At 33.3% G+C, this 115343-nt stretch carries 103 protein-coding genes and 1 pseudogene (2 of these 104 only partly in view); 45 read left to right on the top strand and 59 right to left on the bottom strand.

Annotation, left to right across the window (positions count from 1 at the left end; translation table 11 throughout):
* From NTHER_RS07870 to NTHER_RS07860, 3 genes are all read left to right on the top strand, one after another.
* Positions 1-267 carry the final stretch of a nitroreductase family protein gene (locus tag NTHER_RS07870; RefSeq protein ID WP_012448005.1) on the top strand. 597 nt of this gene lie to the left of the window's left edge, so 267 of the gene's 864 nt are visible here — the last part of the coding sequence; its start codon lies beyond the left edge, outside the window; its stop codon occupies positions 265-267.
* A 171-nt stretch (positions 268-438) separates the two neighbouring features.
* Complete coding sequence (locus NTHER_RS07865; RefSeq protein ID WP_012448004.1) at positions 439-1935, top strand: leucine-rich repeat domain-containing protein; 1497 nt, start codon at positions 439-441, stop codon at positions 1933-1935.
* Positions 1936-2038: 103 nt separating this feature from the next.
* The gene (locus tag NTHER_RS07860) at positions 2039-2752 is read left to right on the top strand and encodes a hypothetical protein (RefSeq protein WP_012448003.1); all 714 of its coding nucleotides are present in this window, start codon (positions 2039-2041) and stop codon (positions 2750-2752) included.
* Positions 2753-3194: 442 nt separating this feature from the next.
* Here NTHER_RS07860 and NTHER_RS07855 read toward each other — a convergent pair whose 3' ends face one another.
* A complete protein-coding gene (locus NTHER_RS07855) occupies positions 3195-3713 on the bottom strand; it encodes a GNAT family N-acetyltransferase (protein ID WP_012448002.1) in 519 nt (172 codons plus the stop codon).
* Between the two features lie 104 nt (positions 3714-3817).
* Between NTHER_RS07855 and NTHER_RS15920 the strand changes: the two genes are divergently transcribed.
* The 7 genes from NTHER_RS15920 to NTHER_RS07825 all read left to right on the top strand — a co-directional run bounded on the left by NTHER_RS15920 (position 3818) and on the right by NTHER_RS07825 (position 9223).
* On the top strand, positions 3818-3961 hold the full coding sequence (locus tag NTHER_RS15920; protein ID WP_158438231.1) for a hypothetical protein: 144 nt from the start codon (positions 3818-3820) through the stop codon (positions 3959-3961).
* A 32-nt stretch (positions 3962-3993) separates the two neighbouring features.
* Positions 3994-4683: a hypothetical protein gene (locus NTHER_RS07850; RefSeq protein ID WP_012448001.1), complete on the top strand. Its 690-nt coding sequence runs from the start codon at positions 3994-3996 to the stop codon at positions 4681-4683.
* Between the two features lie 179 nt (positions 4684-4862).
* A complete protein-coding gene (locus tag NTHER_RS07845) occupies positions 4863-5483 on the top strand; it encodes a DUF3267 domain-containing protein (RefSeq protein WP_012448000.1) in 621 nt (206 codons plus the stop codon).
* Between the two features lie 116 nt (positions 5484-5599).
* Entirely contained in the window at positions 5600-6202 is a 603-nt protein-coding gene (locus NTHER_RS07840; RefSeq protein WP_012447999.1) for a rhomboid family intramembrane serine protease, read from the top strand.
* A 128-nt stretch (positions 6203-6330) separates the two neighbouring features.
* The gene (locus NTHER_RS07835) at positions 6331-6879 is read left to right on the top strand and encodes a hypothetical protein (RefSeq protein WP_012447998.1); all 549 of its coding nucleotides are present in this window, start codon (positions 6331-6333) and stop codon (positions 6877-6879) included.
* Positions 6880-7126: 247 nt separating this feature from the next.
* Positions 7127-7627 (top strand): GNAT family N-acetyltransferase, encoded by a 501-nt coding sequence (locus tag NTHER_RS07830; protein ID WP_012447997.1) that lies wholly within the window; start codon positions 7127-7129, stop codon positions 7625-7627.
* Positions 7628-7963: 336 nt separating this feature from the next.
* The gene (locus NTHER_RS07825; RefSeq protein WP_012447996.1) at positions 7964-9223 is read left to right on the top strand and encodes a WG repeat-containing protein; all 1260 of its coding nucleotides are present in this window, start codon (positions 7964-7966) and stop codon (positions 9221-9223) included.
* A gap of 101 nt (positions 9224-9324) precedes the next feature.
* Here the strand turns inward: NTHER_RS07825 and NTHER_RS15915 are convergent, their stop codons facing one another.
* Both NTHER_RS15915 and NTHER_RS07820 read right to left on the bottom strand, forming a co-directional pair.
* The gene (locus NTHER_RS15915; RefSeq protein ID WP_158438229.1) at positions 9325-9477 is read right to left on the bottom strand and encodes a hypothetical protein; all 153 of its coding nucleotides are present in this window, start codon (positions 9475-9477) and stop codon (positions 9325-9327) included.
* A 55-nt stretch (positions 9478-9532) separates the two neighbouring features.
* Complete coding sequence (locus NTHER_RS07820; protein ID WP_041367003.1) at positions 9533-9838, bottom strand: S41 family peptidase; 306 nt, start codon at positions 9836-9838, stop codon at positions 9533-9535.
* A gap of 349 nt (positions 9839-10187) precedes the next feature.
* Between NTHER_RS07820 and NTHER_RS07815 the strand changes: the two genes are divergently transcribed.
* A complete protein-coding gene (locus NTHER_RS07815; protein ID WP_041367597.1) occupies positions 10188-11327 on the top strand; it encodes a pyridoxal-phosphate-dependent aminotransferase family protein in 1140 nt (379 codons plus the stop codon).
* 123 nt (positions 11328-11450) lie between these two features.
* Here the strand turns inward: NTHER_RS07815 and NTHER_RS07810 are convergent, their stop codons facing one another.
* Together NTHER_RS07810 and NTHER_RS07805 are read right to left on the bottom strand one after the other, a co-directional pair.
* Positions 11451-13064, bottom strand: a complete 1614-nt coding sequence (locus NTHER_RS07810) for a carbon starvation CstA family protein (protein ID WP_012447994.1) — start codon at positions 13062-13064, stop codon at positions 11451-11453.
* Positions 13065-13111: 47 nt separating this feature from the next.
* On the bottom strand, positions 13112-13642 hold the full coding sequence (locus NTHER_RS07805; protein WP_012447993.1) for a DUF8052 family protein: 531 nt from the start codon (positions 13640-13642) through the stop codon (positions 13112-13114).
* A gap of 216 nt (positions 13643-13858) precedes the next feature.
* On the opposite strand from NTHER_RS07805, the gene menC reads away from it, so the two are divergent.
* From menC to NTHER_RS07785, 4 genes are all read left to right on the top strand, one after another.
* Entirely contained in the window at positions 13859-15034 is a 1176-nt protein-coding gene (gene menC, locus NTHER_RS07800; protein WP_012447992.1) for an o-succinylbenzoate synthase, read from the top strand.
* 384 nt (positions 15035-15418) lie between these two features.
* The gene (locus tag NTHER_RS07795) at positions 15419-16339 is read left to right on the top strand and encodes a hypothetical protein (RefSeq protein ID WP_041367001.1); all 921 of its coding nucleotides are present in this window, start codon (positions 15419-15421) and stop codon (positions 16337-16339) included.
* A gap of 535 nt (positions 16340-16874) precedes the next feature.
* A complete protein-coding gene (locus NTHER_RS07790) occupies positions 16875-17909 on the top strand; it encodes a leucine-rich repeat domain-containing protein (RefSeq protein ID WP_012447990.1) in 1035 nt (344 codons plus the stop codon).
* Positions 17910-18012: 103 nt separating this feature from the next.
* Positions 18013-20265 carry a PQQ-binding-like beta-propeller repeat protein gene (locus tag NTHER_RS07785; RefSeq protein WP_012447989.1) on the top strand — a complete coding sequence of 751 codons (2253 nt, stop codon included), beginning with the start codon at positions 18013-18015 and terminating at the stop codon, positions 20263-20265.
* A gap of 63 nt (positions 20266-20328) precedes the next feature.
* Here NTHER_RS07785 and NTHER_RS07780 read toward each other — a convergent pair whose 3' ends face one another.
* Positions 20329-20772: a hypothetical protein gene (locus tag NTHER_RS07780; RefSeq protein WP_012447988.1), complete on the bottom strand. Its 444-nt coding sequence runs from the start codon at positions 20770-20772 to the stop codon at positions 20329-20331.
* Positions 20773-20907: 135 nt separating this feature from the next.
* Here NTHER_RS07780 and NTHER_RS07775 point away from each other — a divergent pair, with 135 nt between their 5' ends.
* The 5 genes from NTHER_RS07775 to NTHER_RS15910 all read left to right on the top strand — a co-directional run bounded on the left by NTHER_RS07775 (position 20908) and on the right by NTHER_RS15910 (position 26636).
* Positions 20908-21366 (top strand): hypothetical protein, encoded by a 459-nt coding sequence (locus NTHER_RS07775; protein WP_012447987.1) that lies wholly within the window; start codon positions 20908-20910, stop codon positions 21364-21366.
* A 312-nt stretch (positions 21367-21678) separates the two neighbouring features.
* Positions 21679-22767, top strand: a complete 1089-nt coding sequence (locus NTHER_RS15225; RefSeq protein ID WP_012447986.1) for a M23 family metallopeptidase — start codon at positions 21679-21681, stop codon at positions 22765-22767.
* 123 nt (positions 22768-22890) lie between these two features.
* Positions 22891-24606: a M28 family peptidase gene (locus NTHER_RS07765; protein ID WP_012447985.1), complete on the top strand. Its 1716-nt coding sequence runs from the start codon at positions 22891-22893 to the stop codon at positions 24604-24606.
* 184 nt (positions 24607-24790) lie between these two features.
* Positions 24791-25786, top strand: coding sequence for a Gmad2 immunoglobulin-like domain-containing protein (locus NTHER_RS07760; RefSeq protein ID WP_012447984.1), 996 nt, complete (start codon positions 24791-24793; stop codon positions 25784-25786).
* 712 nt (positions 25787-26498) lie between these two features.
* A complete protein-coding gene (locus tag NTHER_RS15910) occupies positions 26499-26636 on the top strand; it encodes a hypothetical protein (RefSeq protein WP_012447983.1) in 138 nt (45 codons plus the stop codon).
* A 191-nt stretch (positions 26637-26827) separates the two neighbouring features.
* On the opposite strand, the gene NTHER_RS07755 is transcribed toward NTHER_RS15910, so the two are convergent.
* Entirely contained in the window at positions 26828-27346 is a 519-nt protein-coding gene (locus NTHER_RS07755; RefSeq protein ID WP_012447982.1) for a GNAT family N-acetyltransferase, read from the bottom strand.
* A gap of 383 nt (positions 27347-27729) precedes the next feature.
* On the opposite strand from NTHER_RS07755, the gene NTHER_RS07750 reads away from it, so the two are divergent.
* The 12 genes from NTHER_RS07750 to NTHER_RS07685 all read left to right on the top strand — a co-directional run bounded on the left by NTHER_RS07750 (position 27730) and on the right by NTHER_RS07685 (position 43967).
* Positions 27730-27918, top strand: coding sequence for a hypothetical protein (locus NTHER_RS07750; RefSeq protein ID WP_012447981.1), 189 nt, complete (start codon positions 27730-27732; stop codon positions 27916-27918).
* 301 nt (positions 27919-28219) lie between these two features.
* Complete coding sequence (locus NTHER_RS15905; RefSeq protein ID WP_012447980.1) at positions 28220-28954, top strand: PGN_0703 family putative restriction endonuclease; 735 nt, start codon at positions 28220-28222, stop codon at positions 28952-28954.
* Between the two features lie 176 nt (positions 28955-29130).
* A complete protein-coding gene (locus tag NTHER_RS07740) occupies positions 29131-30153 on the top strand; it encodes a hypothetical protein (protein WP_012447979.1) in 1023 nt (340 codons plus the stop codon).
* A 346-nt stretch (positions 30154-30499) separates the two neighbouring features.
* Positions 30500-31641 (top strand): IS3 family transposase gene (locus tag NTHER_RS15615; RefSeq protein ID WP_414628104.1). Its coding sequence is split into 2 segments (ribosomal slippage): positions 30500-30740 and positions 30740-31641, totalling 1143 coding nucleotides; the frame shifts between segments, so codons are not numbered across the junction.
* A gap of 250 nt (positions 31642-31891) precedes the next feature.
* Positions 31892-33033, top strand: a protein-coding gene (locus NTHER_RS15610) for an IS3 family transposase (protein ID WP_414628103.1) whose coding sequence is annotated in 2 segments (ribosomal slippage) — positions 31892-32132 and positions 32132-33033 — 1143 coding nt in all. Because the reading frame shifts where the segments join, the coding sequence is not laid out codon by codon here.
* Positions 33034-33180: 147 nt separating this feature from the next.
* Positions 33181-34218: a hypothetical protein gene (locus NTHER_RS07715; protein ID WP_012447978.1), complete on the top strand. Its 1038-nt coding sequence runs from the start codon at positions 33181-33183 to the stop codon at positions 34216-34218.
* Positions 34219-34352: 134 nt separating this feature from the next.
* The gene (locus NTHER_RS07710) at positions 34353-36275 is read left to right on the top strand and encodes a TerB N-terminal domain-containing protein (RefSeq protein WP_012447977.1); all 1923 of its coding nucleotides are present in this window, start codon (positions 34353-34355) and stop codon (positions 36273-36275) included.
* On the top strand, positions 36275-37606 hold the full coding sequence (locus NTHER_RS07705) for an ATP-binding protein (RefSeq protein WP_012447976.1): 1332 nt from the start codon (positions 36275-36277) through the stop codon (positions 37604-37606). The genes NTHER_RS07710 and NTHER_RS07705 overlap by 1 nt, the downstream gene beginning before the upstream one ends.
* 11 nt (positions 37607-37617) lie before the next feature.
* The gene (locus tag NTHER_RS07700; protein ID WP_012447975.1) at positions 37618-39753 is read left to right on the top strand and encodes a DEAD/DEAH box helicase; all 2136 of its coding nucleotides are present in this window, start codon (positions 37618-37620) and stop codon (positions 39751-39753) included.
* Between the two features lie 151 nt (positions 39754-39904).
* The gene (locus NTHER_RS07695; RefSeq protein ID WP_012447974.1) at positions 39905-42034 is read left to right on the top strand and encodes a hypothetical protein; all 2130 of its coding nucleotides are present in this window, start codon (positions 39905-39907) and stop codon (positions 42032-42034) included.
* On the top strand, positions 42021-42317 hold the full coding sequence (locus NTHER_RS07690; RefSeq protein WP_012447973.1) for a hypothetical protein: 297 nt from the start codon (positions 42021-42023) through the stop codon (positions 42315-42317). Before NTHER_RS07695 ends, NTHER_RS07690 begins: the two co-directional genes overlap by 14 nt.
* A gap of 165 nt (positions 42318-42482) precedes the next feature.
* Positions 42483-43967: a protein kinase domain-containing protein gene (locus NTHER_RS07685; protein ID WP_012447972.1), complete on the top strand. Its 1485-nt coding sequence runs from the start codon at positions 42483-42485 to the stop codon at positions 43965-43967.
* 1018 nt (positions 43968-44985) lie between these two features.
* Here the strand turns inward: NTHER_RS07685 and NTHER_RS07680 are convergent.
* The 4 genes from NTHER_RS07680 to NTHER_RS15900 are packed head-to-tail and all read right to left on the bottom strand — an operon-like array spanning position 44986 to position 46894.
* Positions 44986-45825, bottom strand: coding sequence for a tyrosine-type recombinase/integrase (locus NTHER_RS07680; RefSeq protein ID WP_012447971.1), 840 nt, complete (start codon positions 45823-45825; stop codon positions 44986-44988).
* Between the two features lie 12 nt (positions 45826-45837).
* Positions 45838-46422 (bottom strand): tyrosine-type recombinase/integrase, encoded by a 585-nt coding sequence (locus NTHER_RS07675; protein WP_274377071.1) that lies wholly within the window; start codon positions 46420-46422, stop codon positions 45838-45840.
* Positions 46423-46433: 11 nt separating this feature from the next.
* Complete coding sequence (locus tag NTHER_RS07670; RefSeq protein WP_041366995.1) at positions 46434-46709, bottom strand: phage integrase central domain-containing protein; 276 nt, start codon at positions 46707-46709, stop codon at positions 46434-46436.
* 44 nt (positions 46710-46753) lie between these two features.
* Positions 46754-46894: a hypothetical protein gene (locus NTHER_RS15900; protein WP_012447970.1), complete on the bottom strand. Its 141-nt coding sequence runs from the start codon at positions 46892-46894 to the stop codon at positions 46754-46756.
* Positions 46895-47893: 999 nt separating this feature from the next.
* Between NTHER_RS15900 and NTHER_RS07665 the strand changes: the two genes are divergently transcribed.
* The 11 genes from NTHER_RS07665 to NTHER_RS16450 all read left to right on the top strand — a co-directional run bounded on the left by NTHER_RS07665 (position 47894) and on the right by NTHER_RS16450 (position 60928).
* Complete coding sequence (locus tag NTHER_RS07665; protein ID WP_012447969.1) at positions 47894-49654, top strand: ATP-dependent nuclease; 1761 nt, start codon at positions 47894-47896, stop codon at positions 49652-49654.
* 34 nt (positions 49655-49688) lie between these two features.
* Entirely contained in the window at positions 49689-51416 is a 1728-nt protein-coding gene (locus tag NTHER_RS07660) for a UvrD-helicase domain-containing protein (RefSeq protein WP_012447968.1), read from the top strand.
* A gap of 85 nt (positions 51417-51501) precedes the next feature.
* Positions 51502-52515, top strand: a complete 1014-nt coding sequence (locus NTHER_RS07655; RefSeq protein ID WP_012447967.1) for a hypothetical protein — start codon at positions 51502-51504, stop codon at positions 52513-52515.
* Positions 52516-52840: 325 nt separating this feature from the next.
* Positions 52841-53707 (top strand): GIY-YIG nuclease family protein, encoded by an 867-nt coding sequence (locus tag NTHER_RS07650; RefSeq protein ID WP_012447966.1) that lies wholly within the window; start codon positions 52841-52843, stop codon positions 53705-53707.
* Positions 53708-53886: 179 nt separating this feature from the next.
* Positions 53887-54741, top strand: a complete 855-nt coding sequence (locus tag NTHER_RS07645; RefSeq protein ID WP_012447965.1) for a hypothetical protein — start codon at positions 53887-53889, stop codon at positions 54739-54741.
* Between the two features lie 145 nt (positions 54742-54886).
* The gene (locus NTHER_RS07640) at positions 54887-55948 is read left to right on the top strand and encodes a hypothetical protein (protein WP_012447964.1); all 1062 of its coding nucleotides are present in this window, start codon (positions 54887-54889) and stop codon (positions 55946-55948) included.
* A 63-nt stretch (positions 55949-56011) separates the two neighbouring features.
* Positions 56012-57943, top strand: coding sequence for a P-loop NTPase fold protein (locus NTHER_RS07635; RefSeq protein WP_012447963.1), 1932 nt, complete (start codon positions 56012-56014; stop codon positions 57941-57943).
* A gap of 36 nt (positions 57944-57979) precedes the next feature.
* Positions 57980-59035: a protein kinase domain-containing protein gene (locus tag NTHER_RS07630; RefSeq protein ID WP_012447962.1), complete on the top strand. Its 1056-nt coding sequence runs from the start codon at positions 57980-57982 to the stop codon at positions 59033-59035.
* A 47-nt stretch (positions 59036-59082) separates the two neighbouring features.
* On the top strand, positions 59083-59889 hold the full coding sequence (locus NTHER_RS07625; protein WP_012447961.1) for a DUF6602 domain-containing protein: 807 nt from the start codon (positions 59083-59085) through the stop codon (positions 59887-59889).
* A 392-nt stretch (positions 59890-60281) separates the two neighbouring features.
* Positions 60282-60548, top strand: coding sequence for an IS3 family transposase (locus tag NTHER_RS07620; protein WP_012447960.1), 267 nt, complete (start codon positions 60282-60284; stop codon positions 60546-60548).
* Positions 60533-60928 (top strand): IS3 family transposase, encoded by a 396-nt coding sequence (locus tag NTHER_RS16450; protein WP_148206830.1) that lies wholly within the window; start codon positions 60533-60535, stop codon positions 60926-60928. The genes NTHER_RS07620 and NTHER_RS16450 overlap by 16 nt, the downstream gene beginning before the upstream one ends.
* A gap of 806 nt (positions 60929-61734) precedes the next feature.
* Here the strand turns inward: NTHER_RS16450 and NTHER_RS07615 are convergent.
* Positions 61735-62124, bottom strand: a complete 390-nt coding sequence (locus NTHER_RS07615; protein ID WP_012447959.1) for a LysM peptidoglycan-binding domain-containing protein — start codon at positions 62122-62124, stop codon at positions 61735-61737.
* Positions 62125-62417: 293 nt separating this feature from the next.
* On the opposite strand from NTHER_RS07615, the gene lexA reads away from it, so the two are divergent.
* Positions 62418-63086, top strand: coding sequence for a transcriptional repressor LexA (gene lexA / locus NTHER_RS07610; protein ID WP_012447958.1), 669 nt, complete (start codon positions 62418-62420; stop codon positions 63084-63086).
* Positions 63087-63174: 88 nt separating this feature from the next.
* Here lexA and NTHER_RS07605 read toward each other — a convergent pair whose 3' ends face one another.
* From NTHER_RS07605 to miaB, 9 genes and pseudogenes are all read right to left on the bottom strand, one after another.
* Positions 63175-64458, bottom strand: a complete 1284-nt coding sequence (locus NTHER_RS07605) for a methionine gamma-lyase family protein (RefSeq protein WP_012447957.1) — start codon at positions 64456-64458, stop codon at positions 63175-63177.
* Positions 64459-64593: 135 nt separating this feature from the next.
* Positions 64594-65559, bottom strand: coding sequence for an AAA family ATPase (locus NTHER_RS07600; protein WP_012447956.1), 966 nt, complete (start codon positions 65557-65559; stop codon positions 64594-64596).
* A gap of 119 nt (positions 65560-65678) precedes the next feature.
* Entirely contained in the window at positions 65679-66470 is a 792-nt protein-coding gene (locus tag NTHER_RS07595) for a CPBP family intramembrane glutamic endopeptidase (RefSeq protein ID WP_012447955.1), read from the bottom strand.
* 238 nt (positions 66471-66708) lie between these two features.
* Positions 66709-67332 (bottom strand): annotated as a pseudogene (locus NTHER_RS16515) (aminopeptidase); the annotation flags it as partial.
* A 339-nt stretch (positions 67333-67671) separates the two neighbouring features.
* Entirely contained in the window at positions 67672-67926 is a 255-nt protein-coding gene (gene hfq / locus NTHER_RS07585; RefSeq protein ID WP_012447954.1) for an RNA chaperone Hfq, read from the bottom strand.
* A gap of 65 nt (positions 67927-67991) precedes the next feature.
* Entirely contained in the window at positions 67992-68990 is a 999-nt protein-coding gene (gene miaA, locus NTHER_RS07580; protein ID WP_012447953.1) for a tRNA (adenosine(37)-N6)-dimethylallyltransferase MiaA, read from the bottom strand.
* 55 nt (positions 68991-69045) lie between these two features.
* On the bottom strand, positions 69046-71088 hold the full coding sequence (gene mutL, locus NTHER_RS07575) for a DNA mismatch repair endonuclease MutL (protein ID WP_012447952.1): 2043 nt from the start codon (positions 71086-71088) through the stop codon (positions 69046-69048).
* A 73-nt stretch (positions 71089-71161) separates the two neighbouring features.
* Entirely contained in the window at positions 71162-73771 is a 2610-nt protein-coding gene (gene mutS / locus NTHER_RS07570; protein WP_012447951.1) for a DNA mismatch repair protein MutS, read from the bottom strand.
* A gap of 39 nt (positions 73772-73810) precedes the next feature.
* Complete coding sequence (gene miaB / locus NTHER_RS07565) at positions 73811-75166, bottom strand: tRNA (N6-isopentenyl adenosine(37)-C2)-methylthiotransferase MiaB (RefSeq protein ID WP_012447950.1); 1356 nt, start codon at positions 75164-75166, stop codon at positions 73811-73813.
* A 215-nt stretch (positions 75167-75381) separates the two neighbouring features.
* Here miaB and NTHER_RS07560 point away from each other — a divergent pair, with 215 nt between their 5' ends.
* Complete coding sequence (locus tag NTHER_RS07560) at positions 75382-75567, top strand: hypothetical protein (protein WP_012447949.1); 186 nt, start codon at positions 75382-75384, stop codon at positions 75565-75567.
* Between the two features lie 5 nt (positions 75568-75572).
* Here NTHER_RS07560 and NTHER_RS07555 read toward each other — a convergent pair whose 3' ends face one another.
* From NTHER_RS07555 to dpsA, 38 genes are all read right to left on the bottom strand, one after another.
* The gene (locus NTHER_RS07555) at positions 75573-77135 is read right to left on the bottom strand and encodes a VanW family protein (protein WP_012447948.1); all 1563 of its coding nucleotides are present in this window, start codon (positions 77133-77135) and stop codon (positions 75573-75575) included.
* Positions 77136-77220: 85 nt separating this feature from the next.
* Positions 77221-78333 carry a sodium ion-translocating decarboxylase subunit beta gene (locus NTHER_RS07550; RefSeq protein WP_012447947.1) on the bottom strand — a complete coding sequence of 371 codons (1113 nt, stop codon included), beginning with the start codon at positions 78331-78333 and terminating at the stop codon, positions 77221-77223.
* A 15-nt stretch (positions 78334-78348) separates the two neighbouring features.
* Positions 78349-78783, bottom strand: coding sequence for a biotin/lipoyl-containing protein (locus tag NTHER_RS07545; protein ID WP_012447946.1), 435 nt, complete (start codon positions 78781-78783; stop codon positions 78349-78351).
* A gap of 51 nt (positions 78784-78834) precedes the next feature.
* On the bottom strand, positions 78835-79266 hold the full coding sequence (locus NTHER_RS07540) for an OadG family protein (protein WP_012447945.1): 432 nt from the start codon (positions 79264-79266) through the stop codon (positions 78835-78837).
* A 44-nt stretch (positions 79267-79310) separates the two neighbouring features.
* Positions 79311-80867: an acyl-CoA carboxylase subunit beta gene (locus NTHER_RS07535; RefSeq protein ID WP_012447944.1), complete on the bottom strand. Its 1557-nt coding sequence runs from the start codon at positions 80865-80867 to the stop codon at positions 79311-79313.
* 23 nt (positions 80868-80890) lie between these two features.
* The gene (mce, locus tag NTHER_RS07530; RefSeq protein ID WP_012447943.1) at positions 80891-81295 is read right to left on the bottom strand and encodes a methylmalonyl-CoA epimerase; all 405 of its coding nucleotides are present in this window, start codon (positions 81293-81295) and stop codon (positions 80891-80893) included.
* Positions 81292-81699 (bottom strand): cobalamin B12-binding domain-containing protein, encoded by a 408-nt coding sequence (locus NTHER_RS07525; protein WP_012447942.1) that lies wholly within the window; start codon positions 81697-81699, stop codon positions 81292-81294. Before NTHER_RS07525 ends, mce begins: the two co-directional genes overlap by 4 nt.
* Positions 81700-81746: 47 nt before the next feature.
* Entirely contained in the window at positions 81747-83426 is a 1680-nt protein-coding gene (locus NTHER_RS07520) for an acyl-CoA mutase large subunit family protein (protein ID WP_012447941.1), read from the bottom strand.
* A 93-nt stretch (positions 83427-83519) separates the two neighbouring features.
* The gene (locus tag NTHER_RS07515) at positions 83520-84770 is read right to left on the bottom strand and encodes a Glu/Leu/Phe/Val family dehydrogenase (protein WP_012447940.1); all 1251 of its coding nucleotides are present in this window, start codon (positions 84768-84770) and stop codon (positions 83520-83522) included.
* A gap of 32 nt (positions 84771-84802) precedes the next feature.
* On the bottom strand, positions 84803-85348 hold the full coding sequence (locus NTHER_RS07510; protein WP_012447939.1) for a 2-oxoacid:acceptor oxidoreductase family protein: 546 nt from the start codon (positions 85346-85348) through the stop codon (positions 84803-84805).
* Between the two features lie 4 nt (positions 85349-85352).
* Positions 85353-86174 (bottom strand): 2-oxoacid:ferredoxin oxidoreductase subunit beta, encoded by an 822-nt coding sequence (locus NTHER_RS07505; protein ID WP_012447938.1) that lies wholly within the window; start codon positions 86172-86174, stop codon positions 85353-85355.
* Positions 86174-87310: a 2-oxoacid:acceptor oxidoreductase subunit alpha gene (locus NTHER_RS07500; RefSeq protein WP_012447937.1), complete on the bottom strand. Its 1137-nt coding sequence runs from the start codon at positions 87308-87310 to the stop codon at positions 86174-86176. Before NTHER_RS07500 ends, NTHER_RS07505 begins: the two co-directional genes overlap by 1 nt.
* Positions 87300-87521 (bottom strand): 4Fe-4S dicluster domain-containing protein, encoded by a 222-nt coding sequence (locus NTHER_RS07495; protein WP_012447936.1) that lies wholly within the window; start codon positions 87519-87521, stop codon positions 87300-87302. Before NTHER_RS07495 ends, NTHER_RS07500 begins: the two co-directional genes overlap by 11 nt.
* An 11-nt stretch (positions 87522-87532) precedes the next feature.
* Entirely contained in the window at positions 87533-88510 is a 978-nt protein-coding gene (locus NTHER_RS07490; protein ID WP_041366992.1) for a GntR family transcriptional regulator, read from the bottom strand.
* 236 nt (positions 88511-88746) lie between these two features.
* Positions 88747-89577 (bottom strand): PHP domain-containing protein, encoded by an 831-nt coding sequence (locus NTHER_RS07485; RefSeq protein ID WP_012447934.1) that lies wholly within the window; start codon positions 89575-89577, stop codon positions 88747-88749.
* Between the two features lie 16 nt (positions 89578-89593).
* Positions 89594-90580, bottom strand: a complete 987-nt coding sequence (locus tag NTHER_RS07480; protein WP_012447933.1) for a dipeptidase — start codon at positions 90578-90580, stop codon at positions 89594-89596.
* A 178-nt stretch (positions 90581-90758) separates the two neighbouring features.
* Positions 90759-91019: a stage V sporulation protein S gene (locus tag NTHER_RS07475; RefSeq protein WP_012447932.1), complete on the bottom strand. Its 261-nt coding sequence runs from the start codon at positions 91017-91019 to the stop codon at positions 90759-90761.
* A gap of 96 nt (positions 91020-91115) precedes the next feature.
* A complete protein-coding gene (locus NTHER_RS07470) occupies positions 91116-91907 on the bottom strand; it encodes a TIGR00282 family metallophosphoesterase (protein WP_012447931.1) in 792 nt (263 codons plus the stop codon).
* A 78-nt stretch (positions 91908-91985) separates the two neighbouring features.
* The gene (rny, locus tag NTHER_RS07465) at positions 91986-93449 is read right to left on the bottom strand and encodes a ribonuclease Y (protein ID WP_012447930.1); all 1464 of its coding nucleotides are present in this window, start codon (positions 93447-93449) and stop codon (positions 91986-91988) included.
* A gap of 223 nt (positions 93450-93672) precedes the next feature.
* Positions 93673-94131 (bottom strand): regulatory protein RecX, encoded by a 459-nt coding sequence (locus NTHER_RS07460; protein ID WP_012447929.1) that lies wholly within the window; start codon positions 94129-94131, stop codon positions 93673-93675.
* 5 nt (positions 94132-94136) lie between these two features.
* Positions 94137-95231 (bottom strand): recombinase RecA, encoded by a 1095-nt coding sequence (recA, locus tag NTHER_RS07455; RefSeq protein WP_012447928.1) that lies wholly within the window; start codon positions 95229-95231, stop codon positions 94137-94139.
* A gap of 181 nt (positions 95232-95412) precedes the next feature.
* Positions 95413-96813 carry a metallophosphoesterase family protein gene (locus NTHER_RS07450; RefSeq protein WP_012447927.1) on the bottom strand — a complete coding sequence of 467 codons (1401 nt, stop codon included), beginning with the start codon at positions 96811-96813 and terminating at the stop codon, positions 95413-95415.
* A 45-nt stretch (positions 96814-96858) separates the two neighbouring features.
* On the bottom strand, positions 96859-98079 hold the full coding sequence (locus NTHER_RS07445) for a competence/damage-inducible protein A (RefSeq protein ID WP_012447926.1): 1221 nt from the start codon (positions 98077-98079) through the stop codon (positions 96859-96861).
* A gap of 98 nt (positions 98080-98177) precedes the next feature.
* The gene (locus tag NTHER_RS07440) at positions 98178-99662 is read right to left on the bottom strand and encodes an AAA family ATPase (protein WP_012447925.1); all 1485 of its coding nucleotides are present in this window, start codon (positions 99660-99662) and stop codon (positions 98178-98180) included.
* Positions 99646-100203: a hypothetical protein gene (locus NTHER_RS07435; RefSeq protein ID WP_012447924.1), complete on the bottom strand. Its 558-nt coding sequence runs from the start codon at positions 100201-100203 to the stop codon at positions 99646-99648. The genes NTHER_RS07440 and NTHER_RS07435 overlap by 17 nt, the downstream gene beginning before the upstream one ends.
* A gap of 167 nt (positions 100204-100370) precedes the next feature.
* Positions 100371-100925 (bottom strand): CDP-diacylglycerol--glycerol-3-phosphate 3-phosphatidyltransferase, encoded by a 555-nt coding sequence (gene pgsA / locus NTHER_RS07430; protein WP_012447923.1) that lies wholly within the window; start codon positions 100923-100925, stop codon positions 100371-100373.
* Positions 100912-102246 carry a 30S ribosomal protein S12 methylthiotransferase RimO gene (gene rimO / locus NTHER_RS07425; protein ID WP_012447922.1) on the bottom strand — a complete coding sequence of 445 codons (1335 nt, stop codon included), beginning with the start codon at positions 102244-102246 and terminating at the stop codon, positions 100912-100914. The genes pgsA and rimO overlap by 14 nt, the downstream gene beginning before the upstream one ends.
* Before the next feature lie 104 nt (positions 102247-102350).
* Positions 102351-103274, bottom strand: coding sequence for a helix-turn-helix domain-containing protein (locus tag NTHER_RS07420; protein WP_012447921.1), 924 nt, complete (start codon positions 103272-103274; stop codon positions 102351-102353).
* Positions 103275-103480: 206 nt separating this feature from the next.
* The gene (locus NTHER_RS07415; RefSeq protein WP_041366987.1) at positions 103481-105958 is read right to left on the bottom strand and encodes an FtsK/SpoIIIE family DNA translocase; all 2478 of its coding nucleotides are present in this window, start codon (positions 105956-105958) and stop codon (positions 103481-103483) included.
* Positions 105959-106017: 59 nt separating this feature from the next.
* Positions 106018-106926 carry a Na/Pi symporter gene (locus NTHER_RS07410; RefSeq protein ID WP_012447919.1) on the bottom strand — a complete coding sequence of 303 codons (909 nt, stop codon included), beginning with the start codon at positions 106924-106926 and terminating at the stop codon, positions 106018-106020.
* 191 nt (positions 106927-107117) lie between these two features.
* Positions 107118-108386, bottom strand: a complete 1269-nt coding sequence (gene ltrA, locus NTHER_RS07405) for a group II intron reverse transcriptase/maturase (RefSeq protein ID WP_012447437.1) — start codon at positions 108384-108386, stop codon at positions 107118-107120.
* Between the two features lie 772 nt (positions 108387-109158).
* Positions 109159-109389, bottom strand: a complete 231-nt coding sequence (locus NTHER_RS07400) for a YlzJ-like family protein (RefSeq protein WP_012447918.1) — start codon at positions 109387-109389, stop codon at positions 109159-109161.
* Positions 109389-110231 carry a ClpP family protease gene (locus NTHER_RS07395; protein ID WP_012447917.1) on the bottom strand — a complete coding sequence of 281 codons (843 nt, stop codon included), beginning with the start codon at positions 110229-110231 and terminating at the stop codon, positions 109389-109391. The genes NTHER_RS07400 and NTHER_RS07395 overlap by 1 nt, the downstream gene beginning before the upstream one ends.
* 163 nt (positions 110232-110394) lie before the next feature.
* Positions 110395-112095, bottom strand: a complete 1701-nt coding sequence (locus tag NTHER_RS07390) for a ribonuclease J (RefSeq protein ID WP_012447916.1) — start codon at positions 112093-112095, stop codon at positions 110395-110397.
* A 173-nt stretch (positions 112096-112268) separates the two neighbouring features.
* Positions 112269-113156 (bottom strand): 4-hydroxy-tetrahydrodipicolinate synthase, encoded by an 888-nt coding sequence (gene dapA / locus NTHER_RS07385; protein WP_012447915.1) that lies wholly within the window; start codon positions 113154-113156, stop codon positions 112269-112271.
* Positions 113157-113175: 19 nt separating this feature from the next.
* On the bottom strand, positions 113176-114414 hold the full coding sequence (gene dapG / locus NTHER_RS07380) for an aspartate kinase (RefSeq protein WP_012447914.1): 1239 nt from the start codon (positions 114412-114414) through the stop codon (positions 113176-113178).
* Between the two features lie 5 nt (positions 114415-114419).
* Positions 114420-115010, bottom strand: coding sequence for a dipicolinate synthase subunit B (locus tag NTHER_RS07375; RefSeq protein WP_012447913.1), 591 nt, complete (start codon positions 115008-115010; stop codon positions 114420-114422).
* A 12-nt stretch (positions 115011-115022) separates the two neighbouring features.
* Positions 115023-115343 carry the 3' end of a dipicolinate synthase subunit DpsA gene (gene dpsA, locus NTHER_RS07370; protein ID WP_012447912.1) on the bottom strand. 558 nt of this gene lie beyond the right edge of the window, so only the last 321 of its 879 coding nucleotides appear in the window; its start codon lies beyond the right edge, outside the window; the stop codon is at positions 115023-115025.

Here is a 115343-nt window from a genome sequence, read left to right as displayed (position 1 = left end):
AGACTAGCACCCTCGGCTCAAAATAAACAACCTTGGAGGATAATCAAAGAAGATAAGTACTGGCACTTTTTCTTGGAATACTCCAAATTAATAAATAAAGTCAGTGGATACGACATACAAAAGATAGATTTAGGAATAGCTATGTGTCACTTTGAGTTAGCTGCAGTACAAGAAGGTTTGTCAGGGAAATGGATGATTGATGGTACAAGACCTAAAATTGAAGGAACAGAAAATTTTCATTATATAACTAGTTGGTATTCTGATTAGTTGTACTTGTTCCAGTTATTTAATATATGTATGTGCTGGGATTGCCCTGACTGATGAGCATCTAGAAATAATAATGATGCAAGATATTACCATGTATTGTAATATTAGAAGATAATGAACTTAAGATATTTTATGTGCATTAATTATTTTGAAGAAATGTGAGGTGGTAGTTTGTCACTAACAAAATTAGCATACTTATTAATAGTAGCAAGTTTAACAGTTTTAATCGCTTTTACGACAGGTTGCACTCCAGAATACGAAGTTGAGGTACAAGCTGATCCTGAAGATGTTGGAAAAATTGAAGGAGAAGGCATTTATGAAGAGGGGGAAGACGTTACAATAGAAGCTGAACCAGAGAAAGGTTATGAGATTGTAAAATGGGAAAAGAATGGGGAAGAAATAGATAAAAAATATATTGAGTTTGAAATAGAGGAAAATACAGAGGTTGTTGCAAATTTCCGTGAAATCATAATACCAGATGATAATTTGAAAGAGGCGATCCGTAATGAACTAGAAATAGAAGGAAAGCTTACAAAAGAAGATTTAAAGGATTTGAAAAACCTTAGAGCTAGAGGCGAAAATATTTCCAGTTTAGAGGGGCTCCAACATGCAAAAAATTTAGAAGATCTTGATATAAGAGGTAACGAAGTTACTGATGTAGCAACTTTGGAATCTATTAATGATTTGGAATTGAGAATATCACTTGAACAATTACCAGATGATCTGTCAGTTTTTGAAGATATTGATAAATTGAGAGTTCATACTAGTAAACCAGAAGAACTTTATCCACTTGTTGAATTAAAAGACGATACAAAATTAAGTGTGAATATATCAGGTGAAGTGGAGGATATTTCTTCTCTAGCTGAATTAGATAATATAGTAAAACTCAGTATAACTTCAGAATCGGGACCAGGAGGTCAACTTTATGACAGTATTGAAAACTTCGCTCCTATTTCAGAATTAAAAAGTTTAAAAGAGTTGGAGATCCACAGCTATAAAATTGAGGATTTAGGATTTTTAAACTTAGAAGATTTACAAAAACTCTCTTTAGTTAAAAATGACATAAAAAACATCAAACCGTTAAGAAATTTAAGAGATTTAGAAGAACTTACTCTAGGTATTAACCCTATAGAAAATATCAATGCATTAGCAGAACTTGATAATTTAGAAGAACTTAACCTTGGAGGAACCGAAGTAACAGATGTGAGTGCACTATCAGAACTTGATGATTTAGAGGTTCTTCAAATATCTAACAGTAACATTAGTGATTTATTCCCTTTGAAAAACCTCGAAAATCTAAGAGTACTTTCTGCAAACTCTAATCCAATAAGTGATATATCACCCCTTTCTTCTTTAGAAGAGCTAGAAGAGCTAGACTTAGGAGGTACTCATGTGCAAGATATTACACCATTAAAAGGTCTTTCAAAATTAAAAGTTCTTAACCTTGATTTGTGGCTTAAACTTTCTTATCCTCCTGAGCTGGATTATACAATTAAAGATATATCTCCTCTATTAGAATTGGAAAACCTTGAAAAGCTATCTTTAAAAAGTAAACTCGCTGAAGAACTTGAAGATGATGATAAAACAGAAGAAATTATAAACGAAATGAAAGAAAGAAATGTTAACATAGATTATTCATTTTATTCACCGTTACAGGAAAACGATTAATAACTATTTGGAATAGTGAATTTTTTCTAATTTATGTGTCTTAAAGCAAGTGTAGTTTATTGCTATCGCTCTAATTATATAATTTAGGGGAGGATTGATAAGATTGAACAAAAAAAATTTTGTTTCTTTATTGATTTTTATTGTAGTTATTTCACTTATAGCAATAGCTTGTACGGAAATTGAAAACACAGTATCCGAAGAAAAAAAGAAGGAGCTAGAAAGTGAAATTGCTGATTTAGAAAGTGAAATAGATGAATTAGAAGAAGAGTTAGAGTATAGATCAAATTATTCTGAATTGAAAAGAGATTTATCTACTGCTGAATTAAGAGTTGACCACTATACAATCTTTTTAGAAAAGGCTTTAGGAAAGTTAAACGAGGAAGAAGTTAAAGAGGTTGCTAAACAAGGGTATCAACATGATCTGACAATTAGACCAACTGGAACTACTAAGAATAGAGAAGAAATACCATTAGATGGAAGAGTAAAAACTGATTTAGAAAAATTTTCTGTAGAAATTAGTGAAAAGCAGCGGGCTATTCCAGATCTTGGTGATTCTTTTTTAGAGAAAGCTGAAGAAAACAAATTAAAGTATGGTGAAAATTATCCCGAAGAACAAGAATGGTTAATAGTTAAAACAGAAGGAGTTGACTATAGACATGGAATAGGGGAACGTCTAGAAGGAGCTGGAGGGCACTCTTTTTGGTTAACATTTGAGGAGATAGAAAGAGGCACAACATTAGAAATAGAGGTAGATTCGCAAATCAAGGAGCTAACAGGTTTAGAAACTGACGTGTTAGAAATTGTAGTAGAAGAATAAAATAACTTGACACAATATCATAATTTATGTGTCTTAAAAAATCATGATATTGTTTTAATAATCGGGGTTTATGTGAAACCTTAGATAATTCACCTTACCATTACCACTATTATTACCTGGTACAACCCCTGAATGACGGTATCTATATCAGTTCTCGATTCGGGTATATGAAAATAAATTAATACATACCTTTTCGAAAGGAAAGGTATGTATTATTATTAAAATACTACTTTAGTTAAACTTTTGGTGTTAGTATAAATTGTTTTTGTGTAAGTATAAATTCTTAGACACATCATGGTCTATAGCCGGGACGCTGACGCTTACAAGACAAGTTTGGTGATTAATTATTCAAGTTACATATGAGGGCGGTAGCAATGGTGGTGATTATAGAATAGGCCCCAACGAGTATCTAATGACCGAGCGTATCGAGGTATTAACGAATTTATTTTTCTTGAAGTTTCTTATTATTTAGAGTGACCACTTGTAAAGAGACTACTTTTTTACCATTAGCTACCGATTGTTTACCCACTTCTTCAAAACCGAAGCGTTTATGAAACTGCAGTGAAACAGGGTTTTCAGGCTCAATGTCAATTTCTGCGGCAACTACAGGAACCTCCATGACACGCGTAGAATTCAAAATAGATTTATAAAGTGCTTTTCCAATGCCATTACCATGCATCGCCACCGACACCACCACGCGATCAATATAGAGGAACGCATCATATTTTCCAGCAAACCATTGATAATTCACACTGTCGTAACGTCTGTTCTCACGAAACGCCAAAACAAACGCTTCAACACTTCCACTCACTTCAGCTACTTTTGCGATATCCGCCTCATAAATCAATGCCTGAAGCTGATCCATATCCAGTGGAGATAAAAAGTGCACCGACTCTTCATTCAATTCAAGAACACGGTGCAAGTCTTTTGATTCCAAGTCTCTAATTGTTATTTCACTCATTTCTACTCTCCTTGTTGTTAATTTATACATATTATACAGAAAAAAACTATCCAAATCAATGTCATGGGAGTTGAACGATGATTATATAAAGTCTTCTCGCAACGATGACCACATACAGACTTAGAAAATTAGAAGAAGGTGAAATTAGAGAAATGTTTCATGGAGTAGGACAGTGGGAATACGATGCGGAAGATATAGTTAAGATCGCGAAAAGAAAGACGCCGAGTTTTCGAATTGACTTCGCTTAAATACTTATATAGTCTTTTGGAGGAGTGATAAGATGAACAAAAAATATCATTTTTGTTTGTTTATTGTAGCATTACTTATTTCACTTATAGCAATAGCTTGTACGGAAACTGAAAACACAGTATCCGAAGAAAAAAAGAAGGAGCTAGAAAGTGAAATTGCTGATTTAGAAAGTGAAATAGATGAATTAGAAGAAGAGTTAGAGTATAGATCAAATTATTCTGAATTGAAAAGAGATTTATCTACTGCTGAATTAAGAGTTGACCACTATACAATCTTTTTAGAAAAGGCTTTAGGAAAGTTAAACGAGGAAGAAGTTAAAGAGGTTGCTAAAACAAGGTACCAATACGATCTGACGATCGGAACTCTACATACTTCAAATTGGGAAGAAATACCTTCAGATGGAAGAGTGGAAACCGATTTGAAAGACTTTTCTTTGAAAATTACTGAACGAATGCGAGATTTTCCCTCAGAACTTGATGATTTTATTATTGAAAAATTTATGGAAGGAAGAATAGACAATCCTCCAGAAGGATGGTTAGTAGTTAAAACAAATGACATTGATTATAGACATGGAAAGGGGAGTAGTGTAAGTGGGCACTCCTTTTGGTTAACATTCGAGGAAATTGAAAAAGGAACTACAGTAGAAATGGAAGTAGATTCTGAAATCAAAGAGCGGACAGGTTTAGAAACTGACGTGTTAGAAATTATAGTAGAAGAATAAAATAACTTAACATAAATATACGTTATGTAATGTAAAGAGAATGGCAGTTTAAATTTTAATAAAATTATATTGTAATATTTTTTAATAATTTTGTAGGATGTGTATAATTAGATGGTTTTTAGTACTTATTAGGTTCTTATCTTATAGATATAAAAACAGTTTAGAATAGGAGGTTCTATGTGTTTAATATAAAACTTAAAGGTAAATATACGGATGAAGCACAGTTAATCAAGGGCAAGGAATTACCAGCTGGGTCAAATCAATTTAAAGAAAGTAATACAGTAATGGGTATTTTTATAAAAGGTATGATTATGATGTTACCTTTGATACTTCCAATGGTTATAATTGGCATAATAAAGATAAGAGAAATATCAAACGAATTTGAAGTAAATTTATCTTTAGTGATTACATATGCAGTAATGTTATTATTATCATATTTACTAATTTATGTGCACGAATTTATTCACGCACTTCTTTATCCGAAAAGTGCTGTTAAAGAAATATGGAAATATCCAAGTGAGGGAGCATACTTCGTTTATTGTGATGAAGTAATTAGCAAAACAAGATTCATTATCATTAACTTAGCACCTGCATTTTTTCTTGGTATTATTCCATATGTTATATGGTTGCTAATTTATGATGTACTTCCTTTAAACATATCCATATGCTTCGCAATATTAACTTGGATAACGACACTTATGGGCGGTGGAGATTTCTACAATGTTTGTAATACAATATTGCAAGTACCAAATAGAGCTAAAATATTCAATTATGGGTTTCATTCATATTGGATAAAGTAATATATTGAAGTACTAGGGTTAGCCGTGGTATTACTAGCGAAGGAGAATATGAAATCACGGTTGATACCCTGTTTTAAACAACTCTAAAACAATTTTTGTTAAAGAAGGGATTCTAAATGAATGATATAACAAATAAGTACAAAGCGGTTGTTCGTGATAGACATGGTACGTTAGTAATAATATTTGTAAACCTATTGTTTTATATAGTTTTAAATACAATTCCTAATCTCGGTGATAAATTATTACTGTATCCTGAAATAAATATGGTCATAGAAAGACCTTGGACCTTAATCACTGTATTTTTCTCCCACGAAATTCATATTCACATTCTTGGAAACATGGGGCTATTTTTCTTTTTTGGTTCTAAATTAGAAAAAGTTACTAACTCAAAAGTTGTTATTTTAGTATACTTAATTACTGGATTCATAGGTAGTTTAGCAATTTTACCTGTTGCTTATCTTATAGAGTGGACTGAGACGGTAGTTGGTGCATCAGCAGCCGTTTTTGGGATAGTTTCAGCATTTGCAGTGTTGCGGCCTAGCACTATAATTTTACGCTCAAAGGCTAAATGGTGGGCATTAGCATTGTTTGTTTTTAATGCAATTATAGCAATTATAAACCCTCAAATTTCTGTTGGTGCTGGTGCTCATGCTGTTGGAATTATCGTGGGGCTAATTATTGGCTATTGGCTTAAAAACAAAAAAACTAATCTGAACTAGTAAATATAAAGTTATTTAAATTGCACAAATATGATATATTAAAAGGATATTGGTTAGTAACCTAGAAATTTTTATGGTAAAATCTTTAAACGCGATTAATAATAGTGTTCTATATAGGAGGTATTTTTGTGCAAGGAGATATACTAAACTTATCAGTAGGAGAAAAACTGAATTTAGGTGGATTAGAACAAAATTTAGTGTCTGGTGATGGAGCTGTTTTTGAGTTGATGGGCTTATCTGGAGGTTTTATGCTTATCATATCATTAGATAACCCAACAGATGAAGAAATTGAAAAAGTAAGAGAAAATAACATTAAAATAGGCTTTCTTAATGATGACAACTATCTGTTACCTATGTTTCAAGTTTCTGAGGATTTAACATTTGAAACATTCTTTGATCCCAACGTATACCTAAGCAGAGTGAAAGATCCGTTACAAATCCTTAAAAGATCAAGTATGATTGTAACCATGCTTGTAGATAGTTCTAATACAGAAATTAAAACTATCAGATATTCTAGTTTGCCAACTGAAGCTTATGATGAACTTATAAAAGCCAGTGAAAACGCATTAAATACTCCTAAGTACTCAGAAACCTATAACAAATGGACTAATAAATTACAGAAATTAAGCCTCTCCCAACTTTGGGAACTTACCGAGTATAAAGGGAAAATAAGTTAAAATAATTCCCGAAATTTTTGCCCTTCAAATTTGTCTTGGAGGGCTTTTTATCTTTTTAGATGGTATAGAAATTGTTTTCAGCATAATTCCTTGAATACTGAAGGAAATTATTTACTTTTATAGAAGTAGAAAAATATTTGTAAAAGGGGGAACTCATGAATGAAGTATATTTTATTAAAGCGGAAGAAAAACATATAGTTCGAAATTTATTTAGTGTTGCTTCTATTATAAAAAAGGGTTGATTTATATGATTAAAATTATTTCAGCTACAGAAGAAACCCTTCCAAAAGCAAAAAAATTAATAAAGAGAGTATTTCCAAGCAGAACTTTATTTGAACAATTATCTTTAATTGCAATGACTAATCAGGATAACTGGTTGATCAATAAACTAACAAATTTATTTGGATATAATATAATTGATATTTGGGTGGCTGTTAATGAAAAAGAAGAGGTAGTAGGTACTACAGGTCTTTATAGTTGCAGACAAGATGAAGATGTAGCTTTATGGCTCTTTTGGTATTGTGTTGATCCTGAAGAGAGAGGAAAAAGGATAGGTAAAAAGTTACTTACTTATGCAATTGAACAAGCAAAAAGTAGGGGCGCTAAATATTTACGACTATATACTTCTGATGATCCCAATGAGAGAGCAGCTCAAATAGTATATGAAAAGCATGGTTTAAATGAGATAAAAAGAAAAAATAAATTGTTTTATACAGAAATTATCAGAGAATTGAAATTTTACGGATAACGACAGTTATGAACGTTAGAAGTTTATACAATATCCAAATAAAGTAGAACTGAATTGCTACAATGTAAATTTATTATAGAGTCCGCCACAAAAATCCTATAGTTGTTTTGCTTAAATTATCTGATATATTGATTCAGAAGACAAACTTGTATGGGATGGCAGAGAATAATTATATAACTCTCTTAAAAATTGATTAACTATTATTAATGAATATAGTCAGATTTATTGACACAGTTGATATTTTACGTACATTTGGAGGTAATTATATATAATTGTAGAAGAAAATATGAAATTAATGTAGTACTACCTGTTCGAATTTAAAGGAGGCGAGGATTTTTGACATCACGGAGATTGCTAATTGTTTTTTTATTTACTCTCTTAATTCTAGTTGGCTGTAATAATGAAACGGAAGTAAAAGAGTCGAAGGAAATGGAAGAGCCAACTACAACAGTAAAAGGAATCGAAGATTTTAATTTTATTGTAGAACCTAAATATGAAGATGCCTGGCCTTTTTCTGAAGGGCTAGCTAGGGTTAAATTAGACGGTTTATGGGGATTTGTAGATGAGGATGGGAAAGAAGAGATTGAACCTAAGTATGAACACGCTTCTCGATTTTCAGAGGGATATTCTTCCATCCGATTGGATGGAGAAAGTGGCTATATAGACAAAACAGGTGAATACCTGAAAGAACCCAAATTTGATCGAGCTTTATCTTTTAATGACGGAATAGCACTAGTTGAATTAGATGGCAAGCAAGGGATTATAGACGAAAAAGGGAACTACGTCATAGAGCCTGTTTTTGATAGTCTTAAGCCAACGATAGCGAATAACCTGATTGTAGCTAGTCCTCATGAAAAGGATGGAAATTATTATGGTTATATAAATAAAGAAGGTGAATATATAATAGATCCCAACTATTCCAGAGCTAAGAATTTTTCAAAAGGCCTGGCTGCCGTTGAATGTAAAGATACTGATTTATGGGGTTTCATTGATGAAAAAGGAGAATATGTGATTGAACCAAAATTTAATAACGCTCGTTCTTTTACTGGCCAGGAAGAGCTAGCTGCCGTAAGCATTGAAGACTACATTGAAGTGGAAAGAGAACTTAATGATGACAAAACTGAAGTTAAAGAACATGTTGAACTTTGGGGATTTATTGATAAGTCGGGGGAATACGCCATTGAGCCTCAGTTTAAAACTGCCAATGAATTCAGAGATGGAATGGCTTCTGTAACAAACTTTGAGGGAAAGATTGGATATATCAACCAAAAAGGTGATTATATAATAGAACCTCAATATACAGGAGCAGACATTTTTAAAGATGGTATAAATCGGGTTCAAAAAGACGGCAAGGATGGTTTTATAAATGAGGAAGGAGAGTACATTATCGAACCAAATTATCTCTCAGCCTGGCCTTACGAAGGTGAGGGCTTTGTTAGTGTAGATACTGGTGAACAACAGACAATTTATAATTTAGACGGTGAAATTGAATTTAAAGTAGATCCCGACATTGACTGGTTAGGACATATTTCCAAAGAAACAGCTGTTATTATCATAGATGGAGAGTATGGGTATGTAGAAATAGAAAATAATTAAAACTTTTTCTTAATTAATAAATAGTGTATGGGAAACTGAAGGTATAAATTTATAATAGGAGCATACAACAAAATTGGTACAATTTCTTTCTTCTTTAGTTTTTATGCTCCTCTAAAATACCTTCTATCTAACTCTAAAACCCTTTGTATACAATAATCTGAAAGTAAGTCATCTTGACGTTCAGGAGAAGTTACTTCATAGTGTGGTGAGGTTTTATGTTCTTCATTACTAGCCCCTTTAGCATTAGTTCCCATTTCAAATGGAAATCTAAATACATACCCACTATTAGGTAATTTTTCAATCCAGGGATCATGGCCAATACCGTCCCCACCAGTTGTTTCTCCAATTAAGGACTAAATTATAACAGTTTTTTACTAATTCACTATTTAATGTTTCAAAGAGCAGTACTCTCCAATTTGCCGGTAAATCTTTTGTGGAATAGTAATAAGCTTTTCTTAATCTTTTTACATAATCTCTATCTAATATATGGGTATGACCATTATTAATATCTCTTAATATTTCATCAATTGTATTCAAAAATTCTTGGTCAGTCTCAGTGCCTTTAACCTTATTTAAATAATCTTCTTTATTAGCTAACCAGTCAATTCCATGCATTCTTTTATTTACCTCTAAGTAAGGATAATTGTTTGAGATAATTTCATATAATCCTGAAATATCAATACCAAAAATTATTCTGTGGTAAGGTTAGCTTCAACTTCTGCTAGGGAGGGGAAACTAACTGAATTGAGTTTGCTGGGAAAGAGACTACGTAGGGGAGAACAATTAGGTTCTCCCTTAATTTATTATAATCGATATAAGTCAGCTAAATCGTATCAATAAATATTAATCGTTTGACTACAACTTGTAATATTTTATGGAGCGATTTAATATTTATTAGACTAACGAAAATTCTAATATACACTTGTCCATGATAAAAACTTTGGGGGGGTGGTTCTAATTGAAGATGAACCGTGAACTTGTGATGATACCAGGACCAACTCCGGTCACTGAACCAATTCGAAACGAGATGGAAAGAGAAACAGCGGCTTTTAAAGATCCCAATTTTATTGAAGACTTTCAACAAGTAATATCTGACCTTAAGAATTTATGGGGAAGTAGTGAAGTGTTTGTTGTTGCTGGTTCCGGAACTCTTTCAATGGAAATGGCTATATCTAACACTCTTAAAAAATCTGATCCAGTATTGGTGATATCTCATGGTTTTTTTGGAGATAGAATGGCAGAACTCTGTGAAAGAAAAGGATTGGAAGTAGACGTCCTATCATGTGAATGGGGAAAGGCAGTACCTGTAGAAGAAGTTGAAAAAAAGTTGTCAAATAAAAATTATCGGGCAGTGACAGTTACCCATGTAGACACATCAACTGGTACCAAGGCACCACTTGAAGAGCTTGGAAAATTATTGGATAAGCATCAAGACACACTGTTTATAGTTGATGGTGTATGCTCTACTGCAGGAGAACCTGAATTTATTAATGAAATGGGGATTGACATCCTGCTCACTGCTTCACAAAAAGCCTTTGGAGTACCGCCAGGTCTTGCTATAGTTTGGGCAAGTGATAAAGCTTTAAAAAGAAGAGAAAAAATCGGGGAAATCTCTGAATACTATGCTGACTTTAATAAATGGCTGCCAATAATGAATGATCCCAGTAAATATTTTGGCACTCCACCCGTTAATCTAATTTGGGCTTTAAAAAAATCTTTAGAATTTATTAAAACAGAAGGACTGAAAGAACGGTTTAAGCGCCATCAAGTTAGAGGTAAAGCAATTCAGAAAGCTTTGGAAGGTATAGGTTTAAATATATTGGCAGAAGAAGGTGCCCGTGCATCTACAATCTCTAACGCACTCTATCCAGAAGGAATTGATGATACATTCCGGAAAGTTCTTAAAGAAGAGGGAGTTGTAGTAGCAGGTGGACTTGGGCCTTATGCTGACAAACTATTTAGGTTAGGGCATATGGGCAATATAGATATTAACGAATTGGTTACAGTGATATCATCTATAGAGAGAACTTTATTCAGATTAGATTATCCAGTTGAATTTGGTAAAGGAGTTAATATTTTTCTAGATAATATTATGAGAAATTAATATTATTCAATATTAATAATCAAATATTCAAAGCACAAGAAAACCAGCTGGAAATGCATCAGCTGGTTTTCTATGTTCAAACCGATTTAGCTCCTTCACATACTAAAACAATCAGGTTCGTAATTAGCTATCAATAGTTTTATTGCCAATTAGAATTTGATATGCCTGCTTAAATAGTACTATAGCTAAGATAAATAACACAGCAGAAATAAATACAAGGAGTAGATTTCCAGGGAAGTTTGTATAGATCATAACTAGGAGCGCACAGAGAGTTACTAATGCCATAAAGATCATAGGATAGATGAACATATTGTTATTTTTACCTAGTCTAACCATCCAAGTTGCCATAGCTAGAAATGCCAATGAAGCTAACAATTGGTTAGCAGATCCAAAGATTGGCCAAATCGCTTCCCAGCCATAAAAAGCTAAGGTTCCAGCTACAATAACACTGATAATAGTGGTTACATATCTGTTAGTAAGTGGATTACCGGATTTTTCCGCTTCGGGTACTGGAGTATCACCAGCGAAATATTCTTGAAAAATAAATCTTGATAATCTAGTTGCAGTATCTAGACTTGTGAGTGCAAAAGCAGATATAGCCAAAGCACCGAATGTTTGTGCTAACGTAAAATCTACACCAAGTTGTGAAATAAAAGTACCAATACCATGGGAGAATACATAGATAGGTCCTTCAGCCATAAACTCATCTAATACATCCGAGGCTAAATAGGCAGCGGTAATCAGCGCAATTAATGCTAAAACACCTTCAAGTAACATACTTCCATAACCGACTAGTTTTGTATCTTTTTCATTATCAAGCTGTTTCGAAGTTGTACCTGAACCAACTAGAGAGTGGAAACCAGAAATAGCTCCACAAGCTACTGTAACGAATAATATGGGGAATAACAATTCGCCATCAACATTAAAACTAGTTACAGCGGGCAATTGAATGTCAGGGCGATAGAAAATTAACCCTATAAAAGCTCCGATTATCATTATATATAATAAAAAGGAATTTAAGTAGTCACGTGGTTGAAGTAATATCCACACCGGAGTTATGGAGGCTATAAAAATATATACGAGTAAAATAATCATCCAGGTTGAATGAGGAATTACTAGGGGAGCTTGAGTACCAATCCATATACAGACGAAAAGTAAAATGACACCTATGACTGAAGCTGCAGGTAGTGGAATTCCTCCTTTATTAACGGTAAATCCAAAGACTATTGCCAGTATTATGAATAGTACAGAAGCGGTCGCAGCTTCTGGAGTTGCTACAAAGGTATCGGCAACTATGTTGGCAAAAGCAGCAACTATTAAAATTAAAGTAAGCCAAGCAAAAACTGAAAATAGCTTTTTCCCGCTTTCACCGATATTACTTTTAATAACATCTCCAATTGACCGTCCATCATGTCGTGCTGACGCTAATAAAGAGCCAAAATCTTGCACTCCACCTATGAATATGCTTCCTAGTATGATCCATAAAGCAACAGGGGCCCATCCCCACATGCTAGCTGTAATAGGACCAACTATAGGAGCAGCTCCAGCGATAGAAGAGAAATGGTGTCCAAGAAGTACTGGCGACTTGGCAGGGACATAGTCAAGATCGTCTTTTAAGGCATGTGCAGGAGTAGTTCTGCTAGGATCAACTCCCCACTGTTTTGCCAACCAAGCACCATAAGTAGCAAAAGCAATTACAAAACAAATGATACCAATTAGAAGAACACCTAAACTCAATTAACTCCCTCCCTTTACTAATTGAAACATCCTCTTAATCTACAAACTTACCTGGAATCCACCTTATTCATAAGATCATCGGGAATGTTATAGAGTTTAACCACCTCCTTATCTTTTGGATTATGTACCAATTTTTGTTGGTAGAGGTCAACTAATACTAATCTAACTTCACACCAACCTTTTAAATAGAACATAAACGGTTTTTGATAACGAAAAGTCATCACAAAGTTTTCTCCTTCTTCACTTGCACCGTATTCAGCAATAATCACACCGGTAATAATAGTTTTCATGTGATCTGGATGTGGTTCAACTAAATAATCGATGCTATCTATAACTTTATCAGCTACATCTTTTAACCGCTCCAAGTTAACAGGATTATTAAATAAATTAACAAGACAATGTTCATTTCGCTCAACCGTGTATACTTTAGCTTTTTTTGTGAGCATATATTTTACACCTTTAATATTACATGATGTTAATAAGTCAAAATAATTGTCGCCCACTTTATAATTTTCGTATATATCAAATAAACGGGAGTATCTATCTTTTAATATTTTTAAATATTTACTGGATTTCACTTCAGCCGCTCCTTTCATTAAGAATTTGAGAGGGACAAGTTATTAAGGGAGAACCTTCAATAACATTTCTACTACTATAATATTTTTAAGTTTGTACAATATTACATTTAGAACAATCGTAGATATAATGAACAGGAGCTAATTAACTATCAATTACTTGGGTAAAATAAACATAATTTAAATAACTTTATAAATAGTAGTTGAAGGAGGAACAATATGAAAGAACAAGCTATCATCGAAAAAGTAAGAATCATTGAAGTCAATATGCCTTTTACAAATCATATTCAGGTGGGAGAAAGCTCTAATAAACTTCGAAAATCATTAATCATTGAGTTACACTCAGAAGGTATTATTGGCTATGGAGAGTCTGCGCCTTACGGCGAACCATTCTATTCAGGAGAGACCATTTCTACAGTAAAGCCTATCCTCAAAGAAAACATTTTACCTAAAATAGTAGGAAAAGAAATCAGTTCAATTGAACAATTAAATCAATTAATCAACACCCAGATAAAAGGTAATAACTTTGCCAAGGCCGGGGTAGAAACGGCCTATTGGGATTTAATAGCTAAGAAAAGAAATATACCATTAAAACAACTCATTCACGAAAAATTAATGGAAATCGGGGTGAATGACCCTTCTTTAAATAATACCAATTATATTTTAAGTGGTGCTGCAATGGGTATTCCCCCGGGAGAAAAAGAAGACAATTTAGTAGAACAAGTAAAAAGTGCTTTGGAAGAAGGTTATCAAAAAATTAAAATAAAAGTGTCTCCAGGATTTGATATCAATGCCATAGAAAAAGTTTTGAAAGTTATACCTGATGATATAAATTTTTGGATGGATGCTAGCGCTTCATATAACATAAAAAATCATTTACCGATATTAAAACAAATTGACTCTTACAATATTGATTTTTTAGAACAGCCTTTAGCACATGACGATATTTTAGAGCATAGCCAGTTAAGCCAAGAAGTGACTACTCCCATCTGTTTAGATGAATCTTTATATTCTGCAAAGATAGCGGAAAATTCTCTTGGTCTCGGTTTTAACCAAATTTGGAACATTAAAATCCAACGCATCGGTGGGCTATTAGAGGCGCTTAAGATTTATAAGTTAGCATCTGAAAATAACGTCAGTGTGTGGGGCGGTACTATGCCTGAAACTGGTATTGGAGCTATTTTTATGTTAGCTCTTGGAACTTATTCAAACTTTACTTATCCTTCAGATGTTGCAGATAGCACGAAATGGTATGGTAATAATAACGATCTAAAGGATTTAAAAATGACCGGGGAGGGGAAAATCTTCTACTCCGATGAGATAGGAATTGGTGAAATCAATCATTATAATTATAGAAAATATGGACATTTAGTTCATGAAGTAAATGGGTATTAAGCCTTAATTTTTAATAACTCCCAAAAAACTGCCCTTCACACTTAGCCGTGAAGGGCTTCTTATTTTCTTTAGAGGGATATAGCTCTTTTTAGAAAGAAAATGTTGATGAAGATAAGGCGTGAATTTTACAAAATTATACAGAGTAAAATTATAATAATAGGAAAATGGTGGTAAACATCGAAATGAATAGATAATATTTTTTTTTAAACTTTTAGGAGGAATAAAGTGAAGCTTTTTTCAGATGGTCTTGTACCTAATGGCTTAGCTCAAGAGATATTTAAAGATTAAATTGTAGTAGAGGAGAAAGTATGAATAGTGCTTAAAAGATATAAAATGTGTAGTACTCAATTAGTGGCTTTTATCAGTGATAAGGAGGGATGTATAGTGTTGAAAAAAATTTCATACTTAACTTTATTAATAATTTTACTTTTTTCTTTGGCGGCCTGCAACGAAACTCGCGATACCTCTTATGAAGATAGTCAGATCTCTACAAAAGAAAGCAAAGAAAAAGCATCCAACAGTGATAGTGATATACCGGCTAATGATTTAACTGAGATGCGAGGTTCTGATCTACGTGTAAGGCGGGTAAATTTAGATAGTCTCAGCCTAGATGGAGAACATTATGAGTTTCCAGAAGAAGCGTTAGAGATGTTAGATTCTACTCATATAAATATATCATATCCGTTAGTATTTGACGGTTACAAGGTTTATAATCTAGAGAAAGAGAAGTTATTGTTTACGGTTGAAGATATTATTTCTAATTTAGAAAAAGACTGGGGGGAAACCATAGCTGTAAATGATGTACCCTCCTTCGGAGAGAAGGAATTTGAACCTGATTTTTTTCAATATATCGATAATGCTAGTTTGTCTCCTTCAAGTAAAAAAGTAGCTTTTTCAATTCATAATTATTTAGCTGCAACTTATACGTCTATAATTGGAATTTTTAATATAGAGAATAATGAAATAAATTTTGTCGAAGGTCCTTCCAAAGGACAAGTGAATGAAATTAGTTGGTCGCCCGATGAAAAGCATTTTGCTTATACAATTTCCTCAATTATGGAAGGTGATGAATCAGATAAAATAAATTTATATGTAATTAATTCTAAAGACTTTAATAAAACAGCATCGGCAAAACCTTTAGAGTTATTTGAAGAAGAAATAGCTAAAGAAAGGGCTCAAGAAGAATTATACAGAAGAATCAAGTTATCTGAATGGCTTGACGATAGAAAAGTGGCTGTTCAACTAAAATATGTAGATAAAAATGACAATGTAAAAGAGAAATTCATTGAGAGTATAAAATATTGAAGGAGATTTTTAAATTAGAAAGATGGAGTTTTAAACATGGTTGATGCATTATCATCTGATTTATGTACTTTAACGCGATAGCTAAGACTCTACCGCCTATTAAATAATATTTTTATAAGAAAGGAGTTTTTAGAAATACTACAGATGTTAATAAAATTGATCAATATATAGATTTTCGTAATTATATTGAATCCTCAAATGAAAATATAAAAACAGATAATAAAAAATCCCAAAAACTAGAAGAAAACATTGATGTACACTTCAAGGTATCCTACCCCCAAGATGGTTATATTAAATATCCTTTAAATGTTTGGTTTAAAGAAGAAACTTTTGTTTCTACAAGTTCGAGTAACGATATTGAGGATTTAACAAAATTACCTAAGGATAAAGAGAAAAAATTGATAAACTTAATAAATAGTGCATGGGAAGAAAAAAGAAATAATTTATGATTGTTTTAATGAATAGTATCTGAGTTTATTTGACGCAGTTGATATTTTATATGTAGTAATTTTATTAAAGAATGTGAGGTGGTAGTTTGTCACTAAGGAAATTAGCTTATTTAGCAATAGCAGCAAGTTTAACAATTTTAATCTCTTTTACGATAGGTTGTACTCCAGAGGAGTATGAAGTGGATGTACAAGATGAAAACTTAAAAGCAGCAATTAAGGAAGAACTAGGTGTAGAGCAAATAACTGAAGAAAATATTGAAGATTTAACAACTTTGACTGTAAGTGGTGAAGATATAAATATCAAAGGAATTGAATATGCAATCAATTTACAAGAACTTAGCCTTCAAGGAACCAAAATAGAAGATGTGAATACACTCGCAGAAGTGGATAATTTAGAAGAGCTCAATCTCAACTATACGGAAATAACAGATGAAGGAATAGAACAGTTAGCAGAAGCTGATAATTTAAAACAGATTAGTCTTACCCATACGGATGTAACAGATGAAGGAACAAAACTCCTAGCGGAATCTGAAAGTTTAGAAAGGCTTATTCTTAGCGGAACCGAAGTAACAGATGACGGGTTAGAACACTTAATAGAAGCAGATAACTTAAAAAAGCTTGATCTTCACGGAACCGATGTAACAGATGATGGAGCAGAACACCTTGCGGAAACTGATAATTTAGAAAAACTTAGTCTTGTAGACACTGAAGTAACAGATGAGGGAATAGAACAGCTAGTAAAAGTAGATAATTTAGAAGTGCTTATTCTTGGATGGACTGAAGTAACAGATAATGGAGTAGAATACCTGGCAGAAGCAGACAATTTAGAAATGCTTCATCTTGATGGAACGGAAATAACAAATGAAGGAGTAAAATATCTAGCAGAAGCAGATAATCTAGAAGAGCTTGACCTTAAACAAACCAAAGTCACAGATGTAAACGCATTAGCTGAAACTGATAGTTTGGAAGAGCTTGATCTTTGGGATACCGATGTAACAGATGAAGGAGTAAAAGAACTGGCAGAAGCTGATAGTTTAAAAGTGGTTAATCTTGATGAAACAGAAGTAACAAATGAAGGAGTAGAACACCTAGAAGATGAAGATATTTATATAAGATATTAGTAGAACAGTATAACTAAAGAATGATGAACATCATCTGATTTATGTGCCTTTAAAAAATTTGTTACCGCTAATGTTAAGTCTTAATAAATCGGAGGTGACACCTTTGCTAATCAGAAGAACCACAATCACGCTCAGTGGGTGTTTGCTAGTTGTTCTACTTGTTTTTACAGCTTATGGGCCGCTAGACAATGAAACCTTTATGACAACATCAGCTGATCACTCTACCGAGAAACGCGAGATCTCCAAACTTATCGAGGAAAAGGAAATTACAAATCTTAAACTCGAAAAACAAGAAATCACTTCAGAGGAAAATACTTTCCAGATTCAGTCTTATTATCCTATCGAAGAACAGTCAGATGAACAGGAACGAAAATGGACAGTTCACAAACTGCACAGTGAATTTTATTATGAGATTAACCAAGATAAAAACGATAATGTGACAGTATCAGGGCATCATATCAGGGGACCTGAATATGAAAATAAAGTCAGGGGACGTGAATACGAAAAAGAAGCAGATCTCACGGAAGAATTTAGGGAATTAAACATAGACTTGGATGATGATGAACTAACTTTTTCTAATACCAATATTGCTAGAAGGTCTGAAACTAGCATATTTGAATTCAAGGTATCTGACGGAGAAAATCACGGATATTTGTCAGTTACCTGGGAGGATGGTGAACATACGGAAACCCTGTCTTTACATGATCACGATATTGTCGATACAGGAACTCAAATTTACAGGGTAGAATTGAAAAAATTCTCAGAACAACAAGAAGAACAAATAAAAGATGTCCCGGTGGACATTTATCTTTACGAACATGACAACAGTTACTATCTAGTTGAAAGCTTCAGAAACATTAAACAAGACCAGATAGAGCACGATCCCGTTCAAATCTATTCACTTCCTGATGACATTATAGAGATTACCGGGATTTATCCATATGATTCTTGGTATAGTGATAGGAAAATTGCATTGATTGGTAAAAATGACAACCAGCAATATCATCATTATAGTTTTCACTTGGATAAGCAGCAGTTAAAACAAGGTATGGAAGTTGATCTGTGGCGAAATGAAGACAAGTATCAGTGGAAATCCCATAGTAGATTAGGATATAATCACCTTGTTGATAAAACTGCAGACAACTTATTAATAGTCGCTAATGATGGCCTGGAAAGTGGTTACCATGATAATTTATTCCTCTATTCCTTAGACAGAGAAACAGGAGGTATCAACTGGAAATACGACGCTGATTTATTCCCCGTAGAATACTATCTATCCGGAGACGAACAGGATGTATTCATTAATCAAACAAATGCCTTACTTACTAATAAAGACCCGGTAATCACCAGCAAAGATATGTCTACTGGGGATATAAATTGGCAAAAGGAGTTGAGTCGGGAACACGAAAATGAACCTAGAATTTCAGCACATATTGTCAAAGCTGAAGAAATGTTAATTATCTATCAACATGAAAACAGTAACGATACTTTCAATCCCGAACATACTTTATTGGGGATAGAACCAAAATCTGGAGAAACAATTTGGGAACAAGAACTGGAACCGGGTACTTATGAATTAACTGAGATACCCTATCATGAAAATGTTATTCTTCTTAAGGGAGAAGATGAGGCATCCAGAGAAAAACACGAAATTATAGCTTTGAATAGTAAAACTGGAGAACAAGAATGGTCTAAAAACAAACAAAACGTAGAACACAGCAGCAATCCTGGTTTGGATATCATGAATGAGTGCAAACTTTATCCGGAACACAGGGAAAGCATCAAGTGGTTTTTTTCAAAGGATGATTTAACCCAAGAAGAGGATTTATACAAAATAGACCTTAATACAGGTGAAACTTTGGATTCTTTTCCTGTAGAAGGCAATAAAATATTCTGGCTAACCAATGACCTAATTGCCCAGGAAGATCATCTATATTCCATAAAAGAAGATAAGATCCTTTGGGAAAATAATCATCGATTAAAAGCCGCCTCTAAGGGAAATGAGAATGAAATATTTTTAGTAACTGAAGAGGAAATTATTTCTTATTGCCTGAAAAAAGATGACCAGAATTGGTCTCAAGAGTTTGCCATTAGTGGTGGTACAGATGGAGTCAGACCTTTCAATGTAAGCAAAAAGCCTTTCGTAAGGGATGATGAGTTAATTGTACCAGGTAGGGACAAAATCTTTGTCCTTAAAAGAGAAACAGGAGAGATTAAGCATTATGTGGGCAACATTTCCCTATATGAAACATTAGATAACTCACCTTATCATTTCCATTATTATTATATGGTTCAGCCCCTGGGTGACAGTATTTATATCGGTTCTCGATTCGGGGATATGATGAAAATAGATTAAATCATAAACTCTATTAGATGATAAGTTTATGATTAAATCAGATGGTAAATTGTCCAACCGATATTAATTGGATACTTTAAAATTTATTCTATTTAAAATCAAAGCCAGCGCAACACCCCAAGCACCTGCACTAATAATGTGAGTCATTGCAGTTTTTATCGGAACTTCTTCAAGCTTAGGAATCCCTAGAATGTTAGGCATAGTAAATAAAACTAACCATACTACTATACCATATAGAAACCCTTTTAAAACAATACGCTTACTTAAAATATGGGGTAGTAAAAAAGTGAAAAATATTCCAAGTACTCCTAAGAATAGAAACTGTACAAGTATGAAAAATAGAGTTTCCCAAATACCTTCAGGCGTTCTTCCAATAATATATACTGACATAAAATCTGACCAAATTAGAGTTGTCAATCCTATTAAAAGACTGCCTAAATTTATAATAATTGGAAAAATACCAGCTAATATACCAGATATAAAACCAGAGTAAAACCTATCCGGCATTGTCTCTACCCCCTAGAAATAATATCTTTTTTAGTATGAACTGATATTATTTCAAATATGAACCAATATACTGGTATTTTATTAAGTTTAAATGAAAGGTGGCAATTATATGGAAAGTCATGAACTAAACTTCCCATGGTGTTGTTTATTTTGATATGTGCTTTAGTAATTATTTTATATATAAATCCTTATCTATTTTATACTATAACTTTTGAAGGTCCTACCGAAGCCAGTGATTATTACTTAGATTCAATAGCAAAAAGTAATTCACTTAGAGATAAACAGGCTTTTAAGTCGGGAGATAATACACATGTTAATTTTATAAAAGATTTAAATGAAGATGATAATGAATATTCTATTTACCCAAAGAGAAGAACTGTTGATGTAAATGTAGAGAACCAGTCGGCAAAAGTCAAACAATATTTTATGATTAAGGGTGTTCCTAAAGAAAATAATGAAAATATCTCTGCCTATATAAATAAATATTTTCATTTAATTGAAGTACAAGAAAATTCCTGGAAGATTGATGAAGTAGAGTTACAAGACTTTGAAGGTAGTGATTATATAAAAGAAATTCTTTACAAAAAAAGATAATATTGTCATGACTAGTTTTATAATTGTTTTTAGAATAACTTTTTCTATTTGGGTTACAGCCTTTTCTTGCAGAAGATGTTGATAAAGATAAGGGGAGTGATTTTCGAAATTTTTTCAGTTTTAATTTAATATCATAGGAAAATAGTGGTAAATATCGAAAAGAATAGATAATATATTTTTTGAACTATTAGGAGGAATAAAGTAAGCCTAAATTATATTTTATATTACCTTTTATTGTATTAGGTTTACTGTTTGTTGTTATGAAGTTTCCAAATAGAGCTATAACAGCCAAGTAGGAGGGCGTGATCTTAATTGAAAGTTTCTGTAATACCTTCTAATTATATTATAAATGTTACTAAAGAGGTTAATTCTCAAATAGAGTCTGATTTTTTACTTAGAGCAGTAAAGGTAAAGAATAATCTGGAAGAGTCTGTAAGATTAATTAATATTTCTTTCACAGCTATAGTAGACGGTAGACCAGTTAAAAAAATTGTATATTCGGAGGAAATGATAAAAAATAATGCAAGTGAACTCAAAAAGAGTTTAGAAAAAATACAAAATATAGGTTCTCTGTTGATTCTTGGAACTACAAATTTTTGGGAATATGAAATACTATCGGAGACATCAAAGTTAGAGCCTAATCAGGAGACCGGTATTTTATTAGAACATTTTAAAATTCTCGATAAAGAAGCTGTTGATAAATGTATTTTAGAGATTTTTTATAAAAATATGAATGATAAAGAGAACAAGATAACTAATGAGATATTGGTACAAAAATATCATAACAATTATGAATATATTTTACCGGTTAAAGGATCATGGGTAGTCACAAACAATTATAATGATATATATAGTCACCGCCGTACCTTAAGTCAAGAGTTTGCATTAGATTTTATTCAAATGAATTCAGATTTTGTATTAACGACTAATGGTAATACTTCTAATAAAAATTATTCTTGTTATGGTGAGGAAGTTTATGCAATTGCCGATGGAGAAGTAGTAGATTGTTTCGCTGATTTTCCTGAAAATCCTCCTGGATTTGGCTCAAGACTCGATAAAGAAAAATGGAGCGAATTAGAATATAAACATGGTTTTGTTACCAGTATGCTTGGTAACTATATAACAATAAAACATGGAAGGAATGAATATTCACTTTATGCCCATTTAATTCCAAGAAGTTTAAAAGTAACTACAAGGGATAAAGTGCATCAAGGAGATATAATAGGTGAGATAGGCAATTCTGGTAATTCAGATGCACCTCATCTTCATTTTCAATTAATGTCTGGATCGGATTTTTTAACTGCCCGAGGATTACCATGCACTTTTACAAATATAAAGGATATGGTAGGAGAAGATATAAGCTTTTTAGATGAAAATAATAAAATTATATATACAGTTTAGATACTCTCGTCACGCAAAACAGCAGTACCTAAAGATACGATTATACTAACTAAAGAGAAACTTAAAAAGTTAACAACTCTAAAAGCAACTGATAAAGAACTATTAATATCGGGGAGGATTATTATGAGATTTACAGTCGAAAGTAGTCTCTCAATTACAAAATTATTTTTTATACTGTTAATCGCTGTATTAATAACAGTTAAGTTAACAGGATGTGGTGATCACGGATATATGGTTTTTTTAAATTTAGAACCAGAAGAAGCCGGTGAAGTTTCAGGAAGTGGAACTTATGAGCAAGGCGAAGAAATAACGGTATCAGTTGATACCGGAGAAAGTTGGGAGTTTATTGGATGGTTTGAAGACGGAGAAAAGGTTAGTAAAGAACAAGAATATACTTTTTCAGTAACAGAAAGTCGTAATTTAGTCGCTGAAATGAAACCAGGGGAAGGGGAGGTTATCCAGGGATATATTGAAGATTTATTAGAGATAGGTCCTCGTCCACCTGGATCTGAAGCGGAAAAGGAAGCAGCCCTATTCCTAAAGGATGTTTACCGTGATTTAGGATATGATGAAGAAGGATATGAACTGGAACTACAAGAGTTTAAGTTAAGCGAGCAAACAGGGTTTGAAGATCTTAAAGGGCCAGAAAATATGAAACTAGCAGATATTTCTGTGATGGACGGAGAAGAACATTTTGGAAATGTTTCAGCAGAATTAGCTGATCAAAGCTGGACTTATGAAAAATATCACGATACTGTTTGGCAAGCAATGACTTCTCCCCATGGTGAAACAGCTTCTGTAGAAGGGGAAATGTATTATAGTGGAACTGGTATGGAAGAAGGTGATTTCCCTGAAGAAGTTGATGGTAATATTGCTTTGATCAAAGTAGATGATACAGAAGTCGAATGGGAATTTAATGAAGATTTAAATCTGAGAACTTTCGAAATAAGTGAACAGCAAATCGAAAATGCAAAAGAGGCCGGAGCAGAGGCGGTTATTTTTACCTTCCTTGATGATGAACATCATCAAGGAAATACTGAAGCTCAAACTATGGTACCACTGATACAAGATAAAGAAGGAAAAGAAAAGGAAGTGAATATACCTATCCTTGGAGCATCATCAATTCATGGTCAGTGGTTACAAGAAATGGAAAAAGAACATGCAAATCCTCCAGAGTTAGAAATCAGCAGCTATAAAAATATTGATTTAAAGTCATATAATGTGGTGGCCACAAAGAAGTCAGATAAGGAAGATGCTCCGATTATCACAGTCACAGCCCATTTGGACAGTGTGCCTGGTTCTCCCGGCGCCAGTGATAATGCTTCAGGAACTACCACTTTACTCAAACTGGCAGAATCATTAAAAAATAAAGACCTAGATGCAGAACTTCGCTTTGCTAATCTGGGTGCTGAAGAAGTTGGTTTGTTTGGAGCATATCACTATGTTGAACAACTTTCTGAGGAAGAACTTGAAAATCATTATAATATTAATCCTGACATGATTGGAACCAGTTATCCGAAAAATGATGAATTGTTTATCACTTCCTTAGACCAAAGTGAAAATGAAGTGACCAATAGTTTACTTGAAGGACAGGAAATATTAGATTATGATGTAGCTACTTTTGATGCTCAGGTCAATATCAATTCTGATCATGTTGCCTTCGATGATAAAGGAATCCCAGCAGTATGCCTGGTATGGATGGGGGAACGAGGATTAGAACCAGTTTATCACACTCCTTTAGATACTGTAGAAGATAATATTTCTGCCAAACGACTAAATTTGGCGTACGATATTATTAAAGAGGGCATTATTCAACTTGATGAAAGAATACAGGATTAAATTCATTATGTGGTCATTTGACAATAATATGATCATTCGTCGATCTTTTTCTAATCCTTTAACTTATTGAAAATATTCATAGGAAAGTAGAATCAAAGATTTTTTTGGTAATTAACTCATAGTAACTTTTTTAATACTTGATCGTCATATATAGATGAATAACAAAACAAAGGAGTGTTGATCTATGAATAAGAAAATATTAACAATCGCAGTTGTAGCAATGCTATCTATTATTTTAGCAGTATCCGTTAACGCACTTTCCTCAGTAACAATTATTTTTGATGGTGAGGAATTGGAATCCGATACTGAACCAATTATTGAGAACGGTAGGACCTTGGTTCCGTTGAGAGTTATTGCAGAAAAATTCGATGCTGATGTAACTTGGGATGGCGATAATAATAAAGTAGTGATAGATACCGATAAAGATAAAACTGACAATTCAGACAGTGACGACGCAAATGAATCAGATAAAAGTAACTGGGAAGAGAAAATAGAATTTGAAGATGGCTATTACAGACCAGAACAAAATAATATACCTAATGAAATTCAAGAATGGATCAATTATTCAAAAGAGGTCCCGGCTGTTCAAGAAAAACAATATGAAGGTTATAGATTTGTATTAGTAACTGAGGGAACTAAACCCACTGGAGGTTATGATGTAGAAGTAACAGAAGTAGTGGAAGGTTCGGATCAAATAGATATAAAAGTTCGTTCAACAGAACCTGGAGAAGATGAGCTAGTTACGGAAGCTTTAACTTATCCCTATGATTTAATTATCGTAGAGAATAATGATCTCCCCTTGAATTTCATCGATGTTGAAGATCCCGACAGATATTTTAAAAGTTTTATTGGCATTGATACTATTGAATCACCTATAGTTGCAGAATCTGAATATATTAAAGTATTTAGTCCTGAACCGGGAGATGAAATAGAGGACAAAGTTAAATTAACAGGACTTGCTAGTGTTTTTGAGGGCACAGTTTCCTATGATTTAGTTACAGAAGATGGTGAAGTAGTTTACAAAGATCATACAACAGCTGCTATGGGAGACTGGGGATACTTTGAAGAGGAAGTTGAAATACCTTCAGATGTAGATGAAGAAATAACATTAAAACTTTATAGCACAAGTATGAAAGACGGTTCTAAACAGTTTGTTGTTGAAATTCCGTTAAATGTTTAATCTAAATGTTTAAATACATTTATCTGATCAATCTAATTCGTTTTAATCTGAAAGTAATCAACAAAATAAATCAGAAAAAATAACAAAGGAAACTACTGATCCAGAAAGAGAAAAAGTTTATGATTTAGATATAAAAGAAAAAGGTAATAAGTTGACTATAGAAAAAAAGAAAATCCACTGAGGTAGGAGAGGTCCTATCTCAGTGGATTAAATAATGTTTAAAAGGATAATGATTATTCAGACTTATTTTGTATCCGAGTCTAAATATTTCAGCTAGTGTTAGTGTTAAGAAAGCTAGAAGAAAATATATCAATGTATCCAATCCGATGCTAAAATATGGATAGAAATTTAAAAAAGTCCCAAAGTTTTGTATATTGATGATGAAATCAAACATGGCAAATCCTAATAGAATATAACCAATCTTTCTGAATCTTACTATATTTTCATAGCAAAAAGGTGTATTATTTGCTACGGTGTTTATAATAATTTTTAACAGAAAAGTAGCAGACGCTAGAAATAAACCTCCTATTAATTGCTGAAAAGCATATTAGTGATGAGCAAACAGAAGTAATCATTGAATGGAAAAAAGACGGTGAACAATTAGAAGAAATCATTAGATTGGTGAAAGAATGATTAAATATGAAAGTGGTTTTAAACAGAAAGTACCATTCAGTATTATGCTTAGAAATACAAAAACTGTGGAGGTGCTATTATGGGGAGAATAGGAATGCCAGAGTTAGTAATAGTTTTGTTTGTATTTTTGGGTGGAGGATTTATAATATATCAATTAATTAAAAATGCTGTAAAGAAAGGTCTAAACGAAGCAAAAGATAAAAATAGCGACGAATAACTCGAGGCACAACTATAGTCTGTAACTGCTACTTATGGTATCCGGGGAAGACAGTTCTTTTTAAGCAGTCTCACTGACTAGGAGGTTATGTTCTCTCCCCGGATAGCCACCTCTAATTATTATGTAATTATTTTGAATAGGCCCCAACGATTATGATCAATCTGATGACTTGAGCATAACGAGGTTTTTAACTAATTAATTTTTCTTGAAGTATTATTTAGAGTAACCACTTGTAAAGAGACTACTTTTTTACCATTGGCCACTGATTGTTTACCAACTTCTTCAAAACCGAAGTGTTTGTGAAACTGCAGTGAAACAGGGTTTTCAGGCTCAATGTCAATTTCTGCAGCAACTACCGGAACCTCCATGACACGCGCAGACTCCAAAATGGATTCATAAAGTGCCTTCCCAATACCATTACCATGCATCGCCACCGACACCACCACGCGATCAATATAGAGGAACGAATCATACTTTTCAGCAAACCATTGATAATTCACACTGTCGTAACGTCTGTTCTCACGAAACGCCAAAACAAACGCTTCAACACTTCCACTCACTTCAACCACTTTTGCGACATCCACTTCATAAATCAATTCCTTAAGCTGATCCATATCCAGTGGAGATAAAAAGTGTACAGATTCTTCATTCAGTTCAAGAACACGGTGCAAGTCTTTTGATTCCAAGTTTCTAATTGTTATTTCACTCATCTCTACTCTCCTTGTTGTTAGTTTATGCACATTATACAGAAAAAACCTACCCAAGTCAATGTCACTATGAAAATCAAACGATAATTATATGGAATAATTCTTAGCGCCAAATTCATATGCAACAGATAATCAAATTGTTTGCGCTATTCCCTGCTCAAGTCACTAATATGTAGTAGATATTTTATTAAACAAAACTTTGGAGGTGAAGGAGTTTTAATGACTAACAGCTTATCTCAAAATAATACCCCTTTTTTTGGGAACATATAAAAACTCACTATGAAATCAGAGTTGATTTATATGAGGATTATTTAGATGGTACAGAAGAAATTTCTATTACTAATACCACAGATTATTCTTTTGACGTAAGAGTGTGGGGCGGTACTATGCCCGAAACTGGTATTGGAGCTTCTTTTATGCTAGCTCTTGGTACTTATTCAAACTTTGCATATCCTTCAGATGTTGCAGATAGTAGAAAATGGTTCGGTAATAATAACGACCTGAAAGAGTTAACAATGACCGGGGAAGGAAAAATACATTACCTTGATGAGATAGGCATAGGTAAAATTAATTAGATAATTACACAAAATATGGTAAATTCATACAGGAGTTCATTGGTTATTAAGGGTCTTGAAAGAAAAAGACCCTCCTTTAATCTCTTTGGGTTATTTAGCAGCGAAATATTTATTATTTCTATAAACCCCAAAACTTTTGCCCTTCACATTTGCCCGTGAAGGGCTTCCTATTTTCTTTAGAGGGGTGTAAGTATGGGTTAATCATATAGCATGGTAATTCGACCTGTGATATGTGTGATACCGATAAGACAATTTATAACAACAAGTACGTAAAAGTTGTAAACGTTATCTTTTGTAAAAAATGCAAGACACTGGATATGTTGAGGTTCCTAATAATCAAATAATCCTCTGTCCCCATTGCACAAAAGCTGTTAAATATCTAGACAAGGATAGAAATAATTATTTAATATGTGTTGATGAAAATTGTGAGTATATACAAAGACTAGAAAAGAAGCATAATCATTTTGATGACGGAACACTCGAAATGCAGTCCCTAAACAGTTCAGATGCGCTATTAATGAACATTTTCTGCTACCCTGAAGTGTTCAAGTGGAAGGGATTAACTGATTTGTTGGAAATTGAACCAGACGAAATAAAGTTTGGATGGCAGGCCAGTTTTCCCAACGAAAAACATGGACGAGCTACAGAAATAGATATGAAAATAGGCAGCCATATATTCGAAGCCAAGCTTACAGAAGAAAATTTTACTGATAAAGAAGTCCAAGTAATTAAAGGCTACCTAAACTTCCAGGAAGTCTTCAATCCAGACATGCTACTTAAAAGAAATGGTAAGATAGAATCCTATCAGTTGATTAGAAATTTTTTGGTTGCTTTTGAAGAGGAGTTTTCATTTACACTTTTAGTTGATGAAAGAAGACCAGATTTAATTAGGAAATTTTATGAGGTTAGGGAGGCTTGTAAAGATGAAGATTTAAGAAAACGTACTAAATTTGTTACATGGCAGGAGTTAACATCAAAGGTGGGGCAAGATTTAAAGGGGTATTTAAATCGGAAGTATTTTGCAAATGATATGTAGTTGAATTACTTTATATAATCACTTTTTGAAACATCAGTAAAATATGGAAGGATTTCTGTTGATAAATTTCGAAATATTATTATAAATATCCTTTTAGAGTATGTGTAAAAATTCAAAAAACAGGCATTAATATAAGCGGAAAATTATCTTTTTTCATAATTAGGGAGATGAGAGCTTTGAATAAATTTATTCGGATTGGCACTATATTAATGACTAAATCTAACTTAAGGTCCCCCATAAACGCTAAAATTTCTAAGGATAATTTGTATGTTATTATAGAACATGAGGGACAACTAATTAGCTTTCATTTCAATTATTGTGCTGATGCTGAATTTGGAAAAAGAATTTATGTTAAAAAAGCTTATCTGAAGTTAGAAGAGCACAATAGAATTAAAAAAAACATAAAATACAAGCGACTAGGTTATTTTCTCATGTGGCATAATTCTTGTGATTTAATTAAAGATTCTTCCTGCTTTTTAAATGATAGTTGGATAAAAATATTAAAAGAAATAGTTATTTTTATGTTTTATATTAGTGTATGGAAGATTTCTAAAAAGTATCATTTGGTAATAGAGGTTAATGAAGGTCAAGTAAAAAGCGTTAAATTTCCCAAAAATTATAAATGTCAATTTAAAGAATTACGAAAGTTAGAAGATGATTTTTACAAAAATAAACAAGGACTCAAAAAGAATACAAACATTAAATATAATAAAACAGAAAAGAATATTACTGTGTCCGACATTGAGGTTGCAAAAAAAGAATCTTTTGATTTAAATTATTTTTCAATGGATAAAATATTTAGAGAAATCAACTATGATTTATATAATGATTTTATAAAAACCCTTAAAAAATACGAGGAAAATAATAAAATTTTTATAAATATCAATGATTTCATTAATTTTTGGTTTGATCGCTTTTTATATAATACAACTAATTTAACAATCAATAATGAGACAAATTTTCCTACACTGACATTCTTGAAGGCATATCTCGCTTCATATATACCAGAATACTACTCATTAAATGATCAAAGTTTGAAAGATACCACAAAAGTTAAGAAACCTCGGAAAAGTTGCGAGAACTGTCGTTTTAATCGTATATGCATTAAAAAATATAAAATAAAAAGGAAAGATGGCTGCAATTCTTTTGAAGTTGGTGCAGCTATTAAAAATGATATTTCACAGTACGATTCACGTTAAGAATAAACTTATAGCCCCGATAGTTTTGGTGTTATAAAGTAAAATTAGTTACCATTTATTTTTTATATCAGAAGTATAAATGCAGTCTAGCATATGCAAAAAGTAACGCTATTACTTTGAAGTCTATAAATACCAAAATTTTGTTAAAAAGTGATTTCATGCACTCAATAGTAATGAAAAAAAGCTAGTCATTAATTTTTTTATGTTATAACATAGTTTTAATCATGGTTAATTTGAAAAACCAATAAATGCTAGAAAGGAAGAAAATAGTGGTGTTAGTATAAATTCTTGGACACATCATGGTTAAGTCACTTACAATATTAATAACGAAAGGATGTGTCCAGTAATGAGTAATAAGAGATATAATGAAGACTTCAAAAGAACAATTGTAGATTTATATAATTCAGGTAGTTCTGTGAAGGATTTGTCTAGCGAATATGGTGTGACAGAGGTTACTATTTATAAATGGATCAAAGATTTCTCTCCAAACCAACAATCTGGCAGTGAGGGAGCCACTTCAAAAGATGTGGAAGAAATGCAAAAAGAAATGGCTCGCTTGAAAGAGGAGAATGAAATCTTAAAAAAGGCTATGACCATATTCGCCAAAAAGTAGACAATACAGAGCTTACTGAATTTATAAAAGAACAAAAGGACGAGCATACTATCAAAGCTATTTGTGATGCTCTAGACTTTCCGAGAAGTACTTATTACGAAACAATAAATCGAGTTGAATCTAATCGTGACAAAGAAAACAGAGAACTATTAGATCAAATAACTCAAATTCATAAAAACAGTAAAAAGCGATATGGTGCACCAAAGATCCACGCTGTGCTAATCAATAAAGGATACAAAGTCAGCTTAAAAAGAGTCCAACGATTAATGAGAAAAGAGGGTATCAAATCAATTGTCAGGAAAAAATATCGGCCTTATCCTAATAGAGAAAAAGTAGTCGAACGAGAGAATCTCCTAAAACAAGACTTTTCAACTACATTTGTCAATCAAAAGTGGGTTACTGATATTACATACATTGATACTGTTAAAGACGGCTGGTGCTACTTAGCCTCTGTAATGGATTTACACACCCATAAAATTGTTGGATACTCTTTTAGCAAGACCATGACAACAGATTTAGTTATTAAAGCTGTTAAAAATGCTTATGATACACAGAAACCTGGCAATGGACTTATTCTACATAGTGATCTAGGTACCCAGTACACTAGCGATGACTTTAAGCGTTTTTTAAGGTACAAAGGGATCAAGCAATCATTTAGCAGAAAAGGCTGCCCTTATGACAATGCACATATCGAATCATTTCATGCTACTTTGAAAAAGGAAGAAGTTAACCATGTTAAGTACTTAGACTTCAAATCGGCTGAAATTGCTCTATTTAGGTTCATTGAGAGCTGGTACAACAGAACAAGAATCCATGGAAGTTTGGAGTTTTTAACTCCTCAACATGTTGAGGATCTAGCAAAGCAATCTGCTTAATACTTAACTTTTTGGTGTCCAAAATTTTGACCTAAGTCCATAGTTTATGGATACATCTGAAATAAAAAATATTGGCGTTCAAGGTCTAATAAAAGAATTACCTAAGTTAATTTATGCAATGCAAAATAGTACTAGAAATGCATCAGCTGTTAAGAAGCTTTCAAAGAAATAGGGTGGTGTTAGTATAAATTCTTGGACACATCATGGTTAAGTCACTTACAATATTAATAACGAAAGGATGTGTCCAGTAATGAGTAATAAGAGATATAATGAAGACTTCAAAAGAACAATTGTAGATTTATATAATTCAGGTAGTTCTGTGAAGGATTTGTCTAGCGAATATGGTGTGACAGAGGTTACTATTTATAAATGGATCAAAGATTTCTCTCCAAACCAACAATCTGGCAGTGAGGGAGCCACTTCAAAAGATGTGGAAGAAATGCAAAAAGAAATGGCTCGCTTGAAAGAGGAGAATGAAATCTTAAAAAAGGCTATGACCATATTCGCCAAAAAGTAGACAATACAGAGCTTACTGAATTTATAAAAGAACAAAAGGACGAGCATACTATCAAAGCTATTTGTGATGCTCTAGACTTTCCGAGAAGTACTTATTACGAAACAATAAATCGAGTTGAATCTAATCGTGACAAAGAAAACAGAGAACTATTAGATCAAATAACTCAAATTCATAAAAACAGTAAAAAGCGATATGGTGCACCAAAGATCCACGCTGTGCTAATCAATAAAGGATACAAAGTCAGCTTAAAAAGAGTCCAACGATTAATGAGAAAAGAGGGTATCAAATCAATTGTCAGGAAAAAATATCGGCCTTATCCTAGTAGAGAAAAAGTAGTCGAACGAGAGAATCTCCTAAAACAAGACTTTTCAACTACATTTGTCAATCAAAAGTGGGTTACTGATATTACATACATTGATACTGTTAAAGACGGCTGGTGCTACTTAGCCTCTGTAATGGATTTACACACCCATAAAATTGTTGGATACTCTTTTAGCAAGACCATGACAACAGATTTAGTTATTAAAGCTGTTAAAAATGCTTATGATACACAGAAACCTGGCAATGGACTTATTCTACATAGTGATCTAGGTACCCAGTACACTAGCGATGACTTTAAGCGTTTTTTAAGGTACAAAGGGATCAAGCAATCATTTAGCAGAAAAGGCTGCCCTTATGACAATGCACATATCGAATCATTTCATGCTACTTTGAAAAAGGAAGAAGTTAACCATGTTAAGTACTTAGACTTCAAATCGGCTGAAATTGCTCTATTTAGGTTCATTGAGAGCTGGTACAACAGAACAAGAATCCATGGAAGTTTGGAGTTTTTAACTCCTCAACATGTTGAGGATCTAGCAAAGCAATCTGCTTAATACTTAACTTTTTGGTGTCCAAAATTTTGACCTAAGTCCAAAAAGAACATATATTATTCCTCTAATGATATTTATAGGTCTATACAATGCTTATATGATGCCTTAATACTACTACCAAAATTACAAAATGAATTTAGAAAACATTTCATGAATTATGTTAGTGAAGATGAATTAAATCGTTTAGAAAAAGAAGAAAGGAGATTTTATCATTTAACTTCGCTTTTATGGAAAAAATTTGCTAATGACAAATTCAAGCCATATCAAAAGATAGAAAATAGTGTATATAAAGAAATGAGAAATATTGAGAAAAGACTTCATAGTAGTTTAGTTAATGAACTAAAAAATAGAGATTTAGAAACAAATCTTGTTAAAAATCAGAATGGGCTTAACAATATATTAATCGTAGATTATAAAAATATATTTTTAAATGAAGAAAAAATATTAAAAGATATATTCAATGCTTTACAAAACGCTTTTAAAATAGAAGAACAATTTGACTTTAAAAAGCTATATTTAGAACAAAATTACACAAAAATTAATGTTATTATATTAGAATGTGGTAAAATTTTGAATTCAGTTATGTATTCATTCCCATTATACAGAGTGTTAGAAGGTAATAATAACAATAAATTATCTTTCCTAGATTTAATGATGCCAGTTTATCTTGAAGATAGCTTAATTAAAAAGCTGAATTTAGAAAAATGGACAACTTCTATCCCTGACCTAAATTATACTGAAAAAATAATGTTCAAGTTAAGTGAATGTTACAATTACATTTCTCATGTTATACAATTTAAATACCTTGAAGAATTAATACAAAACAAAGAAGATACAGTAGGTTTAAATATTACTCAAGAATATATTAATTCAGCCACCGATTTAATTAATAAAAGAGTACAATTATGTATAGATTATTGTTCTTATTTACTAAATTCTCTAGATTTTTCAGAAAATAATATTAAAGAAAATGCAGAATTACAAGAAATATTTAATGGGATTGAAGTTATTTATACAAATCTTCTACCAACTGAAATGGATAATCAAACTGAAGATTATAATATCAAATTAAACTTTGAAGAAATGGAAAACTGGTATAATGATTTTTTTCATGTTCTAGATGGAATATATCATATATATAAGCATTTAGCGTCCTATAAAATCAAAACTAACACCATGGATAGATAAAATTATTCCTCTTTTAAAATTGTTGTAATGATATGTTTATAGTTACTTTTTTTTACATTTAAAGTGAATAGAGAAAAAATATTAAAATCATAACTTTAAGATCATATTTGTTAACTTTTGAGGGGGTAAATGACGTGTGGACAAAATTATTGAAATACCCTGTAAAAATAACAATATATTTATTGATGATATCTGTCGGACTCTTCGTCTTGTTTGGCTTGATTGATGGAGAAATTATTATATCTATTTTTTTTGCTATAATAGGCTTTGGTCTATATAAATTACTGAAAAAGATAAATGCCATTATTAAAACTCATTCACAAACACAAAAAGTTGATTATAGTACTCCGCAAAAAGCTCAACATAAAAATCCTTTAACTAAAGAAAAAATGCAAATTGAAACTGTCCCCCAGAACAAACCAAAGAAGTCTGATAATAAATTAACCTATAATGAAGAGGATATAATCTTGCCTGAGTATGCAGATTTGGAAACACCAGATTTTATTAAAAATGAAATTGAACGCCTTTCAAAAGACAAACAAGGTGACAACCATAGTCAGGATAATGAGATTAGGGTAACAGTCAGAATAGAAGGTTTAGGCGATGAAAAATTTGTTAAAGACTCACTAAAATATAAATCAACTCCTGGGTTTGAGACAGAATTTGTGCCTTTATATAAATATTGGACTACATTTGAGTCTTTAGATGAAAATCAAAAACAGTGGTATTTTTACTGGCGTGAACAGGTTGTAAAAGGTAATTTCCTAGACACTGATTTGAGCTATATAATTTTGTTTACTTATGAACTGATCAATTACACTTTCAATTTAAATGCTGCATTTAATGTTAGCATGATGGTTCAATTGTATGAAGCATATAAAGATAGAGTACCAAAGATAAATAATTATTTACCTACTTGGATTCATGATATGTTAATAGAGCTGGATGAAAAAGAATTAGCTCAAAGTTGGGGGACATATACCAGAAGAAGCCGAAACCCTTATGAAAAATTTTACAAAACATTCAAAAAGCATAAAGACGATATTAGTAAAATTTCAATGAACCAATGGAACTCAATAATACAAAGATACAATGAAACTAAATTCTTTAAAAATAACAAGAAGAAAGTATATACAACTTTCAAAAAAGCTCTAAAATTATTTCAAGAAGAAAACAAAGAAGAAGGTCAAGATTTAGAAGAAGCGTGGTTTGAGGAAAAAGTATGGCAAGAAAAACGTTATTTATTCAATAGTGCTGTAGTAAGAAGGAGAGTTTATCAATATGATGTTGAATATAAGGAAATGGTTCCTACACAATATTTATTTAATGAAATAACAGCTCTATTCAGATTATCTGAAAACGTTGCTAGGAAGCTAAGTGGCGAAAAGAGGCAAATTAAAGTAGAAGAGCAAGTACTTCCAGAAGGCTTTAAAAACAGACTATTAGATCATCTATCAAAGGAAGACATAAACAAAGTTAAAGAGGAAGAAAATGAAGTACCTAGTCGTTTTAAACATGCTAAGAAAGAAAAAGAGAAATCCGAAAATTATGGTAGCGAAATACCAAAAAATAACGAACATAGTACGGAGCTTCATAAATCTACTAATAGAGAAAAAATTCAACTAGATGAAAATGAAGCAAAGGAGATAAAATTAAATCACGAAAGTTTTATTAACCAATTCCAAGAAAATGTAGAAGATGAAGTTGATGCAATAGAGGAATCAACAGAAGATAAAGAAGGTAAGAACAAGAAAGATATTTTTGAAGAACCTGAAATATTTGAAGAGGACCTGGATTTAAAAAAGTTCATTAGTGAGCTTACAGAAAATGAAAGACTACTATTAAAAAGATTATTTGAGGATGGACAGCTGATCATAGAAGAAGTTAATAATTTTTTAAGGGATATAGGTGTTACTACTGGAGTGTTTATTTCAAAACTAAACGAAAAATCAGATGAAATACTAGGAGATGTGATTCTTGAGCAAAGAGGAGAGCATTTTATAATTAACGAAGATTTTGAAGAGTTAGTAGAAACTCTCAAAGAGGAGGAAGAATAGTGAAAATCAGAAAAAGAGACTCCACAGCTATATTAAAATCTCTATCTGCAGGAGTAGTTCCAAATAGAGGATTACAGTATATTATTATCGGAAGAGAAAAGGAAATGAAACAAATAGAACTTGATTTAGATGAAGTAAGTAATGGAAACTCATTGATTAAATTTTTTATAGGTGATTTTGGAACTGGTAAAAGTTTTATGCAAGCTTATATTAAACAAGTAGGCTTAAAGGAAAACTTTGTAGTAGCACAAGCCGATTTCAGTCCTGATCGTCGCTTATATGGAAACGATGGTCAAGCTCTTGCTTTATATAATGAATTGATGAAAAATTTATCAACTAAAAGTGCTCCAGAAGGAAATGCATTAACAAATATTTTAGATCAATGGATATTTAATATACAAGAACAAGTAGTTGAAGCTAGAGGTTATGAAAAGATAGATTTAGAAAATAAAGATTTTAATAGAGATGTTGAAACAAAAATAGAACATATCGTTTCCAACATGGATGAATTAACAGGAGGTTATGACTTTGCTAGGGTATTAAATATTTACTATCGTAGTTTTATTGAAAAAAATCAAGATCAAAAAAGAGCTGTTTTACGTTGGATTAGAGGAGAATATACAACTAAAACAGATGCAAAAAATGACTTAGGTATTAGAGAAATAATAAATGATGACAATTATTATGGTTATCTAAAGGTGATAGCCAAATTTGTCAACCAAATTGGATATTCGGGTTTGGTTATTAATCTTGATGAAGCAGTAAACCTATATAAAATTACTCACTCATTAGCAAGAAATAAGAATTATGAAATGATTTTAACTATTTATAATGATATATTTCAAGGAGATGTAGAAAATTTATATATCACATTCAGTGGAACACCAGAATTTTTAGAAGATGAGAGGCGTGGTATATATAGCTATAGAGCTCTGCAAAGAAGATTAAGACCTGGTTTTCAAGATGCAGAATTTCAAGATTTGAAAGAACCAGTTATCAAATTGAAACCTATATCTGCAAATGAAACTTTAGCTTTACTAATGAACTTAAGAGATATTCATGCAGCACATTACAAATACAATCCCATAGTTTCAGATGAAGAAATCAAGAATTATCTAAATAAATATTACGAAATGCCAGGTGCAGAAAAATATGTGATTATAGGTGATATTATCAAAGGATTTATTAGCAGGTTAAATATTTTATATGAAAATCCAAACATAGATAGGGCTAAACTATTTGGCGAAATTAATATGGAAACTTCTCAAGAAACTTCAATGACTAATCAAACTACTGATTTGAATAACCGTTTTAAAAAAGAAAGCTATTAGGAGGTTAAGGCTTGAGCGAGACATTTTATTTATTGTCTGAAAGAATGCAAAAGAAAATATGGGAAATGGGTTGGGATGAATTCACTCCTGTTCAAGATAAAACCATACCTATTGTTATGAACACTAATAAAGATGTTGTTGTTTCTTCTGGAACTGCATCAGGAAAGACAGAAGCCGTCTTTTTACCAATTTTGAGCCAAATAGAAAAAGATGCAACCAAAGATTTAAAAATACTATATATTTCTCCCCTTAAAGCTTTAATTAATGATCAGTTTGAGCGTATTATTAAACTTTGTGAAAAATCATATATTCCTATTCATCGTTGGCACGGAGATGTAAACCAAAATAAAAAGAAACAGTTAACAAAAAATCCTGCTGGGATTCTTCAAATTACCCCAGAATCAATAGAAAGTTTATTTATTAATCGAACAAATGAGCTAAATTACATTCTTAGTGATATAGAATTTATCATTATAGATGAATTACATGCTTTTTTAGATAATGAAAGGGGAGTACATTTACGTTCCTTACTTTCTCGGTTAGAGAATTACATAAAAGAAAAACCTAGATACTTCGCACTTTCAGCAACTCTAAACAATTTTAAATTAATAAAAGAATGGATTAACTATAATGATATTAAAAATGTTGAAATAATAGATTCTAATGAAGACGACAAGGATTTATTACTTAGTTTAATGCATTTCGATAAAGGAAAAGACTATAAGAAACCTATTGATTTATATCAAGACCTTAGAGAATTAACTAAGAATGTACATTCCTTAATTTTCTGTAATAGCCGTGCCGAAGTAGAAGAAACAACACTTTATTTAAATCGTCTAGCAAATAGAGAAGTTAATACAGAACTTTATCTTGCTCATCACTCTTCTATAGATAAGAAAGAAAGAGAATATGTAGAAAAAACTATGGCCAATTCTAAATCACCCAAAAGTGTAGTAACCACTAGTTCCCTTGAATTAGGTATTGATATTGGAGCTATTGATTATGTTGTTCAAATTGATGATACGCATACCGTTTCTTCTTTAAAACAGAGGTTAGGTAGATCTGGTAGAAAGCTTGGAACAAATCAGGTTTTACAAGTATATAGTACAACTAATGATAGTCTAGTTCAATCTTTAGCAGTAATTGATTTATTATTAGAAAAGTGGATTGAGCCAGCAACGGAATATCCTTTACCTTTAGATATTTTATTCCATCAAATTATTTCTATTTGCCACGAAGCAAATGGAGTTAGACTTGATCCACTTATAGATAATATCAAAGCAAATGCAGCTTTTTATAAACTAAAAGAAGAAGATATTAATCATGTTATTAATTACATGATAGAAAACGACTTTTTGCAGTTAATTAGAAATAGTGCTGAATTAATTGTAGGACTAGAAGGGGAAAGATTATTGAGGGGTAAAGAATTCTATGCTGTTTTTATGACTCAAGAAGAATTTGAAGTGCGGGAAGGTATCAGAAAAATTGGAAGTATAGACAAAAGTTTAATGGTATCTGAAGGTGACAATATTATATTGGCAGGACAATTATGGACTATAAAAAATATCGATATTGAGCGTGATATTATTTATGTAGCTAAAGCTGTTGACGGAAAACCTCCTAAATACTCTGGAGGAGGTTTTATATTAAATCCCAAAATACCTGAAAGAATGCACAAAATACTGTGTGAAAGGAAAAACTTCGAGTTTATTGATAATATGGCTCAAAACCACTTAGAAGAACAGAGAAAACCTTTTGAGTTATACAATATAAAACCAAACGAACGAGTAATTTGGAATAATGGTGATGAAATCTTATTTGAAACCTATACTGGAACAAAAATATTTCAAACTTTGGCATGGATTTTACGATCTTATAATGTGAATATAAAAGAGATTGATGGAATTGGTAGGATTAACATTGAAGGTGGTATTGATTTACCAGGGGTTTTACAAGATATAAAAGAAACAGATTGGCGACCAGAATATTTACTTGATTTTACATTAGAGCAAGAAAAGTTCAAATCAAAATTCAGTCCATATTTACCTAAAGATTTACAAGATAAAATGCATATAGCACACCTTGTAGATATTGAAGGGGTTAAGACTTTTTTAGAAAATAAAAAGATTAAGGAAATTAAGCTATAAAATGAATACGAGTATTCGTTGGACTAGCATTGATTTACAGAGAAATATTTATCAAATCTTGTCTGTGTTGAAACTTATAATATTAGGACAACCTTTTAGTTGAAAAAATGAAAGAAGTTTATGTCTGCCTATAATGAAAGGGGTGATTTATATGAAAATTGACATTCACGCTCATACTAAAAAAACAAAGAGTGGGGACTCACATAAAAGAAATATTGATGCCACTTGTTTTGAAGAAATAATAAAAGCAACAGATGTTAAAATATTAGCTATTACTAATCATAATCATTTTGATATTGAACAATATAATGAATTTGTAAATAAAGTAAAAGGAACGTGCCAATTATGGCCTGGTATAGAGTTAGATATAGAAGAAAATGGAAGGAGAGGACATTTGATTGTAATTGTTAATCCAAATAATGCTCAATTATTATCAAATCAAATTGATGAGTTGTTACTAGACACAAAAGAGGATGATTTTGCAATATCTATTAGTGATACTGTTCATTATTTTGATCAGATGGACGCAATCTATATTGTTCATTACTACGCAAAAAAACCTAACTTAACAGATGATGATATAGAAAAATTATATACACATGTTAAAAATAAAAACAGGGTTATTAAAGAAGCAACTAATTCGATATCAGCAGGAATTTATATCAGCCACGGTCATAGATCAATTTATGGATCAGATATCGATGATTGGAATTATTATATCGAAATATCAAAAGATTTGCCTGAACTTCGTTTACCCGTTGAAAGCTTTGAGCAATTTTGCTTACTTTTGGAAAAAGATGAACCCACAATTAATACGTTATTAGATCAAAAAAAACCTGAAGAAATAACTATATACCCTTTTGGAAGAGAGGAACCTATAACCCTAAATTTCTTTAATGATATTAATATATTATTTGGTTCCAAAGGAACAGGTAAAACAGAGATATTGCGAGCAATATCAGATTATTATAATTCAACTGGCTTGAAAACTCGTGTTTTTGAATCAAGCTCTGAGAATTTAGAAGAAACTTTTGATATTAAAGGAGATAATTTTGATGTTGAATTGGAGGATCTGAATATAGAAACTTGTTATTCTGAAATAAAACAAATAAAATCAGCATCTGAAAAAAATATTACTAATGTGTCAAATTATCTTAATTACTTTTCATATCAAATTACTAATGAGAGAGCTAAAACTATATCTATTAAAGACTTCTCTTATAAAAACTCTAAACTGTTAGAAAGAAAACTTTCTGAGTTCAATAATATTTCTACCAGGCTAAACAATTTTTTAAATTTTATAAGAAATACAATTTTAAAGGAAGTTTTAACAAAACAATTATTTGATGAACTAAATGATATTTTGAATCGTGTAGCTAAAACAATTAATGAAAAGAAAGAAGAAACATTTATTGATTTTAAAGCAACTGAAATGTTTAATGATCTGATTAAAGTTTTTAATGATGAAATATCTAAAAAAACAGGCACACCAAGCAAGCCAATGAAAACTGGATTTCAAGAATATGCTAGTAATAGAATCAACATTGAAAGAAATGTTGATAAGATTGTTAATTGTATCCAAAAAAGAACCGAACCACAAAATGTTTATGTCGGAAATTTAGGAGAAAAGGGAGAACTGTATTGTAAAACAGAAATAATATTGCAAGATGGAAATATTTCTGATGCTAATTTTAACCCATTAAGGAATGTTAATAAAACGCCGCAAAAGGAATTTACAAAGAACATTTTTGAAATAAAAAAGAACTTATATAGCAGTAATTTATTTGAAATAATTTCTGAATTGTTTAAAATTGAGGAGATAAGAGATATTGACGACTTAATTCTTTTTAATCGCTACTTTACAATTAATAACAAACCTTATGAACCATCGAAAGGAGAATCTTCAATGCTCTTATTACATAAAGAATTGATTGATGAGAAAGATATTTATTTATTAGATGAACCTGAAAAAAGTTTGGGTAATGACTATATTAATAATGTTATTGTTCCTAAGCTTAAAGAACGAGCACAAATGGGGAAAAAAATAATTATTGCAACGCATGATGCAAATATCGCTGTAAGGACTCTTCCATATAGAACGGTTTATAGAATACATGAAAATAATTATTATACCACCTATATTGGTAATCCTTTTACAAATAGTTTGGTTAATGTAAATGATGATTCGGACTTGCTCGACTGGAAAGAAACAAGTATGAATATATTAGAAGGGGGAAGACAAGCTTTTGGTGAAAGGGGGCAAATTTATGGAAGTTTATGATGCTAATTTGATCGAAGAAGATGACCAATACATACTACAGTTAAATTTAAAAGACAAAAGTTTAGAAATTCCACTTACAGAAGATAAACCAGATGAAATTAAAAATGTTTTTAATCAATTAATCTTGGAACTAAAAAAGGGGATTTTTAAATTCGAATTAAAAGAAGAAAAAAGTAATCTCTATTATCAAATTAGCCATGAATATATAATGCATCTAAATGATGAGCTTCAAAATGTTTACGAAGAAATGGAGTATTACGATATGATTGAAGAATCAAAATAATTATCTTGAGTGGGTTAATTTCAAAACAAATCAACATTGTATTATACAGTATTTCTTTTGTACTCTATGAATTTAGAAACATAAAAAGGTAACTTTACCAAACTAAATAGGTAAAAGGTGAATCCTCAAATCACCTAGGTAGTACGAAAGTGAGGAGTTTTAATTATGAATTATACTGAATACATAAAATTGTTAAGATATTTTGATAATTATCTTTGGGATAAAAAAGTTGGAGAAACCAATTATAATTATAATGGATTAATATTAGATGCTTATTTCGAACTGTCTATCTTAAGTATTGATTACCTTGATATTGAAGATTTTTTTGATTGTAATGGAAAATTTAAGTACGATGAAACTAAATTACTTTCCGAACAATTTAAAGAAGTAAAAAATCCTGATAAAAAATTAAAGCTTATAGAAAATATTTTAAATATATTTAATTTATCCTCATATAATACAGAGGTTTCAGAAACTATTAATTCTAAAACTTTAGTATTTTTAAAAAGAAACAGAATAATGATCAATAATTTTTCTAACGGTTTTTTGGCATTGAAATATAATAACATTGTTGATGAAGGTTCTTATTGTTCTATAATCAAAGTTCATGAGGGAATTTTAAGAAAAGAGTTGAAACCATTTTATCGAGAAAATCCAGATTTTCAAAAGAGGATGAAATATGAATATGAAAATATGTTAAAGTTACATGACTGTCCTTACGTTTTAAATGTATACGGTTACGACTCAGAAACCCATTCTTATTTAATGGAAGAAGCTGATATGAATTTACATGAATATATAACAACTGAAATAAATATTCCATTTGAGCAAAAAATGAAGATTATATATGATGTATTAAATGGAATGAAGTACGCTCATAATCATAGTATAATTCATAGAGATTTACACCTTGGCAATATATTAAAATTACGAAATGACTTCGTATTATGTGATTTCGGATTGAGTAAAGATGAATCAATAGAGAGAAGTCTAAAATCATCTTCAACAGAGAAGAATAATCATATATTTCTTGATCCATTAGCGATTGGTGATTTCAAGAAGTTAGATAAAAAAAGTGATATTTACTCTTTAGGAAAAGTCATAGATTATGTTTTTACTGCAAGTGTTGATGAATCTAAATCACAGCATTTATTCACTTTTGTTGTTGAGAAATGTACTAGTAGGAATAAGGAAAAAAGGTATGAAACAGTTGATCAGGTATTAAGTGATATTGAGTTGAAATTAAAAGAGCAAAATAGAGAACTGGATAAGAAAAAAGTAGATAATAAAATACATAAAGGTATATTTGATATGCAAGTTAGTGATTATATTTTAAGATTAGTACGAAGTGATAGACTATGTGATTATTTAGTCAAACATAAATTATATTCATTTGGTAACATTATAGTTCAATTTGAAAAAACAGATCAAATTAATATACTTCAAACAATTAATTATGGCTATATTGATGCCACAGGATTCGGTCAATTTCATAATTACGATATTTTTGCAAGAATTGCTTATTTTGTTTGTTTGAATACTGATGAATCTAAAATTTTTTCTATAGCAAAAGATATTTTGGAAGGTTGTGCAGAATATAGGTATAACGCTGAAGATTATCTTGATGAAATAGAAAAACTCAATTTATAATATATATAATAGTTAGTGAAAATTGCTATAGAATGTAAAATTACTCAGTCTATTTCTAATAATTTTTTGCAACGTTATATTAATTTGCAAAACAAAGGGCTTATCATTTTAAATTGTTCAAGTTATCATAAGATGTATTTAGCTTAATATTTTCCATTCCAATAATAATCTCACATAGAGTTCATAATTATAGTGCATTGAAACATCAAGTTTTATAACTATTTCTAAATAAACTGAAAGAGATCTGCAAGGAATTACTTCAGTTATATGACAAAGTTATTTTTGACAATCCTCTGATTTCTAATGATTTCTAAATCAAATTGCATTAGGCAAGCTTATATCATAATGCTTTTACGTTAAATTATAGATAAATTGAGTTTTGATGAACTATTCTATAATCCCTCAAAATTTTCGCCCTTCACATTTGCCCGTGAAGGGGTTCCTATTTTCTTCAGAGGGGTATAGTATGGCTAAGTTTTACGGTGCTTTGAATAGATGGGCTTAAATACGGTAAAACACACATTAAAATTCATTTATTTGAAAATTTGTATTGATCAGCAAATTTTCTTATAATAAATCAGTAAACCCTTAACTAATTCAAAAAATGATCAAGCCTGGGATACAAAAACACAATTAACAGTATACAGGATTAAAAATTCAATCAAAAGAAAAGCAACATTATAAATTGAAAATGAGATGCTGATCGAAATTTAGTTGACCAACTTATCAATTTAACTAAAAAAATAAGTTCCAGGAGTAGGGGAGGGAGCCAAATTGAAATTTATCCTGCGTTCCATAATCAATTTATTCAATGTAATCATAATTCTTATTCGAAATTCAAGGCCCTCTCCCTTTAAATTTTCCTAGTTTACATAAGATTTAGTATCTGAGGTTAAGGAAGATTATGGTAGGGGAGGTCGAACCCATAATTAAAGGATGCAAGGCAATTTACCTCACATCCTTTAAGTTTACATAACATTTTTTATCTGAGGTTCTCCAACTTTTATAACATAATTTTTTAATGGAGTTTTTCATATTCTAGTTTTTTCCTTTTACGAGCTACTTCTGTATAATCTTTTAACCGTTTTATATCTTCATGTCCAGCAAGATCTGCTACAACTCCTTCTTCAGCTCCTTTATTAATTAAGTCTGTGATAAAAGTATGTCTAAACATATGTGGTGTCACATTTTCTTTAATGCCAGCTTTAATTGCATATTTATTCAGTAGCTTATTAACACCTTGGCGAGTAAAAGGTCTTTTTCTCTTGGTTATAAATAAATATGGTATGTCGTCGCTTCTTGTATCTAGATATTCTATAAGATACTGTTTACATATATAGTTAATTATTACATTTCTTTCTTTAAGACCTTTGCCTTTTCTAATCCAAATTTCTCTTGTATCCCACCAAATATCTTCAATTCTAATGTTTATTAGTTCACTTACACGCACTCCTGTCCAATGTAAAACTTCTATAATAGCTCTATCTCGTAGATGGTCTTTTGCTTCATTTTTTAACTTTATAATTTTTATTTCGCTTAAAGGCTTTGGTAATTTTTTTTCATGGTTTGGTATTTCAACATCTACCGTTGGAATTACACTAATATATTTCTTATATTTTAAATGGGAGAAAAAATCATGTAACGCTGCAATGATAACGTGTATAGTTCGTGAGTTATATCCTTTTTCTTCATACTCATTAAGAAAATCATCAATATCATCGTCGGTAACTTCCGATAGGTCATTTTTCCAAGACATTAAAAATTTTCTTATATAACGCTCATATGTTTCTAGTGTTGAGGCTGAGTGCTGATTACTGGAATTTTCAATAAAGTCCTTAAGTAGCTTCTCTTTTATCATATCATTATCCTCCTATGTCATATATTTGTCATATTCTTCTCGCTTTTTTCTTGATGAAGATTTCCCGTAAATTCTTGTTGTATTAGGGTCATCGTGGTCTAGTAGTTCTTGCAAAATAAGCAAACTTCCATCTTTTTCTAAAACCCTATTTGCAAATGTATGTCTACAGACATGAGGGGTGAACCTTCTAGTCAATTCTATATCGTATCCTATGTTATTAAAAATTCTTCTGACTGACCTCGCCGAAATTGGGTTACCATATTTATTTAAGAATATATCATTTGAATCTTTGGGAAGTTCTTCGAATAGTTTCTCTACTATAAAGCTTGTTTTTTTACTCATATACGCTGTTCTTTTCTTATTACCCTTGGTACTTATCCCTGACTTTATTCCTATAGAATTGTCTTCTAGAGATATATCATCTCTTTTAAGAGATAAAAGCTCTGAAGCTCGAAGACCTGTTTCGAATGCTATCAATATCATAGCCTGATCTCGTACTTTCATCGTTTCTATTTTTGACAAAATTGTTGCATACTCTTCATTTGTAAGATGTCGGGGTAAACTTTTCTCTGTTTTTGCAAACCATTTATCGTAAATTGGAATTTCGTCTATGTAATTCTTTTTTTTGCAAATTTGAAAAAAGTTTTAATAATATTTAACCTTTGATTAACCGTTTTTGGTGCTTTATCAACTTTATACTTGTTAAGCCATTTTAAAACATCATCCTGTTCAATCTCAGAAATTTTCTTCCTAACATCAGAAAAAAAGTTATATAAAACTGTCCTCACAGCTCTTACTGTGTTATCTGACCACTTGCGTCTTTTCTTTTTAATAAGTGACTCAATAATATTAGCTATTTCTGGGTCAATTGCTGGTTTAGTCATCTAATACCCCCTTGCAGAATAATAGGAAAAAGAGTTATGGCAGTTTAATTTTCTTTTTCATCATCATATAATACTTCAATGATCTTTTGTCTAGTTCCCATTCTCGGTTCTTTTTGAAATACATATTCTTCGATAAGTTCCTCTAAATATCTTTCCTTTAATTGTTTGGAAGAGGAGTTTGGCATATTTAGTTCACCTCAAGTCAGTCCAGATGATAACGATTTATCAAGGCATTTAAGCCCTGATAAATCGTTATTCTTTTTGGAAAGTTTCTCTGAATTTCAGTAAGTAAGTTTTTATGATACTTTCTAAACTACCTTTTTGACAAACTTCACTTAATTTAATACGTCTTCTTTTGATAAAGTTACCTGTTTAGTGTGATTTCTCATTCTATGCCTCCTTTTCATTGACTTTAATAGTGTTAGTAAATCTATTACCTCTCAACATTGACTTATTGTTAATTGTTTACTAAAAAAAATATTTTTATACAAAAAAATGTATATATTTTTTTAAAAATGGATAAAATAATTAGGTTATGCTATCTATTTTCTAGTATATTTAGTGCTATACACTAGATTTTTTCTAGTATTTATAAAAATAGTAGGAGTACATTTTCGCTATGATAATGCTTATTAAACAAAAAAAGGATTGAACCTAATATATGACTCAATCTTTAGTAGTTAACTAAATTAATTTGTCAAACGTTTGAAGGTCAGAAAAATACATAAGGTTTTATTTTGCTATTATCTAGTATATTTGTCAATATAAACTGGATTTTCTCTAATACTCAAATTGTTTACAGGAAGTAGCTAACTTTTATGTTAAAATCTCATATCAAAATAGAACGAATTTGTATAATAAACAGGAATTTTTATCCAATGTCACGAATTATTTAAAATAATGTTACACAATATTTTGACTTTTGAATTAAAGTTATTCTTTGAAAAAGAAGAGAGTAGGGGATGGGCTATGTTGAAGATTTGGAAAACACGTAAAGTCTGTACTTCAAAACTATGGTATGGAAAAAGACTTCGAAGATGGTAAAGAATATTATTATATATACAAAAAAGGTGATATGACAAAAATTTATGATTACCTAAAACGTTTGTGTAATGACTTAAATTAAGCACTAGAAATCAATTCTAGCTTAATTCCATATACATTTATCTTTGTTATACATAGGAGTGATCAAAATTAGAGTTGCAAAGATTAAAATTAATAATTTTAGAGGTATAAAATTTAGTGAGTTAATATTTCCTGAGCATACAGTTTTTGTAGGCGATAACAATTCAGGTAAATCTACAATTTTAGAAGCACTTGATTTAACTTTAGGACCAGAAAGATTGTTCCGAACCCCAGTAATTGACGAACATGATTTTTACGCAGGAGAATATCTAGATAATGATAATAATCCCATAAATATAGAAATTGAAGTAGTAATTATAAATCTTAACGAAGAGCAATCACGTTACTTTAGAAATAATATAGAGTGGTGGGACCAAGATGAACAAGCACTTATAAACGAACCTCCACCCGAAAAAACTGATAAAGAATCTGTACAACCTGCATTAAGAGTTAGATTTGAAGGAAATTATGATTCAGAAGAAGATGATTTTTTTGGCCGTACTTATTATGCCTCACCTGAAGTTGAAGATGGAAGCATGACATCCTTCACAAAAAAAGATAAGCGATACTGTGGTTTTTTGTTTTTAAGAACTTTAAGGACAGGCTCAAGAGCATTAAGTTTAGAAAACGGTTCGCTTCTTGACATCATTTTACGTTTACAAGAATTAAAGCTACCTATTTGGGAAGAAATTTTAAAACAGCTTGATCAACTAAAAATAGCCGCTCCTGATTCTGAAATCAATCAAATTCTAAGGGAAATTGAAAGCTCTATTCACTCCTTTGTCCCCAATGAATGGGCTAATAATCCTCAAATGAAAGTTTCAGGTTTAACTCGGCAAAACTTAAAGAAAATAATCACTTTTTTTATGGGTACTGGAGCTACAAGATCAGATGGATCTGAACATTCAGCCCCTTTTAAATATCAAGGGACAGGTACTATTAATACCATGGTTCTAACTTTATTATCAATGATTGCGGAACTAAAACAACAGCAAAATGTTATTTTTGCTATGGAAGAACCAGAAATAGCCATACCCCCTCATACACAGAAACGTATAATCCATAGCATCTGTTCCAAATCTGATCAAGCAATTTTCACTTCACATTCTCCATATGTCTTAGAAGAATTCGATCCAAGCCAAATATTAGTTCTTAGTAAATCTGATGGGATTATTACTGGGAAAGAAGCTACCTATCCACCAAGAGTGAAACCTAAACTATATCGTGATGAGTTTAGAAGAAGGTTTTGTGAATCTTTGCTATCTCGCCGAGTTCTAATTGTTGAAGGTAAAACAGAATACGATGCTCTGCCTACAGTTGCAAGAAGGTTACAACAATTATCACCAGACGAGTTTAAAACTTTTGAGGAGTTAGGTATTTCAGTGATAAATGCTAAAGGTGACTCCTACATTGCTCAACTAGCTGAACACTTTAAAAACCTGAATAAGCAAGTATTTGCTATATGTGATAAACAATCTGATGAAAATAGACAAGCTATTTCTGAGAATGTCGATTTACCACTTGTGTCAGAAGAAGATGGGTTCGAGAATATTGTCTTAAAACACTCTGACGAAGATGCATTAAAAAGATATGCTTTTATGATAGTTGAAGAAGAGTGGCCACCACACCTTAACAATTTAAAGCCAAATGAAGCGATGACTTCTGAAGAAATACAAAAGTCCTTATTTGAATATTTCAAGTGGGCAAAAGGTTCAGGTAGTATTGCGGATTTTCTTGGAACATGTAGCAAAGATGAAATTCCTAACTATATAATTAGCGTTTTAAATAAGATACGAGAGTTTGTTGAAGGTGAAAGTTAGTCCGTAACTTAATATTTGAAAGGAAGAGGTTACTGTGGAATTCTCAAAGCAACAACAAGAATTCTTGAAAGCTGAAGGAAACTGTTTAGTTCTAGGTGGACCTGGTTCAGGAAAAACCACAACTTCATTAATAAAAGCAAAGAATTTAATCAAAAATGAACACTTAAAAAATGAACAAAAAATTTTGTTTTTAAGCTTTGCTAGAGCTACAATAGCTAGGGTAGAGGAACAGGCAGGTTTATATGAATCAGATCTTATTAATAAAAGTATCGAAGTAAATACTTATCACGGATTTGCATGGAATATTTTAAGGAGTCACGGTTACTTACTCAATTCAATAAGCCCTCTTAAAATTCTACCTCCTCAAGAAGCTTGTTCAAGGTTTTCTACCATAAGAGATGGAAAAAGGCGTAGGAAAGAAAAAATAAAACTTTTTAAAGAAGAAGGCGTAGTGGATTTTGATTTATTTGCTGAACTGTGTTATGAATTGCTAAGCAGAAGTGATAAGCTATTAAATGTTATATCTAGTTCATACCCATACATTATTCTCGATGAATTTCAAGATACAAGTTATGACGAATGGAGATTAATTAACATTTTAGGGAAAAGAAGTACATTGGTTGCACTTGCCGATCCAGATCAAAGAATATATGAATTTAGAGGGGCTGACCCTGCAAGAATTAGCGATTATATTAAGGAATTTGAGCCTTTTCAGTTTGACTTTGCTAGTATAAATAATAGAAGTAATGGTACCGATCTAATTCAGTTTGGGAATGATTTACTATCTGGAGCAAATAAAAGCAAAAATTATAGAAACGTAAAAATAATAAAATATGATTTTAAAAAGGGTAAAGGGAGACATTCAAAACTAAAGTATCAAACACTTAAAGTTAGAGATAAATTAAGAAAACATAAAAAAAATTGGTCGTTAGCCATTTTGGTACCGACAAACAACTTAATGGCTGATGTATCAAACTACCTTGGTAGTTGGCAATCTTTTAAAAGTGGCAACAAACTTCCAGGACTCAAACACCATGTTGCTGTCAGTAAAGAAGGTACACTACTTGCAGCAGAATTAATATTAGGAATAATCGAAAATATATCTCTCCAATCTGTTAATGAAGACGATATAATTTCAGATCTTGTAAAATACTTCCGTGGAAGAAAAGGGGACAAATCCCCCACTCAAGATGAACTTAAATTAGTAAGTGCACTTGAAAATTATTTAGAATCAGAAAAAATAAGAGGAAAAAACCGTAAAATACTTATTGCGGATATTAGCAGAATAATAAAAGATAGCAAAAATATTGAACTTACAGGGGATCCTATAAGTGACTGGCATTTTGTTACTGAGATATTAAAGCAATCAGAATCAAAAGTATTTAAAGATCTAATAATTGATGCTTCTAATTTAAAACTTTTATACAGGACATCAAAGATGCTTTCAAAATTAGTAGAGTTATGGCGAGAAAAAAATAGTTATGTTGGTGCTAGAAGAGTATTCCAAGATTTTATACTACAAGAACATTTTATTGCTTCATCAAATGAAATTAACGGGATACATTTAATGACTATACATAAATCTAAAGGAAAAGAATTTGATGAGGTGATCATCTATGAGGGGTTCTACCAAGAAAGGCTAGTTAGACATAGAAACAATGTTGATAAAGCAAGGTTAAATTTGCGTGTCGCTTGTACTCGTGCACGTAGAAACACATATATATTCACTCCTACAAAAGATCCTTGCATTTTAATTGAGTAGACTCAAATGAATAGGTATCTGATAGAATTGAAGTGGAATTTGGGTACCTAGATAATTAAATTATTAATTGATGGAGGTTGATTAGGTGACCATAATTAAGTTTAATTTAATTGAAAACTCTATGGATTCATTTGAAGAAAGCATAAATTATTATATTAAAGGTAAAGAGTACAATGACAGTAGACAATATAAATATTGTATATTACTTCTTCACCATAGTGCTGAATTGCTACTTAAAGAAGTTTTAAGACAGCAACATGACTCTCTTATATTTGAAGATATTGATAAAATTAATGAAAATAATACTTACGATAAGACAATAAATTTTTCTCAAGCCTTAAAAAGAATGAAAAATGCTTGTAAAATTGAGTTGGAGCAGAGATACCTTCAATATTTAGATGATTTATCTAAATATAGAAATCGAATACAACACTATGAGTTTACAATAGAGCATGAATATGCAAAGAGAATAGTAATTAACTCATTTATTACTATAAAATACATTTTAAAAAATATTTTGGGGGAAAGTTTTGAAGACTATGATGGTATAGTTAGTTTAGAAAGTTTAAAAGAATTAGAACAAGATAAAGACTACCTACAAAAGTATAGAAAAGACGTAAATAATGAAATTAAAAGAAAACAAATGGAGGTATTAAGATTAGAATATGCACCTGAGAAATTTCTAAAAATACCTTGTCCAAATTGCTCAGAAAAACTGTTGACTAAAAGTAACGATAATACCATTGAATGTCGATTTTGTTTTAGTGACTATGAGGATAGAAATGTTTTATTTGGAGAAGATGAGATGCTTATAATTAGAGACACAATTTTAAGAGAGCTAAAAAGAAGAATGATAGATATAAATCTTAAAATATGTCCAACTTGTGATTATGAGAGTTTATTGTATATACCCTACAAAGAAGTATGGGAGTGTTTAAGTTGCAATGATGAGTTTATTAGCTGGAATTGTGATGACTGTGGAGAAACATATCCTGATAGATACCTAAGACTTGCTGCAATATTTAATGGAGAAAATCATGATTATTATAGTATCTGCTCAGATTGTTCTGAAAGCTCTCAATACGAAGTGTTAAGTTAAATTAGTTTGTTGGCTATATAATTATTTTTTTAAAGTTAATCTGTAAACCATTTTAATTCTTTTATTTGTCAACACTCCACATAATTTTTTTCTCAAACCCCAAATAATTCCTACTTCCCGCCCATTACGGGTTTTGTAGAATAGTTGTAGAATAGATAGTTAAGACGTTACAGATGATTAACTTGGGGGAATGTCGGAATATCATTAGAATAGGAAATGAAACAACAGAAAATTAAAGATGAAGATATTGATGTCATAGTCCAATTAAGGGGTGAATTTAAACCAAGTTCACTACTATACTGTTGAATTGTGGAGGTAGTTATATATGAAAACAGAAAGAAAAGATGTTCAATTCCCTTTATGGCGGAAAAAAGTAGATTCATCACTTTTTAATGATAAGGGCACAACAATACCAAAATGGGTATGTAACATGTGGAATATTCAAAATGAATATTATGACTGCACTTCTAAAAAGCATGAAAAAGCACAAGTTAGTGTATACTTTGAAAATATATATTATGAAGGGCAAGTTACTGTAGCATCTAAAGGACGTAAAACACCAGCTTATAGACTTTGGTTTTCTGATGAGCTTTTATATAGATTGAAAGATGTTTATTTAATGAGCTATATGAGAGATATTGAAATTAGGTTACGAGAAGAAAAAGATAATATCGAAGAAGAAATACCATTCTGGGAGTTTCTTGATATAGAATATGATGAAGACAATAAAATATTTTATTTTGTTTCTCATTATACTCAAAAACCTAGTTTCCCAGAGTTATTTAGAAGAATGATAGAATCACCAACACTGCATAAAATTGATGATGAATTAAGGGATAAAACTGATTTTAGAATATATAAACAAAATTGGAAACCTAGAAAAGATATTGAAACAGAAATAGGTGCTGAAAATATAATATATTTTTTGATTGATACAACAAATAAGCTGTTATATATTGGTGAAGCAAAAGATTTGGTTAAAAGACTTAAGTTTGGTAAGCACAAAGAAATACCATATTGGAATTATTATAGATACAATGTTTTACCCGATGAAATATCTTCAGACAATCAAAGGAGAGCAATCGAAAGAATGATTATAAGAGATTATGCAGCATTGTTGAGTAATAAGAAGGGTGTAGATAACATACTTATTTCAGATTATAAATTGGCCAATATAAAAATAGATTTTTAATTCTTTTAGCGGAACGTTAGGATGACATGTTCAATTGCTTCCATACATAGTTTGCAGTTTTCATACGGTATACAAATATTAGAACTTTTTATCCAAGGTACGTTTAAAGGAGGGAAGCAATTATTGAGAGTAAGTCTATAGATTTTGTAAAGGACTGGCAGGAAGAACTTATTAAAGAGATGAAAGAAGTAGGATTAGAATTTTCTACTGAAGAACACGAAAAGGATAAACTAATAATTAAATATCTTAATTATTTAAGAAAAATAGAAATTCAAGAAGCTAAATATATATATAAATCAAAAGAATTCTATTGCCCACCAGAACACGAAAAAGGCTTAGAAAAACTTATAGATACGATTGAAAAAGAAAGAGATATCTCCCCTTACCTTAGTACACGTGCAAAGCAATTAAAAGATGATGGCATGTTTAATGATTGGGGGGTACTTCACTTACATTTAGGAAATAATTTGGACAATAGAGGTTATATCGAGAGAACAGGACCTATTTTATTTGCTTATTATAATAATCAGGAAAAAGCAGCTTATTTAATTAATATATATGAACATGGAAATTGGGCAAAAAAAGATGTGTTGCAAATCATGTATGATAACTGGCCTTGGGTGTTAGACCCCTTTAAACTAAATGGGGTTTCAGCTGTAACCCCTGATTTTGAAGAAGATGAACATTTGAAATTGAGAAAATCAGGTGGAAATATATTAATTAACTTACAAGATGAAAAAGGAAATTTATTGCCAATCGCACCGCCTGGATGGGGTATAACTACTGCTGGAACTTCGGTTGCAGATGTTATGATTTATCAAAAATTAGTGCAAGAAATTCAGGATTTGGAAAAGTTAGTTAAAGAAAATACAGAAAAGATTATAAAGCAAATGAGACAACAAGGGGTTATAGCTCCTGAAGGACCTAATTTTAAGCTAGTTAAGATTTCTGGGAAATGGTATGTAAAAGAAGTGAATACAAATTGTGCCTTAAACCTAAAAATTATTGATCCAATGCAAAAAGAACTTAACTAATGATCAGATAAAATGCCTCTTTCATAAACATTGAATAATCGATTTAGTAGTTTTAATACAAGATGGTATTGTAGATCGGTTGTGGTAAGTCCAAGCATTTACAAACAATGCGAACGGTATTTTTTAAGGAGGAGGAGAAGAATATTTGAGTTATAGTATTTTACCGAAAAAACACTGGAAAAAACATGATTATCTTCTTTATTCTTATGATATCTTGGGCAACATGTTGAGACAAGCTGATTCTAAAAGTCTATCTACTGTAAAATTTAATTTAAAAGAAGATGAAGTTGAGTCGTTTGAAAATGCAGAAGATATTTTTGAATGGTTAGATAATAACGGATATCATAAAATTGCTTTATCACAATTTACAAGTCATGTATTTTTCTCATTACTTAAGGATTTTTGCTACTATATTTATGAATCTATTAGTTGTTCTGAAAGAGGTAAAGTAACAGTTGCTTATAGTTTATTAAGAAAACCATTAAGAGATAATTTATTATATTTAGAGTGGTTACTAGCTAATAATGAGGAATTTTATCAGAAAATTATGTACCAAGATATTGATGAGTATGATGTCTCAAATAGGAAAGTTTTTACAAATGAAAGGGTTAAAAAGATTATAAAATTAGCAAGTTCAAAAAGTTATATGGGAGAAAGTTTAAATACAAATAATTTAATATACAAATTTAGATTTGAAAGCAAAGAAGAAATGAGTTTACAAAAAATATGGAACAGATCGATGCACATAGTAACTCGATCTAATAATTATAGGACTGAAAGAAATAATTTGAATTTTATATTTGCTAATTTAGATGATTGGAATAAATTTTGGGACTATTATTATACTGTACTTCCACAATTAATGGCTTATGTATTAGAAATTTGTGAAGCTATTTTTTTAAGTATATTAGAGGTAGATGAGTTTAATATTTTATTAAATAGGATGATTAGATTAGCCAAATATTCTGATGTATCAGAATTTATTGAAACAAGCATGTTTAAAAATAACCCTTCTAATATTTTAGAAATATTAGACGAGCAGAATGCTTCAATAACATTTGAATGCGAATTATGTAATGAAGTAATAGAACTAAACAAAGATATTTTAAATCAATTTATATATAATTGGTTTGTTACGTGTACATCGTGCCATGGGAAACACAACATATGTAGATATTATACTAATTTTGATGTAAAAGAGAAGTAAGACTGTATGCGATCACTTATAGCGGCATATATTTTTAATTAAATTTTTAGATAGGAGGAGTCTTTGATTAAGCATTTAAAAAATTTTTTTGTGAGTAATCAAAATAAAGATGAAACAATGCTTAGTAATAAAATATGTGTTAATAATGACATTATTGAAACTTTGAGAAATTATATTATTAAGGATTCTAATGATTTTGCTATCGTTCTTACAGGGCCTTGGGGATGTGGAAAAACTTTTTTTTGGAATAATTACCTTTCAGAAATAGTTAAACAAGAGAGTAAAACACCTGTATATGTTTCTCTGTATGGTGTAAAAGAAGTCAACGAAATTGATGTTAAGATATTTTTTGAAATTTTTTCTTCACTTCCATCAGTAAAAAAATCTGTGCGAGAGCTTAAATTTAATAAAGAACATGGAAAAATGTTATTAAACACTGCTAGTTCTTTTGGACTGTTAAAAAGAGATAAATATAGAGTCAATGTGTCCGAATTATATTCTCTAGGAAAAGTTGTTTTGTGTTTTGATGATCTTGAAAGAAGTAGTTTAACAACAAAAGAAATATTAGGTCATATCAATAATTATTTAGAACGTGATAACATACCAACTATTATAATAGCTAATGAAGAACAAATAGAAAAAGATGATGATTATTTTGATTTAAAGGAAAAAAGTATCGGTAGAACTATACGCATTAAAAACGACCCAAATTTAATCCTATATAATTTAATAGAATCATCCTTTAAGAATAACAGATATGCAGAGTTTTTATTAACTCATCAATCACTAATATTAGAGACTTTTAAAAAAAGCGAAATGGAAAATTTCAGAATAATAAAGCAAACTTTACACGACTTTGAATTAATCTATAATGAATTAGATAGTAATTACAATAAAGAAAATTTAACAATTATTGAAAATGAAATAGAAAATATGCTTTGTTTCACTTTATCTTGTTCATTTGAGATAAGAAAAAATAGTAGTATTAGTTCTGCTTTGCACAACATTAAAAGTAATCAGGAATTTATGTCGCTTATAATACAATATTCTATGGAAAAAGCTATGAAAAAGGATACTCAACAGGAAGAGCCTACTAGAGCAAGTCTGTTAGACGATTTCAGAAGAAAATATTTTGGTTATACTAATTTTAAAAAAGTTAGGATTTTCTTCGAATCCATTCATCTTTTTATAACTACGGGAATATTTCATAAAAATGATTTTAAAAAAGAAATCACTAAAATAATACAAGATAAGCAACAAGAAATTTCGGATCATAATTTAATATTTGATTATACATTTACAAACCCTGAACAAATTTGTGAAGAATTTTTTGATGAAGCTTTAAAGAATACAATAATAAAATTATCAAATGGTGAAATGTATTTAAGTGAATACCCAAAAGCCTATCTTACATTTAGAAACATGTCTAAAATAATTGAACTGCCTCTTGATTCTGATAGTCTAAAACAATTTATTTTGAATGGTATGATAGAATCTTCTACACAAACTGAACCCAACAATTATTTAAAAGATACTGATCTACATTTTCCGTCAAGTATATATAAAGATTTATCGTCAAAAGAGTCAAATGATTTTAAAGAAATAGAAGATAAATTAAAAGAACTAAATGATGAATTGAAAAGTCAATTTTACAAAAATAAATCGAAAATGGTATGTGAATGGTTTGAAAAGGAGGAGAAAAATGAACTTTGGAATATTTTTAACGATCCTATTGATTATTGGTACTATAGCTTATCTACTGAAGATATTAGATCCATTTTATGTGATAGCTCAATAAATATGGTTAATTATTTATACGAACTGCTAGAGTATAGGCAAAAAAACTTTGATTTAAATGAAAATGAGTTAGCTTTCTTAAAGGAAATGTATAATATTATAAATAATTTATTACAAGATAATACTACTTCTAAATTAAGAAAAATTATACTATATAAAATCAAATTAACTTTAGAAAATAAGTTGAATCTCAAATAGGCTCTTATTTGCAATAACATAAAAGGGGTAATCTTGATGAGTGAAGTAACATGGGATAATAATAAAATACCGTATTTAAATGGTGAAAAAGTGGAGATACCGAATATTAAAATAATAGATGAGTTGGGACAAGGCAAAAACGCTGTTGTATTTAAAGGAGAAGAAGACTATTCTAATAGAATTGTTGCAATTAAAGTTTGGGTGCCAAGAAATCCCAAGTTTAAAAAACCTGATCCTAAACGTTTTTATGCAGAAGTTAGAAAAATGGCTAGTTTAAATAGCAATAAAATTGTAAAAGTTCATTATCCTGATATTACCAAGGGTAACAGCTTCTATTATATGGTTATGGAATATATTCAAGGTAATACTTTAGATGAGTGGTTAAAGGATATTAATAACAATAAAGAATTTATATTAAGAAAATCTATATTAGATAGTATTTTAACAGGTTTAAATGATGCCCATGAAAAAGGAATAACTCATGGAGATTTACATCCTGAGAACATTATGATAACAAAGTCGTATGATGTCAAAATTCTTGATTTTAGCACCAGTTTATTTGCAAAAAGCAATAAAGAGTCTGTATTCAAGCAAAATGAAAAATTATTAAGTACTTCTTTTAAACTTCTTCATGAGGAAAAACAGTTAAACTTATTAGATATTGAAAAATACGATGACTTTCCTCAAAAAACAACATGTCAAGCTATTTTTTCTTTAAGTGAAATAATAAGAGCTATTGAAAATTACAAAGAAATTATAAAAAATAAACAGATAGATTCAGCAGATGAACTTGAATTAGTTTCTGCAGTTAGTCTTCACATGGTAAAGATCCCTCTATTTAATTTTTCAAATATATTAAAAGAACTAAAAACTCTAAAACTTTCCCAAGGTTCAATTGAACAGTTTTTAGGACAAGTTTACTATTTTAGTAAACAATATATTAAAGACCCTAACATTTCAACTATTAGGACAGTTCCCTTGTCTTTAAATGATAAAAATATAAATTTAACGGCTAATAAATATAAAAATTGGAGAAAAACGTATATCAAAAAAATTAAGGCATTTAATGAAAGGGTTGATACCAAATTTTAGGATTATTTGAAATTTAAAGAATCAAAAGTTGATTGGGGGTTGTTTTTATGAATCATAGTACAAATACATCTCATAAAAAACATTATTGTTACACTCTCTTTAAAAATTTTGATAAAATTTTAGCTGAATTGGACTTAGTCTATCAATTAAATCATAATCCTGAGAAGGGTAGAGAAGCCGAAAAAATTTTGTCAGCATTTTTAAGCGAATATATACCTAAAAAATATAAAATAAGTACAGGATTTGTATTAAATCATAACAGAGGAATAAGCAACCAATGTGACATATTAATTTATGACGATATTGAAATGCCAAATTTATTTTCAGGTCATGCAAATAAAGTAATTCATATCTTGAGTTTAAGAGCAGTTATAGAATCAAAAATGAATTTAAGTGATTCAAATATGATTACTAAAGAAAACGAAAAATTTGAATCTATAAAAAAACTATACAGAGAAGATCCAGAGATCAAAAATTTATTATATGGAGAACCCTTAACGATACTGTTTGCTTATCGTAGCTATTTAGATGAACAAAAATTATTAACTGCTTTGAATAAACTAGAAAACAAAAATATCGATTTAATATTCTGTGCCAATTTAGGTGTATTTGACTATTATTACGATGAGGAAAAGAGAGAATACAAATATCGTAATATACTAGGGCAATCTTCTGGTTGGAACGACCCTTATACAACTGAAGAAAATTATAAGGTGACAAAAGAAAAAGTCGCTTTTGCTTTGTTTTATTCGCAACTTCTAGATAAATTAAGTCAAATTAAATTGACTAAAAATTTTGATGACGATTTTTCATATTTGAACCTTTTCATGCAATCTTCTCTATATTTAGATTAATTTAAATTATTTTTCGTAGTGATCAAGGAATTGAGACATTATTTATTACTTAAATTTTACAAGTGAGGTAGGGGCTTAATAAAAAATTGTATGCTGAATCCAAAAGTCCTTTAACTATAACCTTTATTAGTTTACATAATATTGTTCTTACTTAAAGTATTACTTTTTTAAATAATCAAACTCATATCAAGCTAATATTTATAGTCATTTGAAATCCAGTTTTATTTTTAAATAATAAACTTAAAGACTCTACAAGAAATTTCTCACTTTAGATAATTTGTGTTTTGCTAATTAAGCAATCCTTGATTTAAAATTCTGGTGTTAGTATAAATTCTTGGACACATCATGGTTAAGTCACTTACAATATTAATAACGAAAGGATGTGTCCAGTAATGAGTAATAAGCGATATAATGAAGACTTTAAAAGAACAATTGTAGATTTATACCATTCAGGTAGTTCTGTAAGGGATTTGTCTAGCGAATATGGTGTGACAGAGGTTACTATTTATAAATGGATCAAAGATTTCTCTCCAAACCAACAATCTGGCAGTGAGGGAGCCACTTCAAAAGATATGGAAGAAATGCAAAAAGAAATGGCTCGCTTGAAAGAGGAGAATGAAATCTTAAAAAAGGCTATGACCATATTCGCCAAAAAGTAGACAATACAGAGCTTACTGAATTTATAAAAGAACAAAAGGACGAGCATACTATCAAAGCTATTTGTGATGCTCTAAACTTTCCGAGAAGTACTTATTACGAAACAATAAATCGAGTTGAATCTAATCGTGACAAAGAAAACAGAGAACTATTAGATCAAATAACTCAAATTCATAAAAACAGTAAAAAGCGATATGGTGCACCAAAGATCTACACTGTGCTAAAAAATAAAGGCTACAAAGTTAAGTACTTAGACTTCAAATCAGCTGAAATTGCTCTATTTAGGTTCATTGAGAGCTGGTACAACAAAACGAGAATTCATGGAAGTTTGGAGTTTTTAACTCCTCAACATGTTGAGGATCTAGCAAAGCAATCTGCTTAATACTTAACTTTTGGTGTCCAAAATTTTGACCTAAGTCCATTCAACTTATTTATCTTGTCTTGGTGTTAAGTTATTGATAAAATTTAGTTTTAAAATTTAGATTTAATTAATTGTTTAGTTTATCTGTGATCAAATTTTGTTTTCACTTGAAAACAACCCAGTAGACTAATTCTTACTAAACCCCAAAATTATTGCCCTTCATATTTGCCCGTGAAGGGCTTCCTATTTTCTTCAGAGGGGAATAGTATGGCTTAATTTTGCTATGCATTTAATAGAAGGGCTTAAATACGATACAACACACATTAAAATACAAATAACTAAAAATATGTGTTGATCGGCAGATTTTCTTGTAATAAATCTAAAAATCTTAATAATTCAAAATTGATCAAGTTTGGATAAGATAACAATTAACAAGATATGATTACAATCCAATCGAAAGAAAAGTACAATATAAAAAATTGAAAATAAGATGACGATCGAAAATCTAGTTGACCAGCTTTTCAACTTAACTAAAAAATACTTTTGTTTCAGGTAGGGGAGGGAGCCAAATTGAAATTTATCTTGCGTTCCATAACCATTTTATTGCAGCGTAATCATAATTCTTGTTTGAAATCACAGGCTCTCTCCCTTTAAATTTTCCTAGTTTACATAAGATTTATTATAGGACGTTAAGGGTAAAATTAAAAAGAGGCCTGCAAGGCCTCATAAATTCATAAACAATAGTTATTATCCCAGCCGAAATTAGTTATCCCGGTTTAAACCGCATCCCACATAACTAAAACCTTTTTCTATTTTTGTTATTATAATTAATTGCTTTCAGGAACTTTGATTTTCTCACCAACTGTTATATTTGCACAATCCATATCATTTAACTGGCGGATTTCTTCAATGGATTTTCTGGGATCTTGATTTTCATTTGTATGTTCAATAGCTATGTTCCATAATGTATCACCTTCATTAATAATAACCTTTTCATATTCTAATTCATCATCATTTGCATCTTTATTTTGATAACTTACCTTATCTTCATTAATAATATCATCTTGTTTATCTGATGCTAAAATTGTTGTATGTAATAAAACACTTGTTATTGCCACTATTGCGAATATAAATATAATTAAACATATGGACTTTTTCTTTAACTTAATTCTATTTTTTCCATTTGATTTGTTTGTTTCATAAATACTAGCTGGCATTAATATTCACCCCTTTGAATTTACAATTTCTTATTCCAGTTCTAATCAATCAATCCTAAACTATCCTAATTATCTATCATTGATTTTGATTTGTACGATACCAAACAAGCGTTCGATTGGTTAATTACATTATATCAAACACCTGTTCGATGTCAAGAATGTTCTATAGTTTATTAGAACATATGTTTTGACTTACATTATCTGGAATGATATACTTAATTCAAAGATTTAGTGTATTGAAAACGTGGGAATTACGCTTGTCTATTATATCTTATTAAGGGGTGAGCATAATTATGAGCAAAAAATCAAATAAACCAATGCAAATATATAATTTTATAAATGACTACGCATCAAAAAATGGATACCCGCCTTCTGTTAGAGAAATTTGCCAAGGGGTTGGATTGAGTTCTACATCAACTGTACATCTCCATTTATCTAGTTTAGAAAAACAAGGTTATATTAGAAGAGATTCAACTAGACCCCGAGCCATTGAAATATTATCAAAGAATAATAATAAAAATACTGATCAAGAGAAAAGTAACAACAATGAAAAAATCGATAATGAAGATTTGAATACTACGAAAATTCCTATAGTTGGCCAGGTAACCGCCGGTGAACCTATATTAGCAGAAGAAAACATTTTAGAATACTTCCCCATACCAAAACAGTTGAGTTACGGAAAAGAGTTGTTTATGTTACAGATCAAGGGTGATAGCATGATAGAAGCAGGAATATACGATTCAGATTTGGTGATTGTCAATAAGCAGAATACTGCTAATAATGGAGAGATAATCGTAGCTTTATTAGAAGATGAAGCAACAGTTAAGAGATTCTATAAAGAGAATGAATACATTAGGCTTCAGCCTGAAAACAAAGCTTATTCACCTATATATTCAAGAGATGTTAGCATAATAGGAAAAGTAGTTGGTCTATTTAGAAACTTTGCCGAACAAACACTATAAGCAATTTAACTTGAAACTAACTCACAAAAAAACTCCCCAATCAGTTACTCAAGTTATCACTGATTGAGGAGTTTTTTATGTATTTTACTTATGATTCTTTAGATACATAATTTGCTGCAATTAGGCTTCCTAAAACAGCATGTGGAAAAGTAAGTCCTCCCTGCTGATAAACTCGATAGGGAGGTCGTAGGGGGGCATCAGCACTTAATTCCAATGAAGCACCTTGAATAAATGTTCCGGCTGCCATCATTACAGGACAGTCATAACCAGGCATCTCCCCTGGTTCAGGTGCTATCTGACTATCTACCACACCTGCTTTTTGAATACCAGTAATGAAAGCTTTTAACTTATCTTCGTTATGCAAACTTATCTCTTGTATGATATCTCCCCTCTTATCTTCAGGATGAGGTGATACACTATAGCCAAGTTCTTGAAACAAGCCTGCACTAAATATTGCTCCCTTTACAGCAGAGGCCACTGTTGTAGGAGACATATATAAACCCTGTATAAATAAACGATTAAATTCTTCGGGAGTAGCTCCCATGTCCCTCCCCAGTCCAGGAGCAGTCAGTTCATAGGAAACACGCTCTACTAAGTCGGACTTTCCAGCTATGTATCCGCCATAAGGGGCTAACCCCCCTCCCGGGTTTTTTATCAATGAACCCGCCAGCAAATCAATTTCCAATTCTCCAGGTTCATTGTGTTCAACAAATTCACCGTAGCAATTATCTAAGAAAATTTTCGTGTTGGGACTGGCCTCTTTAATTAAAGATACCAATTTTTTAATATCCTCATTAGTTAAAGTTTTTCTACTGCTATATCCTCTTGATTTTTGAATAAAGGCCACTTCTGGTTGTAATTCTTTGATTCGAGTGTTTACTGCTTGATAATCAATTAAGCCTCCCTCAGTTAAACTCACTTCTTTATAGTTGATTCCTTGTTCTATCAAGGAATTAGAAGGAGCATCCTGAGTAATCCCTATTAATTTGGCCAGAGTATCATAAGGCCTTCCAGTAACAGAGAGTAAAGTATCACCTTGATTTAAAAGACTTGCTAAACAGCTATAAATAGTATGGGTACCCGATACCCATAAATGCCGAACTAGGGCATCCTCAGTACCCATAACCCTAGCCATTAAATCATCAACAAATTCTCTTCCAAGATCACCGTAGCCGTAACCCGTACTACCAGAAAAGTGATGTTCACTTAAACCTAATTCCTGCATTGCATTGATAACTTTTAATTGATTACTGGCACAGGTATTATCAATTTCGCTGAATCTGGTAGTTAGTTCATACATAACTTTTTCAGCTGCATTTAGTACATCTTCATTTATATCCCATCTCTCTGACTTCTTTATATAATCCAACAATATTTCCCACCTCCTAATATATACAGCTCTTTCATTTCCCGGGTAAGCGCAAATCTCAGCAATTATTGGCATTTTTTCTATTTATATCATGGCATATATTATGAATTTTATCTATTGTTATTTGATATTGTCAAATTATGAAGAGCCAGGATGATCAATATCTTCGGCTTTTAGATAAATTAAGTCATTTTTTTTGATTTTTTCCTTATTGATTAGTCTAATCGCCTGTCTTCGGATACTTTTCTCTATTAGATTACGGATAAAACGGGCATTGGAAAAGTTTATTTCCCTTTGAGATAATTCAGAATTTATTATTTCAAATAAATATTTCCTAGCGACTTTATCCATATAGTATTGTCTTTCTTCTAGCATTTTCTCAGCAATAGCAAGCAATTGTTCCCCAGTATAATTGGGAAACTCAATATGAATAGGAAATCTACTAGATAAGCCGGGATTAGATTTTAGAAATAATTTCATTTCATCTTTATAGCCTGCTAATATTACAACTAGGCGGTCTTTATAGTCTTCCATGGATTTCACCAAAGTATCTATAGCTTCTTTCCCAAAATCAGTACTGCCACCTCGTGCAAGAGCATAAGCCTCGTCAATGAACAAAATTCCTCCCAGTGCATTGTCAATTTGTTTTTTAGTCTTTTGAGCAGTCTGGCCAATATACTCGCCTACCAAATCGGCCCTCTCGACTTCCACTAAGTGACCTGATGGAAGATAATCAAGTTCTTTAAAGATTTCTCCTAGTATTCTTGCTACTGTAGTTTTACCTGTCCCTGGAGATCCCATAAAAAGCATGTGCAAAGTCTGTGATTCGACTGATAAATTTAGCTGCTGCCTTTTATTCTGGATTGCTATATATGCACATATCTCATAAATATTGCGTTTGACTTTTTCCAGACCCACCAATCGTTCCATTTTATTTAGACTTCTTAGTACATTATCACTTAGATGAAAAAAGCTTTCTCCATTGCTGTTAATCCCTGAATTTTCATTATTAAATACTTTTGAATTATCTTTGGCCATTGATTCATGAGAAAGAATGTATTGATCACTATCTTCGGTTTTCCCATTTATATTTATCTTTACCATAAATAAAACCACCACCTTTTTGATGGCGTGGTTCAAAAATTAGATAACTCTATTTTATTGTACGTAATATCAAATAAAAAAGTTAATATTAAATTCGTAAATTGCAATATTTAATTACACTATAAATACACTTTCTTTTTCATCCATTTCCAGGAATAAGTTGTTAATATTAAAACTAGCGCTAATTCTGTTACCAAATTAATAACAAAAACACTTACAAATAATTCACCACTTAAATTTCCTAATGCGTGATATAATACCACAACAAAAGCTATCCTTCCACTTTTATTATACAACCAAGCATAAATTGGCGATCCTACCAGTATACCGATATGAAAAGACCAAAATGCTGTTGTGCCCACTCCTAATTGATATTGATATGTACCCTCCATAAAAAATAAAGGTAAGTGCCAAATTGCCCAGAAAAATCCGATAATCAAACTAGCTAGAATAATAGGAACTCGCCTCTGCAGTCCTTCTAAGGCATAAGCTCTCCAACCTATTTCTTCCATTCCACCAATAATTACTCCAATTAAAATAAACATCATGGAGCCAATATCAAAAAAGCCTTGTTGGTCATACAGGAAATTATTTAACAAAATAGATGTAACCCTTAATGCTAATACCAAAATAATTACATATAAATACCATTTAAATTCTAATGTGGCAGGATTTAAAACTCGACGAATAAATTGGAAAGGAGTCTCATCAAGTTCTGTATCCCAATAACCAAGTTTAATTAATATTAATGGTAAAAATAAAGGCCCAAGCCCACCTGTCAGAGATAAAAGAACAGTAGGAAATTGCAAATAACTTTGACCAGTCAAAAACGTCAAACCTAAAAATGTCCAGGTCCAAATAACAGTGCCAATAAGAAAAAACCACGGAGAGGGTTTATTTTTTTCCAACATCTATTAGCCTCCTTGTACAATAGAGTTAGTTTCGCGACATGCTATTTTCATAGTCAAGTAAATTCACTGATCTTTGATAATTTTATACTTGACTACTCATAGCACGTCTTTCTTCTGAGCAACTATAACCTTTTAGAGGGTTTGTCCAACTAAATAAAAAACTCGAATCTCTAATTAGAGAATTCGAGTCTTATATTTCGAGATTTATACTGCTATACAATCAATTTTTAATATTGTTTTAACTTATTACAAATTCTCCGTTTTTATAAATGAGTTCACCATCAGCATAAATTTCACCCTGGGATTTCATATCACATAACATATCCCAGTGTATACTTGAATGGTTTTTACCACCACTTTCAGGAAAAGCACTACCTACAGATAGATGAACGGTACCCCCTATTTTTTCATCGAATAACATATTCTTTGTAAATTTTAATCCTATAATTTGTGCCTATGGCTATTTCCCCTACATATCGGACACCTTCATCGGTATTTAAAAACGCAGTAAGTAAGTCTTGACCTTTAATAGCTTTGGCATTAACAACTTTCCCATTTTGAAACTCCAATCGAATATCCTCAATTTCTTTGCCTTCATAGATACCAGGAAAAGTAAATCTAATATGGCCTTCTACGGAATCTTCAATAGGAGCAGTAAAAATTCACCATCGGGGAAATTTTCTTTCCCGGAACAGTTAATCCACTTGCGCCCCTTGATATTCATAGACAAATTGGTATCTTGGGATATAATTTGTAATTCAGATTTACTTTCTTAATAATCAATAATCTCCTGCTGCTTATCATCTATTTCTTGCCAGTGGAAAATTGGATCCTCTTTGTCTAATAGACCTGCTTGAAACACAATTTGTTAATTCGAGGATCATACATTAGCACTCCTTCTATAAGAGATGTTATTACATCAAATTACTTAATAGGGTTATATTCTAACTGTTAAGTATTGCTTTCCGCAAATTACAAATCCTTTGAGGGATAGTAGAATTAAACCAATAAACAAGAAGTGAATCAACAATCAACTTTAATTTAACAGCACTTTTAAATACAGGTGTCTTTAACTAATTATTTGTTTACATAAAATTCTGTCAAATCACGAGTAAATAAATTCATAATAACTAAAATTAAAAATACATTATGATTTCAAGTTGATTCCAAGTCATTTTTAAATAATTACAATACACGTCAATTACTGTTCTTGATCATTTTTATCGGATTGATCGGAGAAGAGATTGAGAGTTTTACCTGGGATTATGGTACTAACTGCATGCTTATAAATCATCTGTTGTTCACCATTAACCTCCATCAATAGTGTGAAATTATCGAAACTTTTAATTAGGCCGCGAATTTTATAGCCATTGACCAAAAAAATAGTTACTGTAATTTTGTTCTTCCTCACCTGGTTTAAAACATTATCCTGTAAATTAATTGTGTTTTTTGACAAGCTATCGCCTCCAATATAATTTATATATTATATAATTTTTATTACCTAATATCTATATTTCTATGTTATTCCAAATATTCCTTCAAGATCATATCAATAATCTTGTCACAAATTTCACTTTTATCAGTTTCAGTAATATCTAACCATTTTATATTGGGATCCCTTCGAAACCAGGAAAGCTGTCTTTTTGCAAACCTTTTAGTGTTTTTCTTTAACTTTTGAACTGCAGTTTCTAAATCATAATCACCCATTAAATACCCTGCTATCTCTTTATATCCCAAACCTTGCATAGAAGTGAGCTGTAAGTGATAACCGTTTTCTAATAAGTACTTTACTTCCTCCACTAAACCTTGATCAATCATTTGATCTACACGTGTTTCTATTTTGTTATATAATTTGTTTCTATCCATTGTTATGCCAAATATTAATAAATTATAAGGAGAGTCGTATCTTCTCTTTTGTCTTTGGCTGATAGGTTCACCAGTGTAATAATAAACTTCTAATGCGCGAATGATTCTCCTTTGATCATTGGGATGAATTCTATCAGCAGCATCGGGGTCTACTTTTTCTAGTTTCCGGTACAACTGTTCTAAACCATCTTGTTCTGCTTTTTGCTGTAACTCTTGACGATATTTCGTTGATTTAGGAAGCTCATTCATTGAAAAGTCATAAATAAGCGCATCTACATATAAGCCCGTACCTCCTACTAAAAGGGGCAGCTCTTTGTTTTGATAAAGTTGATTCAGAATTGATTTAGCATGTTTTTGATATCTTCCTACACTAAATTCTTCGTCTGGTTCCACATTATCAACTAGATAATGTGGTATCTTGGTTCTAATTTCTTGGGAAGGTTTGGCTGTTCCGATATCCATTTTTTTATATACTTGCATAGAGTCAGCCGAAATTATTCCAGTAGACACAGGTAATCTTTCGGCTACTTTTATAGAAATATCCGTCTTTCCAACAGCTGTAGGGCCTACAATTGCTATAAGAGGTTTTGTTTTTAATATATTTTCACTCAACTTTTGTTGTTCACGGTGTTGATTGTCATATGTGTTCATCATAAATTTTTTCACCCCAATAACTAGCAAAATTTTTTATAGCATTCTGCTAAGTTTATTAAACTCGGTAAAACAGTTTTTCTACATCTGTTCTGGTTAAGTTTATAATTGTAGGCCGTCCATGAGGACAGGTAAAAGGCGTAGGTGTTTCCACAAGGGACTTTAACAAAGATTTTAATTCTTTTGCTCCGATCTTTTCATTAGCTTTAATACTTTTTTTACAAGCAATGGTAATTAACATTTCTTCCAGGCTTGTTATATCCAGATCGTTATCAGGATGTTTTATCAACTGATCAATCAGATCATAAATTGCATCTTGATCGAAGATATCTTTAATTGCAAAGGGAACTCCTCTCACTAATAAAGTGTTTTGACCAAAGAATTCGAATTCCAAGCCACACTGGCGCAGTTTATCTAAATTATCTTCTAGGGCTGTTATACCAGCACTGTCCAACTCTAATGTATAGGGAATAACCTGTTGGCTTTTTAGTTGAGAAGAGCGATATCTATCCATTAATAATTGATAATTTATTCGTTCATGGGCAGCATGTTGATCTATTAAATAAATTTCATCACTAGATTCTAGAATCCAATAAGTAGTAAAAATTTGGCCAACGACGCGATATTCAAGTAAATCATGTAAAAAGTTTTCATTATTATCAGCTAAATCTATGGTATCTATATGATCACTATATGATTCACCACTTGAATCATCACTTAGTTTACCACTTGAATCACCAATTGGTTTACTACTTGGATTACTACCGTAATGAACACTATCACTAGTCTTTTCTTGATCACCTATTTCTTGTGTTTTTTGATGTGTTTCTATATGGTTTTCTGTTTGGTTTTCTATATGGTTTTTTGTGTGGTCTACTTTATTATTAATTCTTGGAATATCATATTCCTGTTTTTCTTTTAAGTAGTTGTTACTAGTTTTAGAAGAAATGTTATCATAAACATTATTATTTAATTGACTTTTAAACTTACTTGAGGTTTTCTCGAAACTGGGAGCATTATTCTTGTTAACACCTCTAAAACGAAGTTGAGAGCCTTCCGGTTTAGTTTGGTTTTTCTTAGTATTATTAACTTTGGGAGCTTGAAAAATCAATTGTTCTTGTTTTAATTTCTCTGTCACAGCTTTTGTTAACATATTTCCAATTTGTTTTTCATTTATGAATCTAACATGTATTTTCGCTGGGTGCACATTTACATCTAATATCTCATCAGGTACTTGAAGTTTCAATATTGAAAAAGGATATCTATGTTTTGGAAGCAATGTATGATACCCTTTTTCTAATCTTTCGGATAAAAAGGTGCTTTTTACATATCTATCGTTTACGAAAAAAGTTTGATAACTTCTATTAGATCGGGTCAGTTCCGGCTTTGCTATGTAACCTGTAATGGTAATACCATCTTGAGAATATTTTATTGGTAACAGTTTTTTCGCAGTTTGATAGCCGTATATATTAGCTATCACTTCTAGCATATCGTTTCTGCCTGAGGTCTGCAAAAGCTTTTTATTCCCGTTTAATGCCCTGAATCTAATATTAGGATTTGCCAGTGCAAATTTATTAATTATATCATGGATTAACGCAATTTCAGTACTTTCTTTGCTGAGAAATTTTAACCTGGCGGGGGTGTTGTAAAATAAATCTTTCACTGCAATATCGGTCCCAGGTGGACACCCCGCACTACCTCGTTGTTGAACTTTCCCCTCTTCAAGGAACACTCTAGTTCCCTCTTTACTATCGTGGCGCCTGGTATTCATTTCAATTTTACTTACTGCAGCAATACTAGCCAGGGCTTCACCCCGAAAACCTAATGTATTTATTTTATCAAGGTCCTTGATACTATTAACCTTACTTGTGGCATGCCTAGAGAAAGCTAGCTCTACATCTTCGGGATGAATCCCTAGGCCATTGTCAATCACGCGAATCAATTCTTTGCCGGCCTTAGATAAGAATATTTGGATATTATCACTACCTGCATCAATGGAGTTTTCAATTAATTCTTTAACTACAGAGGCGGGACGTTCCACCACTTCACCAGCAGCTATTTTTTCTGATATTTCATGTCTCAATATGTTTATCCGACCCATTTGAGCTAACCCCCTATCCCTTTTGATCCCCTTTAGCTTTTTATCTCTTTGGCGTTTTTTAAGTTATAGTCGCCTATTCTTTAAATTTCTGAGCTTTATCGTATAATTCATAAATCTTGTCTAAGGCATCTTTGGGAGATAATTCATCGGGATTAATATTATTTAGTTCTTGAATCAGTTTATTTTTCTCGGCCGATAGATCATCTAAGGTTACTTGATATCCGGTCATAGGAATTTCCGTATTAGTTTCCCGACTTTCCAAATATGATAAGATCTCTTTAGCTCTACCAATAACTTTTCTTGGAATACCAGCTAATCTAGCTACTTGGACTCCATAACTTCTATCGGTACCACCTTTTTCTATTTCTCTCAAGAATATCATATCATCGCCCTCTTCTTTAACAGATACTGAATAATTAACAACTCTTGCAAATTCATCGGCCAGTTCAATCAATTCATGAAAATGAGTTGCAAAAAGAGTTTTACATGCTACCTTGTCTTCTTGGTGTAAGTATTCCACAACAGCCCTGGCAATAGAAATTCCATCAAAGGTGCTTGTACCTCTTCCGATTTCATCTAAAATCACAAAACTATTAGAAGTTGCATTGTTTAAAATATTAGCCACTTCATTCATTTCTACCATAAAAGTAGATTGACCGCTCACTAAATCGTCAGCCGCTCCTACCCTTGTGAATATTTTATCGACAATTCCAATCCGAGCACTAGTTGCTGGTACATAGGAGCCCATTTGTGCCATAACTATTATTAAAGCTACCTGTCTCATATATGTTGATTTACCAGCCATATTGGGTCCGGTTATCAATGCAATCTGTTCCGTTCCATTGTCCAGATAAGTATCATTGGGGACAAATGGCTCTTCCTGGCTGACACGTTCTACCACGGGATGTCTTCCTTCCTTAATGTCAATTATATCTGAATTATCAACCTGAGGTGGAACAAAATCGTACTCTGCTGCAGATGCTGCCAGTGATCTGTAACAATCGAGTTCAGCCAGAATTTTTGCAGCTTCTTGTATTTCTTTTATTCGAGATATAACCTCTGATCTGATTTTTTGAAAAATCTTGTACTCTAAATCAGTCATTTCTTCTTCTGCTTTAAGAATTTTGTCTTCATATTCTTTTAAATCGGGTGTTACAAACCTTTCGGCATTGACCAAGGTTTGCTTTCTTATATAATCCTCAGGTACCAAATCAAGATTCTTTTTAGTTACTTCAATATAGTAACCAAACACTTTATTGTATCTTACCTTGAGGGATTTTATACCTGTTCTTTCCTTTTCTTTAGCTTCTAAGTTGGCAATCCATTCTTTGCCACCCCTTGAAAGATCTTTGATTTTGTCTAGTTCTTCATCAAAACCATCTTTAATAATGCCACCTTCTTTTACAGTCGCAGGGGGATCCGGAACAATAGCAGAATTAATTAGCTCTACAAGATCCATAAGATCAGGAAGCCTGTCCATTAAATCATTTAAAGTTCCGTCTTCATCATTCTTTAACAGATCTTTTACATCTGGCAAAATTTCTAAAGAATTGCTCAATGCTATTAAATCCTTAGGAGTTGCTCTATCATAAATTATCTTTCCTAGTACCCGTTCTAAATCATAAACATTTTTTAAAGTTCTAGCTAATTCTTCTCTGTACATAAAATTGAGGAAAAACTCAACAGCCTGTAACCTGTGATTAATTGCATCCACGTTCAAAAGTGGGTGTTGAATCCAATTCCTAAGCATTCTTCCGCCCATGGCAGTTAAAGTCTTGTCCAATACCCAAAGTAAAGAGCCCTCTTTACGCTGTTGTCTGATGGTTTCGCAAAGCTCAAGATTTTTTCTGGTATTAGAGTCCATAACCAAATAAGATTCTGTAGAATAAGGTTTTACATTTTGCAGATGTTCCAGTGTGGTTTTTTGGGTGTCTATTAAATATTGAACTAAAAATCCACCAGCTATAATCGAACTTTTTTGATCAGCCAATCCAAAGCCTTCTAGGGATTCAACATTAAACTGTGATTTTAAAATATCACAGGCTTTATTAAAAGTGGGTTGGGACTTATTAGTAACTAAAATCCCGTAATTTTTTAATTTGGATAAGATTTTATCTGCCCTAGTCTTCTCCTCATCTATAATAATTTCACGAGGAGAGACTGTTAAGATTTCATCAATAACCTTATCGTAATTAGTTTTAGAAATTTCCGTAACAAAAAAATCGCCAGTAGAAACATCTACTGTTGCTAGTCCAAAATAATTGTGGTCTTCACAGAGTCCAACTAAAAAATTATGTTCTTTTTCTTTCAAAAAGTTACTGTCCAACACAGTACCCGGAGTAATCAGTTGGACTACTTCACGTTTTACAATTCCCTTGGCTTGTTGAGGGTCTTCGACTTGCTCACAAATAGCCACTTTGTAACCCTTGTCCAATAGTTTCCCAATATATGTCTCACATGAATGATAAGGTATACCCGCCAGGGGAATAGGATTAGAATCTTTTTTATCTACACTACGTTTAGTTAAAACTATTTCTAGCTCTTTAGCCGCCAATTCCGCATCCTCAAAGAACATCTCATAGAAATCTCCTACCCTGAAAAATAATATAGCATCAGGGTATTCTTCCTTGATATCTAAATATTGTTGGATCATAGGTGTAATTTTACGGGTGTTTTTAGCCATAACAATTCCCCCTATCAACTAAACTGACCTGGTATGATATCATGTTAGACTATCCTCAAATATCTCTCCGTACAAATTCCAACTGTGTCCTCGAGTAATTTTAACATCAACTAGTTCCCCAATTAGCTCTTTATCGCCTGGAAAGTGTACTAATTTATCCGTTCTCGTCCTGCCGGACAGCATATCCTCGTTATTTTTACTGACACCCTCCACAAGAATTCTTTGAACGGTATTCTCTAAATCTTTATTTCTCTGTTCTGATATTTCTTGTTGTACCGAAATCAACTTTTGGATTCGTCCTTTTTTTGTTTGTTCATCAACTTGTTCAGCCATTTCTGCGGCTGGTGTACCACTTCTTTTAGAATACACGAATGTAAAAGCACTATCAAATTTCACATTTTGAACTAGGTCAAGGGTTTCTTGAAAATCTTCTTCCTCTTCCCCGGGATAACCTACAATTATATCTGTAGTTATACTAGCATTGGGGAGTTCAGCTCTGATATCATTGACAATATCTACGTAATGTTCTCGAGTATATCCACGGCCCATCTTTTTAAGTATTTTATTACTTCCAGCTTGTACTGGTAAATGAAAATGCTCACAGATCTTGTTTGATTCTTTTAGCGTAGTAATTAATTCTTTATCAAAATCCTTGGGATGACTAGTCATAAACCGGATCCGTTCTATGCCTTCAATTTTAGACAGTTCTTCCAGTAAATTAGTAAAGCTAATATTCTGATCCAAATCTTTACCATAGCTATTAACATTTTGGCCTAAAAGAGTTATTTCTTTTAACCCCTCTTTAGCTAGCTTTTCCACTTCGTATTTAATATGTTCTGGATCACGACTTCTTTGCTGTCCTCGGACATATGGTACTATACAGTATTTACAATAATTATCGCAACCGTAACTGATTACTACCCATGCCTTAATAGAATCTTCCCTTTTATGAGGCAAGTTTTCAAATACCTGACTATCGTCTTGAGAAATTTCTTTAACACGTTTCCCTTTTTGCATGACATGTTCGAGCAGCTGAGGGAATCTATTTATATTATGAGTACCAAAAATTATATCCACATGGGTGAAATCACGATAAATTTTATTGGCTACATGCTCCTGCTGAACCATGCATCCTCCAATGGCTATCTTCATATCGGGTTTGTTTTCTTTTAAATATCTTAGAGTTCCGATTTTGCCCAAAACCTTTTGTTCCGCTTTTTCTCTAACCGCACATGTATTTATAATTAATAGATCCGCCTCTTCTTCAGAGGCAGCCTTTTCAAATCCCATTTGATCTAACATTCCTGCCAAAACTTCAGAATCATGTTCGTTCATCTGACAACCGAATGTCAAAGTATAAAATTTTTTTCCATTTCCTAGTTGATAAAGTGTCATAATCTCACCTCCAGTATGATTATAGCATTTTTATATTATATCAAAAAAGGAATGAAAAAACATTAATCCTGTAAACACTATAACTGAATCCAAAATTAATAATCAAAATATTAGTATTTAGTTTTCGTTGGAGGTGCTTATTTATCGATCATATCTGCCCAGTTTGTAATGGGTTAGTTGTTCTAGAAGAATACTGCCCCAACTGTCGTGAAATTATGGAAGAAGGTTCAAAACCTATCGAGGATTTAGACCCCTATGCACCTTATGAGTATCAAGAACCACAACAAGTTAAGCTAGATAATTCAGAAGTAAAACATGATTCCAATGATTGTCTACATCAAGTGATCTGTCCTAATTGCGAATCTACTTGGCATGTTTCCATCAATAAAATAAATTTATAATTCACTTATTGATCAGAATCCTCTAATTCGATTAAGTATTTTTCATCTCTTGATGGGTAAATATCCGTAGCTATATGTTCTTTGTCAACTTTTTCATCGTTTTTATATGTTAGTAACCAGACTTCTATCTGATAACCAAGTCTACCCCTTTGAAGTTCAGTGATTTCGTAGTTAGTATCTTCTATGTGTTCTTTGTCATCATTATTTGTGTTGGTTTCTTCAAGATCATTTTCTTCATTATCATAATCATTCTCATTCACATTTTCATCACTTTCATTGGTATCCAACAATTCCTGTTTTTCTTCTTGACTAATTTCCACCCGTTCACCATCATCTGTTTTTAAAAAATAGATGGTATCCGGGTGGATTTCTTGATAATCTTCCGTTCTTATCGTGTAATCATGGGATTCTTGGCTTCCGTAAATATCGACCCTCAATCTGTTTTCATCTACCAGGGTGGATATTAGAATTCCATTGTCCCTGTGATTTTCAAACACCAGGTCAAGATAGTCGTATGCTACTGCGGCATCTCTACCCAGGGAAACATATTCTACTGGTATGCCATGAGGAGACCTTTCTATTGGAATTATACCTGCCTTTAAAACAGAATTGTACAAAGTAGTAGAAACCTGACAAATACCTCCGCCTAAACCATCAACCAGTTCACCATCTATGATAACAGGGGCTTCTTGATAGCCCCTTTCTCTCGTTCTGGGACCTACGACTTCATTAAAAGATAATTTTTCTCCTGGCTCTAGTTTTTTGTTATCCAGCTTTTCAGAAGCAAGTTCAATATTAGTGACTCTTTGCTCATCATCTTCGTCGTAATGTGTTTCAAAGGTACTTATCAGGGTATCAATCCCCAATTCCTGTAATTCTTCTGTTAGTGTGTCGGGTTCCACAGTGGTAGTTGGAATTTCTATAACAAATTCAGCATCAGTAAAGCTTCTTAGATCTTGGCTTATTTGTTCGAGTAAGTAATTTAATTCAGATATAAATTTTGATTCATCGATTTCTTTTCCATTTTGATGGGGTTTTATAGAAACAGACTGGGCATATTTATTGACTTGATATTCAGCATCCTGAGGTTTCTGAGCAATCTCGTCTCTCAAATTACTAACAATACTTTTTGTTTTAGATTCATCAAGTTCATGTTCTAATTGGATTTCTTGATCTTGAGATATTTCAGCTAACAGCAGCTTTATCCCTTCAAAAAAGGATAATTCATCATTATCAAGGGCTTTATCAAAGGAAGCTTTAACCATCCAATCCATCCCGAGTTCATGAAAATTGTATTCCCACGTGTTTTCTTGGTGTTCTAAAATAATCTTTTGATCAGACATGTTTTCAAGCTCTTGTTCTAGCAATTTTTTTACCTGAGTATGACTTTTTTCACTTATATTAATCCCAGCAATTGAAATACCGGGAATAAAAGTGTTTTGATATCTGTACTGTTGATATCCTCCTAGGCCCAACATCATGAACATAAAAAATATCATAACAGGGATTACAATACTGATAAGCTTTTTAGACTTTTTGTCAAAATTGTCATAATACTTTTTAAACATATAAAACCACCCGGCTATAAAAATTCTACTCATAACATAATGTATAGCCAGGTGGTTATAACTATGCATATTATAATGATTTAATTTACAGCATGGCTAGTAATAAACCAGCGGCAATGGCTGAACCGATAACACCAGCCACATTAGGTCCCATCGCATGCATTAACAAGAAATTATTAGGATTGGCTTCTCTGCCCACGCTTTGTGAAACTCGTGCAGCCATGGGAACAGCGGACACTCCTGCAGAGCCAATCAATGGATTAATTTTACCTCCCGTTAACTTGCACATTAATTTTCCAAGTAATACCCCAACGGCAGTTCCTACTGCAAAAGCTCCTAAGCCCAGACCTATTATACCAATAGTTTGTAACCTTAAAAAACTACCAGCATCTGCTGTAGCTCCCACAGTTAGGCCTAAGAAAATGACTACTATGTTGTTTAATTCATTTTGAGCTGCATTACTTAATCTATCAGTAACTCCACACTCTTTTAATAGATTACCAAACATTAACATTCCAAGTAAAGGTATAGCTGAAGGAATCAAGAATGAAGTCAAAATGAACACAATAATGGGAAATAAGATTCGTTCTCTTTTGCTTACTGGTCTAAGCTGTTCCATAACTATTTGTCGTTCTTCTTCATTCGTTAGAGCTTTCATTATGGGTGGCTGGATTATTGGTACTAAGGCCATATATGCATAAGCGGCAATTGCAACAGATCCCAATAACTCAGGAGCCAATTGGCTTGTTAAGAAAATAGCAGTTGGACCATCTGCTCCCCCGATAATTCCTATAGAACCTGCCTCTTGAGGGGTGAAGCCTAACCCTAGTGCACCCAAGAAAGTAATGAAAATTCCAAATTGGGCGGCAGCTCCTAGTAAAAAGGTTTTGGGATTAGCTATTAAAGGACCAAAGTCCGTCATAGCCCCTACACCTAAGAAAATTAAGGGGGGATATACTCCCCAATCAACAGGTTGATATAAATAATACAATAATCCACCCGGGTCCATGATATCCCCTTGTGGAATATTAACTAGTAACATCCCGAAGCTGATAGGTACCAATAATAGGGGCTCATATCTTTTAGCAATAGCTAGGTATAATAAAAATAAGGCAATAACAATCATGATCAATTGATCAAAAGAGACATTGTAAAAGGCCGTCGTTTCTAAAAAATTTCCAATTTGCTCGAATACCACGATTATTCCCCCTCTCTACTCTAACACTATTAAAGTGTCGCCTGAATTCACCGTGGCCCCTTTGTTGACTCTAACTTCTTTAACTTTACCTGGGCTGTCTGCAGTTATTTCGTTTTCCATTTTCATTGCTTCCAAAATCATAACTACTTGACCTTTATCTACTTCGTCTCCTGAATTAACTTTTATATCAAGAACATTACCTGCTATTGGGGCTGTAATAGCCTCACCATCACCAGCCGGAGCACTATCTTGAGATTTATTTTCTGTCTGAGTTTCTTTTGGTTTAGATTGTACTTGACTTGGTTTCGCAGATTTTTCAGGGGTACTTTGACTAGGTTTCGATGGCGCCGGTCTACTATCTTGTGCGCCCGAAGTTGTTCCCTGGGAAGTAACTTCTTCCACTTCAACTTCATAAGTATTACCCTCAACATTTACTCGAAACTTCTTCATATCAAGGTCCTCCTTTTATTAAATTGAAGGATAACAATTTTAATTATAATTTTAATGTTTATTACTGGCCTGTAATTGTTCCTGACGACCAACAAATTTCCATCTAGAGTCTTCAGTTCCTTTTACCGGCCGGATACTGGTGATACGAAAACCGTGATCCGAGCTATCTGCCATGGCAAAAGAAACAGCTGCTGAAATAGCTGCAACTACCTGGGGCGAAATATCATCTTCAGCTTGGTGCATCTCTTGTTGTGAATCAACAGTAGTTTCACTGCCTTCCTTCGATCTAGAGAGGGTATCTTGCGAATCTCCCTCTGTTTTTTCATCAGGGCTGTCCCCTTTACTTTCAGGTTTGATTGCCTGAGGATTTATAAGTCTACTGAAACCGGCCATAACGAGGGATAATATCACCAGTGATAAAATCACCACTGAAAACCCTATAATAGTGATTTGAATTCCTTGATCAAAAGTATCCATATCCATAATCATCACATCCTTTGTCCCAGTATTTCAAAGCCCACTGAAAATTAAACAGGGATATTTCCATGTTTTTTAGATGGCCGTTGCTCTCTCTTGGTTTGTAATGTTTCTAGGGCATAGATTAATCTAGGTCGGGTTTCTTTTGGATCAATAATATCATCAACCCTACCTCTTGATGCAGCTACATAAGGATTAGCAAACTGTTCCCGATATTCGGAAATCTTTTCTTGTCGAGTATTTTCTGGATCATCGGAGTTTTCAATATCTTTTTTGAAAATTATATTTGCAGCCCCTTCAGGTCCCATAACAGCAATTTCGGCACTGGGATAGGCATAAACTACATCTGCCTGTAATGATTTAGAACACATGGCTAAGTAAGAGCCACCATAGGATTTTCTAAGAATGACAGTAATCTTAGGAACAGTAGCTTCAGAATAGGCATACAATAGTTTGGCACCATGGCGAATAATACCACCATGCTCTTGATCCGTTCCCGGTAAATAACCCGGTACATCTTGGAAAGTTACAATAGGGATATTAAAGGAGTCACAGAAACGGATAAATCTGGATGCTTTGTCCGAGGCATTAATATCCAAACAACCAGCCAGATGAGCAGGTTGATTTGCTATAATACCTACCGTCCGGCCATTCAAACGCGAAAATCCAATTATTATGTTTTGGGCATAACTTTCTTGAATTTCAAAGAAATAGCCATCATCTGTAATTCTGGTAATAACGTCTCGTACATCATAAGGTTTATTAGGATTTTCCGGGATTATATCTTTTAAATCTTCTTCTTTGCGGTTGGGATCATCACTAGGCTCCACAGCTGGTGGATCTTCAGCATTATTTGATGGAATAAAGCTAAGCAATTCCCGGATTTGTGCCAGACAGTCTTCATCATTATCAGCAGCAAAATGACCCACACCGCTTTTTGAATTATGGGTATCGGCACCGCCTAGCTCTTCAAAAGACACCTCTTCACCAGTAACTGTTTTAATTACTTGGGGGCCTGTAATAAACATTTGACTGGTGTCTCTTACCATAAACACAAAGTCTGTCAAGGCTGGTGAGTATACAGCCCCTCCAGCACAAGGACCCATAATTGCGGAAATTTGCGGTATAACTCCGGAATAAATAGTGTTTCGGTAGAAAATATTGCCATAACCTTTAAGCGCATCTACCCCTTCTTGAATACGGGCCCCTCCAGAATCATTTAAACCGATGAAAGGAGCACCTACTTTAGCAGCCCGATCCATGGCATCACATATTTTATACGCATGCATTTCACCCAAAGTTCCACCAAGAACTGTAAAGTCTTGAGCAAAAACGTAGACTAAACGCCCATCTACAGTTCCGTATCCAGTAACAACTCCTTCACCAGGAGCTTCTTTTTTGTCCATTCCCAATTGGGTTTGTCGATGCTTGACAAAGGCGTTCAATTCGACAAAACTTCCATTATCTAGAAAGTTTTCTATGCGCTCTCGAGCTGTTAATTTTCCTTTTTCATGCTGTTTAGCGATCCGTTTTTCTCCTCCGCCTTTAGATATCTTTTCTTTTTCTTCCTGTAACATTTCCAATTTGTCTTTATCATTAGTTGCCATATGGATGACCTCCTTAATTGGGGTTATTCTTCACGCTCGCAAAGCTCTATTAAAGTGCCACCCGTACTTTTTGGATGTACAAAGGCAATCTTTGCCCCACCTGCACCATATCTTGGCTTTTCATCAATCAGCTTAACACCTTTTGATTTTAAGTCTTCCAAGCTTTGTTCTATGTCGTCCACGCGAAGGGCTATATGTTGGACACCAGCACCTTTTTTCTCAATAAACTTATTTATGGGGCTGTCTTCTGTAGTCCCCTCCAGTAATTCCAATTTTGTATCACCTACAGGTAAGAAAGCCACTTTGACTTTTTGTTCGGAAACCTCTTCCGTGCCGGTAGCTTCAATTTGTAATTGATTTTCATAAAAGTCCAGGGCTTCTTGCAGATCTTTCACTGCAATACCAATATGATCTAGTTTATCAATCATGAAGATACCTCCTTATTATCCACATTTTTCTCTATAAAGTCAATAATTTCCTGACTAGTAGTACCTGGAGTAAATACTTCTGCTACTCCTTGTTCTTTCAGATAAGGGATATCTTCTTCAGGAATAATCCCCCCTCCTAAGACCAAGACATCTTCTGCACCTTCATCCTTCAACATAGATACAATCTGGGGAAATAACTCATTATGAGCACCGGATAAGCAGCTTAATGCCAAAACTTGAGCATCTTCCTGTAATGTAATAGATGCTATTTGTTCTGGAGTTTGTCTAAGCCCAGTATAAATTACTTCCATTCCTGCATCTCTTAAGGCTCTTGCGATAAATTTCGCACCTCTATCATGTCCATCTAAACCTGGTTTTGCCACAACCACTCTTTTGGGAGACAAGTTAACATAACCTCCTTTTATGTTATGTTTTAATTAAACTGGTAATTTTAGATATAGCTGTCAGCTTCATATTCTCCAAATACTTCTCGTAAAGCTCCACAAATTTCGCCAAGGGTAGCATATTCTTTAACTGCATCGATGATATACGGCATTAGATTGTCATCACCATTGGCAGCTTTCTTTAATTCACTCAATTTGTTTTCAACTGTATCATTATCTCGTTTATCGCGCAGATCTTTTAATCTTTTACGCTGATCATCTGCCACACTTTGATCAACTTTATGAGTTGTCAGGTCAAACTCTTCTTCAACCTGATATTTGTTAAGTCCCACAATTATCTGTTCTTCTTCTTCGACAGATTTTTGCCATTCATAGGCGCTGTATTGTATTTCTTTCTGGATAAATCCTTGTTCAATGGCTTTAGGAGCACCACCTAAATCATCTATCTTATCAATTAATTTTTGAGCTTCTTCTTCTAATTGATTAGTAAGGGATTCAACATAGTAACTACCACCTATTGGATCAACAGTATCTGCTACACCACTTTCATTTGCGATAATCTGCTGAGTTCTTAAAGCTATTTGCACAGATTCTTCTGTGGGAAGTGATAGAGCTTCATCCCTTGAATTGGTATGTAGTGATTGAGTGCCACCTAATACTGCAGCTAGAGCCTGTAGAGTTACTCTAACAATATTGTTATTTGGTTGCTGAGCTGTTAAAGTACAACCAGCCGTTTGAGTGTGAAATCTCATTTTCATACTCTTGGGGTTTTGGGCGCCATATCGTTCTTTCATTAGCTTGGCCCATAGTCTTCTTGCAGCACGGAACTTAGCAATTTCTTCAAAGAAGTCCAGGTGAGAGTTGAAGAAAAATGACAATCTAGGGGCAAATTCATCAATATCCAAACCACTCTCTAAGGCGGCATCTACATAAGCCAAGCCATTTGCGATAGTAAAGGCGATCTCCTGTATAGCATTACTTCCCGCTTCCCTTATATGGTAACCGCTAATACTAATGGTATTCCATCTTGGAACTTCTTTACTGCAATATTTAATAATATCTGTAATTAGCCGCATTGAAGGTTCTGGCGGGAATATATATGTCCCTCGGGCCACATATTCCTTTAAAATGTCATTTTGAATGGTACCTGCTAATTTTTCCTTAGGAATACCTTGTTTTTCACCAATGGCTATATACATTGCTAATAAGACCGCAGCCGGTGCGTTAATAGTCATTGATGTACTGACTTTGTCTAGGGGTATCTGATCTAAAAGTATTTCCATATCTTCAAGAGAATCTACGGCAACTCCAACTTTACCCACTTCACCTTGCGCCATGGCATGATCAGAATCATAACCGATCTGTGTTGGCAAATCAAAGGCCACGCTCAATCCAGTTTGCCCCTGATCTAATAAATATCTAAAACGTTTATTAGTTTCCCGGGCTGAGGCAAAACCTGCGTACTGGCGCATGGTCCAGAAACGTCCCCTGTACATTGTTGGCTGGACACCTCTTGTAAAGGGATACTCGCCTGGGAAACCTAGATCTTCTGAATAATCTGTATCTTCATTTAAAGGGGTATAAACTGGGTCAACTGGTATATTGGAGACAGTGGTGAATTCTTCTTTTCGTTCAGGAAAACGATCCAAAGCTTTTTTTAAGGTTCCGTCTTTCCAGTTTTGGTACTGTTGTTCAAGTTCTTTTTGATCCCTCTTATTAGTGGTCAAAAAGATCCCTCCTGTTTAGATGATTTTACGAAAGTTCAATTACAAAAAATTTCTTAAATTAACCTAATTTCAGTCTACCAAGATTAAACAAAATTAGTTTAACCATCCTCGAATTTTCATAGCATTAGCCAATCTTTGAATAGCTACTAGATAAGCAGCTGTCCTCATGTGTACTCCATATCCTTCTCTGGCTTTAAAGCAGTTTTTGAATGCACTGACCATCATCTCTTCCATTCTATTATTCACTTCATCTTCCGTCCAGTAGAAATTCTGTAAGTTTTGTACCCATTCGAAGTAACTAACTGTCACGCCACCAGCGTTAGCTAATATATCTGGTATTGTTAGTATACCATTTTCATACAATATTTTATCAGCATCTGGTGTAGTAGGTCCATTGGCTGCTTCAGAAATAATTTTAGCTTTAATTTGCCCTGCATTAGCTTGAGTAATTTGGTTTTCCAAAGCTGCAGGGATTAAAATATCACAATCTGCAGTCAATAGTTCGTCATTAGTAACATGCTCTGAGCCAGGATAATCTTTTACAGATCCAGTCTCCTCCTTAAAGTTTTCTAAATCATAAGGGTTAATTCCTTCTTTATTATATACTCCTGCGATTGAATCGTTGGTGCCAACTATAGTAGCTCCCATATCGTGTAGTAGTTTAGCTGCGATCCGTCCAGCATTCCCGAATCCTTGAACTACAACTCTCATATCTTCCATGTTCCAATCCATTTCTTTAACAGCTTCCCTGGTTACATAAACGCAACCACGACCCGTAGCTTCACTTCTACCTTTAGAACCTCCGACTATGATTGGCTTTCCTGTAATTAAGCCAAAGTTATTATATCCTCTTACATTACTAAATTCGTCCATCATCCAGGCCATTACCTGGGGATTAGTATAAACATCCGGGGCCGGAATATCTTTTTCAGGCCCTACAAAGTTTGCTATTTTTTTAATGAAACCACGGCTGAGCCGTTCCATTTCCCGCTGGCTCAGATCCTTAGGGTTACATTCAACTCCACCTTTGGCGCCACCATAAGGAACTCCTACCACGGCACATTTAAAGGTCATCCACATTGATAAGGCTTTGGACTCATCCATTTCTACAGTTGGATGAAATCTAAGACCACCTTTGTATGGTCCTAAAACGTCACAGTGCTGTGATCTTAGGCCTCTGAAAACTTTTATTGAACCATCATCCATTTTGATGGGGAAAGATACTTCTAATACATTTTGAGGCTGTTTCAGGATTTCATATACAGTAAAGTCAACCCCTAACATTTCCACGGCTTCTTTTATTTGCCTCTGGACAATGTGATAAATGTTTAGGTTTTCAGACATTTAAATCTCCTCCTTAAAATATTTAAATATATTTAGTTATCCTTTTCTTTTGCTAGCTGATAGCCTTTTTGAAAGGCTTCCCAGTTAAGTTCCTCGGTTCCCTGAGGAACATAATTTGAAATTGCTTCTTTCATATGATCATGGGAGACGACTTGAGTGAAATAAACAGTAGCACCTAGAGCCACCATATTGGCAACAATTTTTCTTTTAAGTTCCTTCTCGGCAGTTTCAAGAAAAGGTAAGGTATACAAATCAAGGTTAGACAGGTCACTGTCATCCACATTTAATTGGCTATCCACAAGCACTTTACAATCAGAAGATATATCTTCTTTATATTTATAAAATGCCTCTTCCGTTAAAGTAAGTAAAAAGTTAGGACTTGTAACTTCAGGATAATCGATCTCATCGTCACTGATGACAACTTCCGCTTTACTTGCACCACCTCTAGCTTCTGGACCATAACTTTGAGTTTGAATTACGTTTTTTCCTTGTTTTGTGGCAGCAGAAGCTAAAATGATACCTGATAAAATTAGTCCTTGGCCACCTGAACCACTTAATCTTAGCTCCCATCTACTCATACTCTCAACTCCTTTTCTGTACATTTTTGACCATTTCCGCATACCTGTCAGTGTATTCTGGGATGGAATCGTCACGGAAGAGTTCACCTAGTACAATTTTACCCTCTTTCTTTTCTTCCGGAAGTTTATCATAAGCCTTGACACTGACAGAGTTATCTTTTTGCCATTTCAACATATCAATAGCCGATTTTAAATTATTTCTTCTACCGTAATATGTGGGACACTGGCTTAAAGCTTCTACAAAGGAAAAGCCATTATGACTGAGGGCTCCTGAAACAAGCTGTATTAATTGTTTAGTATTAAAGGTGGCTCCCCGACCTACGAAAGTGGCTCCTGCTGATTTCACCATATTGCAGAGGTCAAAAGACTTTTCTACATTTCCGTAGGGGGAAGTGGTTGCTATGGCATCTGTCGGAGTCATTGGAGAATACTGTCCACTAGTCATTCCGTAAATATTATTGTTAAAGACAATTGTGGTAATATTTATATTTCTCCGAGCAGCATGGATTAAATGATTTCCACCAATGGCCGCACTATCTCCATCACCAGTAAGAACTATCACATTCAAATCTGGATTGGAGTGTTTCACACCTGTGGCAAAGGCTAAAGCCCTGCCGTGAGTAGTATGAAGAGTGTTGAAATTCAGATAACCTGGTGCCCGGGAAGAACAGCCGATTCCTGAAACAATTACCGTGTTTTCCTGTTTTAGGCCAACTTCGTGGATGCCCCTTATTAAACTATTTAAAATAATTCCGTGCCCGCAACCTGGACACCAAATATGTGGTATTTTATCCAGGCGCAGATATTTTCTAAGATGAGTGCTCATTATCCTTCCTCCCTTTCTACAGTGCTAATTATTTCCTGTGGAGTAATCAAGTGAGTATCTACTCGATTTACTCCCTCTACTTGTTGATCGGTACCGACACATTTTTCAACTTCACCGACAATTTGTCCCATATTCATTTCAGGTACGATCACTCTTTCAACGCCTTGAAGCTGTTCTTTTAGTTGATCGTAAGGGAAAGGCCAAATTGTTTGCAGTCTAATATGACCAACTTGATTACCTTTAGCTCTAAGTTCTTTGCAAGCACTCTTCGTAGATCTGGCGACAGAACCATATGAAACAAGCACAGTGTTGGCATTTTCCGGTACATCAATTTCTATATCTATAATTTCATCAGCATTCTGTTCGACTTTGTTAACTAATCTCCTTACCAGACTATCTACTACCTGGGTATTCAAATTGGGAAAACCTGTTTTATCATGATGTAGGCCGGTCACATGATATAAACTTCCTTCTCCGAAGTTTTCCATGGGAGGTATTCCATCACTTTCAGCATCAAAGGGCATATAATCACTTTTATTATCACTTTTCTTTCTATTAATAAGTTCAATTTCATCTTCAGGGGGAAGAACTACGTTTTCCCGTAAATGACCTACAACTTCATCCAATAAAAGTATTACTGGAGTTCTAAACTTCTCTGCTAGATTAAAAGCTTTAATTGTCATGTCAAAGGTTTCTCGTACTGAAGACGGTGCTAAAGCAATTGTGGGATGATCACCATGAGTCCCCCATTTAGCTTGCATCACATCTCCTTGAGAAGGTGCCGTAGGCCCTCCAGTACTTGGACCACTCCTTTGCACGTTAATTACAACACAGGGAACTTCAGCCATACAAGCGTAACCGAGATTTTCCTGTTTTAAAGAAAATCCTGGACCACTGGTGGCAGTTACACTTTTAGCTCCTGTCAATGATGCTCCAACAATGGCTGCCATGCTACCAATTTCATCTTCCATTTGAATAAATTTTCCGCCAATTTTGGGTAATTCTTCTGCAAAGCCCTCAGCTACTTCTGATGAGGGAGTGATAGGATATCCTGCATAAAAAGTTGCTCCCGCTCTGAGAGCACCCTTTACACAAGCTTCATTCCCCTGCATTAATACTGCTTGATTATTTTTCATCCGACTCATCCTCCTTCTTAACAACTATGGCAAAATCAGGACAACGAAGTTCACATAAGCCGCATTTGATACATTCTTCTGGTTTTGTTACTTTAACCTTGCCTTTGTCATCGTAATCCAAAACTTTTTTAGGACAAAATTCAATACATATACCGCAGCCTTTACACCATTTGGGAGCGACTTTAACAGGCTCGGCAGTCTTCTTTGACATAGCATTCACCCCTAACTAACTTTTTGTTTTAAATCAACTAGTGTACTTTTCAAGAGATTTAATGAAGCCTGATCTGGTCTAAATATCACCTCCGTTATCTCTTGTTCTGGATCAGCATCAATAATATCTGCCACAACATGCTTTTTCCCAGGGCTGGTGACAACATAGTCCACATTATTCGTAAATTCAATAATTTCTTCTTTTGATTCAGTCATAATAAAATCTATTTTTACATGATCAATTCCTGCTTTTGTTAAAGAGTTCATAAATTTATGAGCGAAGTTTTCTGACTTGCATATCAAACCTACTCTTGAATTCGAGGGGACTCTGGCGATTTTCACAACAGTCTCCATCTGTAATTCCAAAGCTATAGGTAAAATCTCAGCTTCGATATCGTGTAAAGATTCTTTAATCTCTTCTAAATGGAAGAAAGTTGTGATAATTATATCTACCTGTGACAATTTATCCCGATAGGTGTCAGGATAATTTTTTAAATCAGAAACAAGAATAGGAATAATTGAAACACCTTTATCAAAATTCAATTCATTTACAAAGTAATGAAGTTGTTCTTGATTACATTCAACAAAGGCTATATTTAACTTAGTTAACATGTCCTGCTTCTCTCTTGCCCTAACGTGAGTTATGGCCAAAAAATCATCGATAGTAAAACCTAATTGTAGAGCTTCTTCAATGGAAACATCAATTATTTTTAATAAATGTTCTTTTCTACTCTGCTGTTTCAGCTTATCATCTTTCTCTGCAATGAAAGTTCCTCTTCCTTGATGACAAACAATCACACCATCACTTTCTAATTCTTTATAAGCCATGCTAACAGTATTTCTACTAACTTGAAGTCGTTCAGCCAGTTCACGTTCTGTCGGTAATTTCGTCCCACTAGTCCAGTATCCGAATTCAACGAATTTTTTGATATTTTCTTTTATTTGCAAATAATATGGAGTTCTGCTTTTTCGTTCCAATTTAAATTCCATTGTTTTCACCCACTTCAAAAATATATCTAAAATTGGACCAATCCAATTTATATAATGATATACAAGATTTAATTAAAAATACGATTGGCCACAGACTAAGTTTTGCCCATTCAATACTAGATTCTATTCGATTTCTTCTCTATTAATTAATGAAATCCTCCCTTAATTTTAAAATTTTTCATAAAAAAGACCAATGGATCAGTCCATTGGTCCAATAACTTTTTTTGACTCTTTGATCATTCGTTGATCATCTGAATCATTTTAGTAATTTCACTGCAATTTATCCCCTTTGTTCCTAAATCAACGGGAGGGTCTTCATAATCATGAAAATCCGATCCCCCTGTGATTATTAAGTTATTATTAATTATCTTATCTCGCCAACTAATTTCAAAACTAAAACTGTGGTATGGATGATAAAGTTCAATTCCTTGGATACCTACGTCAATGAGATGTTGAAAGGACTTTTCAGGATTTTTGGTAATACCTGGATGAGCCCAAACTGCAATTCCACCACCCTCACGAATCATATTTATAGCAATTTCTGGAGTCAACTTTTCCCTTTTCACATAAGCAGGCCTATCCTTGGCTAGATATTTTTCAAAGGCCTCACTAACGGATGAAACATATCCCTGTTTTACCATTTCCCTTGCAATATGAGGCCTTCCAATGGACCCCTCGACGGAATGTTGATACACTTTTTTTAATGATATAGGACATCGCATCTTAGTTAATTTATCGACAATCTTTGTGATTCTCTCTTCTCTGTACTCTCTAAGTTTATTTAAGGCATTGTGCAGCTGCTTGTTATTGACAGAATTAAAGTAACCAAGTATATGTAGCTCTTCATCGGCCAGATCTGTAGAAATTTCTATGGCCGGTATCAATGTAATCTTACTCCTTTTAAGCCTTTTATCAACTAATAACTTTTCAACTCCTAAAAACGTATCATGATCCGCTATTGCTATATAATCAATTTGCTTTTCTTCTGCCCTGTCAATAATTTCATGAGGATGAAGAACTCCGTCAGAAGCTGTTGTATGTATGTGTAGATCACCAAAGCATTTCATATAATCACCTCTAATGTCAATCCTCCGGTAATACCTCGTTTAATACCCTGAGCCAATTATCCCCTAAAACTTTCTGAATAGTAGTTTCACTAAGATTACATTTGCAAAGATATTCGGTGAGTTTAGGTAAATCGGCGGCTGTGTTTATTTCTTTGGGTGGATTGGATATTCCATCAAAGTCACTGCCTAGAGCCACATGATCCTCTCCTACTAGATTTATCATGTATTGTAAATGTTGAAATAATTCATCTAAGCCAGCTCTTTTCTGAGAGTTGGTGATGAAGTGGGATGCATAATTCAGACCTATAACTCCACCACTTTCAGCAATTTTTTTAAGCTGATTATCGTCTAAATTTCTTGGATGATTTAAAATTGAACTAGCATTTGAATGAGTTGCAACTACAGGTTCGTCATGAATTTCCAACACATGATTAAAACTATTTAAAGACAAATGGCTGACATCTACCATCATACCCAATCTACTCATTTCTCGAACTACTTGACAGCCAAAATCACTTAAACCACCGGCATACTTGCCTAAACTACAGCCATCTGCCAATTCATTTCGTCTATTCCACGTTAAAGTGATTCCCCTGATCCCCAATCGATAAAGAGCTCTTAATAGGTTTATATCACCTTCTAGGACTTCACCACCTTCTATGGTGAGTAAACCATATTTCTTTTGTGATCCATCATCAATGGCATTTCTTAAGTCTTTCTTAGTTTCAATCATAGAAAAGTTGGGACTATCTATAATATTGTTCCGAAATGTCTCTAATAAACGGACACAATTTTTAAAACCCGCATTAGGAAGAAATTGATCCTCTATAAATACAGCAAAAAACTGTAAATCAATCCCTCCTGTATCGATTTTAGGTAAGTCCATATGAACATTGTCATTACTGTAGAGAAAATCGAAATTCTCGTAACGGTCATAATTTAAAATAGTATCACTATGTCCATCGACAATAAAAGTTTTGTCATGAAGTGCTTGCCATTCCATTAGTATTCCACCCTTCCCTTAAGGTTTAAAATATTAAGCACTGGTTTTATTTAGACTGTAAAATTTTCAATTGAATTTTACAGTTATCAACATTCAACTTAAATACAGCTAATATTAAAAGAAAAAGCGCCACAAAGGCGCTTAATTTGACTAAAAACATAATTAAATTTCAATAACCTTAGCGAGGCTGAACTATTAGCTTAATAGCAGTTCTCTCTTCTCCATCAATCTCGATGTCTGTAAAAGCTGGAATTGAAATTAGATCAATACCGCTTGGAGCAACAAAGCCTCGCGCAATTGCAACAGCTTTTACAGCTTGATTGAGTGCCCCGGCTCCAATGGCTTGGATTTCCGCGCTATTTCTTTCTCTAATCACACCAGCCAAAGCACCTGCAACAGAGTTAGGATTTGAATTTGCTGAAACTTTTAATACTTCCATTGATCAAACCTCCTATAAGATATGTTATAGTATTTTTTCCTACGCTGAATTCATTTCTACAAAAACCTAAAAATTCCTTTTTTTTATCTAAAAAATTTAAAATTCATGTAAATCCTGGATACGCTCAATTTTTTTACAGATACCGTTATCAGAGTCCAAGTGAACTACCACACCATTAAATTGTACTTTCCCTTCGGCTACTTCAAATTTTGTAGGAATCCCCGTTATAAAATTATCAATTACTGCCTGAGACTCAACACCTAAAATAGATTCGTAAGGTCCAGTCATTCCTACATCGGTGATATATCCAGTCCCAGCTGGTAGTACTTGTTCATCAGCAGTTTGGATATGAGTATGAGTACCTATAATTGCAGATACTTTACCATCAAAATAACGTGCTAAGGCCATTTTTTCAGAAGTTGCTTCTGCATGAAAATCTATAATTATTATATTACAATCATGGGTAATTTTGTCAATAATTTCTTTTCCTTTTTGAAAGGGACAATCTATAGAAGACATAAAAACTCTTCCAGATAAATTGATGACACCGATATTAACTGAATTTGTTTCTATAATTTGATGACCATTTCCCGGATTACCAGGTGGAAAGTTAGCAGGTCTAATTATACTTCTCTCTTCGTCAATAAATTTAAAGATTTCTTTTTTATCCCAGATATGGTTACCCGAGGTTATTAGGTCAACTCCACTTTCTAATAAGCTATTCATAGCCTTTTTAGTGATTCCTTTGCCAGCTGCAGCATTCTCCCCATTAGCAATAGTAAAATCAATTTCATAGTTCTCCTGAATTTTAGGTAACAAATCTCTCAGGCAATATCTTCCAGGTCTACCAACTATATCCCCTATTATTAGCACTTTTACATCTTTCATATTCATATCCTCCTAAATCCTCCTAAAATAATCCAAATACAATAAGTGTCCCCGAAGGGACACTTATATATGCATGATTTATTTAGCATATTCTACAGCTCTGGTTTCTCTTATTACGGTTATTTTTATCTGTCCAGGATAGTCTAGTTCTGCTTCAATTTGTTTAGAAATATCACGTGCTAAGTTAATACTTGTTTCATCATCGGCCTGTTCGGGTTTAACCATAATTCTAACTTCCCGACCAGCTTGAATTGCATATGCTTTTTCAACACTTTTATAAGAGTCTGCTATCTCTTCTAATTTCTCAAGTCTCTTAATATAAGATTCTAGAGTTTCTCTTCTAGCACCTGGTCTAGCGGCTGAAATAGCATCAGCTGCTTGTACTAACACTGCTTCGATTGTTTCCGGTTCTTCATCACCGTGATGAGTTGCAATGGCATGTAATACATTAGATGATTCACCGTATTTTTTACCTAATTCGGCACCTATCGTGACATGAGGACCTTCATATTCATGATCTACAGCTTTACCAATATCGTGAAGTAACCCGGCTCTTTTGGCCGTATTTACATCGGTTCCCAACTCGTGAGCCATTACGCCACACAGGCGAGCAACTTCAATAGAGTGATTAAGGACATTTTGACCATAGCTGGTTCTGAATTTTAATCTTCCAAGTAATTTAATTAGCTCGGAATGTAATCCATGTACTCCTGTATCTAAGGTAGCTTGTTCACCTTCTTCTCTTATTTGCTCATCTACTTCTTTTTGAGCTTTTTCTACCATTTCCTCTATTCGAGCGGGATGAATACGCCCATCAGACACCAATTTCTCTAGTGCCAGTCTAGCAATTTCACGTCGGATGGGATCAAATCCTGATAGAATAACGGCTTCAGGTGTATCATCTATGATCAAATCAATACCAGTTAAAGTCTCTAATGTTCTGATATTACGGCCTTCTCGGCCTATGATTCTACCTTTCATTTCATCATTGGGCAATGAAACTACGGATACTGTAGACTCGGCTACATGGTCAACAGCACATCTTTGAATTGCTGTAGTAATAATTTCTCTGGCCTTTTTATCAGCCTCTTCCTTGGCACGGCTTTCCATCTCTTTAATCATCATAGCCGTTTCATGGCTTATGTCTTCCCTAACTCTATTCAATAGCATGTCTTTTGCTTCTTGAGTAGTTAGTCCAGACAAGTTTTCAAGTTCCTCTACCTGTTGTTGATAAATTTTCTCTAATTCTTGTTCCTTATTAGTGATTTTTTCGTCTTTTTGGGCAATCTCTTTTTCTTTTTGTTCTAATTGTTTCTGTTGTTTAGAAAGAGATTCTTCCTTTTGTTCTAGCTTTCTTTCAAATCTTTGGATTTCATTTCTTCTTTCACGAGTTTCCTTTTCAAGTTCATTTCTTTGAGTGTGGATTTCTTCTTTTGCCTCAAGAAGAGCTTCTCTTTTCATAGACTCTCCTTGCTTTTTGGCATCTTCGATGATTTTATCGGCAGCCTCCTCAGCGGAGGTTATTTTGGCTTCAGCGATCATTTTTCTCACTAAATAGCCGACTAATATTCCTGTTGCTCCTGCACCTACTACTGGTAACAGTATATTGATTAAACCGTTAATTTAACTCACCTCCTGCTTCTGCTGTATTGCTGAATTAATAACTAACACAGCTGTTTTCTTTATGTGAATTAAGAGATTAAGGCAGTCAGGAGGGCCAGCAAAGTATACATCTATTAAATTGTATCCCTATTTTCATCTTATGTCAAGAAAATACAACACTGCGAATGATTTCATAGGAAAAGCCTCTTCTTTCTAAGTATTTGGCTGCTTTAATTAAATCATCATGTTCTAAATCTTCTTGGGGATATTTTTTTTGGAAAGCCAACTGGGCCAAGCTTTGTTCATCTTCAAAGTATTGCGCTATCACTTGATCAATTATTTCACCAGAAATCCCCTTTTTAGCCAGCTCATACTTGAGCTTGTACGGTCCAATGGGATTGTTTGATAAAATAACTTTTTCTTCAGCAAAACTGTTAGCAAAGTATTCATCATCAATATATCCAAGCTCCATTAACCTATTTAAAACTACTTCTACGGTCCCTCGTGGATAATTTTTTTGCATTAAGTATTGAAAGATTTCTTTCTGTGATCTAGGACGAATAGATAGATATTTAAAACTTTGGTTTAAAGCTTGTTCATAGTGCTTGTTTTCATCACACATTTAAATCAGGCCTTGTTTGACTTGGTAGTTTTTTTGCCAGTAGTTTCTTTAGCATCTTTGTTAGAACTTTTGGTTTGTTCTTCACTTTCTTGACCTTGATCTTGTTGATTGTTGGTCCCTAAGTTATAATTGTCCAAAATCTGTAGTTCGATGGCCTCAGCTATATCAGGATTATCTCTTAGGTAATTTCTGGCATTTTCTTTACCCTGTCCTAAGCGGTCTTCTCCATAGGAATACCAAGGTCCACTCTTAGTGACAATATTTAATTCACTGGCTAAGTCCAAGATATTACTTTCCTTGGAAATCCCCTCACCATACATTATGTCAAATTCTGCTTTTTTAAATGGAGGTGCTACTTTGTTTTTAACTACTTTGCCCCTGGTTCTATTTCCAATAATGTCATTACCTTTTTTCAAAGATTCAATTCTTCTAACCTCTATCCTGACAGAAGAGTAGAACTTTAAAGCTCGTCCCCCCGGTGTAGTTTCAGGATTTCCAAACATAACTCCAACTTTTTCCCTAATCTGATTAATAAAGACGGCAGTAGTTCGTGACTTCCTAATAGAACCTGACAGTTTTCGCAGTGCCTGAGACATTAATCTAGCTTGTAAGCCTACATGAGAATCTCCCATTTCCCCTTCAATTTCGGCCTTGGGAACCAGAGCAGCCACAGAATCTACCACAATCACATCTATAGCCCCACTTCTTACTAGGGATTCAGCTATTTCTAAGGCCTGCTCGCCTGTATCTGGTTGTGAAACCAACAATTCGTCAATATTAACTCCCAAGTTACGAGCATAAGCAGGGTCTAATGCGTGTTCTGCATCAATAAAAGCGGCATTCCCACCGTTTTTCTGAGCTTCTGCTACCGCATGAAGGGCCACAGTTGTTTTACCAGAGGATTCTGGGCCGTAAACTTCAACCACCCTACCTCTAGGTAATCCTCCAATCCCTAATGCAATATCTAAAGATAATGCTCCTGTAGGAATAACTTCCACATTCATTTTAGCATTACTTTCTCCCAGTTTCATAATAGAACCTTTACCAAACTGCTTTTCTATCTGGGACAAAGCCATATCTAAAGCTTTTTGTTTTTCCATAAACTTCCCCTCCCGTTTCATTAAATTACTATCTCAGAAAAGCTGTGAAATTGAAATTTTACAGTTATCAACATTCAAGCTTAATTTTAATACAGTCTAAGGTATAGTTATTATTAAGGAGTTTACATGAATAATAGAAAATTCTACCTTTATAGTCAAATATCCTCCTTATATCACAATTTTATCGTAAATATTCTTCAACTACAAACCTTTCAACCCTATAACCTGATTCTAAATGTCTAACTTTAATCAGATCTGCAGCAATAGGCTGCTTATCAGCATTGAAATGAAGGACAACTAAACTATATGGAATATCACCACCCGCTTCAATCCCCCTAATTCCAGCAGCTCCAGTAGTTCCTGCATTAGAAACCAATATAGGATCGTCATTTTCAACTATTTCCACCTCGGGTAGATGAGTATGACCTGTTAGAATAGTCGGTGCGAGTTCAAGTTGTCTAGCAATATGAGGATGGTGAGCTCCAATTATATCAGGTTGTTCGCCAGATTCTTCCACGGTTTCAGCTAGTCTTTTTGCATAATCATCTAAAACTTCTTCACTTGGTACTTCCATAGCTGTTGATTCGGAAGCGGGGTCTGCAATCCCTGCAATTTTAAAATCTAAGATTTCCAGGATGGCTTGATCTTCTACCACATAAACATTATCTATCTCTCTCAGTCGTTGGATAACTTGAGGAGAATCATGGTTTCCTGGAATTAACACATAAGGAACCGGTAATCTTGAAACTTCTGAAGCTAATTCAGCTTCAATAGGTGAGCCATAATCGGTAATATCACCTGTATCAATTATCATGTCAATTCCGAAACTTGCCACCATCCTATCTACCAAGTCGTAACTTGCTGGATTGTTATGGATATCAGATATATGAAGAATTTGATACTCTCCCTCTATAAAATCGAAACCTTGTAATTCTTCAATTCTTTGAAAAAAAGTAAATAAATTTTCACTCAAGGCTTGTAACTGGGCAGAAACATCGTCTAAAGCTCTCAAACTATCTTCCACAACTCCCATCATCCAGGGAAATGCTTGTAGAGCCCCATCAAATTCAGGATTCTCAAAGGCCATGATATCGTATGTACCAAAGGTCATAGCCATAAGGATTCCAGTGACCAGCACAGCAAATCCAACACCTGTTAAAAGATATTTTGGAGTGCGGAACCCTCCTATGATAGCACCAACAAATCCCCCAATGACAGATAATACTAGCAATTTAGTCACAAAGGATCTTATGATTGAGTATACTTGACTCTCTATCTCTTCTACTAACTCTTCCTGAGGAGCTGTTGCAATTATATCAGATAATTGGTCTAAATCCATACTTTCTAAGTCAATTAATAACTTTACGGGAGGTAGGTGAGTTCTAGCACTAATTTCTCCTACCGGTGAAATATCAACTGTGGTCAAACCATGATCTAACAGTTGAAGCCTTAATTCCACCATAAAAGGACCTAAATTATATGTTGATGGACTTAAAAAAGTCACAAAAAGCAGACCTACAAAAGTTGTTATTAAGAACAGTTTAAGATAAATAGAAGTTTTTTTTCTAGTAGGATTGTTCATTATACGTTCACCTGCTTAATTATTTTGTATTATAAGTATCTTTATTTAGTCTGACAAAAATTTTCTCAATTCATTCAGTGATTGTATGACAGCTCCCTTTTTTATATCAGTTCTACCTCCTGGTAAAATTCTAGATAAATGTCTCTTCCCAGTACTCCCCACTATCACCGTATGGAACAATCCTACTCGTTCTCCTTCAGGTCCAGCATAACCTGTTATTCCCAAACCAATATCAGTGTTAAATTTTTCTCTTATTTGTTTTGCCAGTTCATAACTAGTTTCCTCACTGACGTGAGAGTATTTCTCAAGGACTTTTTGGCTAACAGTCAATGAATTCAACTTTGCATCTTCTGTATAGGCTACAACACCGCCATGAAATACATTGCTAGCGCCTGATACATCAGTTAACTTTCCTGCGATCAATCCCCCGGTCATAGATTCGGCTACTGCTAAAGACAATCCTTTGTCTTTTAAAGTATTCACAACAATCTCTTCTAATTTATCATCATCTCGTCCCCAGATAAAAGATGATAGTTTGTGTTGTAACATATTTTCTAATCGTTTTAACTGTTCTTCAGCAGTTATTTGGTTCTGGGAATAGGATTTTAAAATCAAATGTACTTGATGCCTTAGTGCTAAGGGGACTATCTCACAGTTAGGTATTTTAATTTCTTTGATTATTTCATCTACTTGAGATTCACCAATTCCAATCAATTTTATAATACTAGATTTGTAATATCCCTCTGCTGTAATATTTTTTATCAATCGTGGTTTTAGCTCGTTTAGAAAGACAGTTTTCATCTCCCTGGGTGGGCCAGGTAGCATAGCTACTATTTTATCTTCTTGTTCGATAAAAATTCCAGGAGCAGTGCCAATTTGATTAATTAATACTTCAGCACCTTCAGGTATATATGCTTGTTTTTTGTTATTTTCACTCATTCTTTTTTGTAAATGATCAAAAAAACTCTTAATCCTCTGATATTCATTTTCATCCAAAAGGAGGTTTAAATTTAAGGACCGAGATACGGCCTCCTTGGTAATATCATCTCTGGTAGGCCCGAGTCCCCCCGTCAAAATAATCACATCAGACCGGTTGAGGGAATTATTAAAAGCAGAAACTAAACTGTCAAAATCATCCCCTATGGTCTGCTGATATTTAACATTTATACCTATTTGAAATAATTGCTGTGATAAATATTGAGAATTTGTATTTAAAACATGGCCTTCTAATAATTCATCGCCTACTGATATTATTTCTCCTATCACTTGATCACCCACCTCTTGATATTTGATTGAATGCAATTACCTCTAATTATCATTTTAGACCTAAATTCCTTTGAATACAAGAAAGGAGCAGCTATTTTTTAAGCTGCCCCTTTTAAAAATTCCCTTAATTCTTCTCCTGTTATTAATTCTCTTTCAACTAATAATTTTTTGATTTCACGTATTAATGGCTCATATTCATCAATAACCTTCTCAATTTGTTCCTCTCTGTGAGAAATTATTTGATTAATAGTGTTGTTGATTTCATCAGGAGGTAATTTTTCATAGTTCACTATCCCCAATGACGACATTCCAGATTTAATCATTTCATCAGCTACTTGGAATGCCTTATTAAAGTCATCTCGATTACCCGTGCTACGATCTGATAAAAAATGTTCTTCAAATTTACTACCGGCAAGTAAAAAGCACAGTTCATTTTCTAAACCTGATTTGGTCTTCAAATACTGCTCCCCACTGGGGCTTCTTCTGGTATAACCCAAAGATTTTCCACGATTAGATATAGCAATTTTAGCTACAGAGCCTGGTTCCAATAATTCCATCACAAATCCGTGACCTAGCTCATGGATTGCAATCCGCTCTAGTTCTCGTTTAGAAGGTTTACGTGGTAATTCTTCACCTAGAATTATCTTCTCAATGGCATCAGAAAAATCTATCTTCTCTAACTTAGATTTATTGCGCCTCAAAGCTAAAATAGCGGTTTCATTTACTAAACTTTCCAAATGAGCCCCAGAAAACCCAAAACTTTCACTGGCAACAGTCTCTAAATCAACTTTTTCATCTAGAGGTTTGTTTTGGGCATGAAGTTTTAAAATTTCATATCTTCCATCTTTATCGGGTAGTTCAACATTTACAATTCTGTCAAATCTCCCCGGTCGCAGTAATGCTTGATCTAAACTGTCGACTCTATTAGTTGCTCCCATAATTAATATATCAATTCCATTGGTTTCAGTATCTAAACCGTCCATTTCGACCAGTAATTGGTTTAAAGTTTGATCATATTCCATATGACTACCGTGACTGCCTCGCTTTGCCCCTAAAACATCTAACTCGTCAATGAATATAACCGCACTACTCTTATTGGTACGACTAGCTTTTTTACGAGCCTCTTTAAACAATTTTCTAACCCGTTTTGCCCCTACACCTGCATACATCTCAATAAATTCACTACCAGAGGTTGAAATAAATACTGAATCGGTGTATTTAGAAGCTGCTTTGGCTATTAGAGTTTTTCCATTTCCAGGCGGTCCTGAAAGTAATAAACCTTTAATAGGTCTAATCCCTAGTTCATCGGCTTGTTCCTTAGATTTCAAAAATTCTAAGGCCTCTTTGACCTCAGTTACAGCATTCTTTTGTCCGCCAATATCTTGAAATTCTATATCTGGGACATTTTCACTTTCTTTGGCAATGCTTCCAAAGCTGTTACTGCCATTGTTTTTACTTGTATACAAGAAATAAAAGACTAGTAAGATTCCCCCACTAATCAAAACAGGTTGAGGAGAAATACCAATCAAAAAAAAGCTGATTACTAAAGCTATATAAATCCCTATGCTAACTTCGATTATCATCAGTCAAATCATCCTTTCCAAGACCGGTAGGATACTCGACTATTTCCCATATATAAGAGTTATCATCCCTTATTTGTACAAAAAAACCATCCTGGCTTAAGTGAACTTGAATATGATCCAAGGCATACTCTTGTTCAAGTTCATCCAGCTTGTCTAAGAGCTTTGTATATTCACCAGAATGGGAATACTGCCAGATTAAATAGTTCAATTCATAGCTGATTTCTTCCAATGAAGAACTTTTATTGTCGGCTAGTTCGATTTCTAGCTCGTCCTCACCGGCTAATTCCGAAAGTTCCTCATCTATTTCTTGATAAAATGTATTTACAAAGGGTGTATACTCAATTTCCAAGACTACTTTCAAGTCTCTAGTATCTCTTTCAATAATTTCATAATCTTTAATTTGCTCATGATCGTTGAGATAACTTTCAATTGGGGTAATGATTTCTTGCTGCCTCCAAATAAAGTAACCTCCTGTAATAATAACAATTCCTATCAAGGAAGTTAAAAAAATTATTAGCAGCCGGTCTTTATTTTTTCGCATAGTTCAACCCCTTTCTAGTTTACATAAAACATTATAGCACAGCCAGTAGATATATACAATTAAAAAAGACAGGTAAGTAATACCTGTCTCAAATTCCCAATAATTTAATTATGCTGAACCTGACCAGATCCTTACTGATCTAAGTTAGAAATTTTATGTTTAATTATTTACCCTAATCGAATTAAGTGGCGATTTTTATTAAAATAGTCAATTCCAGATAGAATAGTGACAACTACTGCTACCCAAACAGATAAGTCAACTAAAAAATCAATAGATACATCCATAGCAACCAAATCTTCAAATCCAGCCTGTAACATAATCGCAGAAATAGCTATCACCTGGGTGATAGTTTTTAATTTTCCAAGTTTACTAGCCGAGATAACCATTCCTTCACCAGCAGCAATAACACGTAAACCAGTAACGGCAAACTCTCTACTGATTATAATTACTGCTACAGCCGAATGTAATCTACCTAAACCTACCAATGTAATTAAAGCAGCCGTAATTAATAGCTTATCCGCTAGAGGGTCAAGAAATTTACCGAATTTCGTTATCTGTTTTCTGCTTCTGGCAATATACCCATCTAGGGCATCAGTAATAGATGCCAAGATAAATATGGCCCACGCTATTAATTCTCCATATGGAACTGTAACCAGTAAAAACACCATAAAAACAGGTGCCAGTATGATTCTTGCTATTGTTATCTTATTAGCTAAATTCATTTGTCATTTCTCCAATTAAATCGTAATCTAAAGCTTGAACTATCTCAACATTTATAAAATCTCCAGATGAAGCTTCACAATCGGGTATTATAACAGCTCCATCCACTTCAGGAGCATGACCTTCAGTTCGCCCGACTTTAGTAGTAGGTTCATCTTCTAGGGCTTCTTCAATTAGAACTCGCATTTCAGTTCCTACCAAACCCTCATTCTTTTTCCTTGTAATTTCTTTTTGAACTTCCCAGGCCTCCTGATAACGTTGTTCTTTAACATCTTCCGAGACTTTATCTTTAAAATTATAAGCTTGGGTATCTTCTTCATCGGAATACTTAAAAATACCAGCATGGTCAAATTCAATCTCTTGCATAAATGAAATTAAGTTTTGATATTTTTCGTCTGTTTCACCGGGAAAACCTACTATCAAAGAAGTTCTTAGAGTAATATCTGGAATGTTTTTTCTTAAATTATGAATTAAATTCAAGATCTGCTCTTTATTTCCACCCCTATTCATACTTGTTAAGATATCGTCATCAATATGTTGTAATGGGATATCTAAGTAAGAACAGATCTTTTCATGTCTATTTATAACTTCAATTAAGGAATCAGTTATTCTCGTGGGATAAGCATAAAGAACTCTAATCCAAAAATCTCCCGGTATTGTGGCAAGTTCATCTAATAAAGTATCTAAACTAAATTTACCATATATATCACTACCGTAATTTGTAGTATCCTGAGCTATTAAGGTGAGTTCTTTACTTCCTTTTTCAATAAAATGATTAGCTTCGATCTTAATATCCTCAATAGTACGACTGCGATAACCACCTCTTATTAAGGGTATAGCACAGTAAGAACAGTAATTATGACAGCCTTCAGCAATCTTAATATAAGCGCTAGGCCCAGGTTGATATGGTTGTCTTAAGAAAAGTTGTTCGTCTATCTTATTTAATCGATCATAAAATGATATATAATTTCCTTTTAATGCAGATGAAATAACTTCTGTAATTTTATCTTGGGTATCTGTACCTATCATTGCGTCGATTTCAGGGATTTCTTCTTTTAGGGATTCTTGATAACGCTGTGATAGGCAACCAGCAACAATCAAAACTTTCAATTTACCAGTTTCTTTCAATTGAGCAACTTCTAAAATATGGTCAACAGATTCTTCTTTGGCATCATCAATAAAACCACAAGTATTAACGATAATAATATCGGCATCGTAATAATCATCGGTCATTTTGTAATTGCTGTTTTCTAAAATTCCTTGCATAACCTCAGTATCTACTTGATTCTTTGCACATCCTAGTGAAATAATCCCTACTTTCATTTTGAATACTTATCCACCTTTCCAATCTTTGGTTTGTGACCCCGATTTTTGTACTTATTTGTCTAATTCAGTATATAATATAGTATTATTACTGTCAAAACAAGTTAATTTTCATCTTCATCAAGTTCAATAATAATATCCTCTGGGCTAGTTGTTTCTGGTATTTCCAACTCAGTATCAAATACAGTAATAGAGGCATTTACAGGCCTACCTAAAGTGAATTCAATTGATTCTTGAAAATGTAACGTTTCACTTGTTTCCCGGTCCATAGTCCCTAGATCATTGAATTCCCCATCTATTGTTGCTCCAACCCAGCAACCTTGTTCTTGTTCCCCAATCTCCAAGATAACTTCAATTTCATCTTCAATTTCATATTCATCTTCCAGTTCAATTACTGTATATGTGATTGGATTATCTGATGTTCTTTCTATTGATGGTAATTTTGGTTCTTCCTTGACTTCTTGGTCTTGTTCTTCATCTTGTTCTTCATGATCTTCATCTTCGGTTTCTTCTTTTTCAGGAGTAGTCGCTTCTTCTTCAATCTCATCGCCATTTAGCTCAATACCGGCTAGATAATCGTATCCCCAATACACGCCATAACCAATTATTCCGATTACCAGTACTATAGCCACAAATTTAACTAACACCGGCAATATAGCTATAAATTTATCTGAAAAACTGTTTAAAAAGCTAACTTCTTTATCTTTTTGTTCTTCATTGCTATTATCTTCTTGTTCGGATTCTTGTTGATACACGCTTTCATAGTCTTCCCAAAGCTCCATGAAGTCTAAACCAACAACTTCGGCATAGTTTCTAATAGCACCTTTTGCATAAACATCCCCGGGAAAAACAGAAAAATCGCCTTTTTCAATGGATTTGATGTATTTAGTTCTCAATTTAGTCTGTTTTTGTAAATCTTCTATTGTCAAGTTTTGAGCTTCTCTTGCTTTTCGTAATTTCTTGCCTATATCAGCAGGAGTAATACCACTGTATTCAATTGGCTTTTCTTCTTCATATTCTTCACTCATGAAAAACACCCCTTCACACAAGTTGCACAATTAATGTTTAACTTGTAGTTTTCCTAACAGCTGCCTAAGTTATCTAATTTACTATTATTTTTATTCATGACTTTAAAGTATTTACAATAATATAATTCTCGAATTAAGTATTTCTTGAAATGATATCTGTTTTCCTGCATCATATTACAGAAAAAAGCAGGCCTTATTATGGCCTGCTACAATTGTTCTAAAATGTTTTTAATATCTTCTTCTGTCATTAATATTCTGCGAGGCTTGCTGCCTTCATGTCCGCCAATTACACCAAATTCTTCTAGTTCATCTATCAAACGTGCTGCCCTAGTATAACCCACCCTTAATCTTCTTTGAATTAATGAAATTGATGCTTGCTGAGTTTCCATAACCAATTCTACTGCCTTGGGCAACAACTCATCGTATTCTTGCTTTTTGTCAGTTTCCGGAGTTGTTGTTACTAATTCCTCCTGATATTGAGGTTCAGCTTGTTCTTTTACTTTTTCGGCGAGCTCATCAATCTCCTTATCTGAAATAAAAGCACCTTGTAATCTAATAGGTTTATTACTACCCATAGGAGTAAATAACATATCACCTTGTCCCAGTAATTTTTCCGCTCCCCCCATATCCAAGATGGTTCTAGAATCAGCTTGAGAAGTTACAGCAAAAGCAATTCTTGAAGTTATATTAGATTTGATTACACCTGTAATTACATCCACAGATGGACGTTGTGTTGCTAAAATTAAATGAATGCCCGCTGCTCTTGACATTTGAGCTAATCTAAAAATCCCATCTTCAACTTCTGTAGGAGCAACCATCATGAGATCGGCCAGTTCGTCAATAATCACTACAATATAAGGTAGTTTCTCCGGATAATCTTCTTCCTTATTTATTGCATTATATTTTGCTATATCTCTAACACCTGTATCTGCAAATAACTGATATCTGTACTCCATTTCGCTCACGATATTTTTTAAAGTACTAGCGGCATTTTTAGGATTTGTTACTACTGGTGCCAACAAATGTGGAAGTCCATCAAAGGATTTTAGTTCTACTACCTTGGGATCGATCAATAGTAATTTAACCTCGTCAGGTTTGGCTTTATAAAGGATACTAGCAATCAACGTATTAATACTGACACTTTTACCTGACCCAGTTGCACCTGCTATTAAAAGGTGAGGCATCTTGGCCAGGTCTGCTACCACTGGTTCTCCAGCTATATCTTTACCAATAGCAATTGATAATGGAGATTCACTTTTTTGGAAATTAGGACTTTCTAATACTTCTCTTAAGTAAACTGGTGAAATAACTTTATTAGGAATTTCAATGCCTATAGCGGCTTTGCCTGGGATAGGTGCTTCTATCCTAATTTCCGAAGCAGCTAAGCTTAGAGCCAAATCATCGGACAAATTAACTATTTTACTCACTTTAACACCCTTTTCCGGTTGTAATTCAAAGCGAGTAATAGTTGGTCCTTTTTGAACTTTAATTACTCGGGCTTTTACCCCGAAGGAAGCCAGGGTTTCTTCTAATAATCTGGCTCTATCGGAGAGTTCCCTTTTATCTGTTTTATCTCCCTGCTCTCCTGTAGATTTTTTTAACAAGTTTAAAGGTGGCAGTTTATAGTTACCGAGGGACTCATTGGGATAAAAAGTATAGGATACTACTTTGTCCTTTTCTTGATTGTCACTGCCATGCCCATCACTAAAACTTTCTTGAGCTAAAGTTTCAGAACCAGTATTTGTGTTTGATTGTATTGATCCACTTTTTTGACTTGATTTCTGACCTTCTCTTTTGTCCTCTGGGCCTGGTTCGCTATTATTAGCTTCTTCCTTACTCTCAGTTATTTTGGCTTGCAGTCCTGCCTCATTTTCTTCAAAGCTAACAATAGGATAGTCAGGCTCGTCCTGATAAGTCCCCCCAGTAGCTTGCAAAGATCCTTGATCTTCCTCCTCTTGCCGACCTTGTTTATAGTCATTAAAATCTAATATATTTGTATCATCTTCATTTTTAACTTGTCCCTTTTGATACTCTTTCATTTGTTTGGTATTAGAAATTCGATTATAAATCTCAATCAATTTTTCATTTGCTAATAGAACCAGTTCCCACGCTTTTTTAGCAGCTCCTGTCCCCAAGCTAAGTCCTTCTTTGAAAGTAGTGTCTGTCAACAACATAAAGGCTATGATACCAGTAAAAATCAAAACAATAAAAGTCCCAATTTCACCTAGGACAAGTAAAAATGCAGTAGAGAAAATAGCCCCCATCAATCCGCCACCGGCACCTTCAGCAGGCAAACTAAAAGCTTGTGCTACTATTTCTCCTCTACTAATAATATTTTCCTGTAAAATTAGTTCAATATGATGTCCAACTACAATAAGAAATAAAACTAAACTAATACCCCAAAACCTGTTTGTGAGTTGAATACTTTTCAAATACAGTAAATTACCACCTAAAATGGCAATAAATATAGGAATAGTCCAAGCTCGTTCACCAGCTAAGTATTCGAAAACAACTTTGATAATATTTCCTAAAACCCCAGTTTGTTCAGTAAAAACTAAGCTCGCTAGGGAAATGATTGCAAATAAAAGTAACAAGCCAGCTTGTAATTCTGGTGTAGTTTTTAAACCTTTGTTCGATTTTTTTCTTTGCTTTTTGTTAGTTTTTTTAGCTACCACTATTTTCACCTCGACCTAATTATACCAGTAACTCTCATTATTGCCAAATTTAGAACTGATTATTTGTATTATCTGTAAACAATCCAATAACATATTGATTCGATGTATTTCCACCCCAATACTAAAAGAATACCCGCTACCAAATTAAAAAAGGTATGAGAATTTGCTACAAATTGATGGGGAGTACGGGATATTAGTTCGACTATTTGTAAAAAGCACGGGAAAAAGCCAAAAACCAACAATGCACAGATACTATTATAAACTACTTGAAATACAGCCCCCAGCTTACCATGCTTCGACAGTCCTAAACTTGCAATCATCAAGGTGGTGGAAGTTCCCACATTAAGTCCCATGACTGCGGCGGTAGCATAAGCAGGTGCAATAATATGTTTTCCACTCAAAACTATTAAAATGCCGATTATTAAACTGCTAGATTGACTTATGGCAGTAAGAATTATTCCAATCAAAAAAGCCTGAAAAATAGAACTAAAATATTCAAATACAGTTACAAGAGAATCTCTGTAATATAAGGTTACACTACTAATTATTTGTAAACCGGTAAAAATGATAGACAAGGCAAAAAGAAATTTGGACACTTTTTGCATTATCCAAAATCGATACCCTAGTAAAAAACCAACTAAAGAAATTATAAACATAGGGATAATCAACTTTTCTATCGGCAATGTAAAGATTTGACCACTGATTGTGGTCCCAATATTGCTTCCAGCAAGGAAAAAGCCTGTTTGTTTGAATGTGACCACTCGTTTATCGAGTAAAACTAGTACTATTACACCTACCGCACTACTGCTTTGGGTTAATGCTGTTAAAAAAATTCCTAAACTAAAACTGGCTATTAGATCTTTCCAAGATATTTGATCACCTTTTGTTACTGAAATTAGATTAGGTGTTAATCGAGCAAGTAATTTAACTCCTATAAGAAACAATCCAATTCCAAACAAAGCCAAGATCCAATTCATTCAGGTCACATCCTAACAAGCTTTATGCTACAAGCTTAGACTATAATTTAAAACAGTCTATTCTATCTATATTTGAAAAATCAATTATTAATCATATCGAGTAGGTAGAAGCCACAGTAATTAGCTGTGGCTTCGTTCCTCTCACAGAACCGTGCTTACGGGCCACGTACACGGCTCCTAGTAGACCTCGATCACTTTCTAAAGTGATGCAAAATACCAACTTGATAGGTACTAATATTAATTAGACCTATCTCGTCAAACCACTTATTGGGTAGTGCTAAACTTATGAGAGGACTTGATGAGTTTCTCCATTTATTCATGGAGATTTTCTCAAATTCCCCTTTGTAGCCTTTTCTGCGAAGAGTTTTGTGTAGTTGTTTCCAACTTTTCCATTCTCGCATTTTCTTCATCCTAAGTCTTCTTCTAATCCATTTCATTAAGTTCTCAAATTGTTTCTTACAATTGGCTATTCGGAAGTAATTTGCCCATCCTCTTAATACTGGATTTAGCTCTTTTATGATTTCGGATAGATTTCTACCATGATTTCTTGGTGTAAGAGTTCTGACTTTTTCTTTGAATTTCTGTATCTTTTCAGGCTGGATGGATATGTTTTGACTCCTTATGATAACTCCTAGGTAGGGAACACCTTTGCGGTCATTTGTTATGTGAGTTTTCTCTTTATTAACTGTTAGTTTTAATTCGTCTTCTAATATTTCAGTAGCTATATCTTTATATCTTTTCGCTTGTCTTGGTGTGTAGGCGAATATTAAAATATCATCGGCATATCTTACTATTCGGATATTGCGACTCTTCATTTCTTTATCAAATCTGTCTAGGTAAATGTTGGTTAGTAGTGGTGAAATCACTCCACCTTGAGGGCTCCCTATTTCTGTGTCTTCTATGGCTCCATCTTCCATTACTCCGGACTTCAAAAATTTCTTTATTAATTTGAGAACACTTCCATCACTAACTTTCTTGGCTACTTCTTCGATAATCAACTCATGGTTTAATTTATCAAAGCATTTAGATAGGTCCATATCTACTACATGTCTTAGATTGTATTTATTAATGAACTGTTCTGATTTAGCTATTGCTTTGTGACATGAGCGATTAGGCCTGTATCCGTAGCTTGACGGGTGGAAGTCTGGATCAAAAATCGGTTGAAGTATATTTAACGTTGCTTGTTGGACTACCCTGTCTTTTACGGTTGGAATCCCTAATGGGCGAGTACTTCCATCTGGTTTGGGTATCTTAACTCGCCTCACAGGTTGTGGTTTGTATGCGCCAATTTTAAGGTCATGATGAAGGGTTTCCAGATTTTCTTCTAGGTTGGAGCCATAAGCCTCCACGGTTACCTGGTCTATGCCGGGTTTACCTTTGTTAGCTCTGACCCTGCGGTAGGCGTCTTCTAGATTCTTTTTGGAATAAATCTTGTCTATTAAACTGTACCATTTCTTCATCAATTGCACCTTCTTTCGCTGTGTGCCTTCCCTCTTTCTACACTTTTAGTTGTGGTTTCTTTGAACGTGCTTAACGGTGTCTCTAGCTCTTTGGCAATCTTACCTATCAGGGTACGCTCTACTTCCACTAGGCGGACGGTAAAGCAAGTAAGCTCGTCACCACCTGACTTTCCGTTCCCTTTAGCATTTCAGCTTCAGTTTTCTTCCTACCTAAAGTGTCTACTCGAGTTCTTGCTACACTCTTTGGTCTACTTTCACCCCTTCACACTACATAATTCCCTTTCGGTCATTATGCACCACTACAACCAGGTGTAGTGTCCTTTCGGTTTTATCCTCCAGACTGTTACCAGCTTTCTTTGGCCGAAAGTTCTTCACTACTACGGGTTCATCTGCCTCCTGCACTGCTTTAGTTAAAACTCATGTTTCCACTTGTCTTAACTTTACTTGTCGTCACAAGACAATACAGGTATCTCCCCGGTTAAGTCTGCTTGCCTGAATTTGAACGCATCCGTCCTAACCTTTTAGGTTATCCAGCTTTCGGGCTTTCCCATAATTTGCAAGGTTACCCACCTAAAAGGCCATCCTCGGTTTGTTCTCACTATGTTCCAAATTCCCCCTTCAGCTTCCTTCAGACTCCACCGTCACCGGTGACGCCCTTGCCTTATGGTTGTCTTCCTGCTGGTTAGGTGACAGGGTTTCTTTCAACCCATCGGCGCGGCAGGCATGCCGGGCAAACAAAAAAAGAGCCTTTCAAACTGAAAGGCTCTTATCCTCACTCTTGAAATGCAGCATAATTAATCAAGTTACCCGGTTGTAAATTGGGGTTTAAATAATCATTGGAATCACTACTAATCAACCTGACAATTTTACCTTGGAACGGTGATTGTGGTTCAACTATCAAGGTTTTTCCGTTGTAATTAATTTCATGATACTGAGAATCTGATGTTTGGTTTTCTGCACCTTGCAAAACTTCTTCTAAAGCAACAGGTGTATAAATAAGCATTAATCATCATCCTCTCCTGGTGGACTTTGATTTTGGAATTGATCAAAACCAGGCATGGGTGGTAATGAGTAACGCCCTTGACGATAACCGGGAACTGGTGGATTTCCGTAATGACCTTGATCACCACGACGTAGCATGCTTTCTAATCTGTTCACGGCTTGCCCTATGCCACCTACTTCATTAATCAGTCCTTCTCTCACTGCATCTTCACCAACTAGAACTGTTCCAATATCTCTAGCTAACTGACCAGAGTTAAACATAAGACGTCTAAGCTGTTCTGGATGAATACCCGAATGTTGAGTGACAAAACTTAGCACTCGATCTTGCATTTTTTCTAAATAATCATAAGTTTGAGGAACTCCAATTAGTTGACCTGTCAATCTAATGGGATGGATTGTCATAGTAGCTGTTTGTGCAATATAAGAGTAATCTGTTGCCACGGCAATTGGAACTCCAATGCTATGACCTCCCCCCAGAACTAGACTAACAGAAGGTTTTGAAATACTGTCTAACATTTCAGCAATAGCAAGACCAGCTTCTACGTCGCCTCCAACTGTATTCAAAATTACTAATATACCTTCTACTTGGGGATTTTGTTCTGCAGCTACTAGTTGAGGTAGAACATGCTCATACTTGGTAGTTTTATTTTGTGGAGGTAATGTCATATGTCCCTCTATTTGTCCCACAATCACCATGGAATGAATATGATTTGGTGCTTTTGGGATATTGGTACCACCAAGTTCTTTAATAGTACTTTGTGTACCTTGATTCTGTTCATTTCCTCTTTGTGATTCATTTTTATTTTGAGACGGCTGCGAGTTACCGAAGTTTTCAAACAACATTACTCACTCCTCTTTTTAATTATTGCTAGTTTCAATAATATTGTTTCTTTAAATTGCTTAAGATATACTGATTAAAAAATAAAAAAACCTCCAACTTTGTTGGAGGTTAATAAACTAAAATTTATAGCTTATAGATATTTGAATTCGGTAAGGGTTTAATAGATTAAACTTCCATAATTATTGGAAGAATCATGGGACGTCTCCGGGTTTTTTCCCATAGATATTGACCTAAAACATCTTTGACAGAACTCTTAATTGCCTGCCACTCATTCATTTTACTTTTTGACATCTTGTTTACAGCTTTAACAACATGTTCACGGGCCTCTTCTAACAACTCTTCTGATTCTCTGACATATACAAATCCTCTAGAAACTATATCCGGGCCGGCAATTAATGTTTTGTTCTGTTTATCTACACCAATCACTACAATCAGGATACCATCCTGGCTTAACAGTCGTCGATCTCTTAGAACGATATTACCTACATCACCTACACCTAAACCATCAACTAAAACTTTACCTGCAGGAACCTTGCCATTAACTTTGCCTCGTTTTCTGTTAAATTCAATTACTTCACCATTTTCTGCTAAAAATACATTTTTTGATGGCATACCTAACTTTTCTGCTACGTTTTTATGATGTACCTGCATTCTGTACTCGCCATGGAAAGGGATTAAATACTTAGGTTTAACAAGGTTCAGCATCATTTTCAATTCTTCCTGACTTCCATGACCGGATACATGGACTCCGGAAACAGATTGATAGATGACATGGGCACCTCGTTTAAACAAATTATCTATACTTCTAGAAATTAACTTTTCGTTTCCTGGAATAGGTGTTGCAGCTATCACCACAGTATCATGGGGCATAATTTCGACTTTTCGATGGTCATCAGTAGCAATCCTGGTTAATGCGCTCATGGGCTCTCCTTGACTGCCCGTAGTTAGCAACACAGTTTTTTCCAGAGGCAATTGATTGACTCTTTCTATATCATCAATCACCACATCGTCTACATTTTCAAGATAACCTAGCTCTGAAGCCGCTTCAATCACATTTATCATACTGCGACCTACGACTCCGACTTTTTTACCATACTTTTTGGCTGAGTTAATAACTTGCTGAATTCTGTATATATTAGAGGCAAAAGTTGCCAGGATAATCCTTTTGGGAGCTTGGCGAAAGATTTCATCAAGTCGTTCTCCCACTGTTCTATCACTTTCAGTATATCCCGGCCTTTCAGCATTGGTACTATCCGATAGTAAGCATAGTACTCCCTTATTTCCCAGTTCAGCAAGTTTATTATAATCTGCTACTTTACCACTAACTGGTGTATGGTCAAATTTAAAATCTCCTGTATGGACTATAGTTCCTTCAGGTGTATGAACAACTATGCCAATTGAATCTGGAATACTGTGGTTAGTTGAGAAAAATTCCATCTTAAATGGACCTAATTGCATAGTTTTGCCAGGTAATATCTTCTTTAAAGAAATCGACTTTTGAATAGGTTGTTCTCCCAATTTACGTTCAGCCAAACCTAAAGTTAGTTTAGTACCATAAACTGGTGCATCAATTTTTTTCATTAAATACGGTAAAGCCCCGATGTGATCTTCATGCCCATGGGTTAAGAAAATTCCTTTAATGTTGTCCTTATGTTCAAACAGATAAGACATGTCAGGAATGACGAAATCTACTCCCAACATATCTTCATCGGGAAATTTTAATCCGGCGTCAATGACAATCATATCATTCCCGTACTTAATTACAAACATATTTTTTCCAATTTCACCGACCCCGCCCAAGGGAATGACTTGTAATGAATTTCTGGAGCCATTACCATTTCTATTATTCTGTTTTCTTGCTGACAATCAAACACCTCCCTGTTTTTTTGAGTGTATAGCTGTATACCCGTTCCCTTACCATTAAGTAATATTATACCTTAATTGTTATCTCATAGCAAGAAAGAAAAAGAAGCCATAAAGGCTTCTTAATACCAATCTCAAGGGATTTAAGAATAATTAAATTTTTAGGTAAATAAAGATTAGTATTTACCTACTGACCATTTATACACCTCTGATAGCTGTTCTAGCTCCTTTTCACTTAGATCATATAAAGGTGGACGTACACTTCCTACTTGCATTAAATGAGTGTTGACTGCAGCTTTTATGGGAATTGGATTTGTCTTAACTAATAATGCCGTTATGAAAGGATAGATTTCTTGAAACAATTCCAAAGCTTTTCTGGAATTATTTGCGTGATAAGCATCTATTATTTCTTTTAGCTCTTTACCTATTAGATGTGAAGCAACACTTACTACACCAGTCCCTCCAAGACTTAAAACAGGCATTAAGCTAATATCATCACCACTGTAAACATCAAACTCTCCTCTAGTTTCTCTGATTACATTGGCAATTTTATTAAAGTCTCCACTGGCTTCTTTCAAAGCAATTATATTATCTATTTCTGCTAATTTTAAGATTGTATCTTGAGACATATCTACGCCAGTACGCTTAGGGACATTATACAACATAATCGGCAGAGAAGTCTTTTGGGCTATTGTCTTGAAATGTTTATATAAATCTCCTTGAGTAGGTTTATTATAGTATGGAGTGACCAGCATTATACCATGGACTCCTACTTCTTCAGCCTTTTTGGTCAACTCCAAGGTTTCTTTCGTACTGTAACTTCCGGTACCTGCTATAATGTTAGCGTTTCCGCCTACCTTTTCTGTTATAAGTTGAAACAAAGTCAACTTTTCTTCTGTACTTAATGTAGGTGATTCCCCCGTAGTTCCAGATAAAACTAAGGCATCTGAGTTTTGTTCATTCACGAGTTTTTTGGCTAATTTTACACAATTTTCGGTTGCCAGTTCACCTTGCTTGTTAAAGGGTGTGATCATGGCAGTTATTAACTCACCAAACCCTCTCAATGTTTCTCCCCCTTTTGGTTTAATTTTTAAGAGACAGACCAAATTGTTCGTGCAAAACTAACAAAGCTTTTTGAATATCCTTGCCCTGGATTAAACAGGATATGGTAATATTGGAATCAGTTGTTTGTAGAACTTCAATTTCTTCTTTATTTAAAATTCTTAGAGCTTTAGCCATTACTCCAGGAAGTCCTGTCATCCCAGTTCCAAATAGTGTAATTTTGGCACAACCACTTAGATGATTAATTTGACCGAAACCACGTTCATTCAATAGCTTAATGGTTTTTTCAGTGTCTTCACCCTTAACTGTAAAAGTTATATTGTTGTAATAAATAGTAATCATATCCAGGCTGATACCCTGTTCAGCTAAAGCGTTAAAAATATCAACTTTCACGCTTTGTGAAGTATTTTCGGCAAGCTCTAATGAGACTTGAGTAATATTGGGAAGGTGGGCAATGCCTGTGATAATTTTATTCGACTGTTCTTCTTCTTTGTCTGAGATATAACTCGTTATTTTAGTCCCTATTTCCTGATAATATTTATTAATATTTTTTATGAAAATTGGTATTGAATTTTTCATGGCATACTCAACTGCTTTAGGATGAATCACTTTGACACCTTCTCTTGCCATTTGTAGAACTTCATAAAAGGTGATAACTTTAATTGGTCGGGCATCAGGAACCATTTTGGGATCAACAGTCATCAGGCCATCGACATCACTGTATATTTCCACCCTTTGTGCGCCAAGTTCCCCTGCAAAGGCCGTTGCAGTTGTATCACTTCCACCTCTTCCCAGTGTGATAATTTCACCATTGGGAGTTACACCTTGAAAACCAGCGACGACAATAATTTTGTTCTGGTTAAACAGTTTTTGAATAATTGAAGTTTTGATTTCTCTAATTGAACCATCTGTAAAGTTTTTATCTGTTATAATACCAGCTTGTCGCCCTGTCAAAGCTGTCGCTTTATATCCCTCTGCCTGTAATTTAGAGGCAAGTAAAGCACTAGATAGCACTTCACCGCAACTTACAGCCAAGTCTAGTTCTCGTAAGTCTGGATCTGGATTTTCTTCTTTAATTAAATTTATCAAAGTATCGGTTGCATACGGGTCAGGACTTCTGCCAATGGCACTTACAACTACCAGTACCTTTTTATCATTCTGAACTAGCTGTTTAATGTGTTCAACGGCTTGTTGTCTTAAATCTGGTGTCCTTAAAGAAGAACCCCCAAATTTTTGGACAATAATTTTATCTTCAGTCATCAGTATTACTCCTCTCCTGCCAATAACAAGGGTTGCAATTGTTCACCTTCTAATGCATGTTGTATTGTCGGGATAATTAAGTCCATTTTACTGATCACAGAATTCGGCTTTTTTGAAGGAACATCTTGGAAAAAGGGAACAAAATAAACATGTTTTGCATTTAACAGCACTCCTAGATTTCTAGCATTTAAGCCTAAAGCATCATTTGTAGAAACACCGATTACAACAGGCTTTTGATTTCTCAATTGTGCTTTGGCTGCCATGGTCACTGCTGTATCTGTAATCCCATTTGCTAGTTTGGCTATTGTATTACCAGTACAAGGTGCTATAACAATTATATCCACAAAGCTCTGAGGTCCAATAGGCTCTGCCGAAACAATACTATTAATTAGTTTTTTGCCAGTAATCTGAACAAGCTTTTGTTTCCACTCTATAGCTTCACCGAATCTAGTGTTCATATTGTCTACTCCAGGTGTAATTATTGGATAAACTTCTGCTCCCGCCTCAACAATATTTTCAATTTCTTTAAAAGCTTCATCAAAAGTGCAATGGGAACTGGTGACAGCAAACCCCACTTTGAGTCCAGTTAAATTCATTTAATCACCCCCTCACAAATAAGGTGTTATTAAACGAGTATACACTTTTCCTAAAATTTCTCCCGCTGTTTTAGGGGCGATTTTACCCGGGAGGCCCGGTGCTAAAATTGCTTTTATATTATGTTTACGACAGGCATCAAAATCTGTGCCTCCCTGGCCAGAAGCAATATCCACCACAACTGCTTCATTGTTGATCTGTTCAATTATCTCTTTAGTTAAAATTTGGTCGGGAATAGTATTGAAAATTATTTGAAATTCAGATATATAGTCTTGTAAATTATTAATGTGGCCAACTTTAGCTGTCATTTCCTCCGCCCTGGCTAAATGAGCTGT

The sequence above is a fragment of the Natranaerobius thermophilus JW/NM-WN-LF genome (assembly GCF_000020005.1).
Lineage (GTDB): Bacteria > Bacillota > Natranaerobiia > Natranaerobiales > Natranaerobiaceae > Natranaerobius > Natranaerobius thermophilus.
This window is presented reverse-complemented; position numbering and strand designations above follow the sequence as displayed.

What these genes read in the sequence shown, in the direction of transcription:
- NTHER_RS07855 (WP_012448002.1), bottom strand. Translation starts at nt 3,713, where the DNA reads ATGAGTGAAATAACAATTAGAGACTTGGAATCAAAAGACTTGCACCGT.
- NTHER_RS15920 (WP_158438231.1), top strand. Translation starts at nt 3,818, where the DNA reads ATGACCACATACAGACTTAGAAAATTAGAAGAAGGTGAAATTAGAGAA.
- NTHER_RS07850 (WP_012448001.1), top strand. Translation starts at nt 3,994, where the DNA reads ATGAACAAAAAATATCATTTTTGTTTGTTTATTGTAGCATTACTTATT.
- NTHER_RS07840 (WP_012447999.1), top strand. Translation starts at nt 5,600, where the DNA reads ATGAATGATATAACAAATAAGTACAAAGCGGTTGTTCGTGATAGACAT.
- NTHER_RS07830 (WP_012447997.1), top strand. Translation starts at nt 7,127, where the DNA reads ATGATTAAAATTATTTCAGCTACAGAAGAAACCCTTCCAAAAGCAAAA.
- NTHER_RS15915 (WP_158438229.1), bottom strand. Translation starts at nt 9,477, where the DNA reads ATGGGAACTAATGCTAAAGGGGCTAGTAATGAAGAACATAAAACCTCA.
- NTHER_RS07820 (WP_041367003.1), bottom strand. Translation starts at nt 9,838, where the DNA reads ATGCATGGAATTGACTGGTTAGCTAATAAAGAAGATTATTTAAATAAG.
- NTHER_RS07815 (WP_041367597.1), top strand. Translation starts at nt 10,188, where the DNA reads ATGAACCGTGAACTTGTGATGATACCAGGACCAACTCCGGTCACTGAA.
- menC (WP_012447992.1), top strand. Translation starts at nt 13,859, where the DNA reads ATGAAAGAACAAGCTATCATCGAAAAAGTAAGAATCATTGAAGTCAAT.
- NTHER_RS07780 (WP_012447988.1), bottom strand. Translation starts at nt 20,772, where the DNA reads ATGCCGGATAGGTTTTACTCTGGTTTTATATCTGGTATATTAGCTGGT.
- NTHER_RS07775 (WP_012447987.1), top strand. Translation starts at nt 20,908, where the DNA reads ATGGTGTTGTTTATTTTGATATGTGCTTTAGTAATTATTTTATATATA.
- NTHER_RS07765 (WP_012447985.1), top strand. Translation starts at nt 22,891, where the DNA reads ATGAGATTTACAGTCGAAAGTAGTCTCTCAATTACAAAATTATTTTTT.
- NTHER_RS07760 (WP_012447984.1), top strand. Translation starts at nt 24,791, where the DNA reads ATGAATAAGAAAATATTAACAATCGCAGTTGTAGCAATGCTATCTATT.
- NTHER_RS15910 (WP_012447983.1), top strand. Translation starts at nt 26,499, where the DNA reads ATGGGGAGAATAGGAATGCCAGAGTTAGTAATAGTTTTGTTTGTATTT.
- NTHER_RS07755 (WP_012447982.1), bottom strand. Translation starts at nt 27,346, where the DNA reads ATGAGTGAAATAACAATTAGAAACTTGGAATCAAAAGACTTGCACCGT.
- NTHER_RS07750 (WP_012447981.1), top strand. Translation starts at nt 27,730, where the DNA reads ATGCCCGAAACTGGTATTGGAGCTTCTTTTATGCTAGCTCTTGGTACT.
- NTHER_RS15905 (WP_012447980.1), top strand. Translation starts at nt 28,220, where the DNA reads ATGCAAGACACTGGATATGTTGAGGTTCCTAATAATCAAATAATCCTC.
- NTHER_RS07715 (WP_012447978.1), top strand. Translation starts at nt 33,181, where the DNA reads ATGAATTATGTTAGTGAAGATGAATTAAATCGTTTAGAAAAAGAAGAA.
- NTHER_RS07695 (WP_012447974.1), top strand. Translation starts at nt 39,905, where the DNA reads ATGAAAATTGACATTCACGCTCATACTAAAAAAACAAAGAGTGGGGAC.
- NTHER_RS07690 (WP_012447973.1), top strand. Translation starts at nt 42,021, where the DNA reads ATGGAAGTTTATGATGCTAATTTGATCGAAGAAGATGACCAATACATA.
- NTHER_RS07685 (WP_012447972.1), top strand. Translation starts at nt 42,483, where the DNA reads ATGAATTATACTGAATACATAAAATTGTTAAGATATTTTGATAATTAT.
- NTHER_RS07680 (WP_012447971.1), bottom strand. Translation starts at nt 45,825, where the DNA reads ATGATAAAAGAGAAGCTACTTAAGGACTTTATTGAAAATTCCAGTAAT.
- NTHER_RS07670 (WP_041366995.1), bottom strand. Translation starts at nt 46,709, where the DNA reads ATGACTAAACCAGCAATTGACCCAGAAATAGCTAATATTATTGAGTCA.
- NTHER_RS15900 (WP_012447970.1), bottom strand. Translation starts at nt 46,894, where the DNA reads ATGCCAAACTCCTCTTCCAAACAATTAAAGGAAAGATATTTAGAGGAA.
- NTHER_RS07650 (WP_012447966.1), top strand. Translation starts at nt 52,841, where the DNA reads ATGAAAACAGAAAGAAAAGATGTTCAATTCCCTTTATGGCGGAAAAAA.
- NTHER_RS07645 (WP_012447965.1), top strand. Translation starts at nt 53,887, where the DNA reads ATGAAAGAAGTAGGATTAGAATTTTCTACTGAAGAACACGAAAAGGAT.
- NTHER_RS07630 (WP_012447962.1), top strand. Translation starts at nt 57,980, where the DNA reads ATGAGTGAAGTAACATGGGATAATAATAAAATACCGTATTTAAATGGT.
- NTHER_RS07625 (WP_012447961.1), top strand. Translation starts at nt 59,083, where the DNA reads ATGAATCATAGTACAAATACATCTCATAAAAAACATTATTGTTACACT.
- NTHER_RS07620 (WP_012447960.1), top strand. Translation starts at nt 60,282, where the DNA reads ATGAGTAATAAGCGATATAATGAAGACTTTAAAAGAACAATTGTAGAT.
- NTHER_RS07615 (WP_012447959.1), bottom strand. Translation starts at nt 62,124, where the DNA reads ATGCCAGCTAGTATTTATGAAACAAACAAATCAAATGGAAAAAATAGA.
- lexA (WP_012447958.1), top strand. Translation starts at nt 62,418, where the DNA reads ATGAGCAAAAAATCAAATAAACCAATGCAAATATATAATTTTATAAAT.
- NTHER_RS07600 (WP_012447956.1), bottom strand. Translation starts at nt 65,559, where the DNA reads ATGGTAAAGATAAATATAAATGGGAAAACCGAAGATAGTGATCAATAC.
- NTHER_RS07595 (WP_012447955.1), bottom strand. Translation starts at nt 66,470, where the DNA reads ATGTTGGAAAAAAATAAACCCTCTCCGTGGTTTTTTCTTATTGGCACT.
- miaA (WP_012447953.1), bottom strand. Translation starts at nt 68,990, where the DNA reads ATGATGAACACATATGACAATCAACACCGTGAACAACAAAAGTTGAGT.
- mutL (WP_012447952.1), bottom strand. Translation starts at nt 71,088, where the DNA reads ATGGGTCGGATAAACATATTGAGACATGAAATATCAGAAAAAATAGCT.
- mutS (WP_012447951.1), bottom strand. Translation starts at nt 73,771, where the DNA reads ATGGCTAAAAACACCCGTAAAATTACACCTATGATCCAACAATATTTA.
- miaB (WP_012447950.1), bottom strand. Translation starts at nt 75,166, where the DNA reads ATGACACTTTATCAACTAGGAAATGGAAAAAAATTTTATACTTTGACA.
- NTHER_RS07560 (WP_012447949.1), top strand. Translation starts at nt 75,382, where the DNA reads ATGGAAGAAGGTTCAAAACCTATCGAGGATTTAGACCCCTATGCACCT.
- NTHER_RS07555 (WP_012447948.1), bottom strand. Translation starts at nt 77,135, where the DNA reads ATGTTTAAAAAGTATTATGACAATTTTGACAAAAAGTCTAAAAAGCTT.
- NTHER_RS07545 (WP_012447946.1), bottom strand. Translation starts at nt 78,783, where the DNA reads ATGAAGAAGTTTCGAGTAAATGTTGAGGGTAATACTTATGAAGTTGAA.
- NTHER_RS07540 (WP_012447945.1), bottom strand. Translation starts at nt 79,266, where the DNA reads ATGGATATGGATACTTTTGATCAAGGAATTCAAATCACTATTATAGGG.
- NTHER_RS07535 (WP_012447944.1), bottom strand. Translation starts at nt 80,867, where the DNA reads ATGGCAACTAATGATAAAGACAAATTGGAAATGTTACAGGAAGAAAAA.
- mce (WP_012447943.1), bottom strand. Translation starts at nt 81,295, where the DNA reads ATGATTGATAAACTAGATCATATTGGTATTGCAGTGAAAGATCTGCAA.
- NTHER_RS07515 (WP_012447940.1), bottom strand. Translation starts at nt 84,770, where the DNA reads ATGTCTGAAAACCTAAACATTTATCACATTGTCCAGAGGCAAATAAAA.
- NTHER_RS07510 (WP_012447939.1), bottom strand. Translation starts at nt 85,348, where the DNA reads ATGAGTAGATGGGAGCTAAGATTAAGTGGTTCAGGTGGCCAAGGACTA.
- NTHER_RS07505 (WP_012447938.1), bottom strand. Translation starts at nt 86,174, where the DNA reads ATGAGCACTCATCTTAGAAAATATCTGCGCCTGGATAAAATACCACAT.
- NTHER_RS07500 (WP_012447937.1), bottom strand. Translation starts at nt 87,310, where the DNA reads ATGAAAAATAATCAAGCAGTATTAATGCAGGGGAATGAAGCTTGTGTA.
- NTHER_RS07495 (WP_012447936.1), bottom strand. Translation starts at nt 87,521, where the DNA reads ATGTCAAAGAAGACTGCCGAGCCTGTTAAAGTCGCTCCCAAATGGTGT.
- NTHER_RS07490 (WP_041366992.1), bottom strand. Translation starts at nt 88,510, where the DNA reads ATGGAATTTAAATTGGAACGAAAAAGCAGAACTCCATATTATTTGCAA.
- NTHER_RS07485 (WP_012447934.1), bottom strand. Translation starts at nt 89,577, where the DNA reads ATGAAATGCTTTGGTGATCTACACATACATACAACAGCTTCTGACGGA.
- NTHER_RS07480 (WP_012447933.1), bottom strand. Translation starts at nt 90,580, where the DNA reads ATGGAATGGCAAGCACTTCATGACAAAACTTTTATTGTCGATGGACAT.
- NTHER_RS07475 (WP_012447932.1), bottom strand. Translation starts at nt 91,019, where the DNA reads ATGGAAGTATTAAAAGTTTCAGCAAATTCAAATCCTAACTCTGTTGCA.
- NTHER_RS07470 (WP_012447931.1), bottom strand. Translation starts at nt 91,907, where the DNA reads ATGAAAGATGTAAAAGTGCTAATAATAGGGGATATAGTTGGTAGACCT.
- rny (WP_012447930.1), bottom strand. Translation starts at nt 93,449, where the DNA reads ATGATCGCTGAAGCCAAAATAACCTCCGCTGAGGAGGCTGCCGATAAA.
- NTHER_RS07460 (WP_012447929.1), bottom strand. Translation starts at nt 94,131, where the DNA reads ATGTGTGATGAAAACAAGCACTATGAACAAGCTTTAAACCAAAGTTTT.
- recA (WP_012447928.1), bottom strand. Translation starts at nt 95,231, where the DNA reads ATGGAAAAACAAAAAGCTTTAGATATGGCTTTGTCCCAGATAGAAAAG.
- NTHER_RS07450 (WP_012447927.1), bottom strand. Translation starts at nt 96,813, where the DNA reads ATGAACAATCCTACTAGAAAAAAAACTTCTATTTATCTTAAACTGTTC.
- NTHER_RS07440 (WP_012447925.1), bottom strand. Translation starts at nt 99,662, where the DNA reads ATGATAATCGAAGTTAGCATAGGGATTTATATAGCTTTAGTAATCAGC.
- NTHER_RS07435 (WP_012447924.1), bottom strand. Translation starts at nt 100,203, where the DNA reads ATGCGAAAAAATAAAGACCGGCTGCTAATAATTTTTTTAACTTCCTTG.
- pgsA (WP_012447923.1), bottom strand. Translation starts at nt 100,925, where the DNA reads ATGAATTTAGCTAATAAGATAACAATAGCAAGAATCATACTGGCACCT.
- rimO (WP_012447922.1), bottom strand. Translation starts at nt 102,246, where the DNA reads ATGAAAGTAGGGATTATTTCACTAGGATGTGCAAAGAATCAAGTAGAT.
- NTHER_RS07420 (WP_012447921.1), bottom strand. Translation starts at nt 103,274, where the DNA reads ATGAGTGAAGAATATGAAGAAGAAAAGCCAATTGAATACAGTGGTATT.
- NTHER_RS07410 (WP_012447919.1), bottom strand. Translation starts at nt 106,926, where the DNA reads ATGAATTGGATCTTGGCTTTGTTTGGAATTGGATTGTTTCTTATAGGA.
- ltrA (WP_012447437.1), bottom strand. Translation starts at nt 108,386, where the DNA reads ATGAAGAAATGGTACAGTTTAATAGACAAGATTTATTCCAAAAAGAAT.
- NTHER_RS07400 (WP_012447918.1), bottom strand. Translation starts at nt 109,389, where the DNA reads ATGCTTATTTATACACCTGTTGCTTTAGAAGAAGTTTTGCAAGGTGCA.
- NTHER_RS07395 (WP_012447917.1), bottom strand. Translation starts at nt 110,231, where the DNA reads ATGTTGTTTGAAAACTTCGGTAACTCGCAGCCGTCTCAAAATAAAAAT.
- dapG (WP_012447914.1), bottom strand. Translation starts at nt 114,414, where the DNA reads ATGACTGAAGATAAAATTATTGTCCAAAAATTTGGGGGTTCTTCTTTA.
- NTHER_RS07375 (WP_012447913.1), bottom strand. Translation starts at nt 115,010, where the DNA reads ATGAATTTAACTGGACTCAAAGTGGGGTTTGCTGTCACCAGTTCCCAT.